The following is a 90,358-nucleotide window of genomic DNA, read 5'->3' on the forward strand; positions in this document are numbered from 1 at the left end:
CATATTGTGGGAGCCTGGCTTGCCGGCGATGGGCCGCAACGCGGCCCCAAATTGCTTAACTGACCGGCATTAGGGCTTGCCCCGCGAAGCGCCGCCCGCGCGGCGCTCGATTTCAGCAACCCTGAAGAGCTAAAGCCAGGCACCTGAAAGGCACTAGCCAAACTCCAGCCAACCACCTGGCCGCCCCCACCCGCCTTCCCGACTGGCAAATTCCAGCAAATCATGCGCAGAATTCGCGGTTTTTGCACCAGCACGGGAGGGGCGCATGAAAGCGACCTGGGACATTTTCTGCAGCGTCGTCGACAATTACGGCGATATCGGCGTGACCTGGCGCCTGGCCCGGCAACTGGTGGCCGAGCATGGCCTGGCGGTGCGCCTGTGGGTGGATGACCTTAACGCCTTCACACCCATGTGCCCCGGCGCCGATGCCTGCGCCGCGCAGCAATGGCAGCAGGGGGTGGACGTGCGCCAGTGGCCGGCGGCCTGGTTGCCGGTAGCGCCAGCCGACGTGGTGATCGGCGCGTTTGCCTGCCAGCTGCCGGCGGCCTACGTCGAGGCGATGCGCGCCCTGCCTCGGCCGCCGCTGTGGCTGAACCTGGAGTACCTCAGTGCCGAGGACTGGGTAGAAGGCTGCCATGGCCTGCCTTCGCCGCAGCCCAACGGCCTGCGCAAGGTGTTTTTCTTCCCGGGCTTTACCGAAAAAACCGGGGGGTTGTTGCGCGAAGGTTCGCTGCTGGCGCGGCGCGATGCCTTGCAGCAGTCGGCTGATGCGCGCCAGGCGTTTCTGCACGGGCTTGGCGTAAACCCTGAGCCGGGTGCGTTGCTGGTGTCGCTGTTTGCCTATGAAAACCCGCAACTGGCCAACTGGCTCGGTGCCCTGGCCACCGGCGGGCAACCCTGCCATCTGCTGGTGCCGCAAGGTCGCATCGTTGCAGGGCTCAGCCAGTGGCTTGGCGAGGCGGCGTTGCAAGTGGGTGATGTACGCAAGCGTGGCACGCTTACCGTGCAGGTGCTGCCTTTCGTCAGCCAGGACGACTTCGACCGGCTGTTATGGAGTTGCGACTTCAACGCGGTGCGCGGTGAAGATTCGTTCGTGCGTGCGCAATGGGCCGGGCAGCCGATGCTGTGGCACATCTACGTGCAGGACGAGAACGCCCACTGGGAAAAGCTCGAAGCGTTCCTCGCGCATTATCGACGCGGTTTGTCAGACGATGCCGACACCGCACTGCTTGGCCTGTGGCGCGCCTGGAACATGGATTTCGACATGGCCCAGGCCTGGCAGGCGGCCCGCCAGCATTGGCCGGAACTGCAGCAGCATGCCCGTCGCTGGGCGGCGCAACAGGCCGCTCAGCCGGACCTTGCCATGACGCTGGTACAGTTTTACCGAAATTGGCTATGATATGCGGCCTCGATTTTTATAAATCCATCCAGATTCGGATACTTCGTAATGAAAACTGGTAAAGAACTGAAACCCGGTACCGTACTGCGGATCGACAACGACCCGTGGCTGGTTCAAAAAGCTGAGTTCACCAAGTCGGGCCGTAACAGCGCGATCATGAAGACCAAGCTGAAGAACCTGCTGACCGGCTACAAGACCGAAACCGTATACGGTGCGGACGACAAGCTGGACGACGTGATCCTGGATCGCAAAGAAGCGACCCTGTCGTTCATCAGCGGTGACTCGTACACCTTCATGGACACCACCGACTACACCATGTACGAACTGAACGCCGAAGACATCGACGCCGTTCTGCCGTACATCGAAGAAGGCATGGAAGACATCTGCGAAGCCGTGTTCTTCGAAGGCCGCCTGGTATCGGTAGAACTGCCGACCACCATCAGCCGTCAGGTTGTCTACACCGAGAACGCTGCTCGCGGCGACACCTCGGGCAAGGTCATGAAGCCTGCCAAACTGAAGAACGGTACCGAGATCCAGGTTGCCGACTTCATCCAGATCGACGAGTGGATCGACATCGACACTCGCGACAACAGCTTCAAAGGCCGTTCCAAGAAGTAATTTTTCTTGTGATGCGCAAAAAACCCGGCCTCGGCCGGGTTTTTTTGTGCCTGTAATTTCAGCGCTGATCGTCCTGCTTAACGCGGTCCCTTGTAGGAGCGGCCTTGTGTCGCGATGGGCCGCAGAGCGGCCCCAAGATTGGCCTGCAAAAGCTGGTAATCCTGTGAGATTGCCGGGGCCGCTTCGCGCCCCATCGCGACACAAGGCCGCTCCTACAGGGGACCGCGTGAGCTTTAGACGGTAACGTGAAGGCGCACATCCACATTACCGCGGGTGGCATTGGAATACGGGCACACCTGGTGCGCCTTTTCCACCAGCCCTTCGGCATCGGCCTGGGCCAGGCCTGGCAGGTTGATGTGCAGGTCGATGTCCAGGCCGAAACCGCCCGGGATCTGGCCGATGCCCACTTTGGCGGTGATCGAGGCATCTGCCGGCAGGGCTTTCTTCTCTTGCCCGGCCACGAACTTCAAGGCGCCGATGAAGCATGCCGAGTAACCGGCAGCGAACATCTGCTCGGGGTTGGTGCCATCGCCGCCTGCGCCGCCCAGTTCCTTGGGGGTGCTCAGCTTGACTTCCAGCTTGCCGTCGCTGGAGCGGGATTTGCCGTCGCGCCCACCGGTGGAGGTAGCTTCTGCGATGTACAGCGGAGTGACCTTTTGCATCTTGAGCCTCGCTAATGTGCTGTGCGCTCCCGTAGGAGGAGGGCGCGGGTTGGTGTGGGATTTAAGTTAGCGCGCAATTAGTTAGCGCGCAAGATAAATATTCACTGTTCCGCCAAACGGCCATTGCACAGCTTAGCCGTCAGAGGTTTTTCTGCAGGCTTTCGCGCAGGTTCAGCAGGTCGGCCTGCAATTGCTGCAACTGCTGCAGGCTGCGGCCACTGGCCTTGAGGATGCACTGGGGCACCTCCTTGGCCTGCTGTTGCAGGGCGCGGCCCTTGTCGGTCAGTTGCACCAGCACCACCCGTTCATCCTCGCGGCTGCGGTTGCGCTGCAGCAGGCCTTCGCTTTCCAGGCGCTTGAGTAGCGGGGTCAGCGAGCCGGGGTCGGTCAGCAGGTGCTGGCTGATTTCGCCCACGGTGAGCCCGTCACGCTCCCACAGCACGAGCATGGCCAGGTATTGCGGGTACGTCAGGCCCAGCGCCTGTAGCAGCGGTTTATAGACTTTGGTCATCAGCAACGAGGTGGAGTGCAGGGCGAAACAGACCTGGTTGTCCAGCAGCAGCTCGTCACAGGAGGCTTGGGTGTCGGCGTTCATGCAGGTCCTTGAGGGTCATCAATGGGAAATTCTGGCACTGATCACGCGTGCGCGCATTACGCGCGCAGTTCGCTGCGCAGGGCCAGGTCCCAGGGTGGAATCGGGCTGAAGCGGCTCTTGAGGAATTCGAGCAGCAAACGGCTGCGAGAGTTCGTTTCATGTTCAAGGCGCAGCGCATAAATGCCACTGGTCTCGGCTTCAGGCAGGCCGCCGTCGCAAAACAATGGCAGCAACTCGCCGCGCAGCAGATATTCGCTGATCAGCCAGGTGGGCAGGTGGGCAATGCCCAGGCCAGCGAGCGCGCCGAATAGCAGGGTTTCGGCGTTGTTGGCGGCCATGCGCATGCGTGCCGGGCGGTACAGGCGGGTTTGCCCGCCAACCTCGAAGCGCCAGGCGAAGGGCGGCGCCAGGCCGTCCCAGTCAAGGCCATCATGCCCGGGCAATTCGCTGGGGCAGGTGGGCATGCCGCGGCTGGCCAGGTAGGCCGGGCTGGCGCAGGCGATGCGCACCATGTAGGCCAGCGGCGTGGCAACCAGGCGGGTGTCGGCCAGCGGGCCGGCGCGCAGCACCAGGTCGACCTCGCCCAGGTGGCTGCCGTGCAGGTCGACGAAACTGTCGATGAGGCGCAGTTGCACGTCCAGGCCTGGGTAGGCCACCAGGAAATCGGCAATGGCCGGGGCCAGGTGGCGGCGGCCAAACGCGGCGGGGGCGTCGATGCGAATCAGCCCTTCGGGTGCATTGCTCAACGACACCGCTTCGGCGCGGGCCAGGCGCAGCTCTTCGATGATGCGCCTGGCCCGCTCGGCAAAGGCATTGCCCGCAGGGGTTGCGCGCACGGCATGGGTGCTGCGGGTGAACAGGCGGCTGCCCACGGCACTTTCCAGGTTATCGATGCGCCGCGCCACGGCGGACGGCGTCAGCGGATGGCGGCGGGCAGCGGCGGAGAAACTGCCGGTCTCCAGCACATCGAGGAACAGGCTCAATTGGTCGGTGAGAGTATCGGGGCTCATGGCTGCCTTGCTTTTGCGAAAAACGCACAGCCATTGTGCGCTGCTGTGCGTTTCCCCGCCAGCGCGCAATCGTTAGCATGCTCGCATTATCTGTACAGGCAAACGAGGCCCTGATGATCGAGTGGTTGTTGTATATCGTGCTGGGCGCTGCCCTGGGCACCATGGGGGGCTTGTTCGGCATTGGTGGCGGGCTGATCGCGATCCCGGCGCTGGGCGTGCTGTTTGGCCTGGACCAGCAATTGGCGCAGGGTACGGCGCTGGTGATGGTGGTGCCGAACGTGTTGCTGGCGCTGTGGCGCTATCACCAACGCAACCGCATCGAACTTCGCCATGCTGTGCCGCTGTCGCTGTGCAGCTTCGTGTTTGCCTGGCTGGGGTCGATCTGGGCGGTGGGGCTGGATGCGCATTCCATGCGCCTGGGCTTTGTCGGTTTCCTGGTGGCATTGGCGGTGTGGAACGTGGCGCGGATGTTCATGAAGGTGGCGCCGGCCAGTGCCGAAATGCGTTACGCATGGCCTTGGCTGGGGGTGCTGGGCAGTTTTTCCGGCACCATGGGCGGCCTGTTCGGGGTGGGCGGGGCGGTGGTGGCCACGCCGATCCTGACCAGTGTGTTCGGCACCACCCAGGTGGTGGCGCAGGGGCTGTCGCTGGCCCTGGCGGCGCCCAGTACCTTGGTCACCCTGGTGACTTACGGGGTGCATCACAGTGTTGTCTGGGGTGTAGGGTTGCCGTTGGCGGTAGGTGGTTTGCTCAGCATCAGCTGGGGGGTGAAGTTGGCCCATGCGTTGCCGGAAAAGGTGTTGCGGGCGATGTTCTGTGTGTTTTTGGTGGTGTGTGCGGTGATGCTTGGTTTCGAACTTTGAGAATTTGGGGCCGCTTTGCGGCCCATCGCAGGCAAGCCAGCTCCCACAGGTACTCCACAATGTTCGGGCCTGTGGTAACCCTGTGGGAGCTGGCTTGCCGGCGATGGGCTGCGCAGCAGCCCCGGCTTACTTGAACCCTTCGATAATGTAGCCAGCCATGCAGTCAGTAATCGGCGAAGGGTGCTGGGTACTGCGCACCAGCATCACATTGGCCACCGGCAACTGCGGCAAGCCTTCTTTCTCACCCAGAATCCGTATGTTGCCGCCAATCAGGCTCTGCAACTGCGCCGTCACCGCCAACCCCGCCGTGACTATGGCAAAGATCGCCGCCAGGCTCGGGCTGGTGTAGGCGATGCGGTAATCGATGCCCTGTGCCTCCAGCGCATTACAGGTCCAGGCCCGGCAGAAGCAGTCGGTATTGAACAACGCCACCGGCATCGGCCGTTGTTCCTGCGGGCAGAAGCCTTCGGCGGCAGCCCACACCAGGCGTTCCTGGCGCAGCAGTTGGCCTATCTCGTTGCCCGGCTCGCGGGTGACGATGGTCAGGTCCAGGTCCTGGCGCAGCATCAATTGCTTGGACGAATCGCAATGCACCTCCACCTGCACCAGCGGGTAGGCCTGGGCAAAACTCGACAGGATGGTTGGCAGAAAGCGCATGGCGTAATCATCCGGCGTGCCGATGCGCACCAGGCCGACCATGTGCGGCATGCGCAGGGTGTTGAACACTTCCCCATGCAGCTTGAGGATGCGCCTGGCGTAGCCCAGCAGCACCTGGCCTTCGGCGGTCAGCCGCACCTGGCGGCCGTCGCGCTCGAACAGCTGGCGCTGCAGGATGTCTTCTTCCAGGCGTTTCATCTGCATGCTGACCGCCGACTGGGTGCGGTTGACCACCTCGCCGGCGCGGGTGAAGCCGCCCTGCTCGGCGATGGCGACGAAGGTGCGCAGTACGTCCGCATCGAGGCTCTGGTACTGGGACATTGCATCAATCTCCGAGATGTATGGCATCAGAAACATTCGTTGGATTGATCTTATGCCCGGCGTGACACTGAGGCCATCAACACGGAGGGCTTCACGATGAAAGGTCATGTCAGCAGCATCCAGCAACCTGCCTTTACCCTGAACCACCTGTGGCATGCGGCCTTGCAGCGCCCGGCGCGCTGGCTGCAACTGTACCGGCAGCGCCAGGAACTGGCCCGCCTCAGTGATGCGACCTTGCATGATCTGGGGTTGAGCCGGGCGGATATCCAGCAAGAGGCCGAGCGGCATTTTTGGGATGATCCGCTGAAGAAGTGAGTGGGGCGCAGAAGCGTCTGGCTTGAGGTTTTCAGCGCCTGGGAGACCGAGCGCCGCCCGCGCGGCGCTTCGCGGCACAAGGCCGCTCCCACATCTGTTTCGGGCCAGTTGTTCCTGTGCCAGGTGGGTTGCAGCCTTGGTGCATGGCTGGATATCGATTAAGCGCAACTGCGTTCCCTTCGATATCGAATGGAACAAACAAGGCGGACAGAGGTGACCTGTCAGGAGTGACTGGCCGGAAACAGATGTGGGAGCGGCCTTGTGCCGCGAAGCGCCGCGCGGGCGGCGCTCGATCTCACAGGCGCCACAAAGCCCATGCTCTACACATCCCAGCCTCAGCGCCTTACTTGCTTCAGCGTCTCGGCAATCAAAAACGCCAACTCCAACGACTGGTCAGCATTCATCCGCGGATCACAATGGGTGTGATACCGGTCCGACAACGCATCCTCGGTAATCGGCCGCGCACCGCCGATGCATTCGGTAACGTTCTGCCCGGTCATCTCGATATGAATGCCGCCCGCATGGCTACCCTCGGCCTGGTGCACCTGGAAGAACTGCTTCACCTCGTCCAGGATCTGCGCAAAATCACGGGTCTTATAGCCGCTGCTGGCCTTGATGGTGTTGCCGTGCATCGGGTCGGAACTCCACAACACCTTGCGCCCCTCGCGCTCGACGGTGCGGATCAACCCCGGCAGGTGGTCACCCACCTTGCTCGCACCCATGCGCACGATCAGGTTCAGGCGCCCCGGGTCGTTGGCCGGGTTGAGCGTGTCGATCAGGCGGATCAGCTCTTCAGGGTTCATGCTCGGGCCAACCTTGACCCCGATCGGGTTCTGCACCCCACGCAGGAACTCGACATGGGCGCCGTCCAGCTGGCGCGTGCGGTCGCCGATCCACAGCATGTGCGCCGAGCAGTCGTAGTAGTCGCCGGTCAGGCTGTCCTGGCGCACGAAAGCTTCTTCATAGTTCAGCAGCAGCGCTTCGTGGGCGGTGAAGAAGCTGGTTTCGCGCAGCTGCGGCGCGCTGTCCAGGCCGCAGGCACGCATGAACGCCAGGGTTTCGTCGATGCGGTTGGCCAACTGGTGGTACTTGTCGGCCAGCGCCGAGTTGGCGATGAAATCGAGGTTCCACTTGTGCACCTGATGCAGGTCGGCAAACCCGCCCTGGGCGAAGGCGCGCAGCAGGTTGAGGCTGGCGGTGGCCTGGTGGTAGGCCTGCAGCAGGCGGTCCGGGTCGGGGATGCGGCTTTTCGCGTCGAAACCAATGCCATTGACGATGTCGCCACGGTAGGCCGGCAGGGTGATGTCGCCGATGGTTTCATCGCCCGCCGAGCGCGGCTTGGCGAACTGCCCGGCCATGCGCCCGACCTTGACCACCGGGCAGCCGGCAGCAAAGGTCATGACAATGGCCATTTGCAGCAGCACCTTGAAGGTGTCGCGGATTTTTGCGGCCGAAAACTCGGCGAAGCTCTCGGCGCAATCGCCACCCTGCAACAGGAAGGCGCGGCCTTCTGTCACCTCGGCAAATTGCCGGCGCAGCTCGCGTGCCTCGCCCGCGAACACCAGTGGCGGGTAGCTGGCCAGGGTCTGCTCGACCTTCAGCAGGTGCGCGGCATCGGGGTAGGTCGGTTGCTGCTGGATCGGCAGGGCGCGCCAGCTGTCAGGGCTCCACGGTTGGTTCATCTCGGGCTCGGTCTTGTAGGTTGTCGGCTATGGGCCATGGTAACAGTTGGCGCCGTGCTTGTTGCATCAAGGGTGATGGCGGACAATGCGCGTTTTTGCGCGGGTAGGTGTGAGCATGACGGCGGAACGGGAAGAGCGGCTACTGGCACGGGTGGAGGATGCCTTTGGCGTCATCAGCGTGTACGAAGTAGACGACTACCGCTTTCTGGAATTCGGCGATGCCATTGAGCAAAGCTGCGTGTTCACCGCCGACCCCAGCTGGCTGGAGTACGACTACACCCGCGCCATGCTGGTGGGCGCCTTGTGCCATGAGCAGCCGGAGAGCGCGCTGTTTTTGGGGCTGGGGGCCGGCACGCTGACCCAGGCCTGCATGAAGTACCTGCCGCTGGACGATATCGAAGCCATCGAACTGCGCCCGGATGTGCCGCGCCTGGCCATGGAGTACATGGGCCTGGACGACGACCCGCGGCTGTATGTGCGTATCGGTGATGCCCTGGAGCTGTTGCCCACGGCAGAAAAGGCCGACCTGTTGTTCGTCGACCTGTATACCGACCACGGGCCGGGGGTCGGGCACCTGGCGTGGAACTTCCTCGAGAACTGCCAGCAGCAACTGAACCCGGGTGGCTGGCTGGTGATCAACCAGTGGGCCACCGATGACGGCAAGCCGCTGGGCGCGGCGTTGCTGCGCGGGTTGTATCACCGGCATTACTGGGAGTTGCCGGTGAAGGAGGGCAATGTGATTCTGCTGGTGCCGGCGGACCTGGAGCAGGGGCTGGACCTGGAGGGGCTGCGGGCGCGCGCCGAGGCGCTGGCGCCGCGGTTGGGGTATAGCCTTGAAGGGTTGATTCGCGAGATTCGGCCGGCTACCTGATGATTCAGTGGTGAGGCTGCTGGCCCTATCGCCGGCAAGCCAGCTCCCACAGGGATCTCTGTAGGTTTGAGATCTCTGTGTTCCAGCAGGATTGCATTGGCCTTGGATCCAGTGGGGTCTCTGTGGGAGCTGGCTTGCCGGCGATAGGGCCATTGCAGGTAGTAAAGAAATATCGATTCAGCCCGCCAGCGCTGATGGCCCGATACTGGCCCCGCCGCCTGAAAATATTCCTCACGTACCCGCACTATTTCGGGTATAGTACGCGCCGGTCTTTTAGCGGACCTCAAAATCAGGTGGTGCAAATCCCCCGAGTCCAGCTTCGGCTGCACGTCCGCTAGGCGGACCTTCCCAAAGTTTTCTTTTTCAATCGTTTTCGCAAATCCCCGCCGACAAAGCTGCCTGGGTGACCTTCCGGTCTTTCAAGGCATGTGCAGCTTTGCAGCATGGGTCTTTGCGGATGCACTTAGAGGCAGACCCATGACCCAGGAAACCGGCGGCTTCGCCGCTCTCGATCTTAATCCGAACATTGTTGCTGCCGTTGTGGCTACCGGCTACGAAGAGCCGTCCGCCATTCAGCAACAATCGATCCCGATCATCCTCGCCGGTCACGACATGATCGGCCAGGCGCAGACTGGCACCGGCAAGACCGCTGCCTTCGCCCTGCCGATCCTGAACAAGATCGATGTGAGCAAGCGCGAACCGCAAGCCCTGATCCTGGCGCCAACCCGTGAGTTGGCGCTGCAAGTCGCTACCGCTTTCGAAACCTACGCCAAGCAGATGCCAGGCGTAAACGTGGTTGCCGTGTACGGTGGTGCCCCAATGGGCCCACAGCTGCGCGCCATCCGCAACGGTGCGCAAATCGTCGTCGCTACCCCGGGCCGCCTGTGCGACCACCTGCGTCGTGACGAAAAAGTCCTGTCGACCGTACAGTACCTGGTACTGGACGAAGCGGACGAGATGCTCAAGCTGGGCTTCATGGACGACCTCGAAGTGATCTTCGACGCAATCCCGGCTACCCGTCAGACCGTACTGTTCTCCGCAACCCTGCCGTCGTCGATCCGTTCGATCGCCGAGCGTCACCTGCGTGAACCGAAGCACGTCAAGATCCAGACCAAGACCCAGACCGTTACCGCGATCGAGCAGGCCCACCTGATGGTCCACGCCGACCAGAAGATCCCGGCTGTGCTGCGTCTGCTGGAAGTGGAAGAGTTCGACGCGCTGATCGCCTTCGTGCGTACCAAGCAAGCTACCCTGGACCTGGCCGCCGCGCTGGAAGCCAAGGGCTACAAGGCTGCCGCGCTGAACGGCGACATCGCCCAGAACCAGCGTGAGCGCGTGATCGACTCGCTGAAAGATGGCCGCCTGGACATCGTCGTCGCTACCGACGTTGCTGCCCGTGGCCTGGACGTACCGCGCATCACTCACGTGTTCAACGTTGACATGCCGTACGACCCTGAGTCCTACGTGCACCGTATCGGCCGTACTGGCCGTGCCGGTCGCGATGGCCGTGCACTGCTGCTGGTTACCCCGCGTGAGCGCCGCATGCTGCAGGTGATCGAGCGTGTTACCGGGCAGAAGGTTGCCGAAGCGCGCCTGCCAAATGCCCAGGCCGTGCTGGATGCCCGCATCAAGAAGCTGACCAACAGCCTGGCGCCGCTGGTAGCCGAAGCAGAAGCCACCCATGGCGAACTGTTCGACCGCCTGACCAACGACTTGGGCTGCAGCGCCCGCGCCTTGGCCTCGGCCCTGCTGCGCAAGGCCACCAATGGCCAGGCGCTGGACCTGGCTGCGGTAGAGCGTGAGCAGCCGCTGGTGCCGGGCGTTGGTGCCCCGCGTGGCGAGCGTACCGAACGTGGTGAGCGTGGCGAGCGCCCTGACCGTGGTGACCGCGAGCGCCGTGCGCCGCTGCCACTGGCCGAAGGCCGCGTGCGTTGCCGTACTGCCCTGGGTGCCCGTGACGGCATCGCCGCCAAGAACCTGCTGGGCGCGATCCTCAACGAGGGTGGCCTGGCGCGTGACGCCATCGGCCGCATCCAGGTGCGTGATAGCTTCAGCCTGGTCGAGCTGCCGGAAGACGGCCTCGAGAAGCTGCTGTCCAAGCTCAAGGACACCCGCGTGGCTGGCAAGCAGCTGAAGCTGCGTCGCTACCGCGAGGATTGATCCTGGCGTAATGAAAAAATCCCCGGCCTAAGTCGGGGATTTTTTTTGCCTGTGAGATTTTGGGGGGGGGGTGCTTTGCAGCCCATCGCGACACAAGGCCGCTCCTACAAGGGATCGCGATCCCATGTCGGATCGCGATCCCTTGTAGGAGCGGCCTTGCCGGGGCGCCGGACCGGTCGGAAAGGGGCGCAAAGCGCCCCCAGCTATCTTCAGTCGAACCGATAAATGTCCATCCCCAGTGCCCCCAAGGTAAACCCTTGGTGCACAACCCCAAACCTGTCCCCGGCCCCCATGGCAAAGTACAACGGCAACAAATGCTCATCACTCGGATGGTTACGCACCGCAAACGGCGCCTGCTGCCGATAACCCAGCAACGCCTCCCGGTCATCCGCCTGCAAGTTGTCCACCACCCAATCCCTGAACGCCAGCGCCCAAGGCTCGATCACTTCCGACCCGGCATGCCAGTCCAGCTCGCCCAGGTTATGGGTAATGCTGCCCGACCCAATCAGCAGCACACCCTCGCCACGTAACCCGGCCAGCACCTGGCCCACCTTCACCTGCAGCGCCGGCCCCATGTGGCTGGGCAGCGATACCTGCACCACCGGAATGCATGCCTGCGGGTACATCAGCGACAGCGGCACCCACGCGCCATGGTCGAACGGCCGCTGCGCATCCAGCCGCGCGGGTAACCCCGCGGCCTGTAACAACTCACTGACCTGGCCGGCCAGCGCAGGGTCTCCCGGTGCCGGGTACTGCACTGCATACAGGGCCGGTGGAAAGCCGTAGAAGTCATGCCAGGTCTCTGGCTGTGGGTTACCGGTTACCAGCAGATCGCGGCTTTCCCAGTGCGCCGACACCACCACGATCGCCTTCGGCCGGGGCAGGGCATTGGCCAGCCCGGCCAGTGCCGGCCCGCTGGCACCGGGTTGCAGGGCAAGCATGGGGGAACCGTGGGAAATGAACAGGCTGGGCAGCATGGCGGGGTCCTGAAGGTTAAGATGCAACCATCTTCGATCAACTACAGATCGAAATCCAAACCAAGTTTTACCAACAAACCATCTAAAAATCGGGAGTGATCATGGAGCCAGCGTTCTGGCAAAAGCGGTGGGCCGACAACCAGATCGGCTTTCACCAGGCGCAGGTGAACCCGTACCTGCAGCAGTATTGGCCAACCTTGCAACTGGCGCCGGGTAGCCGCGTGCTGGTGCCGCTGTGCGGCAAGAGCCTGGACATGGCCTGGCTGGCCGGGCAGGGCTATCGGGTGTTGGGTGTGGAGTTGTCGCGGCGGGCAGTGGAGGGCTTCTTCAGCGAGCATGGGCTTGCAGCCGAAGTGCGTCAGCAGGGCGCGTTCGAGGTGTGGCGCAGTGGCGATGTGGAGCTGTGGTGCGGCGATTTTTTTGCCTTGCGGGCAGAGGATGTCGGTGATTGCGTGGGGCTGTATGACCGGGCGGCGGTCATTGCCTTGCCGGTGCAGATGCGGGCGGCGTACATGCAGGCGCTGTCGGCGTTGTTGCCAGCGGGTTGCCGTGGGTTGCTGGTGACGCTGGACTATGACCAGTCGCTGCTGGCCGGGCCGCCGTTTTCGGTGGGGGATGACGAGCTGCGGCAGGGGTTTGCTGGCTGGCAGGTGGATGAGTTGGAGGTTGTGCAGGTGATCGGGGAGAGCCCGAAATTTTTGCAGGCCGGGGCTTCCAGTTTGTTGGAGCGGGTGTACCGGGTTAGTCGCTGACAGGCAAACACAAAAAAGGGCGACCGAAGTCGCCCTTTTTTAATTACCAGGTGGATCAACCGCGGCGGCGCAGCGCCTCGATGCGGTCTTCCAGCGGCGGGTGGCTCATCAGCAGGCCCGCCAGGCCGTGCTTCAGGCCGCCATTGATGCCGAAGGCCTTCATGGTGTCCGGCATGTGCACCGGCAGGCCTTGCTCCACGCGCAGGCGCTGCAGCGCGCCGATCATCGCCGAGGTGCCGGCCAGCTGAGCACCGGCCTCGTCGGCGCGGTATTCGCGGCGGCGCGAGAACCACATCACGATCATGCTGGCCAGAATGCCCAGGATCAGCTCGGCCACGATGGTGGCCACGTAGTAGGCAATGCCCTGGCCTTCTTCGTTCTTGAAGATCACCTTGTCGACGAAGTTGCCGATGATGCGGGCGAAGAACATCACGAAGGTGTTCACCACGCCCTGCACCAGCGCCAGGGTGACCATGTCGCCGTTGGCCACGTGGCCAATTTCGTGGGCCAGTACCGCACGCACCTCATCGGGCGAGAAACGCTCCAGCAGGCCCTGCGACACCGCTACCAGCGCGTCGTTGCGGTTCCAGCCGGTGGCGAAGGCGTTGGCCTCGTAAGCTGGGAAGATCCCCACCTCGGGCATTTTGATGCCGGCTTCGCGGGACAGCTCTTCGACCGTTTGCAGCAGCCACTGCTCGTGGCGGGTGCGTGGCTGGCTGATGATCTGGGTGCCGGTGCTCATCTTCGCCATCCACTTGGAGATGAACAGCGAGACCAGGGAGCCGGCAAAGCCGAACACGGCGCAGAACACCAGCAGGCTGCTGAGGTTCAGGTCGACCCCGTTGGCGGCCATGAACCCGTTGAAACCGAACAGGCTCAGGGTAATGCTTGCAACCAGCACCACCGCAAGGTTGGTGGCTACAAACAACAGAATGCGCATCATGGTTGTTACGTTCTCCTGACGGATGAGTTGTCGCTTACTGCGGGGTATATAAGGTGCCTGCCGTGCCGATTCAATCGGGCGACTATTTCAAACTGTGTACGGCGGAGTATGGCAGAGGATGGCGCGGGGGCTGTGGGATAGAGCGTTGCAGGATGTAAGAAACATGCCTTGGGGATTTTGGGGCCGCTGCGCAGCCCATCGCCGGCAAGCCAGCTCCCACAGGGACCCCACAATCTCCAGGCCTGTGGTACCCCTGTGGGAGCTGATTCCCACAGGGACCCCACAATCTCCAGGCCTGTGGTACCCCTGTGGGAGCTGATTCCCACAGGGCCCCCACAATCTCCAGGCCTGTGGTACCCCTGTGGGAGCTGATTCCCACAGGGCCCCCACAATCTTCAGGCCTGTGCTACTCCTGTGGGAGCTGGCTTGCCGGCGATGAGGCCGGTACTTACTGCGAATAAGTCCGCAGGAAATTACCAATCCGCCCAATCGCCGCTTCCAGATCATCCACCCGTGGCAAGGTCACCACGCGGAAGTGGTCCGGCCACGGCCAGTTGAACGCCGTACCCTGAACGATCAGCAGCTTTTCCGACAGCAGCAGGTCAAGCGCGAATTTTTCGTCGTTGAGGATCGGGCACACTTTCGGGTCGATCCGCGGGAACGCATACAGTGCGCCCATCGGCTTCACGCAGCTTACGCCCGGGATGTCGTTCAGCAGCTCGTAGGTGCGGTTGCGCTGTTCCAGCAGGCGCCCCGGCGGTAGCACCAGGTCATTGATGCTCTGGTAGCCGCCCAGCGCGGTCTGGATGGCATGCTGCGCCGGCACGTTGGCACACAGGCGCATGTTGGCCAGCATGTCGATGCCTTCGATATAGCTCTGCGCGTTGTGCTTGGGCCCGGAAATGATCAGCCAGCCAGAACGGAAGCCCGCCACCCGGTACGACTTGGACAAACCGTTGAAGGTCAGGCACAGCAGGTCCGGGGCCAGCGAGGCGGTGCTGATGTGCACGGCTTCGTCGTACAGGATCTTGTCGTAGATCTCGTCGGAGAACACCACCAGGTTGTGCTGGCGGGCCAGCTCCAGCATGCCCAGCAGCAGTTCTTTGGAGTACACCGCGCCGGTCGGGTTGTTCGGGTTGATGATTACCAGGGCCTTGGTGTTCGGGGTGATCTTGGCCTTGATGTCTTCAAGGTCGGGGAACCAGTCGGCCTGCTCGTCGCACAGGTAGTGCACCGGCTTGCCGCCGGCCAGGCTCACGGCAGCGGTCCACAGCGGGTAGTCGGGCGCCGGGATCAGCACTTCGTCGCCGTTGTTCAGCAGCGCCTGCATCGACATCACGATCAGCTCGGACACGCCGTTACCGAGGTAGATGTCCTCGATGGTGACGCCTTCGATTTCCTTCTGCTGGCAGTACTGCATCACCGCCTTGCGTGCGCTGAACAAGCCCTTGGAGTCGCTGTAGCCCTGCGCGGTGGGCAGGTTGCGGATCACATCCTGAAGGATTTCGTCAGGCGCTTCGAAGCCAAACGGCGCCGGGTTGCCGATGTTCAGCTTGAGGATGCGGTGGCCTTCCTCTTCCAGGCGCTTGGCGTGCTTGAGCACTGGGCCGCGAATGTCGTAGCAGACATTGGCGAGCTTGTTCGATTTGCTGAACTGCATGATGGGATCCCGATTGAGAAAACGCGCAACCCACGTCGAAACGTTTGAAAGGGCAGGAAGCGGGTGCCAGACTGAACGCCTGGCACACGAAGCCAACTAATATACGTGCCACCCGCGCCCCGGAAAAGACGGTGCGGGGTGAAATTCAGCCTGCCGAGGTCCCTACATGAAAAAGATCGAAAAAACCCTGGAGGAATGGCGGTCGATGCTCGACCCCGAGCAGTACCAGGTCTGCCGCCTCAAGGGCACCGAGCGACCGTTCAGCGGCAAGTACAACAGCGAGCGCCGTGATGGCATTTACCACTGCATCTGCTGCAACCTGGCACTGTTCGACGCGCAGACCAAGTTTGACTCAGGCTGCGGCTGGCCGAGCTTCTATGCACCGATCGAGGACAGCGCGATGATCGAGATCCGCGACACCTCCCACGGCATGATCCGCACCGAAGTCACTTGCGCCCGCTGCGATGCGCACCTGGGCCACGTGTTCCCCGACGGCCCGCCACCGACCGGCCTGCGCTACTGCATCAACTCGGTGTGCATCGACCTGCGCCCGCGCGACTGACCGGAGCTCGACACATGGCCGAATCGATGCTGGATATCAAATGCGTGACACTGGGCGGGGAGCACAAGGTACTGGGCGACTTCCCGGGTAAGGCGCTGCTGGTGGTCAATACCGCCAGCCAGTGTGGCTTTACCCCGCAGTACAAGGGCCTGGAGCAACTGTGGCAGGCCTACCGCGAGCGTGGCCTGGTGGTGCTGGGCTTTCCCTGCAACCAGTTCGGCAAGCAGGAACCGGGCGATGCGCGGGAAATTGCGCAGTTCTGCGAGCGCAATTTCGGTGTGAGCTTCCCGCTGTTTCGCAAGATCGAGGTCAACGGCCCCGGCACCCACCCCCTGTATGTCGCGCTGAAGCAGCGCGCCCCGGGCCTGCTCGGCTCGCAGAAGATCAAGTGGAACTTCACCAAGTTCCTGGTCGACCCGGCCAGCGGCCAGGTCAGGCGTTACGCCCCTACCACCAAGCCGCAGGCGCTGGAAGCAGACATCGAGCGCCTGCTCAGCCGTTGACGGGCACCCAGTGGTCGACCAGCGCCAGTAGCTCTTCACGGCGAAACGGCTTGGCCAGGTAGTCGTTCATGCCCGCCGCCCGGCAGCGTTCGCGCTCTTCGGGCATGGCGTTGGCGGTGAGGGCGACGATGGGCAGGTGTGGCCAGCGGCCGCTCTGGCGGATGCGCCGGCTGGCCTCGTAGCCGTCCATCACCGGCATGTTGCAGTCCATCAGCACCAGGTCGAACTCGCGCTGCTCCAGTAGCTCCAGGGCCTCGGCACCCTGGGTGGCCAGTTGTACCTGGCAGCCGAGCTTGGCCAGCATGCCCTTGGCCACCAGTTGGTTCACCGGGTTGTCTTCTACCAGCAGAATGCGCGCGCGGCTTTGCCCAAGGGTAATGGCCGGGGTGGCCAGCGGGTGCTCGGGCTCATGGCCTTGCAAGGTGCGGCGTAGCGTCTGGTACAGGGCGTTGCGCGCCAGCGGCCGGGCCAGCTGATGCAGCGGTGCCAGCGCCAGCGACTGCTCGTTGGGCAGGAAGTTGCCGTAGGCGGTCACCAGTAGGATCGGGGTTGCCAGTGCCGGGCGCAGCTCGAACAGCTGGTCCACGTCGTCAGTGATCAACAGCTCCATCGCGGTGGCGTCCAGGGTCGCAGGGCTATCATGCCGTTGGTAGCTCAGGCCCCACGCGGGCAGCAAACCTTGCAGCAACTCATTCAGCCCGCTGCCGGCTGCACTCAGCACTGCCACGCGGCCGTGCAGCGGCGGCGGCGCGATTGCCTCGGTGTGTACGGTCAGCGGCAGCTCGGCAGTAAAGCAGCTGCCAAAGCCGGGCTCCGAACGGATATGCAGGTGACCTTGCATGGCTTTGCACAAGTTGCGCGTCAGCGCCAGGCCCAGGCCGGTGCCGCCGTACTGGCGGGTGATGCCGGCGCCAGCCTGGGTAAAGGGCTGGAAGATCCGCGCCTGGGCTTCTTCGGGGATGCCGATGCCCGTGTCGCGGACCTCCAGGCGCACGCCGCCGACAAGGGGCACCAGGCGCACATCGACGCGGCCGAAGCGGGTGAACTTCAGGGCGTTGGACAGCAAGTTACTGACGATCTGCCGCACCCGCGTGGGGTCGCCCAGTACGCTGCTGGGGAAGTTGCCGGCGATCAGGCAGGTCAGCTCCACGCTTTGCGCGGTGTTTTGCGACAGCAGGTTGGCGGTGTCCTCGACCATCGAGCCCATGTCGAAGGCTATGCGCTCCAGCTCCAGTTGGCCGGCATCGAACTTGGACAGGTCGAGAATATCGTTCAGCAATTCCACCAGCACCTTGCCCGAGTCGTGGGCAATCGCCAGCTGCTGGCGTTGCTCGCTGGGCAGCGGGCTGTCCAGCGCCAGGGCGATCATGCCGAGCATGCCGTTGAGCGGGGTGCGGATTTCATGGCTCATGTTGGCGAGGAAGGCGGCGCGCGCCTGGGCCATGTCCAGGGCCCGGCTGCGGGCCTGTTCCAGTTCCTGGTTGGACAGGCTGAGGCTGCTGTTGCTGGCCTTCAGTTCGTCGGTACGCGCCGAAACGATGTCTTCAAGCTCGTTCAGGTACTGGGTCAGGCGGTTTTCTGCGGTGCGCCGCTGCTCGATTTCGGTGGCCATGCTGATGAACTGCTGGTTGGCGACCTTGACCAGCACCCCGATCTCGTCGTTTTCGTGCCCGTGCGGGCATTCCAGGCGGGTTTGCCGGGGCTTGCGCGGGTCGCTGCCGCTGAGCGCGCCGATCACCGTGACCAGCGGCTTGGTCAGCATCATGTAGAACAGCGCCAGCAGGATGCCGGTCAGCACCAGGCTGCGGGCAAAGCCGTTGAGCAGGGTGATGCCGGCGCGGTCGAGAAAGCGCCCGCCAAAGGCGTAGGTGTCGACGTCCAGGTACAGGGTGCCGAGGTATTCCTCGGGCATGTGGGTAAGGTACAGGCGTTCCTTGAACTGGCGCTGCTCGCCGAACAGGAAGTCGCTGAGCGGCCGGTAGCTGTCCTGCAAGCGCGGGCGCTCGACATCGGCCAGCACGGTTTCGTTGTTGTCGATCAGCCGGGCGCGAATGATGGCCGGTGACTGCAGCAGGCCGCGGGTCAGTTCCAGGGCCAGTTCCGAGTCGATGTTGTAGGCAATGCGCGAAGCCGGGTTGTGGCTGATTTGCAGCAAGGCGCGCACTTCACGGTTGATGGACGCGTCTTCGCTGGCATAATCGATGCCGATCTGGATGAGACTGAGCAATGTTCCCAGGATGAAGCCGACCAGGACTGTCAACCGGGCTTGCTTGTATGACAGGCGATTGGTGAACTTGATATCCATGAGTCCCGAGCCGGTTTCCCGTTCCTTGCGCTGCGCAAGCATAGCCGATCAACCCCGGCTGCTGGTGGGTCTGTCTGTTCATTTCAGTTGATTGCCAAGCGGGGGCCGCTGCGCGCCCCAATCGCCGGCAAGCCAGCTCCCACAGGTACTGCGCCGCCCTCAGGCTTGATGCGGTCTCTGTGGGAGCTGGCTTGCCGGCGATTGGGGTGCGCAGCAGCCCCCGGAAAAACTGAAATTTTCTGTTAGGAGTCGTCATGGACACCCGCTTGATTGCTTTCCTCGACCGCGCCGAATCGGTTCTGGCACGCCTCGAACCCCTGTTGCCCGCGCCACGCCCGAACATCGACTGGGCCACCACCCTGGCCGCGCGCTGGCAGCGCGATGGCCGCAGCGGCTACTTGTTGCCGCTGGAAGTCAGCCTGGACATTCGCCTCACCGACCTGATCGGTGTCGACAAGCAACGTGACCAGCTTGGCCGCAACACCCACCAGTTCATCAACGGCCTGCCGGCCAACCACGCACTGCTATGGGGCTCGCGCGGCACTGGCAAGTCGTCGCTGGTGCGTGCCCTGCTGGCCGAACACGCAGGCGCCGGCCTGCGCCTGATCGAAATCGAACGCGATCACCTGGCCGACCTGCCACGTGTGGTCGAGCAACTGCAGAAGTTGCCGCAGCGCTTTATCCTGTTCTGCGACGACCTGTCGTTCGAAGCCGGGGAGGGCGACTACCGGGTGCTCAAGAGCGTGCTCGACGGCTCGCTGGAACAGGCCCCGGACAACGTATTGCTGTACGCCACATCCAACCGCCGCCACCTGGTGCCGGAAAAGCAGAGCGACAACGAAAACTGGAAAATGGTCGACGGCGAACTGCACCCCAACGAAGCGGTGGAGGACAAGATTGCCCTGTCTGACCGTTTTGGCCTGTGGCTGTCGTTCTACCCGTTCAGCCAGGAACACTTCCTCGACGTGGTCGAGCACTGGATTGGCCAGCTGGCGCGCCCGGCAGGGCTGAGCTGGCAGCGTGACGAAGCACTGGAAATCCTCGCCGTGCGCTGGGCCACCGGCCGCGGTAACCGTAATGGCCGTTGTGCCTATCAGTTCGCCCGCTACTGGGTCGGGCTGCAATTGCTGGAGCAAAAGTAAATGATCGACCTTAATGCCAGTGGCGCCGGCCTCGACGGCTACAACCTGCTGGCGGCGCAAGTGCAGGCGCTGTTTGCCGACGAGCGTGACTTCATTGCCAACGCCGCGCAGTTTTCGGCGTTTTTGTACAACCAGGTGGACGACCTGAACTGGGCGGGGTTCTACCTCAACCGCAACGAACAACTGGTGCTGGGGCCGTTCCAGGGCCAGGTGGCTTGTGTGCGCATTCCGTTCGACAAGGGCGTGTGCGGGGCGGCGGCGGCTACCCGGCAGACCCAACGGGTAGAGGATGTGCATGCGTTCCCGGGGCACATTGCCTGTGACAGCGCGTCGAACAGCGAGTTGGTGATCCCGTTGGTGAAGGAGGGCAGGCTGATTGGGGTGCTGGACCTGGATAGCCCGAAGGTTGGGCGGTTCAGCGAGGCGGACCAGGTGGGGCTGGAGCGGTTGGCAGCGATTTTTCTGGAGTTGACTGACTGCTGATCAGAGTTGCAAGTCGTGCGCGGTCCCCTGTAGGAGCGGCCTTGCCGGGGCGCCGGACCGGTCGGATGGGCCGCGTAGCGGCCCCAGATTGATGCATCAATGCCGATATCGCCGGGGCCGCTTTGCGGCCCATCCGACCGGTCCGGCGCCCCGGCAAGGCCGCTCCTACAAAGAGCGGGTACCCGTTTGGGTCAGTCGTACATCGCCTTTTTCTTCCAGGTCTCTTCCTCGTCGGTCTTGAGCCCGTCCGTCAGTTCGTTGTGCTCGTCCTCGGCCGGGGTCATGCGATCAAGCACCTGGGCGTTGGCCCGGGCCAGCAATTTCTCAAGATACGTCAGCTGCTCTTCATACACCTTCGGCTCCGGCTGCTTGCGCAAATACTGCACGCCGCGCTCGAACGCCAGGCGCGCCTGGCCCGGCTGGCCTTTCTGCAGGGCCTGCTGGCCGAGGTTGTTGAAGAACTCGATATGCAACAGCACCAGGATATGGCGGATTTCCTTCACCCAGTGCTTGGCCTCGGCGGCAGGCAGGAAGCCTTCCTGGGCGGCGCGGGTCACCTGGGTGTGCAGCGCCTCCAGCAAAAAGCGCACATCCTTGGCCTTGACCTCGGTGTGGATCGGGTTGGGCGGGTTGTTCACCGGGATCTTCTCGCCCAGGCCAATCAGCCCTTCCAGTTCGGCAATGCGTGCCTTCAATGCTGCGTTGTGCTTGTCCACCGCCAGCTGGCGCTGGTTCAGGTTCAGTTCCAGGCGGGTCAGCAGCAGCTTCAGCGCCGGGGTCATGAACTGGCCGGGGAAGGTCTCGGTGATTTCGCCACAACGGCGCAAGCGGTCTGCCAGTTCGACCTTCAGCCGGGCGCGCTCGAGCTTGCCGTTCTCGACCACATTGTTGAGGTAGCCGATCACGATCAGCAACGCGATACCCGCCACGATAAGCAGGGTGATCAGGAGTGGTGTCACCGTTAATGCCTCATTGAAGAAGAATTACAGGTTTGAGTGTAGTGAGTTTGCGTGGGGGCGAATAGGCGCCGTATGCCTGTGCAGGGCCTTTCGCGGGTAAACCCGCTCCTACACTGACCGCACCGCCATCGGGCTGAGTGCAATCCATTGTAGGAGCGGCTTCAGCCGCGAAGAGGCCGCCACAGGCAACCCCTTCTCTATATCGACCACCCACCCCGCATCTGCACCCCAACCCACCCGGAAGTCATTGATTTAAATAAATTTCTACAAAGGGGTTGACGCCTGTTCGAAGCATCCATAGAATGCGCGCCACTTGCAGCGTAAAGCACACAGCGAAACGCGGCAGGGAGTGAAAGCAGGCAGTAATGCCAGCAGCGTGTCCCCTTCGTCTAGTGGCCTAGGACACCGCCCTTTCACGGCGGTAACAGGGGTTCGAGTCCCCTAGGGGACGCCACATTGCGGGAATAGCTCAGTTGGTAGAGCACGACCTTGCCAAGGTCGGGGTCGCGAGTTCGAGTCTCGTTTCCCGCTCCAAATTCTCCGGCAACGCTTAACGGCGGGGCAGGAAATAAAAATCCAGTCTGAATCGTAAGGTTCAGGTGCTGGTGCACTGAAAAGTGTTGTGTGTCCCCTTCGTCTAGTGGCCTAGGACACCGCCCTTTCACGGCGGTAACAGGGGTTCGAGTCCCCTAGGGGACGCCAAATGCGGGAATAGCTCAGTTGGTAGAGCACGACCTTGCCAAGGTCGGGGTCGCGAGTTCGAGTCTCGTTTCCCGCTCCAGTTTAAATACTGTGGCGTTCGCACGGTGCAGTGGTGGTGAAGGTCGTCAAGGCGCTTCACGCCGATTAGCGGTAAAGCTTCACATTGCGGGAATAGCTCAGTTGGTAGAGCACGACCTTGCCAAGGTCGGGGTCGCGAGTTCGAGTCTCGTTTCCCGCTCCAAACATGTAACGCAAAAAGGGACCTTCGGGTCCCTTTTTGCGTTTTCGTCGTTCTACAGGGTCCTACCTGTCAATTCTGCCAGGTGCGCGAACGCTCGTGCTGTTTTAGATTCAACGGCAAGCAGCTGTAAGTGTCGCCATCATGGGTGACGTTTTTTCATGCCAATTGAACATTTTCACGAGGACACTGCCATGTCGGACGACAAGCTCTACTATCAAGGTGCCATCGATTTTGAATCCAAGGGGGCTGACACCATGACGGTGCATGCTCCTAAGGACGGAAGTGGAGAAACAGTCAACGGTTGGGTTTATGCATACCTGGATATTCTCTCGATAACCAATATGCCTTCAGCCTCGGAAATAACGATTCGCTACACGACTGACAAAGATAAAGAAATCTCACGTATCAAGCTTCTGACCACTCACCATCCGGCCTTTCTCAACAAGACAGTAGATGCTCTCACCTACTCCCACCTGCTGAGCATCGCCAAGGAAGGCGAGTTCGTAGAATACGGTATGGGTATGAAAGTTATTGAGGTTGTGCGCAATTCACGGGCGGAGGAGCACCCTCAGCCCCGAGCACCCTATAAGTTCCATTGCGCCATCAAGGTTTCAAAAGCGCCGCCAACCGCTAGTTAACCCCTCGGGCACCGTATCCAGACCGCAGGCATTCACCCTGCGGTCTTTTTTTTGCCTGTCATTTGTAGCTCACGGTAAAGCTCAATGCCCCCTCGGCCAAGCCTGGCTTGACCACGGGCGCGCTCTGGTAGTAGCGCGCGTAGAAGTCCAGGCGAGTGATGCCGATCTCCACGGGTTTCATGCGCTCATCCGATTGCAGAGGCATGGGAGTCACACCATCACCGCGTAGCAGCTGGATTTCGACCCCCTCGGCGTCCGAGGCGCTGGTCAGGCTGAAGCGCCCCTCGGAAGGTACCGTGGGCGTTGAGCCATTAATGCCATCCAGTTCGATATGGACGTTGGCAGTGCCGGGGCTGGGGGCGCTGGCATCTTCGCAGTCACTGAGGGTGATATGGAAGGGAATGGGTCTGGTGGTGGTGCCGGGTCCCGTGAAGTCTTCAAGTGTGTAGTCGTCGCCCAGTTGTACCGGGTCGGCGCTGACGGCATCGGCTCTCAGCGAGCATTGCGCCTGGGTGACCGATGCCTTCAGCCGATATTCCATGACCTTGCCCAAATGATGAATGGAACCGCTGAACATTTCGTCATCGATACGCTGGGGGCCTGGCGGGATCGGTCCGGTCTTTATCAGCGATACCTGGCCGAATATTCTGGAGATCCGTATGGGGAACGGCCCCGAGCTATGCATGGTACCGGCATAAGGGATAGTTGGCCGGCCATTGTCTGGCTTGAAGGTGTTTTGAGCAGAACCATCGTATGGCTCGAACAGTTCAAAGTGCACGCCCACCCCTGTTACGCTGGTCTGCATGATATGGCCGTCGACGTTCCGGCCCCTGACAGGTGGCAGGCTGCCAGGAAATACCGGCGCGGTACTGGGCGTTAGCTCGGCGGTGGGTATGTCGGCGGCGTCCCAGAAACAGTGGATGACGGCGCCTTCATTGCTTGTTACATCCATCCGGGCAGTGCCGATGACGGTGCCCGCGGGGGCGTCGCGTGGTACCCAGAACGTGCCGATGTCACGTTCGTAGGTGAAATAGGTGGCGCCCGGCTCGAATGCGCAGCGTGCTTGTGCGGCAGTAGAGAGCAACCCTAGTGCCAGGCTGCAGGCGGCAAAACGCAAGCCGCGCTTGAAAGTGGGTCTGAACATGTTCATCAAAGCGTTTCCTGGGCGTTTTCATCGGGCTGGGGGGTGTTGCTGCCCGATACGGAAAGGGGGCAATGCAAGGTTTCAAGGCGGTAGCCGCCCTCGTGGTCGAGTGCCTGCGGGTCGATGTCGAGCTGGCAGGTGTTGTCTGCGGCCCCGCCCCAAAGCACCTGAATGTGTTGGCGACCTGCCTTGCGGGTTGACACCAGGGCTTGGCCCGCCTGGCCAACCACGCCCAGTGTTTCGCCATCGGCATCGACCACTTGGGCACCGAACGGCACCGGTTGGCCATTGGCCTGCAACAGTGTCAGCACCAAGCGTGATACATGCTCGGCATTGAAAGTGGCTTTCACTACCGCGCCACGCCGTGGCACGACTTGCTGGCTGGCATTGCCAATCACCACTTCGGGTGAAAGGTCGTCGGTTTGCAGCACCAGGGCGTTGAGCCGATAGGGGCGCAGGTACGGTATCAACGCATAGCCCTGGGCATCGGTGCGCGTTGCCGGGGAATTTTGCACGCCGACACCTGGCACGTCGGGCACATGCACCAGCGCGGTGGTTTCGCCCAGGTGGCTGCCGAACGCTACGCCGTCGCCATGCAGCAGCACGGCGCCGCTGGCGTTCAGTGACAGGCTGCGATATTCGCTGGCTTCGGTATAGCCCATGCCGACACTGGCCCGGCTGCCTTGGTAGGCCATGGACAGTGCGGCACTCTTGCGCCCGTGGTCATCGTGGGTCAGTGCGGTGTTGTAGCTGAGCTGGTTGTCCAGCAAGGCGCCGTTCAAGCTGGCGCGTTCGCTATAGCTGCCATTGTCATGGCGCAGGTCGAAGCTGGCCCGCTGCTGGCGGCCGAAGTCCAGTGGCAGGCTCAGGCTGAGGCCGAAGGTGCGGTTATCGCTGCTGCTTGAGGTCAGGGCCTGGGTGGCGAACAGGTTGACCCCCACCTTGCCCAGGCGGGTGTTGTACTGCAGTTGGTACTGGCGGCGCTCATGGCTGGTTTGCCAGTAGGTATCCTGGGAAAAGGTCAGGCTCAGCGAGCTGCTGTCGCCGACGTTCTGGTAAACCGAGGCCTCCAGGCGGCTGCGTCGGTTGCCTCGGTAGTCGCTAGCGTTGCTGCGCTGCTGAACGGCTTCGTCGAAGTCGCGGTAACCCTGGGTCGAGTAGCGGTAGCCGGCGAAGCGCAGGTTGGTGCGCGTCTGGAAACTTTTGCCGTAGCGCAGGCTAAAGCTGTGGCCCTGGACTTTGCCCAGTTCATGGCCCAGGTCGCTGTTGGCGCGGGTGACATCGAACGACAGTGCCCCGAGGCTGCCGAAGTCGCGGGCCAGGCCCAGCACGCTGGCGTTGTAGTACTCGCTGGAAAGCAGACCACCGTAGAGGGTGGTGTCCCAGGCACCACCACGCGCCAGAGTGGCCTGCCAGAATGCCGGGTTATCCAGTTGTTCTGCGCCTTCGTAGCGGCCAGCGGTGGCGCTGTAACGCCAGATGCCCTCGCGCAGCAGGCTGCCCATGGTCGAGTAGGGCTGGGTGAAGCGACGTACCTGGCCATCGGCTTCGGTGATGACCACTTCCAGCTCGCCGTTGCTCGAGCCTACGCTCAGGTCATCAATGGCATACGGGCCGGGGGCCACGTAGGTGGCGTAGATGGGGTAGCCGTTGTGCAGCACTTCGACCTTGGCGCGGCTCTGCGCGACGCCACGGATCACCGGGGCATATTGCTGCAGGGTGTCGGGCAGCATGCCGCTGTCCGAGGCCAGTTGCGCACCGGTGAAGCGCACGCTGCGGAACATCTCGCTGTTGGTGAAGGTTTCGCCCAGGGTCAGGTTGGCGTTCAGGCCGGGCAGGTCGCGCTGGGCATAGGTATCGCTGCGCGTCCACTGGCGCGCGCCGTCGGGCTCCTGGCGCAAGGCCTGCTTGCTGCGCAGGCGCCAGGCGCCCAGGTTGATGCCGCTGTTCAGATAGAGGTCCTGGCTGCTGCTGTTGCGGCCGTCGCGTTGGCTGCTGTGCTGGGCCGAGGCCTGGTAGTTGATGAACGCGGCATTGATGCCATTGCTCCAGCGTTGTTCGGGGATGCTGCCCGAGCGGTCCTGGCGCAGGGCGATCTGCGGGATCGACAGCGCCAGGTGCAACTGCGCGGCATTGAAGTCGGCGCTGGCCTGCGGCAGTAGCTGGGCCAGGTCCAGGCAGCGCTCGTCGTCGGGCAGTGGGGCTTCCAGGGCTTGTTCGCGCAGGTTCAGGCTGCGCAGCAGGTCGGCCGTGAGGCAGGCTTGCAGGCCCTTGCCGTCAGTGGCTTCGACGAAGTCGATTTCCTGTTCCGGCAACGTGTCGAAGTTGAGCGTGAGCTGAACCCGGTAGCGCCCGGGAGGCAATTTCGCTTGCGCGGCCAGCTTGCGCAAAGCCAATGTGCCGGCCTCGGCGGACTGGCCGGGGGCCTGGCGCATGAAGCCGGCCTGGAAGGTAATGTCGGGTTGTTCGGCCAAAGCCGGGCTGGCCAGGGCCAGAGCCAGGCAGCCGCCAAGCAGCGGCGGCAGCGGGGCGGAGTGCGCGCGCAACGGCAAGAGCCTGCGCCGGTCGAGCTGGAGCATGAGCGTGTCCTGGGCGGCGCCGACGGACGATGCACCAAGGGGCTCGTGGTGGGCGCCTGGTGCGAGATTTGGAGTGGCGTGAAGGCAGCGGGGGTTGCTGGGTCACGGTTTACAGGCGGGGGCAGGTTAGGTGGGTAGTGGGTGTCGGGGATGTAGGAAGAGTCGGCAATGGTGGATGGACAACTCATTGAATGGCTGGCGTGCAGGGTCAGAAAGTACCCACTGCATTTCTACAGCGGGTACTCAAGGCCCCTAAAGCTGAAGACTTACATTGGCTTGAAGCGACCATCTACTAGTTCGTAGATACGCCCCTTGTTCTTTCCCATTACTGTCTCCCCCCAAGGTGAGATTTTCACGGGTGGGGGCGGTGCGGCTTTTACGCTATAGATGGTATTGATTGTCTCGGATTTGAATGGCACTGCACCAAAGTATTTCCCGCCTCCATTAGGTTGCATGGTCTGCGTGCTTGCGTCTATCCCGGCAGAAGATCCGGTCATGCTGGTGCTACGAGACAACGTGGTCCTGCTTGCGTTGCTGGTGTTGGGCATTGATTCCAGCCAAGGGGCACTCCGCCAGATTCGGGTCGGCGATCGGGGTTGGCCCAGAGTCCGCGAGCTGATGCTCCATGTTGAACTCCCGCCCAGCATGCTTTGGCTCGCGCTTGTCGCCGAATTTGCACTCGCACCGGCTGAACTTGCACTCGCACCGGCTGAACTTGCAGTTGCCTTCGCCCCCCGCACCGCCGCCTTCGTCGCCGCTGCCCCATACCCGCCCGCAAACATACCAACGACGCTGAATGCCGTACTGACGTAGAAAAACGCATTCGACAGCTCTGGTTTTTCATACATCATGGCGGTCGCCACGCCCTGCATCACCGCAGCGACGCCATTGGCGGCCACCCCCACCACGCCCACCACGTAGCTGGTAGTGAGGCCGATGGTCGCCGGTGCCGTCCATGGCATGGCGATGGCCGATGCCACGAAGATGGCGGCGGCGGCGACCACACCGATCCAGGCGTACCAAGGCACATTGGGTTTATCCTCGACGATGCGCTCCACCGGCGCCTCGCGGCCGCGCGTAACCGCTTGGCTGCGGTGGCCGGTGGGGTCGCGCCAGTACACCGGGTTGCCCAACGCATACACATACGGGTTGATGCCTGACGCTTCGGGGGGTAACGAATCCGGGCTGTGGAAGCGCATCAGGCACGGGTTGTAGGCCCGGTAGCCACTGCCCAGCAGGTACCAGCCCAGGGCATATTCGCGGGCCTCGCCGTTGAATGCCAACAAGCTGCGCAGTTGTTGCGCGCTGTCCTCGGGCAGTTGTTCGCCGTAGGGTGTGTAGCATGCGTGGCGGGTGGATTGTTCTGCGCATTCGCCGACCACACTGCCTGCATGGTCGGTGAGCAGCAGGGTGGCAGGCCCTGCTGCGCCCTGCCTGGCAACATCCACCTGGTATTCTGCGCGGGGCTCGCCGGCTGTGTGCAGGTAGTGCGTCAACAGGCCGTCTTCAAGCATGCTGTCCAGGCTATAGCCCAGGTAGCGTCGTTGCCGTTTATCGCTGTCAGTACCTGAGTAAATCAGTTGGTCATGCCCGTCATAGCCATACTGTGCCTTGAGTTTGCCAGTGCCATCCAGCACCTGGTGCAAGCGCCCGAAACTGTCGTAATACAGTTCGTTTCCACATTCATCGTTGAGCATGTTGCCCAGTTCGTCATAGTCGAATGACTGCTCGGCAGGGCAGCCAGCCGGTGGCAGCGTGTGCTTGACCTTGTCCAGGCGGTAGAGGTCATCGCTGGCATAGGTGAAGGTTGCATCGTTGCGCTGCCCATCAGCGAACGTTGTTCGGCAGCGCTTGATATTGTCCACGTCGTCGAAACTGAACAGCTGGGTCTTGATCAGTCGTTCATTGGCGACACCTTCGGCGGTTGAGTCCGGGCAGTCGTACTTCGTCAGGCGGCCAAGCGTGTCGTATTCGAATGTTTCTTTACGTATGTGCCGGCCATCGCGCTCGAGGGTGCGCGAATGCAGCATGTCATTATCCAGCCACACCTGGGTGAGGGTCTGCGCCTTGCCGTTGGCACTCAACGTACGGCTGGTTTCCCTTCCCAGGGCATCATAGTACTGGCTGCACAGGGTAACGGGTTGCTGTAACGGGTCGGGGTTGGTCGTGTCGCGGGTTTCGGTCGACGCCAGCAAACCAATGTCGTTGTACTTCAGGGTCGACTTCAGCGGCCCCTGGATAACGCTGCTGATCCGGCCCAGCTCGTCATAATGGTATTCGCACGGCTGGCCATCGCTGTGCTTGCGCTGCAACGGCAGGCCCTGCCAGGACTGCTGGTAGAACGTACTGTAAGGCGTGCCGCCAGGCTCGAGCCAATGCTCTTCGGCCACGTCACCTTGATCGGTGTACTTATATTTGCGCGTGCCAAGGGTATTGCTAGCATCGGTGATATCCGCAGTCTTGTCGTCGTAGCCGAAGTCGGCTTGCGTGGTGCTCAGCAGGCTGCCATCCTCTTCCACCGTGGCTGTCAGCTTGCTCGGCTGCTCGGTCAGTTCCGGCTGGTAGTCGTAGCGAATGACACGTTTGCGCTTGCCTTTGCCCGTCGTGTCCACACGGAACGCCGTACGGAACGCCGTACGCGTTTCGACCAGTTGGGTAGTGCCGCGATAGGTGTACTGCTCCTTACGAGTGCCGACTATTAGGCGGCTCAGCCGGCCCAGCCCGTCGAACGCTCGCTCGTAAAGGAGCTGTTCAGGTGCGCTGGCACTCACTTTCAGTCGTAACAGGGTAACCAGTTCACCCAGGCTATGGCTGGCGAATGTGCGTATCAAGATCGAGCCATTCGGCCGCTGATTGCTGACCATACGGCTCAGCGCGTCGTAACGGAACTCGCTGGTGCGGGTGATAACCTGGCTGCTGTCGTTAGGGTCCCTGATGGTCTTGGTCTCGCTAGTGCAGCGACCAAGTCCGTCATAGGTGTAGTCACTGCGCCCGACCTGAACTGCAGGTTTGCCTGGCGCTTCCACCTGGCGGTATTCATAGACCGGCTTGCCGAAGCGGTTCAGCTTAGAGATCGTGAGTTGTTGCCGCCCCGGTACATCCGGGCTTTCGATCCATTGGGTGATCAGCTGGCCTCCGGCCTCGAGCGGCGATGCCTTCACGCGCTCCTTGACCCCGTCTGGGCGAAGCACTTCGCAGCGTTGCCGCCAACCATCGTAGGCATATCTGCTTTCCAGCTTCAGCTCGCGATCGTCTTGCGAGCTATCCTTCGCTGGCAGGTAGTCAAAGCTGGTTTCGCTGGTCAGGCGCCCGGCAGAGTCATAGCGCAGTTCGGCGACGGTGCGCGTGATGACCTTGCCGCTGACGGGGTGCCTGGCTGTGCGCTTCTCCCTGATTGGGCGGCGGCTGCCGTCGTAAACGATACGGGTAACAACGCCTTTGCTGTCGGTGGTTTCCTCGCAGGCGCGTCGCTTGCCTTCATCCTCGAGCAATTTGTAGACCGTCGTGCGTGTCGTGGCAAATGGGCTGCCAGGGCTGACGGTTTGCTCGATGACGCGCCCTAGCAGATCGTAACGATAGCGTGTGTACACGCCATTGGTGTCCTGCTCCAGGACCAGCTGGCCGGTATGCAAGGCATGGGTGCTGGCCGTTTTCTTCTGCAGGGTGTGGGTATGGTCGGTGAAGGTTTCAGTACTTTGGCTCCAGGTCTGCAGGCCCTCGTCATCCTTGACCTTCTCATACTTCCAGCTGCTGCGGGATTCGCTGTCATTGACCAGCAAAGTTTGCTCATCGAGCCGGCCATGCAGGAAGGGGGTGTCGGTTTTGTTCAGGTAGTGGCGCGTTTTACGGTTGAGCAGAGTACCGCTGTCTACCGTGCCCTCGAACATGTCCTCCTGTTCCAGTGCCAACCAGTTTGGCAGGTCTGGCAGGCTCGGGTCGATGTTGGTTTGGGGAATGGCTGGTAGCTCGATGTATTGATACAGGTTGCTCACGATCTGCGCTTTCGGCGCTTTCGGATCGTCGGTTTCGGCTGGGTAAAGCGTGGCGGACTTGAGGTTACGGACAAAGCCTTCCGGGTCACTGGAACCAGGGTAATAGCTACGCTCCATGCGCGAACCGTCGGGTTTATGCTCCGTCAGCAAGTTGCCGAAAAGATCGTAAGTAGTGAGGGTTTGCTCGTAATCACCCGGTTCCGGGGCGCCGTCCATGCGCCAACTTTTGGTGACAATATTCGGTAACTGGAAGTAGGCGGGCTGGTCTTGAAATGACCGGTTTTCTATTTCGTGATATTTCGTTGCGATCGTTTCGATGCAGCCTTGCTCAGTGGTACTTTGTTCGGTCATCAGATGAAAGCGGTTGAAGGTGCTGACAACGGTACGCAGAATGCTGCTGCCGAGGTAGTGTTCGGCAGTCGAGGTGTACGCATAATTGAAACCGGCATACCGGTACAATTGATCCGTGCCGTCGTCTCCGTAAATGAGGCCAGTATTATTGCCAAGGAAGTTATTGCTTGAAAACCTGTAGTGAGTGCTGATGTGGGTGCTGGCATCAAGTGGGTCCGGCATGACCACATGTTTTTCGACGCAGGGCAGTGTGCGGTTGATACCCGGGTAGCGGTGGCCATCCCTTTTGTACGTTATCTCTTCCACGCCACCGTCAGGGTTTTTTATGCGGTCGAGAAACTGAAGGGTCACTTTGTCATTGCCGCTGCCTTGCTCATGCGCCAGGTATCTTAAGTCCCAATATTCATCGGCTGCGCTGGGCAGGGTGACTTTTATCAGTTTTTCGCTCTCGAGCATTAGCGTATACCGTGCGCTGTCGCGGGTGCCCGGGTTACTCGTCATGCTCACCCGGTCCGATAATGAATAGTCGAATTCGAGTAGCGTTCGGCGGCTATCATCGCTGATCAGCGCCAGGCGGGGTTGCTCGGCATCGGTGTTGTACTTGACCGTTACTCCGTGCCCGGAGGCGTTGGTAACGCGCACCGTAACCGCCACGTCGGGGTCGCTGCTTTGCGGTTCCAGTATTTCGCTCAAACCCGACTTGTGAGCGATGCGAAAGCGCGTCCTGCCGTTCTTGCTGATGTTATGAAAGTGGAAGCTTTCCAGCTTTCTTTCAGCGATTACAGGCGGTTTGCCAGGCCCGTTGTCGCTGACCTTGAATGTTTCACCTGTATGCAGCTCCAGCATCCCGGTGACGTGATTGTAATGGCTGAGCTTCAGGTTCCAGCCAATGCCAAAACCGGTATTTTTACTGTTCATCGGGTTGAAATTGAGTTGCAAGGGAATGTCTGGGCCGCACAGGTCATTGGCGTTTAATGGCGGCAGCGCAATGGTCTGGGTATACAGCCCCGTGCGTGGGTCGACACTGCTTTGCATGAAACTGGAAAAATTAAACGCATTCGATGTGGTTGCCATGGTCTTGGATCCTGAGTGGTTGGTGTGCTGTACATGCCGCAGCCTCGGAACGAAACGCGCCTGCGCAGCCACCCCGCAAGCGCGCAACACGCCCGGCTTACTTACGGTGCTTGAGTGCTACCTGAAGAGGGTCAGCGCCAGGCATTGCGAGTATTAGAACGACTTAGCCTGTACCGAAGGCTACGAAAAAAAGTATGCCGGCGCACCTGGTAAAACTGACAGGTACGCGGGGGCAAGCTTCACCGCTGGGGCGCTGGCTACCTGTCAATTCTGCTAGTTGTTGGCGTTTCCGCGCTGCATTAATAATGGCCAGGCATGTTGATTCGGAGCGAGCAGGGAGTGCCACAGACACTGCTGTGTTGCACTTCATGGCCATCCGTTATTTTATTTTGGCGCGGGTACCTGTCATTCAATTAATGGGCTCAGGTGCGCGTGGTGTGGAGGTTTTGATATGTTAGAGCGGCCGCGACGACGCGTGTCTGGACGTCTGGACGAATTAGCAGCCCCCAGGATTGAGGGCCTGACAGATGCCAATGAAATCGACCTGGGCAAGTTGGGCACTAACGATTTGCGCACGATCGTTAAATATGAGGGTATGGCTATAAATGACAGGGTCCGCGTAAGTTGGTTGGGGCGCGGCGCAACGGGTAAAGCCTTCGACTATATCGCTAATTTCACTGTCGAGAACAAGGACCTGCCTGATGGGCTTGTGGTACCTATCGAAAACCGGCATCTCGTCAATGCTGCTGGTGGTGAAGCGTTCTATTCCTACGTCTTCGAACCCGGCACGCCTCAACAGGCTGAGTCGTTGCGTGAGGTGTGCTCCATCGGGCTCAGGCCGCGTGCACCAGGTGAAATGCTGTCTGTGCTGCAAGCTGTCCAGTCGCACGGGCTGATTATCCAGCCAGACAAGCTGCCGAGTAACGGGCTGACAATGATGGTGCCCCGCTACCAGGCCATGCGCGAAGGCGACAAGGTTACCTTGAGGGTCGTGGGCTATGAGGACGATGGCTTCGAGGATGACACGTGGGAACGGGAAGTTGAAGTTGGCAAGAGCCACTTCGACAAACAGGCCATTAGTGATGTGGTTGGCAAGAACTTCTTCGACTGGATCGACCCTGGCTATGTGGAGGCGTCTTACACCATCGATTTCGTTGACGGCGGGCAACTGGCTTCTCCGGTACAACGGCTGACAGTTGATTCTGTCAGTACCCTGCCGGGCTATCTCGATAAACCGGTGATTGAAGGTTATACCGAAGGCGATCTGCTGGATCCCAGCAAATACCCCGATGGTCTGCTGCTCAAGCTGCCCGAGTACCCAGGCATCGCCGACTCGGACTACATCGTCATGCTGTGGTCGGTGCCTGGCGGGGGGCGACAGTGGCTGCCGTCTTCGCGCGTGGACCCAAGCACACGGGCCTCGGACACTATCACCTTCCTGGTCAGTCAGGACCTGCTGGCCGAGAGCCAGAGTGCCAAGGTAAGGGTTTCATACCTGTATGGTCGGCAAGGTGCTGGGTTGCGCTCGCAGGTGCTGGAAGTGGATGTGGACCGTGCGCGCATTCCGGCTGCTCCCAAGATTGACCGGGCCGAAACCGATGGCCTGCCAAACACGGGTTACATACTGGCAGGCGAGTCGGCAAGTGGTGTCTATGTCAATGTTCCTGCAGCAGATGTACTGGAGGGTGAAGTACCCCAGGTGCATTGGTGTGGGCTAACGTCGTTTGGCCAGTACGTCGCCAAGGAACCGGTGTCTGAAGCAAATCCATTGCGCTTCCTGATCCCTGCGGCATATATCCCGGCCAATATGGGGCAAGGCGAAAAGGATTTCAGTCAGCAATTCGAAGTGTTCTATCGGTTGCACCGAGGGGGCGACTATATTCAATCGACAGGTTACAAGTTGCGTATAAAACCCATGGCAACGGATGCCTACCCGTCGGTGAAATGTCAGTATGCCGACTCGGACGGTTTGTCGTTGGGGAAAGTGCCCGAAGAAGGGTGGGCCAACTTGAATCTGGATACTTGGAAGTTCGCGGCCGAGGGGCAGTTACTGACCATTGAGATGTCAGGCGATAATGTAGCAGGGCGAACCGTTCGTGTCATCGTCAGGGAGGCGAAAGCCGTTACCGCCGATGAAGCGAGAAATGGGGTTGTCGAGCGGCTGCAGAAGGATGATCTGAGGAGGTTGGCGTTGAACAACCCCTTCACCCTGAGTGCGCGCGTGAGTTTTAACGGTGGCAAACACTTCTTTGCCTTCAAACCGTATTCGCTGACACTACGCCAATAAGGTGTCGGCGAGCATTCATCGATTGATCATCATGTGCACAGCCCTGTGGGTGCGCATTAAAATACCAGGAGAATTTACATGGCCAGGCCAACACTGCGTGACTATTTGACATACATGGGTAAGGAACCTCGCACTAAAGGTTGGGGGGCCTTGCTGGTCTATGATCGTGAGAAAGCCAATCGCCTGTTGATGCAGGAACATATTCTGCGTGAGGAAAAGGGTGCCTGGATCGAGCCCGTCTCCGGAGAAAAGGAGACAGAAAACGGTAAGTTCACGCGCTTGTCCAACTTTACTTTCGGTGCACCGGTCCTGTCGTTCGAGAACGCGAACATCGGCAGTTCGATGGCTGCGCTGACCATGCCTGTGGTGAGTGGCAAGCTCACCGAATGGAGTCGTGAACCAGGGGCAAGCCAGGCTAGCCTGGTGGGCATCTCGAACCTCGACCCGCTGACAGCGCCGCGGGTGAAGATGAACATCAAGCTCAACGAAGGCGCCGGCGGAGTCGTGGACAAGGATGGGCGGGTGGTGCTGGACCTCTCAAACAGCACTGGCTATTACTTCGAAGTCAGCCAATGGAAAGAGCTCAATATCAAACTGGGAGAGCTGATTCAGGCAAAATTCAACGACCCTGACAGAGGCGAGCAGGTGTGGGAGCTGAACACACTGAAGCCCGTTGAGGGCGCTTTGAACCCCACCTCCTTCAGGGTGCGTACCCATTCCCTGGCCAAGGCAGGGGCGGCAGTGCCCAGTACCAACCAGGCCGATCTGGAAGATGGCGCGGTTATTGTTGGGGTGGCATTCAATGGTGATAAGAATGGAGACTTTCCGTCGGCAGATAGCGATATGGCTTATCTGTTACCTTCACGAGAAGATGGAGAGTCTTACTCGATGAGTGTGGTTTTGAACCACAAGACGTGGATGGAGAAAGCATTAGTAGAAACGATATTGAAGTCGCCGGGCATTGTTCCTGGTGATCTTGAGTTTAAGTATGATGCTAATGGCTTTGCGGTGAGTGCCGTTGGTGGGGCGGTTGAGCTCGACATAGATGTTTCGCGGCGTGATGAAAACGTAGGTGATCTTTTATACATAATTCTTGCAGTCTTTATGCGTTCCAGTTGGGGTGTGCTGAGTTATGAGTCTGTGGCGGGTGGGCTGCAACTGAGATGGACAGTGGCCGGCACATATGATGCTGGGCAGGTTACAACATTTGGGCTCGGTATGCAGTGGCCGCGTGTGGAAGCTATACCGGTCGATATAAATATTTCGGCGGTTTGCAATATGCGGGTAGAGCTTGTAGATGGGGTGCTGACGCTTAAAAAAGAAGAGGTTGAGCTCACAACCGAATTTGGGCTTAATAAAAATGCAGACATCTTGGCAAAAATGCTTTTAAGTCGAATGGTAGACACGCTGAAAGCTAACATTCATGACACGTTGGAGAAGATGCTCATAGGCATAGCCGGAAATATAGAGGTCATCGACCTCCTCCGCCTGAACGGCCTGCTCTTCCGCAATGGTCAGCGCTCCGTAGCCGATACACTCAACATCCCAGGCGATGTTTCCATGTTGGGCGAGCTGGCCCCCACGCTCACCTCCTTCGCAATTGATCCGCTCGACAAGGCCCTCGTCGCCGGTGGGCAGCAGAAGTTCACACTGAACCCCAAACCTCAGGAAGCCGTTTCCTGGACCGTCAAGGCTGCCGACAATGGCGCTACCGATAAAACACTGGTCGGCGAAGTCATCGATGGCCTGTACAAGGCGCCCGCCGCGGACAAGATCCCTGGCACATTCCGCAACGTCATCGTCACCGCCACCGCAGGCGAGAACAGCAGCAGCGCCCAATTGACCATCGTACCCAAGGCGGTGGCCGTCAGGCCGAACCTGCTCAGTGCGCGCTTTTCCACCAAGGACAAGCCGCAACCCTATGTGCTTGAAGGTGGAGGTATTGATGCGGTGCTCGAATGGAACAAAGGCGCGAACTTCAAAGGCGAATTGCGAGATCCGACAGCTGCCGAGTATGACGAGCTGCTGATTCCCAAGGACAAGAACTGCAAGGTCTACGTAGCGCCATACAAACCTGAAACCCCCGGCAGCGGACAAGACAGGTTACTGCAACTGGATCAGGTGCAGGTTTCCGGCGCAGGTCGCACGGAGAACATTGATGTCATTACGGCGTGGTCCGCGATGGCGGCCTCCCTCAAGGTCAAGCTGGAAGCGGGCGGTGCACTGAAGTTGACCTTGGCTGTTTCGGGCTGGGACGGGGAGGAGGAGCTGCCACCTGATCAGACGGTGTGGTTCAAGGTGTTGGGCAGCGGTGTAATCGACCCTGCCACCGGCGTCTACACACCTGGGGCGACTGAAGGTGATTACGTGGTAATCGCAGGTGCTTCCAAGGCAAATATGACTTGGACCTACAGCGTCCTGCCCATGCCTTACACCGAAGCGGATGCTCAAGCCTTCGCCGAAGTGAACGAGGCTTTCAATCGGCTGCATGCCGCGAGGGCCTGATCATGTTTACCAATTCCAAGCAAGACCTGCTCAATACCCTGGCCAAGGGGGATAGCATGCGCCGTTGGGGCGCAGTACTGGCAATTGGCCGAGAGGGCCAGGTTTCTTAAGTCCCAATATTCATCTGCTGCGCTGGGCAACGTGACTGTTATCGGTTTTTAGCTCTCCAGCATTAGTTCTTGCTGATGTTATGAAAGTGGAAGCTTTCCAGCTTTCTTTCAGCGATTACAGGCGGTTTGCCAGGCCCGTTGTCGCTGACCTTGAATGTTTCACTTGTACGCAATGGCGGCAGAGCAATGGTCTGGGTATACAGCCCTCAGAACGACTTAGCCTGTACCGAAGGCTACGAAAAAAAGTATGCCAGCGCACCTGGTAAAACTGACAGGTACGCGGGGGGCAACCTTCACCGCTGGGGCGCTGGCTACCTGTCAATTCTGCTAGTTGTTGGCGTTTCCGCGCTGCATTAATAATGGCCAGGCATGTGATTCGGAGCGAGCAGGGAGTGCCAAAGACACTGCTGTGTTGCACTTCATGGCCATCCTTTATTTTATTTGGCGCGGGTACCTGTCATTCAATCAATGGGCTCAGGTGCGCGTGGTGTGGAGGTATTGATATGTTAGAGCGGCCGCGACGACGCGTGTCTGGACGTCTGGACGAATTGGCAGCCCCCAGGATTGAGGGCCTGACAGATGCCAATGAAATCGACCTGGGCAAGTTGGGCACTAACGATTTTCGCACGACCATTAAATATGAGGGTATGGCTATAAATGACAGGGTCCGTGTAAGTGGGTTGGGGCGCGGCGCAACGGGTAAAGCCTTCGACTATATCGCTAATTTCACTATCGAGAACAAGGGCCTACCTGATGGGCTTGTGGTACCTGTCGAAAACCAGCATCTCGTCAATGCTGCTGGTGGTGAAGCGAAGAATGATCTGAGGAAGTTGAAGTTGAACAACCCCTTCACCCTGAGTGCGCGCGTGAGTTTTAACGGTGGCAAGCACTTCTTTGCCTTCAAACCGTATTCGCTGACACTACGCCAATAAGGTGTCGGCGAGCATTCATCGTTTGATCATCATGTGCACAGCCCTGTGGGTGCGCATTAAATTACCAGGAGAATTTACATGGCCAGGCCAACACTGCGTGACTATTTGACATACATGGGTAAGGAACCTCGCACTAAAGGTTGGGGGGGCTTGCTGATCTATGATCGTGAGAAAGCCAATCGGCTGTTGATGCAGGAACATATTCTGCGTGAGGAAAAGGGTGCCTGGATCGAGCCCGTCTCCGGAGAAAAGGAGACAGAAAACGGTAAGTTCACGCGCTTGTCCAACTTTACTTTCGGTGCACCGGTCCTGTCGTTCGAGAACGCGAACATCGGCAGTTCGATGGCTGCGCTGACCATGCCAGTGGTGAGTGGCAAGCTCACCGAATGGAGTCGTGAACCAGGGGCAAGCCAGGCGAGCCTGGTGGGCATCTCGAACCTCGACCCGCTGACAGCGCCGCGGGTGAAGATGAACATCAAGCTCAACGAAGGCGCCGGCGGAGTCGTGGACAAGGATGGGCGGGTGGTGCTGGACCTCTCAAGCAGCGATGGCTATTACTTCGAAGTCAGCCAATGGAAAGAGCTGAATATCAAACTGGGAGAGCTGATTCAGGAAAAATTCAACGCCCCTGACAGAGGCGAGCAGGTGTGGGAGCTGAACACACTGAAGCCCATTGAGGGCGCTTTGAACCCGACTTCTTTCAGGGTGCGTACCCATTCTTTAGCTAGGGCGGGTGAAGCAGTACCCAGTACCGATCAGGCCGAGCAGGAAGAAGGTGCGATTATTGTTGGTGTGGCATTTAATGGTGATACCAACGGGGACTTTCCCTCAGCAGACAAGGATATGGCCTATATGCTGCCATCGCGTGCCGATGATGATGGCGGATACTCTATGAATTTGGTCCTTTCCCATGAGGTGTGGGCCAGGCAGGTAGTTGAGGGGCTGTTCAAGGATGTGCGCGGCTACTCGGGTGATAATATGAGATTCCACTATGGAGAAGATAAATTTATAGAGAAGGCGGCTGGCGCGTCGTTTGGCGTAGACAGTTTCTACATTCCCAAAAAATTAAATTCTCAGACGGTGGTCCAAGTTGGATTTGCCCCATACCATGCCGGGGAGTTTGAGGTTAAGTTTTCCGGAAATCAGCTGGTTTGCCGATGGGTTTTGAAGGGCTTGATGGAAGATTGGGTGCGTATCTTTGGCCAAGTCGCGGGCGAGCCCTGGGAGGCATGGACAGCCCTAGGGGTGGATTTTCTGGCTGAGTGTCCCATATCTGTTCTTCATAAAGATGGGGTGGTCTCTGTCCAGAAAGGAGACGTTACTGTGCAGGCTGAAGTATATGCAGCTTCAGGTATAGAGGGAGTAGATGATATTGTGCGCAGTTGCTCAGCTGAAGTGGAGTCGATTGCGAAAAAAAGGCTAGAAGATGTGTTTGAACAAATATCTGGACGTGTAGAAGTCATCGATCTCTTGCGCCTGAACGGCCTGCTCTTCCGCAACGGCCAGCGCTCCGTAGCCGACACGCTCAACATCCCAGGCGATGTTTCCATGTTGGGCGAGCTGGCCCCCACGCTCACCTCTTTCGCAATCGATCCGCTCGACAAGGCCCTCGTCGCCGGTGGGCAGCAGAAGTTCACACTCAACCCCAAACCTCAGGAAGCCGTTTCCTGGACCGTCAAGGCTGCCGACAATGGCGCTACCGATAAAACACTGGTCGGCGAAGTCATCGATGGCCTGTACAAGGCGCCCGCCGCGGACAAGATCCCTGGCACATTCCGCAACGTCATCGTCACCGCCACCGCAGGCGAGAACAGCAGCAGCGCCCAATTGACCATCGTACCCAAGGCGGTGGCCGTCAGGCCGAACCTGCTCAGTGCGCGCTATTCCGATCAAACGCCGCAGCGCTATGTGCTTGAAGGTGGAAGTATCGATACGGTGCTCGAATGGAACAAAGGCGCGAACTTCAAAGGCGAATTGCGAGATCCGACAGCTGCCGAGTATGACGAGCTGGAGATCCCCAAGGGCAAGAACTGCAAGGTCTACGTAGCGCCATACAAACCCGAAACCCCCGGCAGCGGACAAGACAGGTTACTGCAACTGGATCAGGTGCAGGTTTCCGGCGCAGGTCGCACGGAGAACATTGATGTCATTACGGCGTGGTCCGCGATGGCGGCCTCCCTCAAGGTCAAGCTGGAAGCGGGCGGTGCACTGAAGTTGACCTTGGCTGTTTCGGGCTGGGACGGGGAGGAGGAGCTGCCACCTGATCAGACGGTGTGGTTCAAGGTGTTGGGCAGCGGTGTAATCGACCCTGCCACCGGCGTCTACACACCTGGGGCGACTGAAGGTGATTACGTGGTAATCGCAGGTGCTTCCAAGGCAAATATGACTTGGACTTACAGCGTCCTGCCCATGCCTTACACCGAAGCGGATGCTCAAGCCTTCGCCGAAGTGAACGAGGCTTTCAATCGGCTGCATGCCGCGAGGTCCTGATCATGTTGACCAATTCCAAGCAAGACCTGCTCAATACCCTGGCCAAGGGGGACAGCATGCGCCGTTGGGGCGCAGTACTGGCAATTGGCCGAGACGCTGTCAACACCGGCTTGCAGAGCAACTTCGTGGAGGCGTTTACCGAATCCGGTGTGTTGCAGCCCATCAGCGGCGAATTCTACATCGACCCCGCCACCAGAACTGAAAAGGTAGCCTTCGAAAACCTCACGCTGGGCCCGGCGCAGCTGTCGTTTCTGGGGGCCTCGGGCAGCGGGCCGCGGGTGCGGGTGCGCATGGAGCTGATTGCCGGGCGCTGTATGTCCTCGACGTTCATGATCGGTAACGTCAACCGCCTCAGAAGAAGCCATGCGCTGGAAATGGGCATGGGCTATCAGTTCGAAGTATATGGCCATCTGAAGGTGCAGGCACACACGCATCTCGACAAGCAGCAGGTGGTACTTGACCTGAGTGAGGCCGGCGAGCCCACCTGCACCTTGGGCTACAGTAGCGTCGCTGGCAGCAAGATGGGTGAATTCATACTCGACCAGCTCCGCCAGCAAGGCGTGCTGGCCCGTCAGTTGCCGGTGTTGGAATTCGATATCTTCGGCAGCAACAGCCTGTCCACAACTCGTATCGAAGTCGTGGCTCAACAGGCACCTGCGGGCGGCGGCGGGGGGACTTCGCCAGCGGACGACGGCGCGTTGCTGGTGCTGATGCAACTGATCGGTGGCGAAGAGGCGGGGCAGCCGGGTAGCCCTCTGCCTTATCTGCTGCCGCGCAAGAATGACCGCGACAACTATGCCAGTGCACTGCTGATCAGTCGTGAGCGTGCACCCATAGCCAAGACGCGCCCGGAAGTCGCACTGGAGCAACTGGTATTGCCCGATGCCTACCAGATTGTGCTGGAAAAGGAAGAGCATAATCCGTATGACATGATTGTCTTCGGCGGGGTGACGGCCAGTAGCCATACCCGGCAGCTGCAGCCGCGCATCGCCAGGGTCGCGGCTGGCCGTGACCTGAGTTTTACTACCGCTGGTGCTTTCAGTAACTGGTCGGCCAGGGATGTGTACCACCCGCAAGACTCCGGTGAAATCGAAGGCGGCAAATACACTGCACCCGGTGTGCACACGTTCTCCGCCCAGCAGCGTCTTGTGAAGGTCAGCGGGGATGTCGACAGTGGTAGCGCCACTGTGGCCAAGTCGTCTTTGCTGGTCGTTTCCACCGAAGCGTTGGCGATCTCCCCGCGGGTGGTCATCTGGGCGAAAGGCGATGGCCCCATTCGGTTGACCGCTTCACAAAGCGGCAGGCTGGAATGGCAGCTCGTGGACAACACGTTCGGTAAAGTCGTCCGTGACCCTGATGGCGATGAAAATACGCCCCATGCCCTGTTCACGCCTACTTCACCTACCGATAACGTACCGATCCGTTTGCAGCGCATCCAGGTGAAGAACTGGGGGGAAGAGGTAGGCTATGCGACAGTGGTCATCCTCGACAGGAGTGCGCCTTGGGAAGTGCAGCCGTTCCACGTTCCCACGGTGCCGGGCAATGGCAGAGTGTCTTTCAAAATGCCCGATTTGCCTGAGGAACCCTTAGCGCCAACAGCGGAATCGAGCTGGGATGATCGCCCGGCGGTGCAGAGCACAAGGTGGATGCTGTATGGCGAAGGTACACTGGATGAGGAAAGCGGCAGGTACACGGCGCCAGAGCAGAGCACGGGCCAAGTCAGTGTAGTGGCGGGCATCTACGGGGGGCAGGCGGGGGTCGCGTTGATCGAGCATCATGCCAACTCACCCCAAAACATGGCCCACAGCCAGCAGCGATGGCAAAGCCTGGCTCATTTCCGTCTCAGCCTCAACAACACGTCGCGAAAGCAAGTCTGGGCGAATGGTAGGCAGCAGGTCGGTATTGATATCGAAATCAAGACCGAAACTGTGGAAGGCGACTTTGGCCCTATCTATGTCCCGGTCAGTGATGGTGAACTGGCTACCCTGGTGTTGACTCACAGGGATGGTACACCAATCGAGTGGTTGCCCGCGGGTGCCGAGTCCCTCAACCCGGCGGGGCCTAAGTGGGGGGCAGGCAAAACCCGCAATCGTTATGACTATTATCCCAGCACTGTCGCCGCGCCGTCCGTTGCACCGGGGGACGAGGAGGCCACGCGTCGTTTGACGGTTTACCTTCAAACCCTCGAGGCTGAAGTGAGATATATCAGGGCTCAGTTCCGAGGCCATGACAATCAAACCTACAGGTCAACCGATAAGGACACGGCACGAGGCGAGGTAGAGCTTGAAGGGAAACCGCTAGAGCAGTTGACGGAAGCAGATCTAACACCGTTCAAGCCTAAACGTATCACGTCCAAGGGCGGGTATGACAAGGACTTGGGTAATGGACGTTTCGACATTCACAATTATTGGCACTACACGACAGACTATTGGTTGCTCCAGGGTGTAAGGCGAAAATTCATTGATGTGCGTTATGACCGGGCCTCCATGTTGCAATGGGAAAGTGAATTGCTCGGTGAAACGTTCAGCAGCTACGTGGGTATTGCGTATTCTCCGCGCGCCCTTCCCGGTCAGCGCCCCGTCGGCAAACGCATGGAGTATCAGTCTGAACTGGAACTGCTGGCAGAGCAGCAAGCCGGTACACCGTTGAATCGCGTTATCCCCTCCGCGGAAATGCCGTCAGAGGGTACCGTGTTGCTGGCGCTCGAGCGGGTTGCGGACATGAAATATTGGTATGACCAGAGCGGCGGCTGGTGGCGGGATAAACTGGCTCAACCCATGAAGCTCACCTTGATTGATAACTATGGCACGGCGCACGTCGTGAACATCAAGTGGGGGCAAAAGCTTAATGACGGGTCTTTTGATCCGGTGGATGTGCGCAACTTCTTGTCTTTTGAAATTGTGCCAGTCTGAACCTGATGGCACTCCTGTGCAGCACGGTTAGTCATGCTGCTGCCTTTGCCCGAAAGGGGGAGTGCTTTTTTAATAGGGATGAGATAAATGACTACAAACTCGGTTGTGCATTCCAATGCCTTCAACTTCATGAGTTTCGTTCAATCTGGCGTCGACCCGCGAACCGGCCAATACACAGCGGCCATCGAACTGCCGGAACTGGCGGCCAACTCCCTGAATGGCCCTAACCTGCCGTTGCGTATCGCCTTCAACCCGATGAACCCGGAGGACTCAGGGTTCGGCGCTGGGTGGCGATTGGGGCTGAGCGAATATGACCTGGACAGCCAGATGCTCAGCCTGCACAGCGGTGAACGGTTCAAGGTGATTGACAATGGGCCCGGCCAGAGCGCGGTTGTGCCAGAGCGAAAAATTGACAGCTTTCACTTCGAGCATGTTCTGGTCGGGGGCGAAACCCGTTATCGCGTCGCCCACAAAACCGGCTTGATCGAGTTGCTCAAGGTCTATACGTTAACAGACCCGGAGCCAGGGCGACCGGACAAGCGGGTGGCCTTACCGGTGCGGATACTGTCGCCATTCGGCCATGGCATTACCTTGGAATACCAGGAGGTGGGGGTGCCCTCACCGATGCCAGGTATTCCAGCAAAAAACGTGCGTTGCCTGTCGTGGGTGGAAGATGACAGCAAGCGCAGATTGTTGGCGATCGATTACTCCCTTAGCGACAGGGTATACATTGATATCAACGCGAATACCCCAGCGCATGCGCGTTATACACTGCGTCGCAAAGGCAGTGAGCTGGCCAGCGTGGTACTGCCGACCAAAGACAAGGCACGCTGGGCGTTCGAGTATCAAGTGTATGGCGAAGTGCGGTGCCTGGTAGACCTGAGGACGCCCGTCAATGGCCATGAAATCATCACCTATGACGAAACAGGTCTCAAGTTGCCTGGCACCAGCGGCAGGGCACTGCCTTGCGTGGAAAGCCATGTGGTCAAGCCAGGCGCGAAGCAGCCTGATATGCGAACAGAGTATAGCTACAGCTCGAACAACTTCTTGGGCAACAACACGTTAAGCGGGTGGAGTGATAACGGTGAAGACAACCTGTACCAGTCGACCGACTACACCTACGCTTATGATTGTACAGCCACGTATTTCAAAGGCGGCCGTGGCGTGCGGACCGTCAAGTCCACGTTCAACCGCTTCCACTTGATGACCGAGCAGGTCACCACGCAAAACGATTGTATTGAAACACAGACCCTTCATTATCCCGAAGTACCGAATAGGCAGTTCCCGGACCAGCCTGCAAACTTCCAGTTGGTGGACAATACCACCCGCTCCTGGCGCAAAGGCTTGTCGGGCACTCCCCGGGACGAGGTGGAGGTTACCCGCTACGACCTGCATGGTAACTTGACGGAGATAATCGAGGCCACGGGTAGAAGGACTGTGATGAAGTATCATCCGGCCGATCTGGACCCCGAGGGTTTCGTGCGTTCTATCGAGACCGAAGAGGTCATTCCGGCCCCGGGCGAAGGCAACGCCGAAACCTTGCTCAAGCGCTACAGCTACCGCTTGATTGCGTCGCTCGACAGCCAGGGCAGGGGAACCTTGCACCGCTGCCAGGAGCAGCTGTTCCGTGTACGTGACCAGGCGCTGCTGGAGCTGACGACTACCAACGTTTACGAAGAGCTCGCCGATGCACTGACCTATGGCAGAGCTTGGGTTCAAACGCTGGTGCTCAACAGTGATGAAGACGATGGGAAAACCGTGACGGAGTACGCCTACAGCGAGGAGTCTGTCGGCGGGCACCCGGTGGTACAGACGGTACAAACCCAGACCGGCTTCGATCACGGTCGGCCGCTGTCGGCCCGCGAACAGGCGCATGCCAAGGGGCGGAAGGAGCGGCACTCGCAAAAGGTCAACACCCTGCAGCATTCGCTTCTGATTGGTGAGCCAGTGCTCAATTACGACGACAATCAGGTGCAAATTGCCTACGAGTATGACGAGCTGCGACGTGTTATTCGCGAAACCGTCGACCCGTTCGGCAAGTACAAGGCATCGCGCAGCTACAACTACTACTTGTCGTCGTCCGATGGCCAGCAGGCTTATCAGGAACAGGTTGATGTAAAGGGCGTGTGCACCTGGAGCTATGTGGATGGGCTGAACCGAGTTGTACGGGTAGAGCGCCAGGACCCTGATTATGGCGCTACCCCTAAAGCCAGGGAAATGCCGCGGCTCAGTTACAGCGCCCGTCACGATGAATTGGGCGATCTGGTGGAAGAGGTCGAGTTCGATTGGCTCGAACTGAAGAACCTGCCATTGGCTACCCGCTACGAGTATGACGACTGGCGCCAACGTAGCTGCGAAACCGGCCCGGACGGCGTGCGCAACTACGCAGTGACCGACCCGGTCGGCTTGCCGGACCGGCTGGGGCCGGTTGTCCGCGAGTGGCGAGAGTCGGTCAACCGCTTGCTGCGTACTGGCACCACCATTACTCGTATGAACCTGTTCGAGAAACCTGTCGACGTTGAACGGGTGGATAACCACGGGCAGCGGGTGAGCCTGCATCGGTACTTCTGCGATGGTTTGGGGCGTACCGTTCGGGAAGTGGATGGCAGAGGGTATGAAACAGCGTCTGTCTACGATGAATATGATCGGCTTGTCGATCAGACACTGCCCGACAGATCGGTGGTGCACCGTGACTATGCGCCGCACAGCAAGGGCGATTTGCCGACGTTGATCAAGGTGTTGGATATCACCGATGGCAAGGACCATGTGATGGGTACGCAAACCTTCGATGGCCTGGATCGTATGATTGAATCAGTCACCGGAGGGCGAGCGCGTACCCTGTTGTATGCCATCGGGCAGCGCCAGCCCGAGGCGGTGATCACACCTGCCGGCAATCGCATCGACTATGAGTATGTACCGCAATTAGGTGAGGAGCCGCTGCGTCGTACAGCCTTGAACAACGATGCGAGCTACATCTATGACGAGCACAATGCACGTTTGCTGCACTGCACCGAGAACGACGAATCGCTCGATCGAGAGTACTTCAGTACTGGCGAATTGAGAGTAGAGAAGCGTAAACCGGCGGGTGAAGACATTACCTATGAGATGAACTATGTTCACAGCCTGAAAGCCCGGTTGGTGCGGTACACCGATGTGCTGGGCAAGACCCAGTTCTACGAGTACAACCGGGCTGGGCAACTGCAGCAAACCACCCTCGAGAATGTCACCAGCACCTTCGGCTACGACGCGTTGGGCCGGACGGCCAGTATTTTCACCGAAACCGAGGATGAAGACGGGACGCGCCGTAGCTTGAGAACCGAACTGTTGTATGACGATTTCGACCGTGAAATCCTGCGCCGTTTTGACTTTGGTGACACGGTGCAGACCCTGGCGCAAACCTACAACGAGGTGGACGGCATCACCAGCAAAACGCTTAAGGAGGAGGATGCCGAACTGCGCCACGAAGACTTCGAATACGAAGAGCGAGCCAGGTTGTCGAAATATACCTGCCGCGGTGAGAGTGACTATGTGCCCGTTGACCCCTATGGCAACAAGATCGAGGGCCAGCTGTTCCGCTTCGATGGTCGGGACAATATTACCCGGGTTCGAACGACCTTCAAGGGCGGGAAAGTTGACGCGAAATACCTGTTCGACAACCTCGCCGACCCTGCACAGTTGACGGGAATTGATATGACTTGGGCCGAGGGTGCGACTGAGCGCATCGCGTTGGAGTATGACGATGACGGCAATATGATACTTGATGAAGAAAAACGCCAGTTTAAATATGACCCCTTCGGGCGCCTGGCGAAGGTATATGTGCCAAAGCAGGATATTACTGCCAATTATGGCTATGATCCGCTGGACCGTTGGGCATCGCAGTATGCCTGAAACGCGCGGGTGGTAAAATAATTTAACCTACTATCGGCAATCTGTCGGAGCCTGCCTTGGTGCAGGCTTTTTTTTGCGTGTGCAGGGGCTGTCAACTGATAAATTTGCCAGTTACCTAAGTGGGCGTGGGGTGGTTGAATTCTGTCTGTGGTATTGGCACTGAAGTTAATGGTTGACGTCGACTATGACAGGAAGAGAGGCCTTCAGCATGAACAGTAAAATCCATACGCCAGCTGAGTTGACTCGGCAAAAGGTAAGGCGCGCAAGAGCCTTGAATGCGGAAGCCAAGGCCCTGGTCAAACCGGGTATAGACACGAGTTTGTTGGCAGATACCCTGGACGGTACGGTATTCAGTGCTGTTTTGACTGACGCTTCGAAGCATCTGGTCATCCGTATCGAGGCATGGCCATTGCTGGGGTCGACACCGGCGGGTTTTTTTGATGTATTGGAGATCTACCATACCTCCGCGGGCGGTACGTCTACATTGCTGTCAAGTGAAGAATACACGGGTGCAGATATTGGCAAGTTTCCACTTTCGGTGACGATAGGCAAAGATCATATCGGCAACTGGGTGGACGGGCCACAGGTCTTCAGCTATAAGGTCAAGCCATTCACCGGCTCCGCAGCAACGGACTCTGAAACGCTGGACCTGATTTTTGATCGCGCGCCCCCCTATGGTAATAACACACCTGACCCGCTTCCTGCATTGGGCTATGATGTTACCGATGCGAATATTAACAACGTATCGGTCGAGTTGCCACGCTATGACACGCACGCGGCTGGCGATAAGGTTTATGTTTACTGGCTGAATCATGTCCCGGAAGATCCGTCTGCGCTAACCCCGGTTATTATCGAAGTGGTTGATGTATTGCCCAAGACATTGACCGTGCCTGCCGATAAAATCAGAGCGGTGGGGGATGGCGGGGTGTATGTGCTGTATGTGTTGGTCGACAAGGCCGGCAATATCAGCAGGTTGTCAGTGCCTATGTCCGTGGGTGTCGCTGTGGGCCCGCTGCCCTCCGGGCTTCAGGACCCGGTAGTGCCGTTGGCAGCGGATGGCTTGATAGATCAGGAAGACGCCTGGACCGGGGTAGTGGTAGAGGTTCCGAGCTTTGACAACTGGAAGTCGACCGACTGGGTACAGGTCAAGTGGGGGACACTGGAACTGGGGTGGCGTGAGATTGGTAGTGCGCCAAAGTTTCCGCTGGAATTCTCAGTCCAGCCAAAACAATTGTGGGATCAGTACAGCGCCTCGGGCACGGGCAACGTAGCAACCAACGTCAGCTATGAACTACGCCGCGGTACGGTTCCGCAGGGCAGTAAAGACGTTAATGTGGACGTGAACCTGGAGGCCATCGGGCCGACTGATCCAGGCACTGATCCTGAATGGCCAAACCCGGTCAATCCGAAACTTGCCCTGGCTGAGATATTTGGCAAAGTATCCGGCACGCCGAATACATTGCTGCCGGAAGACGAGAAACAAGATGCTACGCTGAAAGTTACAGTAGATCCGGCCTTCCAAGAAGACGATGTTGTCAGATTCTATTGGGATGATGTGCATGTCGCCGAGGTCGACCATCCACTGGAAGCCGCAAACTTGGGGGCGGAAATAAGTGTGGAAATTCCCTGGTCTTATATCGAGGCGCGTAACAATGGCGATGTGCCCGTGCATTATGTGGTTGAGCGCCCAGGTGTGCCTAATCGGCCCAAGTCTCCCAGCACCATCGTGAATGTCGAGGCTATTGTCCTGCGCCCGGATGCGCCTGAGTTTTTGGGGGGTAATACGACACCGCCCGAGGGTTGGTTGACCTGTGGTGCCCTGTATGACGATGACAATCCCAGCCCATTGGACCCGGCAATCCGAGTATTGATAAAAGGCCTGGGTGATTATGGTTTGAAGGCAGGAGATACGCTGACTATGCACTGGTACGCCGTGCATAACCTTAGCGGTGAGGAGAAAATTGACGATACCGTGTTCGATGACCCGATCGTACTGACGGAAGCTGACCTGGTCGAATGGGTATGGCGTGTGCAGCCTTACGACGACTACATTTTGCCAATCTATAACCATCACGCAACCATTCATTACGGGCGAGGGCGTGTTTATTACAGTTTTGACCTCGACGGCAAGCCTGTTAATTCAGAAGTGGCGGAGCAAGTTGTTGCCATGCACGATGCGGCCGGTAGTTGTCCGATCAGGCCTTGAATGAAGCCTGGCGGTGTCGAGCCAACTCTGCATCGCCGGGAGCTTCATGTGAAAGCTTAGGAATTTTCCTACAGAGATTTGGGAATTGCCTTTGTAGTCTTGTCGGCGATCGCCTTCCGTTGGCAATGATGATTCGACATGAACGAGGTTTGAAATTAATGAATACCGGCCGGAAACTGTCACTCAGCCCGTTAGTGCAAGCGCTGTGCATGGCGCCTCTGATGCTGTTGGCCGCCCCACTTGCATCGGCAGTGACTGTCGTCGAGGGTACGCGTGATATCGACAACAGCGCCCCGCTCGACAACTACCGCCTGATTCCCAATGCCAGGCTCAATGCGGTGGGTGCTTCGATGCGTGATGTCGCTGTCGGGACGGGTGCGCATCTGAACATGCAGGCGAGCACCATCGAAGCCCAGAAGGCCGATGGTGTAGACCTGGTTGCGGGTGCCTCCGCCAGCATCGCCGGCAACTCACGGGTGGTCAGTGACCGCTTTGGCTTGCGCTTGCAGCATGATGGCAGTGTTGGCGCTTCGGCCGTGGTCACCGACAGCCATGTCGAGGGTGGCAGAGCCGGGGCCCTGGTGTCGGCCGCTTCGAGCCTGGAGCTGCAGCGCAGCACGCTGGTGGGCAACGGCACGGCACCGGCTGCCCAGTTGTTTGGCAGCGCTAAGCTTTCGGCACAGGACAGCTCGCTGGTTGGGGCCACGGACGGCTTGCGGGTACTTGCCGACCCTACGTTCGCCGGTGCGGCCATGGTGACCTTGGTCGGTTCGCGCGTCGAAGGCCAGGACGGTTCGGCGATTGTCGTGGGCCACCCTCTGATTGGCCCGGCCAAGGCCGAGATCGTCGTTGCCGGTGGTTCGAGCCTGGTGGCGAGCAATGGCACCTTGCTTGAAGTGGTGGGTGGGTCAGACGCTACCATGACGGTGGACAATAGCCACCTGGTAGGGGATGTACGGGTCGAGTCCGGTTCCAATGCAGCCCTGACCCTGGACAACCAGGCCAGCCTGACCGGGCGCCTGGAGAACGTTGCAGGGTTGACGCTGAATAACCAGGCGCGCTGGAACATGGTGGAGGACAGCCAGGTCGGCAGCCTGGCCATGAACGGTGGTGTGGTCAGTTTCGGTGAGCCTGGGCAGTACCAGCGCCTGACACTGGGGACGCTGGCCGGCAGTGGTACCTTCATCATGGATGCTGACTTCGCCACCGGCGCGACAGACTTCCTTGAGGTCGGTAATGCTACCGGTAGTCATAGCTTGCTCGTAGGCAGCAGCGGTGCAGATCCTGTGAATGAAAATGCACTGCACCTGGTGCATGCGGCAGCAGGTGATGCCAGCTTTTCTCTGCTCAATGGCCCGGTGGATCTCGGTGCGTTTTCCTACGAGCTGGTACAGCGTGGAAACGATTGGTACCTCGATGGCTCGCGCAAAATGATCAGCCCCGGCACGGCATCGGTGCTGGCGCTGTTCAATACCGCACCGACCGTCTGGTACGGTGAGTTGACAACCTTGCGCAGCCGCATGGGCGAGTTGCGCCTGGATGAGCGCAAGTCGGGCGTCTGGGCGAGGGCCTACGGTAACAAGTACAACGTTTCGGAAAGTGCGGGCAGCCCCTACAGCCAGGTCCAGCGTGGCTTTTCGTTCGGTGCCGATGCCCCGCTCCCGATGGGCGACGGCCAGTGGCTGGCCGGGGTCATGGCGGGCCACAGCTCATCTGACCTGGACCTGATCCGTGGTAGCTCTGCCGAGGTCAAGAGTTACTACCTGGGGCTCTATGCCACTTGGCTCGATGCACAAAGTGGCTATTACTTCGATGGTGTGGTGAAGGCCAACCGTTTTGACAACAGTGCCAAGGTTGCACTCAGTGATGGCAAGCGCAGCAAAGGTGACTATGGCAACCTGGGCCTGGGTATGTCCGCCGAGTTTGGGCGCAATATCGACCTGGGGCAGGGGTACTTCATCGAGCCCTACACCCAATGGTCCATGGTCACTATCCAGGGTAAGGACTATCACCTGGACAATGGCCTGAAGGCTCGGGGTGACGATACCCGTTCACTGCTTGGCAAGGCCGGTGCAACCGTGGGGCGTACCCTGCAGCTTGGCAATGGCCAGAAAGTGCAGCCTTACGTGCGTGCTGCCTATGCCCACGAATTCATCAGCAGTAATGAAGTGAAGGTCAACGACCATCGGTTCGATAACGACCTGTCGGGCTCGCGCGCCGAATTGGGCATGGGGGTCGTTATCAGCTTGAACGAGCGTATGCAGCTGCATGCCGATTTCGATTACGCCAACGGCGAAAAGATCGAACAGCCGTGGGGGGCTAACGTCGGGTTCCATTACAGCTGGTGAATGGCAGATGAAAGGAAGGCCCAGGCCTTCCTTTTTTGTGGGTCAGATTAAACGAGGATGGTGATATGTACATCAAACCCGCGGGCCTATGGGCATGGTTGCGTGAAAGATTGCCGAGCCTGTTTCAGGCCAACCTGCTCGCCCCGCCTACTGCACCGCAGGCGCTCCCGAACATCCCGGATGGCGAGCCGAATTTGTTGCCAACCACGGCTCTGAGCCGGCCGTTGAGGATCGAGGTGCCCATCTGGCCGAACTCCAATCCGATGCCTGGTTTTCCAGAGACATTGACGCTGTATTGGCAGGGTGCGGCGGTTGGTGAACCAAAGCGCTGGGAGGGCGAGATACCCGAGGATGATCTTTTCGTGGAAGCCCCTGTTGCACTGCTATTGCACGGCACTTGGCAAGTCACTTATGAAGTGTACGGGTTCAATGGTGTTATCACCCACTCCGAGCCGCTGACACTGACGATTGACACCGTACCCCCGGTGCTCGGCGGCGATGAAGGGCTTTTGCTGTTCGACGAGGAAGTCGAACGCGACGGTGTAACGGCGCGCTACCTTGAAAAGCATGAGGACTGTCTGCTTGCGGAGTTGCCAGCCTACCAGAAACCCGCGATAGAGGATGTCATCCTCTACTATTGGGATGATCGCCCCTTTGCCAATGACAAGCTTGGCGAATACACGGTTGCCCAGGAGGACACTGGGCAACCGATTTTGCTGTCGATCGAAGGCGACGATATAAGGTCGCGGGGCGACGGTGAGCGTTATGTTCATTATCAGGTGCGCGACCGGGCGGGCAATCTCAGCGCTCGGTCCAGGCCTGTGCCGTTGCAGGTGGCTGCCGCTCCCGTTCCGCGGTTCCTGCCGTGGCTTGAGATGCCCCAGGCCGCAGGCTCTGGAGAAGCGTTGTCACTACAGTTGAACGGCTACCAGCCGCCCATGGTGGTCATTGTTCCCGAAGAGGCAGTGATTTATCCGGATGAGTGGGTAACCGTCGTTTGGGGGGCGCCGGGTGATGCAGGTTACTTCACGACATCCGAAGTAATGCCAGGTACAGATAACCGGTTCTTGATACCCGAGAAGAACCTGCTGGCCTACAGTAACCAGGCGCTCAAGGTTTCATACGAGGTTAGCGATGGCATCGACACGTTTCCGTCTACCCCGCGCAACCTCAAGGTGGCGGCACTCTCGGAAAAGTTGCCGCAGATCGTGCTGGTAGGTGCTACCAGCGATGGCTTCAGCCTCGGGGGCGCCCCGGCCAACGTACCTGTGAAGCTGGACCCGTGGCGATTCATCGCAGTTGGTCAGCGCATCAATATCTGGGTGACCGGGGTGCTGAAGAGTCGCGCAGATTCTGAACCACATCATGTGCTGCAAGCGCATGCCGTTACCGAGGCGCAAGTACGCCGGGGGATCGGTGCGGACAACGAGGTCACCGTGCTCAAGACGTTCCTTGCCACGCTCAAGCGTGACGAGCCGTTCACCTTGCACGTGCAGGTGAGTTTCAACAATGGGGCAAACTGGGTGGACTTCCCCCAGTACCATCCGATGCTAAGGGCCTGAGCCGCCTCAAGAGCGGCCTGCCGGGCGGGACATTGCCGGTGTTACACCGCCGAAGTCGTTGATAATGCTGAACTCGACCTTGAGGTCGTCCTGCATAGGCAGTGTTTTCAGCGGGTAGCTTTGCCTGCCGAGAGGGATTGCCATCTTCCTGGCATCTATTTTTTCGCTGCCCTTGGCGCTGCTGACGGTCAGCTGGTTGAAGGTGAAATAATAGGGGGAGGGATTATCTACCACCAGATGCGGCTTGCCGTCGATGGCTTGTACGGACCACGCCAGGTCTTGCAGGCGCTCCTGCGGGCGACCCTTGAGCTGGCTGGGGCGGTAGAAGACCTTGATGCGCGTGCGCAGGGCAATGTTAAGGACATTGCCGGGCTCATCGTTGGCCTGGGGGATTTCCTGCAGGTTGAAGAAGAACAGCGACTCGCGGTCCTGGGGCAGGTCATTGGGCAGGCGGTTGAACTGTACGGTCTGCTCGCCGGCGGGGTCGATACGGAACAGCGCTGGCGAGGCAATCAAGGGTACCGGGGTGGTGCTGTCATCGGCCTCGGTATTGATCCAGGCCTGTGCGGCATAGGGCCGCTTGCTCGGGTTGGCTACCACGATGCTGGTGCTTTGCTTGTCGCTTGGCTGCACCACGCGAGTAGAGCTGATGGTGAGGGCAGCGCTGGCGCTGAGGGGGACAAGCAGTTGCAGGCAGGCGGCCATGGCCGTGGCCAGGCTGATCCGGCTGGAAAACGGGCGGAACATGGGCGTATCTCGTCAGGGCTGATGAGCGCTCCCTGGCTCAAAATGATTGAAGTCAGGGAGATTTGAGTTACTTGTGTTCGAACGAGTATTCGACGCTGGTGTTCGCGAAGCCGTCTGTAACGGTGTCTGAAGTGGACTCGAACTGGGCGTAGAACTTCATGTCGGTAGGTGCGGTGTCGTCGAGCGGATACGCGATGGATTCCTGGCCGGGCTCCACGTTGTTCAGGTTCCTGTCCAGGATTGCCAGGGCAATGCCTTCGGCGCCGTTTGGTTCAAGGCCGTAAAGCCTGGTATTGCCAGTTGGCCAACCTGGAGTGAAGGTGAGGTAACCGTCATCAGTGCCGATGGTGCAGCCGGCGTCGGGTGTTACCCTCAGGGCAAACGGGATGGGTGTGGATTTGCTCCCGGTCCTCGGGAAGTGGTCAGCCCGGACGTTACCTACCTCTACGCGAGGAATGGGCACGCCACCAGTGCCGGGAATGACCAGGTCGATTGGGCAAGTGCCGCCGGGTTTGATAGAGCCGGCAAAAAGAATTTGGCCGGTGTCGGCTGCCAGTACTGCGTTGCTGCTCAGGCCTAAGGCGATGGCCAGAAGGGTTTTTTTCATTTTCATATCCTGCATGCGAAAAAACGGTGTGAACAGTTGAATGGCTGTTCGGCGTGCAGGGTATAAGGGCGTGCGAGGCGGGGCTGTAGGCGAAGTCTGCAGAAGGCAATGCAATTGACGCTAATGCAAGGCGCGCTCGTAAGCGCGGCTTGCTTGCTGTGTCAGTGCTGCGTATTGCCATCAGGCTGGCTCAGCAGTTGTTTCTGCTGGTGCCAGTCGAATGCTTCGCCATTCTGCTCGGCCTCGTAGCGGCGTTCCTCCAGTTGCTGGTACACGTCCAGTTCCTCGTCGGGCATGTAGTGCAGGCAGTCGCCGCCGAAGAACCACAGCAGGTCACGCGGCACCAGGTGGGCAACTTGCGGATAGCGCTGGATCACCTGGCAGATCAGGTCCTGGCCCAGGTACTGGCTTTCCAGCGGATCTTGCGGCAGTAAGGTCAGCAGCTCGTCGAAGCGTTCGAGGAACAGGGCGTGGCTTTCCTCCGGTACCTGCTCGGCCTCACCCAGTGCCACCAGGATGGTGCGCAGGTGGTTCAGCAGTTGCAGGTGGTATTCCAGGTGTGGGGTGGCCATGGGGGTGGTCCTCGGGGTGGTTGAAACGGGGGCGGAGTATACGCCGGTTGAGAGCGGGCAGGGGAAGGTGGTGGCGGTACTGGCCTCATCGCCGGCAAGCCGGGCTCCCACAGGAATCGCATAGAAACTGGCGTTTATGCGGTCGATGTGGGAGCCGGCTTGCCGGCGATTGGGCCGCAAAGCGGCCCCCTTGGTTTAGCGCACTTTGCCCTGTTCAGGCAGCAACTGCGCCTTGTCGAAGGCATCCACATCGATCACTGCCCGACGTGCCTGTTCCGCCGCCTGCAGCCGTTGCCCTTCGCCGGGTTGCAATACGCCACGCTCGACAGCCGCATCGATCACCGACTGCCCGGGTCTCGGCCGCACCTTGTCCTCCTTCAGTGCCAGATGAAGCGCTTGGTGCAGCGGCACAGCCTCGTCCAGCAAGTCGCTGGCCCGTTGCAACGCCGCCACCGGGTCGCCGTCGGCCTGCGGCCGGTAGCACCCGGCAAGCAGCTCTTCCAGTGCCGGGTCACCCTTGCTGCGGCCGATCAATGCCGCCACCTCGGCATCCAGTTCATCGCTCGGCCCGGTATGGCGACGGCCGAAGGGGAACACCAGTACGCGCAGGGCACAGCCGACAAACCGGTTGGGGAAGTTGTCCAGCAGCCGGTCCAGGGCCTTTTCCGCCTGGCCCAGGCTTTCTTCCATGGCCCAGCGCAGCAAGGGTTGCATGTGCTCCGGCGAGCCGAGGTCGTGGTAGCGCTTGAGCGCAGCGCTGGACAGGTACAGGTAGCTGAGCACATCGCCCAGCCGGGCACTCAGGCGCTCGCGGCGCTTGAGGGCACCGCCCAGCAACATCATCGACAGGTCTGCCAGCAAGGCGAAAGCTGCCGCCTGGCGGTTGAGGGCGCGGAAGTAGCCTTGGCTCAAGGTATCGCCGGGCACGGCCTCCAGGCGCCCAAGCCCGAGGTTGAGCACCAGCGTGCTGGCCGCGTTGCCGGCGGCAAACAGGATGTGCTTCATCAGCAGGTCGTCGAATTCCTTTAGCGCCTGGTCGTGGTCCTCGCGGCCGGCCAGGGCCATTTCCCTGAGCACGAACGGGTGGCAGCGAATGGCGCCCTGGCCGAAGATCATCAGGTTGCGCGAGAGGATATTGGCGCCCTCGACCGTAATGAATATCGGCGCCCCCTGCCAATTGCGGCCCAAGTAGTTGTTCGGGCCCATGATGATGCCCTTGCCGCCGTGCACGTCCATGGCGTGCTGGATGCATTCACGGCCGCGCTCGGTAAGGTGGTACTTGAGGATCGCCGACAGCACCGAGGGTTTCTCGCCAAGGTCCACGGCCTTGGCAGTCAGCAAGCGTGCGCTGTCCATCAGCCAGGCGTTGCCGCCGATGCGTGCCAACGATTCCTGGATACCTTCGAAAGCCGCCAGCGGCACGTTGAACTGCTCACGGATGTTGGCGTACTGGCCGGTGACCAGGCTGGTGTACTTGGCGGCACCGGTACCCACGGCGGGCAGGGAGATGGAGCGACCCACCGACAGGCAGTTCATCAGCATCATCCAGCCCTTGCCGAGCATGGCCTGGCCGCCAATGAGGAAGCTCAGCGGCACGAATACGTCCTTGCCGCTGTTAGGGCCGTTCATGAAGGCAGCGCCCAGCGGCAGGTGGCGTTTGCCGATGTCCACGCCAGGGGTGTCGATGGGGATCAGCGCCAGGCTGATGCCCAACTCTTCCTGCTCGCCCAGCAGGTGGTCCGGGTCGTAGGCCTTGAACGCCAGGCCCAGCAGGGTCGCGACCGGGCCCAGGGTGATGTAGCGTTTTTCCCAGTTAAGGCGCAGGCCGATAACTTCTTCGCCTTGCCATTGGCCCTTGCACACCACACCAGTGTCGGGCATGGCGCCGGCATCGGAGCCGGCCAGCGGGCCGGTCAGGGCGAAGCAGGGAATTTCCTGGCCACGGGCCAGGCGTGGCAGGTAGTGGTTGCGTTGTTCGTCGGTGCCGTAATGCAGCAGCAGTTCGGCCGGGCCGAGGGAGTTGGGCACCATCACCGTGGAGGCCAGGTCGCCGCTGCGGGTGGCCAGCTTCATCGCTACCTGGGAGTGGGCGTAGGCGGAGAAGCCCTTGCCGCCGTATTCCTTGGGGATGATCAGGGCGAAGAAGCCATTCTGCTTGATGTGTGCCCAGGCGTCGGGCGGCAGGTCCATGTCCTGGCCAATCTGCCAGTCGCTGACCATGGCGCAGAGTTGTTCGGTGGGGCCGTCGATGAAAGCCTGCTCTTCTTCGGTCAGCTTCGGCGCCGGGTAGGCGAGCAGGGTACGCCAGTCGGGGCGGCCGCTGAACAGTTCGCCGTCCCACCAGACGGTGCCGGCGTCAATGGCTTCCCGCTCGGTCTGGGACATGGGCGGCAAGGTGCGCTGGAACCATTTGAACACCGGGCCGGTGAACACCTTGCGGCGCCAGTCGGGCAGCGCCACCAGAGCGACTTTCAGTGCCAGTACCAGCCAGATCAGCGTCAGCAGCCAGCCGGGGGCACTGCTGAAAATGCCCATCAGCAGCACGTAGGCGGCCATGATGCCGAGAATCTGCAAGGGCGCCAGGCGCCGGTGCGTGAGGTACGCAGCGCCGATCACCAACACTACCAACCACAACAGCAACATAATCGGTCCTCCTTGGAACCAGGGGGGCTTAAGCCGTCCCAGACAGCTTAGACGCAACGCTGTGAACGGCAGGGTCAGAACAGTGACAGGGTGTGGCGGTGGGAGTTTCAGTGTTGTGTTCGCCTGTACCGGCCTATTCGCGGGTTAACCCGCTCCTACAACCGATATGCGACTCCTTGTAGGAGCGGGTTCATCGAGGCGTCGAACCGCCGCGAATAGGCCGGTACAGCCGACAAAACTCTGGAGTAGACTGTCACACCTCCGCATTCATAAGGACGTTGCCATGCTGAAGATCTGGGGCCGCAAGAATTCAAGCAATGTACGCAAGGCGCTATGGATCGCCCACGAACTGGGCCTGGACTTCGAGTCGGTCGATGCCGGCGGCGCCTTCGGCGTGGTCAACGAGCCGCACTACCGCGCCCGCAACCCCAACGGCCTGGTGCCGATGCTGGAAGACGGCGACCTGACCCTGTGGGAGTCCAACACCATCGTCCGCTACCTGTGCGCCGAATATGGCACAGAGCAGGGTTGGTACCTGGAAGACCCGCGCCAGCGCGCCTTGGCCGACAAGTGGATGGACTGGACTACCTCATCCTTCGCCACACCGTTCCGCCCATTGTTCTGGGGCCTGCTGCGCACCCCGGAAGACCAGCGCGACTGGGTGGCGATCAACGCCGCGCACAAGCAGTGCGCGCAGCTGCTGGCCATCGCCGACGAAACCCTGGCCAAACAGCCGTACCTGTCCGGTGACCAGATCGGCATGGGCGACATCCCACTGGGCAGCTTCGTCTATGCCTGGTTCGAAATGCCCATCGAACGCCCGGCCATGCACCACCTGGAGGCCTGGTACCAACGCCTGAAGGCGCGGCCGGCCTACCAGGCTGCGGTGATGACGGCGCTGACCTGATCGAACACCACGGCTGTTTCGATAGTCACTATCAATACACATGACTGTACTTGTGCGGCCAGGCCTTGCACCATTGGCCGCACTCACTGCGCCAGTGACGTTATCTGGCGTGTCCTGCACCTTATTCTTCGGTAAGTGACCCGCTATGAGTTCTGCCCTGTCCATCCGACAGCTGACCAAAACCTACGGCAACGGCTTCCAGGCCCTGAAGGGCATCGATCTGGACGTTGCCGAAGGCGACTTCTTCGCTTTGCTCGGCCCCAACGGCGCCGGCAAATCCACCACCATCGGCATCCTTTCCACCCTGGTGAACAAGACCAGCGGCACGGTCAACGTATTTGGCCACGACCTGGACCGCGAGCCCTCGGCGCTCAAGCGTTGCCTGGGCGTGGTGCCGCAGGAGTTCAACTTCAACCAGTTCGAGAAGTGCTTCGACATTGTCGTGACCCAGGCCGGCTACTACGGTATCCCGCCCAAGGTGGCCAAGGCGCGTGCCGAGCAGTACCTGACCCAACTGGGCCTGTGGGACAAGCGTGACGTGCCCTCGCGTTCGTTGTCGGGCGGCATGAAGCGGCGGCTGATGATTGCCCGCGCGCTGATCCACGAGCCACGCCTGCTGATCCTCGACGAGCCCACTGCCGGCGTGGACATCGAGTTGCGCCGTTCGATGTGGAGCTTCCTCACCGAGCTGAACCAGAAAGGCATCACCATCATCCTCACCACCCACTACCTGGAAGAGGCTGAGCAGCTGTGCCGTAATATCGGCATCATCGACCACGGCACCATCGTCGAGAACACCAGCATGCGCCAGTTGCTGGGCAAGCTGCATGTTGAAACCTTCGTCCTCGACATCAAGCAGGACCTGGCTACAGCACCCGTGTTGCAGGGTTACCCGTGCCGGCTGCTGACCCCGCACAGCCTGGAAGTGCAGGTGGAAAAGGACATCGGCATCACGGCGCTGTTCGGCCAGTTGGCGCTGCAGAACATCGAAGTGCAAAGCCTGCGCAACAAGACCAACCGACTCGAGGAGTTGTTCGTGTCCCTGGTGGAAAAAAACCTGTCGAAGGTGGCCGTATGAGTGTGGAATTGCGCACCAACTGGGTCGCCCTGAACACCATCGTCTACCGTGAAGTGCGGCGCTTTTTGCGCATCTGGCCGCAGACCCTGCTGCCGCCGGCAATCACCATGGTCCTGTACTTCGTCATCTTCGGTAACCTGATCGGCCGGCAGATCGGCGACATGGGCGGCTTCACCTACATGCAGTACATCGTGCCGGGGCTGATCATGATGTCGGTGATCACCAACTCCTACGGCAACGTGGTCTCGAGCTTCTTCGGCAGCAAGTTCCAGCGTTCGATCGAAGAGCTGATGGTATCGCCGGTATCGCCGCACACCATCCTCGTCGGCTATGTGCTGGGCGGCGTGCTGCGCGGTTTGGCGGTGGGGGTCATCGTAACCATCCTGTCGATGTTTTTCACCGACCTGCAGGTGCATCACCTGGGCGTGACCGTGATCGTGGTGCTGCTGACTGCGACCATCTTCTCGCTGCTGGGCTTTGTCAACGCGGTGTTTGCGCGCAACTTCGACGATATTTCGATCATCCCGACCTTCGTGCTGACGCCACTGACCTACCTGGGCGGGGTGTTCTACTCGATCAACCTGCTGCCACCGTTCTGGCAGACCGTGTCGCTGGCCAACCCGGTGCTGCACATGGTCAACTCGTTCCGCTACGGCATTCTAGGGGTGTCGGATATCAGCATTGGTACGGCGATCACCTTCATGCTGGTGGCCACTGCGGTGCTCTACACCCTGTGTGTTCGCCTGCTGGTCAGCGGCCGCGGCATGCGCGCCTGAGGCCTTGCACCGGCATTGGCGGCGACGCCATTGCCGGCCCACCCACCAGCGCCAGTACAGCATGGTGGCGAAGTAGCCCACGATGCCCAGCACCACGCCGCACACCACCGAGCCGAGCAGGAAGGGCTGCCACAGCGTCGCCAACTGGCCGGTGATCCATTCGAAGGTCAGTTCGTCGGGGAGGGTGCGTGGCGGTACCTGCATCAGCCAGGCGCCGGTCATATAGGTGACGAAGAACACCGGCGGCATGGTCAGCGGGTTGGTCAACCACACCAGGCTGACCGCGATCGGCAGGTTACCGCGCAGCGGAATGGCCAGCGCGGCAGCCAGCAGCATCTGCGCCGGCATCGGGATCAGCGCCGCGAACAGGCCCACGCCCATGGCCCGCGCCACCGAATGGCGATTCAGGTGCCAGAGGTTCGGGTCGTGCAGCAACTTGCCGAAAAAGCGTAAGGACTTGTGTTCCCGAATGCTGGTCGGGTCCGGCATGTAGCGTTTGAACAGGCGGCGCGGCATGTGGGCTCCCGGAGCGTTGATCCGGGCAGTATGCCCTTATTCCCGTTCAGCCTCGTTTAGAGTTTGTGACAATTGTTGAGCAAACCTTGCCGGCAATTGGGCTATGCCTCAGGGGGTGATCCGCCTTCTGGAGCTCTACCTCATGCGCACAGGGATGTTTGCGCTCGCGCTCGGGCTGCTTTGCCTGGGCTTTCTCCCCGCCTTTCCATCGGTCGGATGGTTGCTGGCGTTGGCCATTGTTGCTGTCGCTGGCCTGTTCACCCGCGCGTGGTCGCTGGGCTGCTTGCTGCTGGGCCTGTGTTGGGCCTGTTGGTCGGCGCAGCAGGCGCTGGATGATCGCCTGGCCGCCAAGCTGGATGGCCGAACCTTGTGGTTGGAGGGCCGGGTGGTCGGCTTGCCGGCGCGCACGGCGCACGGTGTGCGTTTTGAACTGGAAGGCGCCCGCTCGCGGCGGGCTGAGCTGCCGCAACGCCTGCAACTGAGCTGGTTCGACGGGCCGCCGGTGCAGGCGGGCGAGCAGTGGCAGTTGGCGGTGACCTTGCAGCGCCCGGCCGGGCTGCTCAACCCTCATGGGCCTGACCGGGAAGCGCAACTGCTGGCGCGTCGGGTGGGCGCCACCGGCACGGTCAAGGCCGGGCACCTGCTGGCGCCCGTTGTCGGCGGCTGGCGCGACACGCTACGCCAGCGCCTGTTGGCCGTCGACGCCAATGGGCGGCAAGCGGCGCTGGTGGCACTGGTGCTTGGTGACGGAGCGGGCCTGGCCCGGGAGGACTGGCAGGCATTGCAGGCCACCGGCACTGTGCATTTGCTGGTGATTTCTGGCCAGCACATCGGTCTGCTGGCCGGTTTGCTGTATGGGCTGGTCGCCGGTTTGGCGCGCTGGGGGTTGTGGCCGGCCCGGCTACCGTGGTTGCCCTGTGCCTGCGCCCTGGCCATGGCTGCCGCACTGGCCTACGGTTGGCTGGCCGGTGCCGGCGTGCCGGTACAACGCGCCTGCCTGATGCTGGCCGTGGTCTTGCTCTGGCGCCTGCGCTTTCGCCACCATGGGGCTCTTCTGCCGTTGCTGCTGGCGCTGGTTGCCGTCTTGCTGGTCGAGCCGCTGGCGGCACTGCTACCCGGCTTCTGGTTGTCGTTTGGTGCCGTCGCCACGCTTATCTATTGCTTCAGTGCCCGCCTGGGCGGCTGGCGGCCCTGGCAGGCCTGGACGCGGGCGCAGTGGGTGATCGCCATCGGGTTGTTGCCGGTGCTGCTGGCCGTGGGTCTGCCCGTGAGCCTGAGTGCGCCGCTGGCCAACCTGGTGGCGGTGCCGTGGATCAGCCTGGCGGTATTGCCGGTGGCGTTGCTGGGCACGTTGCTGCTGCCGCTGGCCGGGGTAGGGGAAGCGCTTTTGTGGCTGGCGGGTGGCTTGCTGGATGTGCTGTTTCGCGGGCTGGCACTGGTGGCGCAGCAACGGCCAGCGTGGGTGCCACCCGCGTTGCCACTGTGGGCCTGGATGCTGGTCTGCCTGGGGGCCTTGCTGGTGTTGCTGCCCCGTGGCGTGCCGCTGCGCGGCTTGGGTGGGGTGATGTTGCTGGCGTTGTGGGTGCCGCGGGAGCCGGTGCCTTTCGGGCAGGTCGAGGTCTGGCAGCTGGACGTTGGCCAGGGCTTGGCGGTGCTGTTGCGTACCCGCCATCACAACCTGCTGTACGACGCAGGGCCGGCCAGGGGCGAAAGTGACCTGGGGGAGCGGGTGGTGCTGCCGACCTTGCGCAAGCTGGGTGTAGGGAGCCTGGATTTGATGTTGATCAGCCATGCCCATGCTGACCATGCGGGTGGTGCTGCGGCTGTCTTGCGTGGCCTGCCGGTCGAGCGGGTCATCGGTGGGGAAGCGCTGGACGATGTGCAGTTGCAGCCTTGTGCCAGCGGCGAGCAATGGGACTGGGATGGCGTGCGTTTTTCGTTGTGGCGCTGGGCGGGCGGGCAGAGCAGCAATGACCGTTCTTGTGTGTTGCTGGTCGACGCACAGGGCGAGCGGTTGCTGTTGGCGGGGGATATAGAGGCCGGGGCCGAACGGGCCTGGCTGGCGGCTAACGATTCTCCGCGCATTGACTGGTTGCAGTCGCCGCACCACGGCAGCCGCAGTTCTTCTAGCGAAGCCTTTATCCGTGCCACGGCGCCGCGTGGGGTGCTGATTTCGCGGGGGCGCAACAACAGCTTCGGGCACCCGCATGGGCAGGTGGTCGAACGTTATCGGCGGCATGGGGTGGTGATGCATGACACGGCGGTGGACGGGGCTTTGCGGGTGGTGTTGGGTGGGGGAGGAGAGGTTGAGGGTATGCGGGGGCAGCGGCGGTTCTGGCGGGGGCGGTGAGGTGGTGGGGCTTGAAGGTGTTTGCCTTTGCATTTTCATTGGCAGCAGGTGTTTGGCTTTACATTTTCAGCGCCTGTGAGATCGAGCGCCGCCCGCGCGGCGCTTCGCGGGGCAAGCCCGCTCCCACAGTTTGTTTCGGGCCAATCTCTCCTGTGCAATTACCGGTGCCCGCCTTGGTGCATGACTGGAGATCAGTGGAATACAGTTGCGCTCACCTCGATATCGAAGGGAACAAACAAGGCGAACAGTGGAGGCCTCACAGGAAAGATTGGCCCGAAACAAACTGTGGGAGCGGGCTTGCCCCGCGAAGCGCCGCGCGGGCGGCGCTCGATCTCACAGGCGCTGAAAAAACCAAGGCATGCACCTGCCAGCCTTGATGCCTACTGAGAGCATGCAACTATAGGACCTGATACCAATCCAACCCATGCCCGCCTACCCACCCCACCAATTCCCTGACCTCCGGCAGATGAGCCCCCCGCGCGCCTATGGTAGAGTGGCGGCCTTTTTCCGAAGGGGCGTTTACTGTGTGGGAATTGGTCAAGTCCGGTGGTTGGATGATGCTGCCGATCATTCTGAGTTCCATCGCTGCCATGGCTATCGTCGTCGAGCGCCTGTGGACCCTGCGCGCCAGCCGCGTCACCCCGCCGCACCTGCTGGGCCAGGTATGGGTATGGATCAAGGACAAGCAACTCACCAGTGACAAGCTCAAGGCGCTGCGTGCCGATTCGCCACTGGGCGAAATCCTTGCCGCAGGCCTGGCCAACTCGCGCCATGGCCGCGAAATCATGAAAGAGTGCATCGAGGAAGCCGCCTCGCGCGTCATCCACGAAATGGAGCGCTACATCAGTACCCTCGGCACCATTGCCGCCATGGCCCCGCTGCTGGGCCTGCTGGGTACCGTGCTGGGCATGATCGACATTTTCAGCGCTTTCATGGGCTCGCAGATGACCACCAATGCCGCTGTCCTGGCCGGTGGTATCTCCAAGGCGCTGGTCACCACGGCGGCCGGCCTCATGGTCGGTATCCCGGCGGTGTTCTTCCACCGCTTCCTGCTGCGCCGCATTGATGAGCTGGTGGTGGGCATGGAGCAGGAGGCAATCAAGCTGGTGGAAGTGCTGCAGGGCGACCGCGAAGTGGAAGTGGCCGGAGGCAAGGCGTGAAGTTCCGGCGCAATCGCCAGCGGGAGAATGTCGACATCAACCTGGCGTCGCTGATCGACGTGGTGTTCGTCCTGCTGCTGTTCTTCGTGGTCACCACCACCTTCACCCGCGAGACCCAGCTGCGCGTCGAGCTGCCTGAGGCAGCCAGTGCCGAGCAGGCGCCGGCCGACCAGGGCAAGTTGGTGGAAATCACCATCAGCGCCGAAGGCGTGTATTCGGTGAACAACCACCTGCTGCCCAAGAGCGACCTGGCCACCCTGAGCGAGGCCATCGAACGTGAGTCGGGCGGCGACAACAAGCTGCCGCTGGCCATCAGCGCCGACGGCAAGACCCCGCACCAGGCTGTGGTCACTGCAATGGATGCCGCCGGCAAGCTCGGTTTCAGCCAGTTGCGCATGACCACCGTCGAGGCGGCCCAGGGTACGCCTTGATGGCCTTCGCCGACCGCCTGCTTGCCGCCTGGTACACCGGGCACCCGGCGCTGGCGTTGCTGCGCCCGCTGGGGGCGCTGTACCGCCGTGTGGTCACGCGCAAGCGCGCGCGTTTTCTCAGCGGTGAAAGCGCCAGCTACCGGGCCCCGGTGCCGGTCATCGTGGTGGGTAACATCACCGTCGGTGGTACCGGCAAGACACCGATGATTCTCTGGCTGATCGAGCACTGCCGCCAGCAGGGGCTGAAGGTGGGCGTGGTCAGCCGTGGTTACGGTGCCAAGCCACCACAGTTGCCCTGGCGCGTGCGCGCCGACCAGCCCGCCGGGCAAGCCGGTGACGAACCGCTGCTGATCGTACAGCGCACCGGCGTGCCGCTGATGATCGACCCCGACCGCGCCCGTGCGGTGCAGGCGCTGCTGGCCAGCGAAACGCTCGACCTGATCCTGTGTGACGACGGCATGCAGCACTACCGCCTGGCCCGTGACCTGGAGCTGGTACTGATCGACGCCGCCCGTGGCCTTGGCAACGGCCGTTGCCTGCCGGCCGGCCCCCTGCGCGAACCTGCCGAGCGCCTGCAGGGCGCCGACGCGGTGCTGTTCAATGGCGCCAGCGCAGATCGCGCCGACGGTTTTGGCTTTTGCCTGCAGCCATCGGCCTTGGTCAACCTGCGCAGTGGTGAACGCCGCCCGCTGGACCATTTCCCCGCAGGCCAGCGCCTGCACGCGGTGGCCGGTATCGGTAACCCGCAACGTTTCTTCAATACCCTGCTGGGGCTAAACTGGCAGCCGCTGCCGCACCCGTTTGCCGACCATGCGCAATTCAGCGCCCGGAGCCTGGCCTTCAACCCGCCGTTGCCGCTGGTCATGACCGAGAAGGACGCGGTGAAATGCCGGCCCTTCGCCGCTGATGACTGGTGGTACCTGGCTGTCGAAGCGCAGCCCACGCCGGCGTTCAGCGCCTGGTTCGACAGCCAGTTGCAGCGCCTGCTGCGCAAGCCCTGAGCCTGTTTTCAATTTCCGGCCACCTGGCCTAAAGGACGCTTTCAATGGACACCAAACTGCTCGATATCCTGGCCTGCCCGATTACCAAGGGCCCGCTCAAGCTCAGTGCCGACAAGACCGAGCTGATCAGCAAGGGCGCTGGCCTGGCTTACCCGATTCGCGACGGTATCCCGGTCATGCTGGAAAGCGAAGCACGCACCCTGACCGACGACGAGCGCCTGGACAAATGAGCCTGAACTACACCGTGGTGATCCCCGCCCGCTTGCGCTCCACGCGTTTGCCAGGCAAGCCGCTGCTGGCAATCGCCGGCAAGCCGATGGTGCAGCATGTGTGGGAGCAGGCGCGCAAAAGCGCTGCTGGTCGCGTGGTCATTGCCACCGACGATGCCAGCATCTTCGAGGCGTGCCAGGCGTTTGGCGCCGAAGTGCTGATGACCCGTGTCGACCATGAATCGGGCACGGACCGCCTGGCCGAAGTGGCTGCGCAACTGGGCCTGGCTGCCGATGCCATCGTGGTCAACGTGCAAGGCGACGAGCCGCTGATTCCACCGGTGATCATTGACCAGGTGGCCGCCAACCTGGCAGCCCACCCGGAAGCGGGCATCGCCACCTTGGCCGAACTCATCCATGAGCCGGAAACCGTGTTCAACCCCAACGCGGTCAAGGTTGTCAGCGACAAGAACGGCCTGGCCCTGACCTTCAGCCGTGCGCCGCTGCCGTGGGCGCGCGATACCTTCGCCAATGGCCGTGACCAGCTGCCGCAAGGTGTGCCTTACCGCCGTCACATCGGCATGTACGCCTATCGCGTCGGTTTCTTGCATGACTTCGTCAGCTGGGGCCCATGCTGGCTCGAGCAGGCCGAAGCCCTGGAGCAGCTGCGTGCCTTGTGGCACGGCGTGCGCATTCACGTCGAGGACGCCATCGAGGCGCCTGCCGTGGGTGTGGATACCCCAGAAGACCTGGAGCGCGTGCGGCGCTTGCTGGAGGCCTGATGCGCGTCCTGTTCGTGTGCCTGGGCAACATCTGCCGTTCGCCCACTGCCGAAGGTGTGCTGCGCCAGCAATTGCAGGCGGCCGGGCTTGCCGGCCAGGTGCGCGTGGCCTCGGCCGGTACCGGCGACTGGCACGTTGGCAAGGCGCCCGACAGCCGTACCTGCAAGGCGGCGCTGGCGCGTGGCTATGACCTGTCGCAGCAACGTGCCCAGCAGGTCACGGCGGCGCACTTTGCCGAGTACGACCTGGTCCTGGCCATGGACGAAAACAACCTGCGCGATCTGCGAGCCCTGCGCCCGCACACCGCCGTGGGCGAGCTCGACCTGTTCCTGCGTCGCTACGGTGCAGCGCTGGATGAAGTGCCCGACCCGTACTATGGCGGGGCCGACGGCTTCGAGCAGGTACTCGACCTGGTCGAGGCGGCTTGCCAGGCGCTGGTACTGGAAATCAAGGGGCGGTTATGACAGGGCAGTGGCAGGAGCAGGTATCGCTCAAGCCTTACAACACCTTCGGCATCGACGTGAAGGCGCGCTATTTCAGCCAGGCGCAGGATGACCAGCAAGTGCGTCAGGCGTTGGGCCAGGCGCAACAACAGGGCTTGCCGGTGCTGGTGATCGGTGGCGGCAGCAACCTGCTGCTGACCCGCGACATCGAGGCCCTGGTGCTGCACATGGCCAGCCGTGGCCGGCGCGTGCTCAGTGACGATGGCGAACATGTGGTGGTCGAGGCCGAGGCCGGTGAGCCGTGGCACCCGTTCGTGCAGTGGACGCTGGCGCAGGGCTATTGCGGGCTGGAGAACCTCAGCCTGATCCCCGGTACCGTGGGTGCTGCGCCGATGCAGAACGTGGGTGCCTATGGGGTGGAGATCAAGGACGTGTTTGCCGGCTTGACTGCCCTGGACCGCGAGACCGGTGAGCTGCGTGACTTCGGCTTGGCGGAATGCGCTTTTGGTTACCGTGACAGCCTTTTCAAGCGTAATCCCGGCCGTTGGTTGATTCTGCGTGTGCGTTTTGCCTTGAGTCGCACCTTGCAGGCGCACCTGGACTATGGCCCCGTGCGTCAGCGGTTGGCGGAGCACGGCGTAACCGCGCCGACTGCGCAGGCGATCAGTGATGCAATTTGCAGCATTCGCCGCGAAAAGTTGCCAGACCCGGCTGAGCTGGGCAATGCCGGGAGTTTCTTCAAGAACCCGGTGGTTTCGGCTGAGTCGGTCGAGCGGATTCGGGCGCAGCATCCGGGTGTGGTGGCTTATCCCCAGGCGGATGGCCAGGTGAAGCTGGCGGCGGGCTGGTTGATCGAGCAGGCTGGCTGGAAGGGTTATCGCGACGCTGATGCCGGGGTGCATCGCTTGCAGTCGCTGGTGCTGGTCAACTACGGCCAGGCGAGCGGGGCGCAGATGCATGCGTTGGCGCGGCGGATCCAGGCCGATATCCGCGAGCGGTTCGGGGTTACGCTGGAAATGGAGCCGAACCTGTACTGATGTGTTGCCTGTACCGGCCCTTTCGCGGCTAAAGCCGCTCCTACATGTACCGCGCAGGTTTCGGTTTTGCGCAGTACATGTAGGAGCGGCTTTAGCCGCGAACACCGGCGCAGCCGGTGCCAGCCACCGTGATGCGCTCCCACTGTTGAGCACCACTCAAGAAAAAGCCCCGCCAGTTCGCACTGGCGGGGCTTTTTCATTCAGCCTTGGCTATCAACCGTGATGAGGCTTGTGCTCATCGGCGGCTTCCAGGGCTGGCTCCTCGGTGGCGGCAGCTGCTTCCTGCGCGGCTTTGGCTGCAGCTTCGGCTTCACGCTTGCGGCGGCGCACTTCACGCGGGTCGTTCGGCGCGCGGCCGTTGGACAGCATGACCGTAGCAGGCTCTGCCACGGCAGGGGCTTCGACCGGCGCAGGCTCGACAACCACGGGTGCAGGCTCGGCCACTGCTTCTGGCTGGGCTTCGACAACCGGGGCAGGCTGCTCGGCAACCGGGGCGACTTCGATCACGGCCGGGGCCTGTTCGATTTCACCGGCTTCGATTGCCGGGGCTTCTACCGGGGCTTCAACAGCTACGGTTTCGGTAACCACGGCCGGCTCGACAGCAGGCGCGTCTTCGACAACCGGCTGAGGCGCAACTTCGACCACGGGCTCGACAGTTGCCTCGACCACAGCTACTGGCTCGCTGAACGGCTGTTCGACCACGGGGGCCACGGCCACTTCTTCAGCTTTGGCTACCGCTTCAGCCTGCTCGGCCTTTTCAGCCTGCTCGACCGGCTTGGCGACTTCGCTGTTGTCGGTTTCGGCAACGGCAGCAACTTCAGCCGTGGCGCGCTCGGCCTGCTGGTTGGCCTGGGCTTCGGCGTCGCTGCTGATGTTGCTGGTAGCAACAGCGGCAGTCACGGCCAGGCCCGCAGCCAGTTCGGCACCCAGCTCGGTGGCCTGGTGCTGTTGTGGCTGCTCTTCGCTGCCTTCTTCTTCGCCGTCGATCAGCTCGCCATTGGCGTTGCGCTGGCGCTCACGACGGTTGCTGCGGCGACGCTGGCCACGCGAACGGCGGCGCGGACGTTCGCCATCAGCGCCTTCCTGCTCGTCCTGCAGCAGCTCTTCGTTCGGCAGTTGCTCTTCGGCCAGCTCGGCAGCCTGTTCGGCCGCTTCTTCAGCAGCGCGTGGCTGACGCTCTTCGCGTGGTGGGCGTGGGGCACGTTCTTCGCGTGGAGCACGCTCTTCACGAGGGGCGCGTTCTTCGCGTGGCGCACGCTCTTCACGAGGGGCACGTTCTTCGCGTGGCGCACGTTCTTCACGAGGGGCACGTTCTTCGCGTGGAGCACGTTCTTCGCGAGGGGCGCGTTCTTCACGTGGGGCACGTTCCTCACGGGCTACGCGCTCTTCACGTGGCTGGCGCTCTTCGCGTTCGGCTGGCGGGGTGGCGTCCAGCGGCTCACGCAGTTCACGCACGCGCTCTTCGCCACGGTTACCACGGCGGTCTTCGCGAGGCTGGCGTGGGGCGCGCTCTTCGCGTGGGGCGCGTTCTTCACGCGGTGCACGCTCTTCGCGTGGGGCGCGTTCTTCACGTGGCGCACGCTCTTCACGCGGAGCGCGTTCCTCGCGTGGCTGACGTTCCTCACGTGGTGCGCGCTCGCCACGCTCTTCACGCGGCTTGCGCTCTTCGTCGCGGCGGCCGTTGCGGTTGCGGCTCTGCTGGCGGCCGTTACGGCGCTCTTCGTTGCGCGGGCTGCGCTCGGCGGCCGGTTTTTCAGCGGCGGCGACCACCGGTGCAGCGGCAGGCTCGTCCTTGCCGGCGAACAGGCTGACCAGCGACTTCACCAGGCCCTTGAACAGGCTTGGCTCCGGGGCGCTTGGGGCAGGGGCGACCGGCGCGGCAGGCTGCGGCTCTTCAGCGGCGGCCGGTACCGGTGCATTGGCGCGGGCCGGGGCGGTTTTCACCGCGGCTTCCTGGCGTACCAAGGTGCGGGTGGCAGTCGGTTGCGGCGCTTCTTCGGTTTCGCTGGCGGCGATTTCGTAGCTGGACTGGTTGTTCAGCACTTCCGGGTTGTCGTCGCGCAGGCGCTGGACTTCGAAGTGCGGGGTTTCCAGGTGGTCGTTCGGCAGGATGATGATGCGCGCACGGGTACGCAGTTCGATCTTGGTGATCGAGTTGCGCTTCTCGTTGAGCAGGAACGCGGCCACCGGGATCGGCACCTGGGCACGTACTTCGGCAGTGCGGTCCTTCAGGGCTTCTTCTTCGATCAGGCGCAGAATGGCCAGCGACAGCGACTCGACGTCACGGATGATGCCGGTGCCGGAGCAGCGTGGGCAGACGATGCCGCTGCTTTCGCCCAGCGACGGGCGCAGGCGCTGGCGGGACATTTCCAGCAGGCCGAAGCGCGAGATGCGGCCCACTTGCACGCGGGCGCGGTCGGCTTCCAGGCATTCACGCACGCGTTCTTCCACGGCGCGCTGGTTCTTTGCCGGGGTCATGTCGATGAAGTCGATGACGATCAGGCCGCCGATGTCACGCAGGCGCAGCTGGCGGGCGATTTCTTCGGCCGCTTCCAGGTTGGTCTGCAAGGCGGTTTCTTCGATGTCGCTGCCTTTGGTGGCACGCGCCGAGTTGATGTCGATAGACACCAGGGCTTCGGTCGGGTCGATCACGATCGAGCCGCCGGACGGCAGGTCGACCACGCGCTGGAAGGCGGTCTCGATCTGGCTTTCGATCTGGAAGCGGTTGAACAGCGGCACGCTGTCTTCGTACAGCTTGACCTTGCTGGCGTACTGCGGCATCACCTGGCGGATGAAGGTAAGGGCTTCTTCCTGGGCGTCAATGCTGTCGATCAGCACTTCGCCGATGTCCTGGCGCAGGTAGTCGCGGATGGCGCGGATGATGACGTTGCTTTCCTGGTAGATCAGGAATGGCGCAACGCGGTCCTGGGACGCTTCCTTGATGGCGGCCCACAGTTGCAGCAGGTAGTCGAGGTCCCACTGCATTTCTTCGCTGCTGCGGCCTAGGCCGGCAGTGCGCACGATCAGGCCCATGTCGCCCGGTACGGTCAGGCCGTTCAGGGCTTCGCGCAGTTCGTTGCGCTCTTCGCCTTCGATGCGGCGCGAGATGCCACCGGCACGCGGGTTGTTGGGCATCAGCACCAGGTAGCGGCCGGCCAGGCTGATGAAGGTGGTGAGGGCGGCGCCTTTGTTGCCGCGCTCTTCCTTCTCGACCTGGACGATGACTTCCTGGCCTTCGCTGAGTACTTCCTTGATGTTGACCCGGCCTTCCGGGGCCTTCTTGAAGTATTCGCGGGAGATTTCTTTCAGCGGCAGAAAGCCGTGACGTTCGGAACCGAAGTCGACGAAGGCGGCTTCGAGGCTGGGTTCGATGCGGGTGATCTTGCCTTTGTAGATGTTGGCCTTTTTCTGCTCGCGCGCGCCAGACTCGATGTCCAGGTCGTAGAGACGTTGGCCGTCCACCAGGGCTACACGCAACTCTTCGGGTTGAGTTGCGTTAATCAGCATTCTTTTCATGTTGTACCGTCGGTTTCCGGGCTGCCGGAAACGGCGTTCGGCACACACGACGTCTCATGGTCGGTGCCAAGGTGCGCAAAGGGTGGCCGGGCCACCCCCGTGTCGAGCAACGTTCGGCACCAGCCGGTTGCCCAGCCTGCCGTTGTCGCGACGACGCGTCCTGTTTGCTGCGGTGCCAACAAGGCCCCGGTGGCTTCGAATGGGTATCCGAATCAACCAAGCGGGCCTTGTGCACTCAGTCAGGAGGAGGAATCAACCGTCAGCCGTGGACGCCCGGGGGCATCTGTTCAGGACCTTATCCGCTCGCCGGCCATTGTACTGGGCCGGTGGCCGGACGCGGTGCTACACGGTCCGAGGGCTGTGCATCTCCACCCTGCACGTATCCCTGATAATTCGGGTGCTGCCGCGCGCTGAATCCGCAACGGGTTGCATTTTTCGCCAGCTTCAAAAGTGGGAAGCTGACGCCATTACATGTCCAAGGCAGGTATTTCCGAAGCATTCGCCGTGCGTTGCGTGGAAGCGACGGGGCGGGCAGAGGTACAGCGAAAAGAAGTGGGATAAGCAGGTGAAACACCGCACTTGTCGTTTTTTTTCGGCCTTCTCTACACAGCGCTGGTGGCGATTCCAGGCAATTCGGTAAACTGGCGAAAACCCCGTAGGACGGCCTCGCGTCCTGGAGAATTGCGAAGGTCAGGAACCGGCCAAGGGCCTGGTTTCGCTGGCCTGCCGCTTTTGGCGGCGTTCGCGACTATAGCAGCAATGATTAAGTGCTTCAATTCCATAAAAAATTGTTATGATTCCCGCCATGACGACCAATACCCCTCCGACTTCCGGCGTTCAGCTGATCGAAGTCGCGCCGGAGCTTGCCGGCCAACGCATCGACAATTTCCTCATCACGGCGCTCAAGGGCGTGCCCAAGACCCTGGTTTACCGCATCCTGCGCAAGGGTGAAGTACGGGTAAACAAAGGCCGCGTGAAGCCGGAGTACAAGATCCAGGCGGGCGACATCGTGCGGGTGCCGCCTGTCCGCCTGCCGGAGCGCGACGAGCCGGCGCCGGTGGCGCAGGGCCTGTTGCAGCGCCTGGAAGCGGCCATTGTCTATGAAGACAAGGCGCTGATCGTGATGAACAAGCCGTCCGGCATCGCCGTGCATGGTGGCAGTGGCCTGAGCTTCGGCGTGATCGAAGCGCTGCGCCAGCTGCGCCCGGATGCCAAGGAACTGGAACTGGTGCACCGCCTGGACCGCGACACCTCCGGCCTGCTGATGATCGCCAAGAAGCGCAGCATGTTGCGCCACCTGCACGCTGCCTTGCGCGGCGACGGTGTCGACAAGCGCTACATGGCGCTGGTGCGCGGCCACTGGCCGACCGCCAAGAAGCAGGTCAACGCGCCGTTGCTCAAAAGCAACCTGCGTTCCGGCGAGCGCATGGTCGAAGTGAATGACGAGGGCAAGGAGGCGCTGACCCTGTTCCGCGTGCTGCGCCGCTTCGGCGACTTCGCCACCATTGTCGAGGCGCGCCCGATCACTGGCCGTACTCACCAGATTCGCGTGCATACCCTGCATGCGGGGCACATGATCGCGGGTGACAGCAAGTACGGCGACGAAGATTTCAGCCGTGAAATTCGCGAGCTGGGCGGCAAGCGCCTGTTCCTGCATGCCTATGCGCTGACGGTGCCGCTGCCCGACGGTGGCGAGCTGAAGCTTGAAGCGCCTGTGGACGAGGTGTGGGCCAAGACTGTAGAACGTTTAAGTGCGCCGTGACCTATGAAGAAAGACTACGAGCTGCTGATCTTTGACTGGGACGGCACCCTGGCCGATTCCATCGGGCGAATTGTCGAAGCCATGAACGCCGCCGCCGAGCGCGCCGGCGAGGCGCAAAGCAGCGACGATGCGGTCAAGGGCATCATCGGCCTGGCCCTGGGCGAGGCAATCCACACCCTGTACCCGCACCTGGCGCCTGCCCAGGTCGAAAGCTTCCGGCAGCACTACGCCGATATCTACATGGCACTGGATCAGCAGCCTTCGCCGCTGTTCGAAGGCGTGACCGAGTCGCTGGATGCCTTCCGCGCCGAGGGTTACAGGCTGGCGGTGGCCACCGGCAAGGCCCGTCGCGGGCTGGACCGGGTGCTCAAGGCCAATGGCTGGGAGCAGTTCTTCGACATTACCCGCGCCGCCGACGAGACCCGTGGCAAGCCACACCCGCTGATGCTCGAGGAAATCCTCGGCCATTGCGGCGTCGAACCGGCGCGTGCGCTGATGGTCGGAGATTCGGCATTCGACCTGCAGATGGCCAGTAATGCCGGCATGCATTCGGTGGCGGTGGGCTATGGTGCCATGTCGCTGCAAGCGCTGGCCGAGTTTGGTCCGCAGGTGTGCATCGATCATTTTTCCCAGCTGCGCGAGTGGCTGGGTGGTTCCGCAATTCCACTTCCAAGGTAGGTAAGCATGGCAGACGAATGGAAAGCCCCCGAGGCCGAGCCCGAGGAGCGCGAAGAGCGCAAAAGCTGGAAGCTGCTGGAAAAGACCTTGCTGGCCAGTGTGCAGGAGCAGCGCCGGTCGCGGCGCTGGGGCATCTTCTTCAAGTTGCTGACCTTCGTCTACCTGTTCGGCATCCTGGCTTTGTTCTCGCCACTGATGGACATGGACAAGGCAGCCTCGCGCAGTGCCAGTCACACCGCGCTGGTCGAGGTGCGCGGGGTGATTGCCGACCAGGAGGCCGCCAGTGCCGACAACATCGTCAAGAGCCTGCGCGACGCGTTCAAGGACGGCAAGACAAAGGCTGTGGTAATGCGCATCAACAGTCCGGGCGGTAGCCCGGTGCAGGCGGGCTATGTGTATGACGAAATTCGTCGCCTGCGTGCCGAGTACCCGGCCATCAAGCTGTACGCGGTAATCGCTGATCTGGGTGCTTCCGGGGCTTATTACATCGCCAGTGCGGCGGATGAGATCTATGCCGACAAGGCCAGCCTGGTGGGCTCGATTGGTGTGACGGCGGCCGGTTACGGCTTTGTCGGCACCATGGAGAAGTTGGGTGTTGAGCGGCGTTCGTATACGTCGGGCGAGCACAAGGCCTTCCTCGACCCGTTCTCGCCGGAAAAGCCGGAAGAAACCCGGTTTTGGCAGGGTGTGCTGGACACTACCCACAACCAGTTCATCGCCATGGTCAAGCAGGGGCGCGGCGAGCGCCTGAAGGACAAAGAGCACCCGGAGCTGTTCAGTGGTCTGGTGTGGTCGGGCGAACAGGCCAAGGCGTTGGGGCTTGTGGATGGCCTGGGCAGTGCCAGCTACGTGGCGCGTGAGGTTGTGGGCGAGAAAGAGCTGGTGGACTTCACTGTGCAGGAGTCGCCGTTTGATCGCTTCTCCAAGCGCGTGGGGGCCAGCGTGGCTGAGCACCTGGCGATGTGGATGGGGTTCCAGGGGCCGCAGTTGCGCTGATTGCCTGTTCTGGCCCTATCGCCGGCAAGCCAGCTCCCACATTGACCGCGCCGACTTCAAGGCCTGTGCAATACCTGTGGGAGCTGGCTTGCCGGCGATGGGCCGCACAGCGGCCCCAATAATCTCAGGGGATAACCACCCCTTCCTTGGTCAGCATATCCACCAGCCGAATCAACGGCAGCCCGATCAGGCTGGTTGCATCGCACCCATGGGTGCTCTGAAACAAACTCACCCCCAACCCCTCCGCCTTGAAGCTGCCCGCGCAATCCAGCGGCTGCTCCGCCGCCACATAGCGCTCCACCCGTTCCCGGCTCAGCTCTCGCAGGGTCACCGTAAACGGCACGCAGTCCACCTGGCATTGCCCGGTGGCGCTATTCAGCACCGCCAGCCCGGTCAGGAAGCTCACCTGCTGCCCGCTGCATTCCAGCAACTGCTCGCAGGCCCGTTCGAACGTATGCGGCTTGCCCAGCACCTGTTCACCCAGCACCGCCACCTGGTCCGAACCGATGATCAGGTGCCCGGGGTGGCTGCCCGCCAGTGCCTCGGCCTTTTGCCTGGCCAGCCGGCGCACCAGCTCTACGGCCGGCTCGTCAGTCAGGCGCTGCTCGTCTATATCGGGGCTTGCCCAGGTAAAAGGCAGGCGCAGGCGAGCGAGCAGTTCGCGGCGATAGGTAGAGCTGGAAGCCAGTAGCAGAGGAAGCATGGTAGACTCCTGAATCAGTTGAATAAATTCTATCACGCACGATGCCGCCTAATTTCCTTTGACAGGGGCGGGGGGCATCCCTAGAATGCTGCGCCTATGTTGAATGACCCGATTCCACCTCACGTTGACCCGCGCAAATTAGCCGATCGTGGCGTAACCCTTAACGGTTCGCTGCAACTCGCTGATTTGGAAAGACTCTGCGACCCGCTTTCCGACAATGTCGGTACGGTGCAGGCGAAGTTCGATTTTGAACGAGATGAACAGCACGTGGTGGTTATCCACAGCGAGCTGGACGTCGAAGTCAAGATGGTTTGCCAGCGTTGTCTTGAGCTGGTCACCCTGCCGATCCACAGCGAATGTACTTACGCCGTGGTGAAGGAGGGTGCGAATACCCAGTCGTTGCCGAAAGGCTATGACGTGCTGGAACTGGGCGAAGATCCTTTGGATCTGCAGGCGCTGGTCGAGGAGGAGCTTTTGCTCGCCTTGCCAATCGTGCCTGCTCATCATCCGGAAGAATGCCAGCAGCCGGCGGGCGCAGACGAGCCCGATTCGAGCAAGGACGAGGTATCGCGGTCCAACCCGTTCAGTGTTTTGGCGCAGTTAAAGCGTGACCCAAACGTTTAGGAGTTAATCAATTATGGCTGTTCAGCAGAACAAAAAATCCCGCTCTGCCCGTGACATGCGCCGTTCGCACGACGCCCTGTCGGAAAACGCGCTGTCGGTAGAGAAAACCACCGGTGAAGTTCACCTGCGCCACCACGTTTCGCCAGAAGGCGTATACCGTGGTCGCAAAGTGGTCGACAAGGGCGCTGACGAGTAATCCTTGTCCGCTCAGATCATCGCGATCGACGCAATGGGCGGGGACTTCGGTCCCCGCAGCATTGTTCAGGCTAGCATTGCCTGCCTTTCTGCTACCCCCTCGCTGCACCTGGCCCTCGTCGGTCAACCCTCCCTCCTTGAAGATCTTGTCAGTGGCCTTGCGGCTGCGGATCGCGCGCGCCTGCAGATTGTCGCTGCCAGTGAGGTGATCGGCATGGACGAGCGGCCCTCCCAGGCGTTGCGCGGCAAGCCGGACTCGTCGATGCGCATTGCCCTCGAGCTGGTGCGTGATGGCAAGGCCCAGGCCTGTGTCAGTGCCGGCAATACCGGGGCGCTGATGGCGCTGTCACGTTTCGTGCTCAAGACACTGCCGGGCATTGATCGGCCGGCCATGGTGGCGGCGATTCCGACCCAGGCCGGTTACTGCCAGCTGCTCGATCTGGGTGCCAATGTCGATTGCAGTGCGGAGAACCTTTACCAGTTTGCGGTGATGGGTTCGGTGGCCGCCCAGGCCTTGGGTGTGCATCGACCGCGCGTGGCGCTGTTGAACATTGGTACCGAGGACATCAAGGGCAACCAGCAGGTCAAGCTGGCGGCCAGCCTGTTGCAGAATGCCCGTGGGCTCAACTATGTAGGCTTTGTCGAGGGTGACGGGCTGTACCGTGGTGAGGCTGACGTGGTGGTGTGCGACGGCTTTGTTGGCAATATCCTGCTTAAGTCCAGTGAAGGCCTGGCGACCATGATTGCTGCGCGTATCGAGCAGTTATTCAAGGGCGGCCTGTTGTCGCGGGCTGCCGGGGCGGTGGCCATGCCATTGCTTAAGCGTCTGCAGGCCGACCTGGCGCCGGCGCGGCACAATGGGGCGAGCTTTCTGGGGTTGCAGGGCATCGTCATCAAGAGCCATGGTTCGGCGGGGGTGCAGGGGTTCCAGAGTGCCATTCAGCGGGCGTTGATCGAGATTCAGGAGAATCTGCCGCAGCGGTTGCATGGGCGCTTGGAGGACCTTCTGCTTTAGCTTGTACCGGCCTCTTCGCGGGTAAACCCGCTCCTACATGGATGGTGCAGTCCTGTCACAGGAATTGTGCAAGATTCAAGGTCGGTACGGTCGTTGTAGGAGCGGGTTCACCCGCGAAAGGGCCGTCACTGAAGGAACAAAGACCTTAGGCATATCGCCAATGAAGTGCTTAAATGTGACCGCTTGGTCTGCGTCTTCATCCAAGCTTTCAGATTCCGCGCCCGGCCCAAGGCCTGGCGCACCCTATCCGACGACAAGATCATAAGGGCTTGTTCAATGTCTGCATCTCTCGCATTCGTCTTTCCCGGTCAAGGTTCCCAGTCGCTGGGCATGCTCGCCGAGCTCGGCGCCGAGAAGCCAGTGATCATCGAGACCTTCAAGGAAGCCTCCGCAGCGCTCGGCTACGACCTGTGGAAGCTGGTTCAGGAAGGCCCGGAAGAGCAACTTAACCAGACCGACAAGACCCAGCCGGCCATCCTCACTGCGTCCATCGCGCTGTGGCGCCTGTGGCTGGAGGAGGGCGGCGCACAGCCGGCCTTCGTTTCCGGTCACAGCCTGGGCGAATACAGCGCCCTGGTCGCTGCTGGCAGCATCAGCTTGAAAGACGCCGTTCGCCTGGTCGAGCGCCGCGGTCAGCTGATGCAGGAAGCAGTACCGGCCGGTCACGGCGCCATGGCCGCCATTCTCGGCCTGGACGACGCAGTGGTCGTGGAAGTCTGCGCCGAAGCGGCTGAAGATGAAGTGGTCAGTGCCGTCAACTTCAACTCGCCAGGCCAGGTGGTCATTGCCGGCAACAAGGCTGCGGTAGATCGCGCCATGGAACTGTGCAAGGCCAAGGGCGCCAAGCGCGCCCTGCCACTGGCGGTCAGCGTGCCTTCGCATTGCGCCCTGATGAAGCCGGCTGCCGAGCGCTTTGCCGAGGCGGTCAACGCCATCGAGTGGAAGGCCCCGCAGATCCCGTTGGTGCAGAACGTCACCGCCGCCGTTGCTGCCGACCTCGATGCCCTCAAGCACGACCTGCTGGCGCAGCTGTACCAGCCGGTGCGCTGGGTCGAGTGTGTGCAGACCCTGGCTGCCAATGGTGCGGTCAACCTGGTCGAGTGCGGCCCGGGCAAGGTCCTGGCTGGCCTGAACAAGCGTTGCGCCGAGGGCGTGACCACCTACAACCTCAATACCCCTGACGCCGTTGCCGCCACCCGCGCGGCACTGGCCTGATTTGGAGAAGCTTGCATGAGCCTGCAAGGTAAAGTTGCACTGGTCACCGGCGCTAGCCGTGGCATTGGCCAGGCCATTGCCCTCGAGCTGGGCCGCCAGGGCGCGACCGTGATCGGCACCGCCACTTCGGCGTCCGGCGCCGAGCGCATCGCCGCCACCCTGAAAGAACACGGCATCACCGGCACCGGCATGGAGCTGAATGTGACCAGTGCCGAATCGGTTGAAGCTGTACTGGCCGCCATTGGCGAGCAGTTCGGCGCCCCGGCCATTCTGGTCAACAACGCTGGCATCACCCGTGACAACCTCATGCTGCGCATGAAAGACGACGAGTGGTTCGACGTCATCGACACCAACCTGAACAGCCTCTACCGTCTGTCCAAGGGCGTGCTGCGTGGCATGACCAAGGCCCGTTGGGGTCGTATCATCAGCATCGGCTCGGTCGTCGGTGCCATGGGTAACGCTGGCCAGGCCAACTATGCGGCTGCCAAGGCCGGCCTGGAAGGCTTCAGCCGCGCGCTGGCGCGTGAAGTGGGCTCGCGTGGCATCACCGTCAACTCGGTGACCCCGGGCTTCATCGACACCGACATGACCCGCGAGCTGCCAGAGGCGCAGCGCGAAGCCCTGCAGACCCAGATTCCGCTGGGCCGCCTGGGCCAGGCCGACGAAATCGCCAAGGTGGTTTCGTTCCTGGCTTCCGACGGTGCAGCCTACGTGACCGGCGCCACCGTGCCGGTCAACGGCGGGATGTACATGTAACACTGCAACTCAATGTGACGGATTTCGTAAAAAAAGAGTCATACTGCGAGCCTAAAATCCGTTATAAAGCTGCAACCAGATTCCAGGCAGGGGGTGCGGTGACTAGCCTGAAGGTGCGTTTCGCTTGAAAAGCGAACGTCTTTCTATAAAATTAGCCACCGGCCAGCTGCCTGACATATATCCATTAGGAGTGAAAACTAGGTATGAGCACCATCGAAGAACGCGTCAAGAAAATCGTCGCCGAGCAACTGGGCGTCAAGGAAGAAGAAGTGACTAATTCCAAGTCCTTCGTCGATGACCTGGGTGCCGATTCGCTTGACACCGTTGAACTGGTGATGGCTCTGGAAGAGGAATTCGAGACCGAAATCCCTGACGAAGAAGCCGAAAAGATCACTACCGTTCAAGCTGCCATCGACTACGTCCAAGCTCACCAGGGCTAAGACGCTCCAGTCGACGCTACTTGTCGGGGAAAACCGCACTGCCTTCGCCGGCGTGCGGTTTTTTCTTTGCGAGCGCCCCGCATTTTCCAGGCCGCTTCGTTCACCGCGCACCAAGAGCCTGTTGCCATTCCATTCCAGCGCTTGAATGCAATGGCAAGAGACTCTGTTATTAGAAAAGGAGAGTACTGTGTCGCGTAGACGCGTCGTGGTCACCGGTATGGGTATGCTGTCGCCACTGGGTACCGATGTACCGAGCACCTGGCAGGGCATTCTGGCTGGCCGCAGTGGCATTGGTCCGATCGAACACACGGACCTGTCTGCCTACTCCACCCGTTTTGGCGGCTCGGTGAAAGGCTTCGAGGTTGAGCAGTACCTGTCGGCCAAAGAGGCCCGCAAACTCGACCTGTTCATCCAGTACGGCCTGGCGGCCGGTTTCCAGGCGGTGCGTAATGCCGGCCTGGAGGTCACCGACGCCAACCGCGAGCGGGTTGGCGTGGCCATGGGCTCGGGTATCGGCGGTTTGACCAACATCGAAGAAACCAGCCGTACCCTGCACGACTCGGGGCCGCGCCGTATTTCGCCGTTCTTCGTGCCGGGCTCGATCATCAACATGATCTCGGGCTTCCTGTCGATTCACCTGGGCCTGCAGGGGCCGAACTACGCCATCGCCACCGCCTGCACCACCGGCACCCATTGCATCGGCATGGCCGCGCGCAATATTGCCTACGGTGAGGCTGACGTGATGATCGCCGGCGGTGCCGAAATGGCCGCTTGCGGCCTGGGCATGGGCGGTTTCGGTGCCTCGCGCGCGCTGTCGACCCGCAACGATGAGCCAGCCCGTGCCAGCCGTCCCTGGGACAAAGGCCGTGACGGCTTCGTGCTGTCCGATGGCGCCGGTGCCCTGGTGCTCGAAGAGCTGGAACACGCCAAGGCCCGTGGTGCGACCATCTATGCCGAGCTGGTTGGCTTTGGCATGAGCGGTGACGCCTACCACATGACCTCGCCACCCGAGACCGGCGAAGGCGCTGCCCGCTGCATGGCCAACGCCCTGCGCGATGCTGGCATCCAGCCAGAAGAGGTCAGCTACATCAACGCCCACGGCACCTCGACCCCTGCGGGCGACGTGGCCGAAGTGGCGGCGATCAAGCGTGTGTTCGGCGAGCATGCCTACAAGCTGGCCGTCAGCTCGACCAAGTCGATGACCGGCCACCTGCTGGGTGCCGCAGGCGCGGTGGAAGCGATCTTCAGCGTGCTGGCCATCAACAGCCAGATGGCGCCGCCGACCATTAACCTGGATGAGCCGGACGAAGGTTGCGACCTCGACTTTGTGCCGCACCAGGCGCGCAGCATGCCGATCGACGTGGTGTTGTCCAACTCGTTCGGCTTTGGCGGCACCAACGGCTCGCTGGTGTTCCGCCGGTTCGCCGGTTGATGCACAGCTGGGTCGATGGCCAGCCGGCGACTGCAGTCAACCTGCAGAACCGCGGCCTGGCCTACGGCGATGGCCTGTTCGAGACCATTGCCGTGCGCGGCGGCCGCCCCCGCTTGCTGGACGGTCACTTCGCACGCCTGGCGCTGGGCTGCCAGCGCCTGGCAATCAGCGCCGACCTGGCGCTGGTGCAGGACGAGCTGCTGCGCTTTGCCAGCCAGCTCGGTGATGGCGTGGCCAAACTCATCCTTACCCGTGGCGATAGCCAGCGCGGCTATGCGCCGGTTGCCGGTGTCGCGCCGCGGCGTATCCTGCAAGGCAGCCCATTTCCCAGCTATCCTGTCGAGCATGCCGAGCACGGCGTGCGCTTGTTCCCTTGCCAGACCCGGCTTGGGGAACAACCGTTGCTGGCCGGGCTCAAACACCTCAACCGCCTGGAGCAGGTGCTGGCCCGCGCCGAATGGCAGGACAGCGAACATGCCGAAGGCCTGATGCGTGACGGGCAGGGCAGGGTGATCGAAGGGGTGTACAGCAATCTGTTCCTGGTGCGCGATGGTGCACTGCTTACCGCCGACCTCAGCCGCTGCGGCGTGGCCGGCGTAATGCGTGGCGCGTTGCTGGAACAGGCGGCGCTGTCGGGCATTGCGGCGCAGGTCTGCGACCTCTCGTACAGCGCGCTGGAGCAGGCCGAGGAAGTATTTGTTTGCAATAGCGTCTACGGTGTCTGGCCCGTGCGTGGCGTAGCCGCGCTAAACTGGTCGCCGGGCCCGCTTACCCGAAAACTGCAGGCCGTTGCCCGTACGTTACTGGAAACCTGAATTCGTGAGACGTAAATTCCTGCTGCTGCTGGAAATGGGTCTGATCATCGCTGGCCTGGCCTTGGGTTGGTCGGCCTGGAAGATCAACTCGGTCCTGGAGCAGCCTTTGCACGTGACGCAGGAGCGCCTGCTCGACGTGCCCAATGGCACCACCCCCAACCGCATGTTCTACCGCATGCAAACGGAAGGGCTGCTCGACGACGCTGTCTGGTTGCGCTTGTACTGGCGCTTCAACATGGCCGGCACGCCCCTGCATACCGGTGAATATCGCCTTACCCCTGGCATGACCGTCGAGCAGCTGTTCGATGCCTGGCGCCGCGGCGACGTGGTGCAATACAACCTGACCCTGGTCGAGGGTTGGACCTTCCGCCAGGTGCGCTCGGCCGTGGCCAAGCATGAAAAGCTCAAGCACACCCTGGAAGGCCTGTCGGACGCCGAGGTCATGGACAAGCTCGGCCATACCGGCGTGTTCCCCGAGGGCCGCTTCTTCCCGGACACCTACCGCTTCGTGCGCGGCATGAGCGACGTCGAGTTGCTGCAGCAGGCCTACATGCGCCTGGACGAAGTGCTGGCCAAGGAATGGGCGGAGCGCGCCACCGACCTGCCGTACCGCGACCCGTACCAGGCGCTGATCATGGCGTCGCTGGTAGAAAAGGAAACCGGTATTGCGCAAGAGCGTGGGCAGATTGCGGGCGTGTTCGTGCGGCGCCTGCGCCTGGGCATGATGCTGCAGACCGACCCGACGGTCATCTACGGTATGGGGGAACGCTACAACGGCAAGATCACCCGCGCCGACCTGCGCGAGCCTACGCCGTACAACACCTACACCATCACCGGCCTGCCGCCGACGCCGATCGCCACGGTCGGCCGCGAGGCGATCCACGCAGCGTTGAACCCGTCCGAGGGTACCAGCCTGTACTTCGTCGCCCGTGGCGATGGCAGCCATGTGTTCTCCGACGATCTTGATGACCACAATTCGGCAGTGCGTGAGTTCCAGCTCAAGCGCCGGGCTGGCTACCGTTCCAGCCCCGCACCGCAGCAACAGGCTCAGCCGGATGCCGATGACAGCGGTCAGCCGCCCAGCGACGACGCGCAGCAACAACAGTCGCCCGCTGAGGAAGAGCCGGCCCCGCAGCCAGCCCCTGCCGAGCCGCCCGCCCAGGGCGCCCCTGCCGGTGGTGCGCAAGCGGCCGAGCGGCCGACGCCTGACGAACAACATTAAGGACTGCCTGTGAGCGGCTTGTTTATTACTTTGGAAGGCCCCGAAGGCGCGGGCAAAAGCACCAACCGTGACTACCTGGCGGCGCGCTTGCGCGAGCACGGCCTGGACGTGGTGCTGACCCGAGAGCCCGGTGGTACTCCGCTGGCCGAAAAGGTGCGTGAGCTGCTGCTGGCGCCCAGCGACGAAAGCATGGCGGCCGACACCGAACTGCTGCTGGTGTTCGCCGCGCGCGCCCAGCACCTGTCGCAGGTGATCCGCCCGGCACTGGCCCGTGGCGCGGTTGTCTTGTGCGACCGTTTTACCGATGCCACGTATGCCTACCAGGGCGGTGGTCGCGGCCTGTCGGTCGAGCGTATCGCCACCCTGGAGCAGTTTGTCCAAGGCGACCTGCGCCCGGACCTGACCCTGGTCTTCGACCTGCCGGTCGAAGTGGGCCTGGCCCGCGCTGCTGCGCGTGGCCGCCTGGACCGTTTCGAGCAGGAAGGCCAGGCGTTCTTTGAAGCTGTGCGCCAAGCTTACCTGCAGCGTGCCCAACGCGAACCGCAGCGCTACAGCCTGCTTGATGCTGCGCAATCCCTGGAGGCTGTGCAGCGTGCCATCGACGCCCTGTTACCGGCCATCGTGGAGCGTTGCCGTGGCTGAGGCCTACCCCTGGCAGCAGGCGCTCTGGCAGCAATTGGCCGGGCGTAGCCAGCATGCCCATGCCTACCTGCTGCACGGGCCGCAGGGCATCGGCAAGCGGGCCATAGCCGAGCGGCTGATGGCCCGCCTGTTGTGCCAACAGCCCCCAGGCCTGGACGCTTGCGGCACGTGTAAGTCGTGCCTGTTGCTGAAGGCCGGCAGCCACCCGGACAATTTCGTCCTCGAGCCCGAAGAAGCCGAAAAGCCAATCAAGGTAGACCAGGTGCGTGAGCTGGTGGCTTTCGTGGTGCAGACGGCACAGTTGGGCGGGCGTAAGGTGGTGTTGATCGAGCCGGTGGAGGCGATGAACGTCAACGCTTCCAACGCACTGCTTAAAAGCCTTGAAGAGCCTTCTGGCGATACCGTGCTGCTGCTGGTCACGCACCAGCCCAGCCGCTTGTTGCCGACCATCAAAAGCCGCTGCCAGCAAGTGGCCTGCCCGCAGCCGAGCCTGACCCAGAGCCAGGCCTGGCTGGCGGATGCGCTGCCCGACAGCGACGAGGCCGAGCGCGACGAACTGCTGACCCTGGCCGCCGGTTCGCCGCTGATGGCGGTCAGCCTGCAGGCGCAGGGTGTACGCGAGCAGCGTGCGCTGGTGACTGACGGGGTGAAGAAGTTACTCAAGCAACAGCAATCGCCCAGCCAACTGGCCGATGCCTGGAAGGCTGTACCGATGTTGAGGGTATTCGACTGGTTCTGCGATTGGGCGCACCTCATTCTGCGCTACCAGTTGACCCAGGACGAGGAGGGGTTAGGCTTGGCCGATATGCGCAAGGTGGTGCAATACCTGGCGCAGAAGAGCCGTCAGGCCAAGGTATTGGAGGTGCAGGCGTGGATCCTCGAACAACGCCAGAAGGTGCTGGGCAAGGCCAACCTTAATCAAACCCTGTTGCTAGAATCGCTGCTGGCCCACTGGCTGCAACTGCCGGGCGCCCGCTGATTTCCCATTTTCCATGTGTGCCGTTATCCCATGCTCGTAGATTCCCATTGCCACCTTGACCGTCTTGACCTCAGTGCCCATCAGGGCTCGCTCGATGCTGCGCTGCAGGCGGCGCGTGATCGTGGGGTGGGGCATTTCCTGTGCATTGGCGTCAGTGCCGAAAACGCCGGTGCGGTCAAGGCGTTGAGCGAGCAGTACGCGGATGTCGACTGTTCGGTGGGTGTGCACCCGCTGGACCTGGCGCCGGGCGAAACACCGGCGCTGGAATGGCTGCTGCGCGAACTGGCCCATCCCCATGTGGTGGCGATTGGCGAAACCGGGCTGGATTACCACTACGAGCCTGAAGCCGCCGAATTGCAGCAGGCCTCGTTCCGCCTGCACCTGGAGGCTTCGCGGCAGACCGGCAAGCCAGTGATCGTACACACCCGGGCGGCGCGCGCCGATACCCTGGCGTTGTTGCGCGAGGTCAATCTGCCGCAGGCGGGTGTGCTGCACTGCTTTACCGAAGACTGGGACATGGCCAAGGCGGCGCTGGACCTGGGCTATTACATATCGCTGTCTGGCATCGTTACCTTCCGCAATGCCGATGCCCTGCGGGAAGTGGCGCGGCAAGTGCCGGTCGACCGCTTGCTGGTAGAGACCGATTCGCCGTACCTGGCGCCGATTCCGTACCGCGGCAAGCCTAACTTGCCGCAGTATGTGCGGGAGGTGGCGGAATATGTGGCTTCGCTGCGCGGGGCCAGTTATGAGCAGTTGGCGGAGCAGACTACGGCGAACTTCAAGCGGTTGTTCCCGTTGGCGCGGGTGGCCTGATTCGCCGGGGTTAAAGAATGTGTGAGGGCCGCCAGGTGCCTGCCACAACCCTTGCAGCGCCTGTGAGATCGAGCGCCGCCCGCGCGGCGCTTCGCGGGACAAGCCCGCTCCCACTGTCTATTTCGGGCCAGTTATTCCTGTGGGGGCACCTCTGTCCGCCTTGTTTGTTCCCTTCGATATCAGCTGTGCCGCTGCTTTTTTTCGATTTCCTGTCATGCACCAAGGGTGCGCGCACCTCTGGCACAGGAATAATTGGCCCGAAACAGATGTGGGAGCGGGCTTGCCCCGCGAAGCGCCGCGCGGGCGGCGCTCGATCTCATAAGCGCTGAGATTTTTGTGGCTGACACTTGGCAGCTTTCATATCTTTCTCCAGCCAGACCCCTCGTGGCCCTCACACCATCCCCCAAAAAAAACCACCCCAGCGCAAATCCCCCCCTTAAACACACAAAAAAAACCCGGGTTCTGGGGGAGGAATCCGGGTTAAGACCATTAGGAGTAAAACAAAGGTACGCGGTCCCTGAGCACCTTTATCGGCGCGCCACTTGGGGGGATGCGCCGCGCCAACACTTCAAGTATTGGCCAGGTTTGGCGCAGTGCCAGTGCATGTTGGTCGTTTTTTAAACAGATTTGGAATACGACAGCGTTTCATTCCTCCCGCAACGCATGGCCGTAAGCATCGTGAAACACAGACATGCGTGGATGATCCGTGCAATTTCCCGCAAGTTAGGCATAATAAACCGCTTCGATTGTCATCCAGTCCTTCCCATGCAGAAAGAACCTCGTAAGGTCCGTGAGTTTCGCCGTCGCGAACAGGAAATCCTCGATACCGCGCTCAAGCTGTTTCTCGAGCAGGGTGAAGACAGCGTCACCGTCGAGATGATCGCCGACGCCGTGGGCATCGGCAAAGGCACGATCTACAAGCACTTCAAGTCCAAGGCGGAAATCTACCTGCGCCTGATGCTCGACTACGAGCGCGACCTGAACGAGCTGTTGCACTCGGCCGACGTCGACCGCGACAAGGAAGCCCTGTCGCGCGCCTACTTCGAGTTCCGCATGCGCGACCCGCAACGCTACCGGCTGTTCGACCGCCTTGAAGAAAAGGTGGTCAAGGGCAACCAGGTACCGGAGATGGTCGAGCAACTGCACAGCATCCGTGCCTCCAACTTCGACCGCCTGACCCAGCTGATCAAGGGCCGTATCAGCGAAGGCAAACTCGAAGACGTGCCACCGTACTTCCACTACTGCGCCGCCTGGGCGCTGGTACACGGCGCCGTGGCGCTGTACCACTCGCCGTTCTGGAGCAATGTGCTGGAGGACCAGGAAGGCTTCTTCCAGTTCCTGATGGACATCGGCGTGCGTATGGGCAACAAGCGCAAACGCGACCCGGAACCGTCGAACTGACAACGGTCTTGCACAGGCCCTTGTAGGAGCGGCTTCAGCCGCGAACACCGGCGTAGCCGGTGCCATCCAGCGCCGTTTCCACAACAGCAATGCGGTACTGACACCGGTAATGTGTGCAGGGCTTGCAAAAACCTGATTTATGAGTCAGCTTTTGCCAGCCCCCATCATCCATGCCGGAGTCATCCATGATCGTCGATCGTCAAGGCAGGCGATTTCGTAACCTGCGTGTCAGCCTGACGGCTGCCTGCAATTACGCCTGCACCTACTGCGTACCCGACGGCAAGCGCCTGGTGGCAGCCCAGGATGAACTGTCGGCAGACGCCTTGGCCCGTGGCGTGGCCTACTTGATCGAAGCCGCCGGCATCGAGCGCCTGCGTATCACCGGTGGTGAACCACTGGTCACCCCGCGCCTGGATGCCTTTCTGGCCGCCGTGGCCAAACTCGACCTCGACGACATCTCGCTGACCACCAATGGCCAGCTGCTGACGCGCAAGTTGCCGCAACTGCAGGCGGCGGGTATTCGTCGGCTGAATGTTTCCCTCGATACCCTCGACCCGCAGGCTTTTCGCCAAATCGCCAGGGGCGGCGACCTGGCCAGTGTGCTGGACGGGATGGCGCAGGCCAGTGCGTTGGGCATGCAGGTCAAGGTGAACATGGTGCCGATGCGCGGGCAAAACCTCGACCAGGTGCTGCCGCTGCTGGATTACTGCCTTGAGCGCGGCTTCGAGTTGCGCTTCATCGAATTGATGCGCATGGGCCACCTGGCCCGTGACCGCAATGCCTTCCTGCAGCAGTTCGTCGGCCTCGACCCACTGTTGGCGCTGATCGGCAGCAAGCATGCCTACGCCCAGGTGGATGCGCCGCTGGATGCCACAGCCATGCGATACCACATCCCCGGCAAGGGCCACTTTGGCGTCATTGCCAACGAAAGCGTGCCGTTTTGCCGTACCTGCTCACGGCTGCGCCTGTCGTCCACGGGCTGGCTACATGGCTGCCTGTCGTCGAGCAACCGCCACTTCGTTGGCGACCTGCTGGAAAAGCCGCGTCATCAGGCGCTGCCGGCCTTGCAGCGGTTGCTGGTCAAGGCCTTGGCAGACAAGCAGGACCTGGCGTTTTCCGGTGGTGTGACGGTCATGAAAGTGATCGGCGGCTGAAGCTGGCGCAAAAGCTGCATCCGCCGGCTATTCGCCGGTTTTTCGTCGCCGGCCACTGGAGGAAAGATGCGTAGCCTGGTCTTGCTGCTGGCGCTGATGGCGCTGGGCGGCTGCATGAATGTCAGCGATATGGGCGAGGGTGTCCGCTATCACATGAGCGATGCGGGGCTGCTGGACCACAGCGAAACCCGCCGCACCCTGTCGATCCGACTGCAGCCGGACTCGTTCATCTTCATCGGTCAGGGCGCGTTCGTACCGCCGGGCAAGGGGCCAGTGCCGCGGCAGAACGCCGTGGCCGAGCAGGCCTTCAAGAGCTTTGTCGAGTACTTCCCGCTGGTACGCCGCGCCCAAGGCCCGTTGGGCCTGGAAGAGGCTGTTGCCCAGGCTCGCTCGGTGGGCGCCGACTACGTGCTGTACACCCGCTTCGCCCGCACCGACGACCGCATCGGCAACGGCGACGAGTGGTATGACGAACAGGCCGTCGACCGCCTGGGTTGGGACAGTGGGGTGGTGCAGATGATGCTGATCGAAACCAATACCCGCTACCTGATCGACACCGCGCGTATCAAGAGCCGTGGCGGTTTGTTGACGTTCCACGACAAAACCCCCGAGGATTTGCTTGGTGCGCCAATGCGCGAGTACGCTCGTAGCCTTCTGGGCATGAGTGAATGAGGCAAGCGTGATGAGCGACTCCGGCAAGGCCAATGACCTTCTGGCGCAGATCCCCAAGGCCAAGGGCCTGCCACCGGTGCATCTGTGGAACCCGGATTTTTGCGGCGACATCGACATGCGCATCGCCCGCGACGGTACCTGGTACTACCTGGGCACACCGATCGGGCGCAAGCCGATGGTGCGGCTGTTCTCTACCATCATTCGCCGCGATGGTGATGACTATTTCCTGATTACCCCGGTGGAGAAGGTCGGCATTCGTGTCGACGACGCGCCGTTCGTGGCGGTGACGCTGGAGGTGCAGGGGGAGGGCGAGCAGCAGATGCTGCGCTTTACCAGCAATGTCGAGGACCAGGTCGAGGCCGGGCCGGGCAACCCGCTGCGGGTGGTGATCCACCCGGTGACGCAGGAGCCATCGCCGTATGTGCTGATGCGCAGCAACCTTGAGGCACTGATACATCGCAATGTGTTCTATCAGTTGGTGGAGTTGGCGGTGCCGCGGGAGATCGACGGTGAGGAATGGCTTGGGGTGTGGAGTGGGGGCGAGTACTACCCGATTGGGCGTAGTAGCTGAAATCGGAACTGTCAGATTTTTTGTGTGCGGGCCGGTAACGGCCTGCCGCCAGGCAGGCCCTGATTTTCACCAGGTTGGCCTGATGAACCGATCTCCGT

The 90,358-nt window shown here is 61.2% G+C and carries 70 protein-coding genes, 5 tRNA genes and 2 pseudogenes; 56 read left to right on the top strand and 21 right to left on the bottom strand.

Going from position 1 to position 90,358, the window contains the following annotated elements; all coding sequences use genetic code 11:
- Positions 1 to 265 precede the first annotated feature (265 nt).
- Together earP and efp are read left to right on the top strand one after the other, a co-directional pair.
- The gene (earP, locus tag ACI2KG_RS20810) at positions 266 to 1,399 is read left to right on the top strand and encodes an elongation factor P maturation arginine rhamnosyltransferase EarP (protein WP_404663114.1); all 1,134 of its coding nucleotides are present in this window, start codon (positions 266 to 268) and stop codon (positions 1,397 to 1,399) included.
- A gap of 48 nt (positions 1,400 to 1,447) precedes the next feature.
- Positions 1,448 to 2,017, top strand: a complete 570-nt coding sequence (gene efp, locus ACI2KG_RS20815; RefSeq protein ID WP_012271109.1) for an elongation factor P — start codon at positions 1,448 to 1,450, stop codon at positions 2,015 to 2,017.
- A gap of 233 nt (positions 2,018 to 2,250) precedes the next feature.
- Here efp and ACI2KG_RS20820 read toward each other — a convergent pair whose 3' ends face one another.
- From ACI2KG_RS20820 to ACI2KG_RS20830, 3 genes are all read right to left on the bottom strand, one after another.
- Positions 2,251 to 2,679: an organic hydroperoxide resistance protein gene (locus ACI2KG_RS20820; protein WP_012053329.1), complete on the bottom strand. Its 429-nt coding sequence runs from the start codon at positions 2,677 to 2,679 to the stop codon at positions 2,251 to 2,253.
- 139 nt (positions 2,680 to 2,818) lie between these two features.
- Positions 2,819 to 3,274 carry a MarR family winged helix-turn-helix transcriptional regulator gene (locus tag ACI2KG_RS20825; protein WP_201207914.1) on the bottom strand — a complete coding sequence of 152 codons (456 nt, stop codon included), beginning with the start codon at positions 3,272 to 3,274 and terminating at the stop codon, positions 2,819 to 2,821.
- A gap of 56 nt (positions 3,275 to 3,330) precedes the next feature.
- Positions 3,331 to 4,284: a LysR family transcriptional regulator gene (locus ACI2KG_RS20830; RefSeq protein ID WP_404663115.1), complete on the bottom strand. Its 954-nt coding sequence runs from the start codon at positions 4,282 to 4,284 to the stop codon at positions 3,331 to 3,333.
- 113 nt (positions 4,285 to 4,397) lie between these two features.
- On the opposite strand from ACI2KG_RS20830, the gene ACI2KG_RS20835 reads away from it, so the two are divergent.
- Positions 4,398 to 5,147: a sulfite exporter TauE/SafE family protein gene (locus tag ACI2KG_RS20835; RefSeq protein WP_404663116.1), complete on the top strand. Its 750-nt coding sequence runs from the start codon at positions 4,398 to 4,400 to the stop codon at positions 5,145 to 5,147.
- A 126-nt stretch (positions 5,148 to 5,273) separates the two neighbouring features.
- Here the strand turns inward: ACI2KG_RS20835 and ACI2KG_RS20840 are convergent, their stop codons facing one another.
- Entirely contained in the window at positions 5,274 to 6,125 is an 852-nt protein-coding gene (locus ACI2KG_RS20840; RefSeq protein ID WP_404663166.1) for a LysR substrate-binding domain-containing protein, read from the bottom strand.
- A 96-nt stretch (positions 6,126 to 6,221) separates the two neighbouring features.
- Here ACI2KG_RS20840 and ACI2KG_RS20845 point away from each other — a divergent pair, with 96 nt between their 5' ends.
- Positions 6,222 to 6,440 carry a DUF1127 domain-containing protein gene (locus ACI2KG_RS20845; protein ID WP_404663117.1) on the top strand — a complete coding sequence of 73 codons (219 nt, stop codon included), beginning with the start codon at positions 6,222 to 6,224 and terminating at the stop codon, positions 6,438 to 6,440.
- A gap of 335 nt (positions 6,441 to 6,775) precedes the next feature.
- Here ACI2KG_RS20845 and ACI2KG_RS20850 read toward each other — a convergent pair whose 3' ends face one another.
- On the bottom strand, positions 6,776 to 8,122 hold the full coding sequence (locus ACI2KG_RS20850; RefSeq protein ID WP_404663118.1) for a class II 3-deoxy-7-phosphoheptulonate synthase: 1,347 nt from the start codon (positions 8,120 to 8,122) through the stop codon (positions 6,776 to 6,778).
- 115 nt (positions 8,123 to 8,237) lie between these two features.
- On the opposite strand from ACI2KG_RS20850, the gene ACI2KG_RS20855 reads away from it, so the two are divergent.
- Together ACI2KG_RS20855 and ACI2KG_RS20860 are read left to right on the top strand one after the other, a co-directional pair.
- Entirely contained in the window at positions 8,238 to 8,993 is a 756-nt protein-coding gene (locus ACI2KG_RS20855) for a spermidine synthase (RefSeq protein ID WP_404663119.1), read from the top strand.
- A 443-nt stretch (positions 8,994 to 9,436) separates the two neighbouring features.
- Positions 9,437 to 11,153, top strand: a pseudogene (locus ACI2KG_RS20860) (DEAD/DEAH box helicase).
- 209 nt (positions 11,154 to 11,362) lie between these two features.
- Here the strand turns inward: ACI2KG_RS20860 and ACI2KG_RS20865 are convergent.
- Positions 11,363 to 12,130, bottom strand: coding sequence for a DODA-type extradiol aromatic ring-opening family dioxygenase (locus ACI2KG_RS20865; RefSeq protein ID WP_404663120.1), 768 nt, complete (start codon positions 12,128 to 12,130; stop codon positions 11,363 to 11,365).
- A 101-nt stretch (positions 12,131 to 12,231) separates the two neighbouring features.
- On the opposite strand from ACI2KG_RS20865, the gene ACI2KG_RS20870 reads away from it, so the two are divergent.
- The gene (locus tag ACI2KG_RS20870; RefSeq protein ID WP_404663121.1) at positions 12,232 to 12,882 is read left to right on the top strand and encodes a thiopurine S-methyltransferase; all 651 of its coding nucleotides are present in this window, start codon (positions 12,232 to 12,234) and stop codon (positions 12,880 to 12,882) included.
- Between the two features lie 55 nt (positions 12,883 to 12,937).
- On the opposite strand, the gene htpX is transcribed toward ACI2KG_RS20870, so the two are convergent.
- Positions 12,938 to 13,825 carry a protease HtpX gene (gene htpX / locus ACI2KG_RS20875; protein WP_012271122.1) on the bottom strand — a complete coding sequence of 296 codons (888 nt, stop codon included), beginning with the start codon at positions 13,823 to 13,825 and terminating at the stop codon, positions 12,938 to 12,940.
- 448 nt (positions 13,826 to 14,273) lie between these two features.
- The gene (locus ACI2KG_RS20880) at positions 14,274 to 15,485 is read right to left on the bottom strand and encodes a pyridoxal phosphate-dependent aminotransferase (RefSeq protein ID WP_404663122.1); all 1,212 of its coding nucleotides are present in this window, start codon (positions 15,483 to 15,485) and stop codon (positions 14,274 to 14,276) included.
- A gap of 166 nt (positions 15,486 to 15,651) precedes the next feature.
- On the opposite strand from ACI2KG_RS20880, the gene msrB reads away from it, so the two are divergent.
- On the top strand, positions 15,652 to 16,047 hold the full coding sequence (gene msrB, locus ACI2KG_RS20885) for a peptide-methionine (R)-S-oxide reductase MsrB (RefSeq protein ID WP_404663123.1): 396 nt from the start codon (positions 15,652 to 15,654) through the stop codon (positions 16,045 to 16,047).
- Between the two features lie 14 nt (positions 16,048 to 16,061).
- Positions 16,062 to 16,550, top strand: a complete 489-nt coding sequence (locus ACI2KG_RS20890) for a glutathione peroxidase (RefSeq protein WP_404663125.1) — start codon at positions 16,062 to 16,064, stop codon at positions 16,548 to 16,550.
- Here the strand turns inward: ACI2KG_RS20890 and ACI2KG_RS20895 are convergent.
- Positions 16,540 to 18,897 carry a response regulator gene (locus ACI2KG_RS20895; RefSeq protein WP_404663126.1) on the bottom strand — a complete coding sequence of 786 codons (2,358 nt, stop codon included), beginning with the start codon at positions 18,895 to 18,897 and terminating at the stop codon, positions 16,540 to 16,542. The two genes, ACI2KG_RS20890 and ACI2KG_RS20895, sit on opposite strands and share 11 nt — an antisense overlap.
- Positions 18,898 to 19,109: 212 nt before the next feature.
- Between ACI2KG_RS20895 and ACI2KG_RS20900 the strand changes: the two genes are divergently transcribed.
- Positions 19,110 to 19,997 (top strand): ATP-binding protein, encoded by an 888-nt coding sequence (locus ACI2KG_RS20900; protein WP_404663127.1) that lies wholly within the window; start codon positions 19,110 to 19,112, stop codon positions 19,995 to 19,997.
- Entirely contained in the window at positions 19,998 to 20,480 is a 483-nt protein-coding gene (locus ACI2KG_RS20905; RefSeq protein ID WP_404663128.1) for a GAF domain-containing protein, read from the top strand.
- Positions 20,481 to 20,671: 191 nt separating this feature from the next.
- On the opposite strand, the gene ACI2KG_RS20910 is transcribed toward ACI2KG_RS20905, so the two are convergent.
- Positions 20,672 to 21,439, bottom strand: a complete 768-nt coding sequence (locus ACI2KG_RS20910; RefSeq protein WP_404663129.1) for a hypothetical protein — start codon at positions 21,437 to 21,439, stop codon at positions 20,672 to 20,674.
- 378 nt (positions 21,440 to 21,817) lie between these two features.
- On the opposite strand from ACI2KG_RS20910, the gene ACI2KG_RS20915 reads away from it, so the two are divergent.
- The 6 genes from ACI2KG_RS20915 (at position 21,818) to ACI2KG_RS20940 (ending at position 23,020) form a co-directional block, all read left to right on the top strand.
- Positions 21,818 to 21,893: transfer RNA gene (locus ACI2KG_RS20915), tRNA-Glu, on the top strand.
- Positions 21,894 to 21,897: 4 nt separating this feature from the next.
- Positions 21,898 to 21,973 (top strand) — tRNA-Gly (locus ACI2KG_RS20920).
- A gap of 92 nt (positions 21,974 to 22,065) precedes the next feature.
- Positions 22,066 to 22,141: transfer RNA gene (locus ACI2KG_RS20925), tRNA-Glu, on the top strand.
- A gap of 3 nt (positions 22,142 to 22,144) precedes the next feature.
- Positions 22,145 to 22,220, top strand: a tRNA-Gly gene (locus ACI2KG_RS20930).
- Between the two features lie 86 nt (positions 22,221 to 22,306).
- Positions 22,307 to 22,382, top strand: a tRNA-Gly gene (locus ACI2KG_RS20935).
- A 191-nt stretch (positions 22,383 to 22,573) separates the two neighbouring features.
- A complete protein-coding gene (locus tag ACI2KG_RS20940; protein WP_404663130.1) occupies positions 22,574 to 23,020 on the top strand; it encodes a hypothetical protein in 447 nt (148 codons plus the stop codon).
- Between the two features lie 58 nt (positions 23,021 to 23,078).
- Here the strand turns inward: ACI2KG_RS20940 and ACI2KG_RS20945 are convergent, their stop codons facing one another.
- The 3 genes from ACI2KG_RS20945 to ACI2KG_RS20955 all read right to left on the bottom strand — a co-directional run bounded on the left by ACI2KG_RS20945 (position 23,079) and on the right by ACI2KG_RS20955 (position 32,160).
- Positions 23,079 to 24,170, bottom strand: a complete 1,092-nt coding sequence (locus tag ACI2KG_RS20945) for a fimbrial protein (protein ID WP_404663131.1) — start codon at positions 24,168 to 24,170, stop codon at positions 23,079 to 23,081.
- Positions 24,170 to 26,743 carry a fimbria/pilus outer membrane usher protein gene (locus ACI2KG_RS20950; RefSeq protein ID WP_404663132.1) on the bottom strand — a complete coding sequence of 858 codons (2,574 nt, stop codon included), beginning with the start codon at positions 26,741 to 26,743 and terminating at the stop codon, positions 24,170 to 24,172. The genes ACI2KG_RS20945 and ACI2KG_RS20950 overlap by 1 nt, the downstream gene beginning before the upstream one ends.
- Before the next feature lie 266 nt (positions 26,744 to 27,009).
- Positions 27,010 to 32,160 carry an RHS repeat-associated core domain-containing protein gene (locus ACI2KG_RS20955; protein ID WP_404663133.1) on the bottom strand — a complete coding sequence of 1,717 codons (5,151 nt, stop codon included), beginning with the start codon at positions 32,158 to 32,160 and terminating at the stop codon, positions 27,010 to 27,012.
- A 475-nt stretch (positions 32,161 to 32,635) separates the two neighbouring features.
- On the opposite strand from ACI2KG_RS20955, the gene ACI2KG_RS20960 reads away from it, so the two are divergent.
- The 9 genes from ACI2KG_RS20960 to ACI2KG_RS21000 all read left to right on the top strand — a co-directional run bounded on the left by ACI2KG_RS20960 (position 32,636) and on the right by ACI2KG_RS21000 (position 53,400).
- Positions 32,636 to 34,447, top strand: a complete 1,812-nt coding sequence (locus tag ACI2KG_RS20960) for a hypothetical protein (protein WP_404663134.1) — start codon at positions 32,636 to 32,638, stop codon at positions 34,445 to 34,447.
- A 78-nt stretch (positions 34,448 to 34,525) separates the two neighbouring features.
- Complete coding sequence (locus ACI2KG_RS20965; RefSeq protein ID WP_404663135.1) at positions 34,526 to 36,952, top strand: hypothetical protein; 2,427 nt, start codon at positions 34,526 to 34,528, stop codon at positions 36,950 to 36,952.
- A gap of 637 nt (positions 36,953 to 37,589) precedes the next feature.
- Positions 37,590 to 37,994: a hypothetical protein gene (locus ACI2KG_RS20970; RefSeq protein ID WP_404663136.1), complete on the top strand. Its 405-nt coding sequence runs from the start codon at positions 37,590 to 37,592 to the stop codon at positions 37,992 to 37,994.
- 150 nt (positions 37,995 to 38,144) lie between these two features.
- Positions 38,145 to 40,484, top strand: coding sequence for a hypothetical protein (locus ACI2KG_RS20975; RefSeq protein ID WP_404663137.1), 2,340 nt, complete (start codon positions 38,145 to 38,147; stop codon positions 40,482 to 40,484).
- A 2-nt stretch (positions 40,485 to 40,486) separates the two neighbouring features.
- Positions 40,487 to 43,396 carry a hypothetical protein gene (locus ACI2KG_RS20980; protein WP_404663138.1) on the top strand — a complete coding sequence of 970 codons (2,910 nt, stop codon included), beginning with the start codon at positions 40,487 to 40,489 and terminating at the stop codon, positions 43,394 to 43,396.
- A gap of 87 nt (positions 43,397 to 43,483) precedes the next feature.
- Positions 43,484 to 47,284, top strand: a complete 3,801-nt coding sequence (locus ACI2KG_RS20985) for a sugar-binding protein (RefSeq protein ID WP_404663139.1) — start codon at positions 43,484 to 43,486, stop codon at positions 47,282 to 47,284.
- A gap of 208 nt (positions 47,285 to 47,492) precedes the next feature.
- Positions 47,493 to 49,490, top strand: coding sequence for a hypothetical protein (locus tag ACI2KG_RS20990; RefSeq protein ID WP_404663140.1), 1,998 nt, complete (start codon positions 47,493 to 47,495; stop codon positions 49,488 to 49,490).
- 158 nt (positions 49,491 to 49,648) lie between these two features.
- Entirely contained in the window at positions 49,649 to 51,838 is a 2,190-nt protein-coding gene (locus ACI2KG_RS20995; protein ID WP_404663141.1) for an autotransporter outer membrane beta-barrel domain-containing protein, read from the top strand.
- Between the two features lie 65 nt (positions 51,839 to 51,903).
- Positions 51,904 to 53,400, top strand: coding sequence for a hypothetical protein (locus ACI2KG_RS21000; RefSeq protein WP_404663142.1), 1,497 nt, complete (start codon positions 51,904 to 51,906; stop codon positions 53,398 to 53,400).
- Positions 53,401 to 53,406: 6 nt separating this feature from the next.
- On the opposite strand, the gene ACI2KG_RS21005 is transcribed toward ACI2KG_RS21000, so the two are convergent.
- The 4 genes from ACI2KG_RS21005 to ACI2KG_RS21020 form a co-directional block, all read right to left on the bottom strand.
- Entirely contained in the window at positions 53,407 to 54,147 is a 741-nt protein-coding gene (locus ACI2KG_RS21005; RefSeq protein WP_404663143.1) for a molecular chaperone, read from the bottom strand.
- 67 nt (positions 54,148 to 54,214) lie between these two features.
- Positions 54,215 to 54,754, bottom strand: a complete 540-nt coding sequence (locus tag ACI2KG_RS21010) for a fimbrial protein (protein WP_404663144.1) — start codon at positions 54,752 to 54,754, stop codon at positions 54,215 to 54,217.
- A gap of 161 nt (positions 54,755 to 54,915) precedes the next feature.
- A complete protein-coding gene (locus ACI2KG_RS21015; RefSeq protein WP_404663145.1) occupies positions 54,916 to 55,326 on the bottom strand; it encodes a PA2817 family protein in 411 nt (136 codons plus the stop codon).
- Between the two features lie 195 nt (positions 55,327 to 55,521).
- Positions 55,522 to 57,969 (bottom strand): acyl-CoA dehydrogenase, encoded by a 2,448-nt coding sequence (locus ACI2KG_RS21020; protein ID WP_404663146.1) that lies wholly within the window; start codon positions 57,967 to 57,969, stop codon positions 55,522 to 55,524.
- A 283-nt stretch (positions 57,970 to 58,252) separates the two neighbouring features.
- Here ACI2KG_RS21020 and ACI2KG_RS21025 point away from each other — a divergent pair, with 283 nt between their 5' ends.
- The 3 genes from ACI2KG_RS21025 to ACI2KG_RS21035 all read left to right on the top strand — a co-directional run bounded on the left by ACI2KG_RS21025 (position 58,253) and on the right by ACI2KG_RS21035 (position 60,730).
- Positions 58,253 to 58,876, top strand: coding sequence for a glutathione S-transferase (locus ACI2KG_RS21025; protein ID WP_404663147.1), 624 nt, complete (start codon positions 58,253 to 58,255; stop codon positions 58,874 to 58,876).
- A gap of 145 nt (positions 58,877 to 59,021) precedes the next feature.
- A complete protein-coding gene (locus ACI2KG_RS21030) occupies positions 59,022 to 59,954 on the top strand; it encodes an ABC transporter ATP-binding protein (RefSeq protein WP_404663148.1) in 933 nt (310 codons plus the stop codon).
- Positions 59,951 to 60,730 carry an ABC transporter permease gene (locus ACI2KG_RS21035; protein ID WP_201206088.1) on the top strand — a complete coding sequence of 260 codons (780 nt, stop codon included), beginning with the start codon at positions 59,951 to 59,953 and terminating at the stop codon, positions 60,728 to 60,730. The genes ACI2KG_RS21030 and ACI2KG_RS21035 overlap by 4 nt, the downstream gene beginning before the upstream one ends.
- Before the next feature lie 9 nt (positions 60,731 to 60,739).
- Here the strand turns inward: ACI2KG_RS21035 and ACI2KG_RS21040 are convergent.
- Positions 60,740 to 61,246, bottom strand: a pseudogene (locus ACI2KG_RS21040) (DUF2062 domain-containing protein); the annotation flags it as partial.
- Between the two features lie 142 nt (positions 61,247 to 61,388).
- Between ACI2KG_RS21040 and ACI2KG_RS21045 the strand changes: the two are divergent.
- From ACI2KG_RS21045 to murB, 8 genes are all read left to right on the top strand, one after another.
- Positions 61,389 to 63,596 carry a DNA internalization-related competence protein ComEC/Rec2 gene (locus tag ACI2KG_RS21045; RefSeq protein ID WP_404663149.1) on the top strand — a complete coding sequence of 736 codons (2,208 nt, stop codon included), beginning with the start codon at positions 61,389 to 61,391 and terminating at the stop codon, positions 63,594 to 63,596.
- A gap of 524 nt (positions 63,597 to 64,120) precedes the next feature.
- On the top strand, positions 64,121 to 64,756 hold the full coding sequence (locus tag ACI2KG_RS21050) for a MotA/TolQ/ExbB proton channel family protein (RefSeq protein WP_404663150.1): 636 nt from the start codon (positions 64,121 to 64,123) through the stop codon (positions 64,754 to 64,756).
- Complete coding sequence (locus ACI2KG_RS21055; protein ID WP_012271149.1) at positions 64,753 to 65,187, top strand: biopolymer transporter ExbD; 435 nt, start codon at positions 64,753 to 64,755, stop codon at positions 65,185 to 65,187. The genes ACI2KG_RS21050 and ACI2KG_RS21055 overlap by 4 nt, the downstream gene beginning before the upstream one ends.
- A complete protein-coding gene (lpxK, locus tag ACI2KG_RS21060; RefSeq protein ID WP_404663151.1) occupies positions 65,187 to 66,188 on the top strand; it encodes a tetraacyldisaccharide 4'-kinase in 1,002 nt (333 codons plus the stop codon). Before ACI2KG_RS21055 ends, lpxK begins: the two co-directional genes overlap by 1 nt.
- 44 nt (positions 66,189 to 66,232) lie before the next feature.
- Positions 66,233 to 66,418 carry a Trm112 family protein gene (locus ACI2KG_RS21065; protein WP_003247142.1) on the top strand — a complete coding sequence of 62 codons (186 nt, stop codon included), beginning with the start codon at positions 66,233 to 66,235 and terminating at the stop codon, positions 66,416 to 66,418.
- Positions 66,415 to 67,179, top strand: a complete 765-nt coding sequence (kdsB, locus tag ACI2KG_RS21070) for a 3-deoxy-manno-octulosonate cytidylyltransferase (protein WP_400620853.1) — start codon at positions 66,415 to 66,417, stop codon at positions 67,177 to 67,179. The genes ACI2KG_RS21065 and kdsB overlap by 4 nt, the downstream gene beginning before the upstream one ends.
- Entirely contained in the window at positions 67,179 to 67,643 is a 465-nt protein-coding gene (locus ACI2KG_RS21075; RefSeq protein ID WP_400620850.1) for a low molecular weight protein-tyrosine-phosphatase, read from the top strand. The genes kdsB and ACI2KG_RS21075 overlap by 1 nt, the downstream gene beginning before the upstream one ends.
- The gene (gene murB / locus ACI2KG_RS21080) at positions 67,640 to 68,659 is read left to right on the top strand and encodes a UDP-N-acetylmuramate dehydrogenase (RefSeq protein WP_404663152.1); all 1,020 of its coding nucleotides are present in this window, start codon (positions 67,640 to 67,642) and stop codon (positions 68,657 to 68,659) included. The genes ACI2KG_RS21075 and murB overlap by 4 nt, the downstream gene beginning before the upstream one ends.
- Positions 68,660 to 68,872: 213 nt before the next feature.
- Here murB and rne read toward each other — a convergent pair whose 3' ends face one another.
- Positions 68,873 to 72,175 carry a ribonuclease E gene (gene rne / locus ACI2KG_RS21085; protein WP_404663153.1) on the bottom strand — a complete coding sequence of 1,101 codons (3,303 nt, stop codon included), beginning with the start codon at positions 72,173 to 72,175 and terminating at the stop codon, positions 68,873 to 68,875.
- An 805-nt stretch (positions 72,176 to 72,980) separates the two neighbouring features.
- Between rne and rluC the strand changes: the two genes are divergently transcribed.
- From rluC to ACI2KG_RS21100, 3 genes are read left to right on the top strand one after another with little or no spacing between them, the layout of a single operon-like run.
- Positions 72,981 to 73,937 carry a 23S rRNA pseudouridine(955/2504/2580) synthase RluC gene (rluC, locus tag ACI2KG_RS21090; RefSeq protein WP_404663154.1) on the top strand — a complete coding sequence of 319 codons (957 nt, stop codon included), beginning with the start codon at positions 72,981 to 72,983 and terminating at the stop codon, positions 73,935 to 73,937.
- Between the two features lie 3 nt (positions 73,938 to 73,940).
- The gene (locus ACI2KG_RS21095; RefSeq protein WP_400620838.1) at positions 73,941 to 74,615 is read left to right on the top strand and encodes an HAD family hydrolase; all 675 of its coding nucleotides are present in this window, start codon (positions 73,941 to 73,943) and stop codon (positions 74,613 to 74,615) included.
- Positions 74,616 to 74,621: 6 nt separating this feature from the next.
- On the top strand, positions 74,622 to 75,611 hold the full coding sequence (locus tag ACI2KG_RS21100; RefSeq protein WP_404663155.1) for a S49 family peptidase: 990 nt from the start codon (positions 74,622 to 74,624) through the stop codon (positions 75,609 to 75,611).
- Positions 75,612 to 75,735: 124 nt separating this feature from the next.
- Here the strand turns inward: ACI2KG_RS21100 and ACI2KG_RS21105 are convergent, their stop codons facing one another.
- Entirely contained in the window at positions 75,736 to 76,314 is a 579-nt protein-coding gene (locus tag ACI2KG_RS21105; RefSeq protein WP_404663156.1) for a Maf family protein, read from the bottom strand.
- A 96-nt stretch (positions 76,315 to 76,410) separates the two neighbouring features.
- Between ACI2KG_RS21105 and ACI2KG_RS21110 the strand changes: the two genes are divergently transcribed.
- The 13 genes from ACI2KG_RS21110 to ACI2KG_RS21170 all read left to right on the top strand — a co-directional run bounded on the left by ACI2KG_RS21110 (position 76,411) and on the right by ACI2KG_RS21170 (position 87,863).
- On the top strand, positions 76,411 to 76,938 hold the full coding sequence (locus ACI2KG_RS21110) for a YceD family protein (protein ID WP_012271159.1): 528 nt from the start codon (positions 76,411 to 76,413) through the stop codon (positions 76,936 to 76,938).
- 13 nt (positions 76,939 to 76,951) lie between these two features.
- The gene (rpmF, locus tag ACI2KG_RS21115) at positions 76,952 to 77,134 is read left to right on the top strand and encodes a 50S ribosomal protein L32 (protein WP_003247154.1); all 183 of its coding nucleotides are present in this window, start codon (positions 76,952 to 76,954) and stop codon (positions 77,132 to 77,134) included.
- A 3-nt stretch (positions 77,135 to 77,137) separates the two neighbouring features.
- Positions 77,138 to 78,148, top strand: coding sequence for a phosphate acyltransferase PlsX (gene plsX / locus ACI2KG_RS21120; protein WP_404663157.1), 1,011 nt, complete (start codon positions 77,138 to 77,140; stop codon positions 78,146 to 78,148).
- Positions 78,149 to 78,424: 276 nt separating this feature from the next.
- Complete coding sequence (gene fabD / locus ACI2KG_RS21125) at positions 78,425 to 79,363, top strand: ACP S-malonyltransferase (RefSeq protein WP_404663158.1); 939 nt, start codon at positions 78,425 to 78,427, stop codon at positions 79,361 to 79,363.
- Between the two features lie 15 nt (positions 79,364 to 79,378).
- Positions 79,379 to 80,119, top strand: a complete 741-nt coding sequence (fabG, locus tag ACI2KG_RS21130; protein ID WP_003247160.1) for a 3-oxoacyl-ACP reductase FabG — start codon at positions 79,379 to 79,381, stop codon at positions 80,117 to 80,119.
- A 203-nt stretch (positions 80,120 to 80,322) separates the two neighbouring features.
- Positions 80,323 to 80,559, top strand: coding sequence for an acyl carrier protein (gene acpP / locus ACI2KG_RS21135; protein ID WP_400617769.1), 237 nt, complete (start codon positions 80,323 to 80,325; stop codon positions 80,557 to 80,559).
- A gap of 187 nt (positions 80,560 to 80,746) precedes the next feature.
- Entirely contained in the window at positions 80,747 to 81,991 is a 1,245-nt protein-coding gene (gene fabF, locus ACI2KG_RS21140; RefSeq protein WP_400617767.1) for a beta-ketoacyl-ACP synthase II, read from the top strand.
- Positions 81,991 to 82,806 (top strand): aminodeoxychorismate lyase, encoded by an 816-nt coding sequence (gene pabC, locus ACI2KG_RS21145; RefSeq protein WP_404663159.1) that lies wholly within the window; start codon positions 81,991 to 81,993, stop codon positions 82,804 to 82,806. Before fabF ends, pabC begins: the two co-directional genes overlap by 1 nt.
- 4 nt (positions 82,807 to 82,810) lie before the next feature.
- Entirely contained in the window at positions 82,811 to 84,028 is a 1,218-nt protein-coding gene (gene mltG, locus ACI2KG_RS21150; protein WP_404663160.1) for an endolytic transglycosylase MltG, read from the top strand.
- Between the two features lie 9 nt (positions 84,029 to 84,037).
- The gene (tmk, locus tag ACI2KG_RS21155; protein ID WP_400617761.1) at positions 84,038 to 84,670 is read left to right on the top strand and encodes a dTMP kinase; all 633 of its coding nucleotides are present in this window, start codon (positions 84,038 to 84,040) and stop codon (positions 84,668 to 84,670) included.
- Positions 84,663 to 85,649 (top strand): DNA polymerase III subunit delta', encoded by a 987-nt coding sequence (locus tag ACI2KG_RS21160; protein ID WP_404663161.1) that lies wholly within the window; start codon positions 84,663 to 84,665, stop codon positions 85,647 to 85,649. The genes tmk and ACI2KG_RS21160 overlap by 8 nt, the downstream gene beginning before the upstream one ends.
- A gap of 30 nt (positions 85,650 to 85,679) precedes the next feature.
- The gene (locus ACI2KG_RS21165; RefSeq protein ID WP_404663162.1) at positions 85,680 to 86,462 is read left to right on the top strand and encodes a TatD family hydrolase; all 783 of its coding nucleotides are present in this window, start codon (positions 85,680 to 85,682) and stop codon (positions 86,460 to 86,462) included.
- Between the two features lie 765 nt (positions 86,463 to 87,227).
- Complete coding sequence (locus ACI2KG_RS21170; RefSeq protein ID WP_003247170.1) at positions 87,228 to 87,863, top strand: TetR/AcrR family transcriptional regulator; 636 nt, start codon at positions 87,228 to 87,230, stop codon at positions 87,861 to 87,863.
- A gap of 34 nt (positions 87,864 to 87,897) precedes the next feature.
- On the opposite strand, the gene ACI2KG_RS21175 is transcribed toward ACI2KG_RS21170, so the two are convergent.
- Positions 87,898 to 88,050, bottom strand: coding sequence for a hypothetical protein (locus ACI2KG_RS21175; protein WP_404663163.1), 153 nt, complete (start codon positions 88,048 to 88,050; stop codon positions 87,898 to 87,900).
- Here ACI2KG_RS21175 and ACI2KG_RS21180 point away from each other — a divergent pair.
- From ACI2KG_RS21180 to ACI2KG_RS21190, 3 genes are all read left to right on the top strand, one after another.
- Positions 88,049 to 89,017: a GTP 3',8-cyclase MoaA gene (locus ACI2KG_RS21180; RefSeq protein WP_404663164.1), complete on the top strand. Its 969-nt coding sequence runs from the start codon at positions 88,049 to 88,051 to the stop codon at positions 89,015 to 89,017. The two genes, ACI2KG_RS21175 and ACI2KG_RS21180, sit on opposite strands and share 2 nt — an antisense overlap.
- Before the next feature lie 66 nt (positions 89,018 to 89,083).
- Positions 89,084 to 89,689 (top strand): DUF4823 domain-containing protein, encoded by a 606-nt coding sequence (locus tag ACI2KG_RS21185; RefSeq protein WP_400617751.1) that lies wholly within the window; start codon positions 89,084 to 89,086, stop codon positions 89,687 to 89,689.
- A gap of 10 nt (positions 89,690 to 89,699) precedes the next feature.
- A complete protein-coding gene (locus tag ACI2KG_RS21190; RefSeq protein ID WP_404663165.1) occupies positions 89,700 to 90,260 on the top strand; it encodes a DUF1285 domain-containing protein in 561 nt (186 codons plus the stop codon).
- The last annotated feature ends 98 nt before the right edge of the window (positions 90,261 to 90,358 follow it).

Source organism: Pseudomonas sp. NPDC089407 (assembly GCF_044900445.1).
GTDB lineage: Bacteria > Pseudomonadota > Gammaproteobacteria > Pseudomonadales > Pseudomonadaceae > Aquipseudomonas.

Bases quoted from the DNA above. Each gene is read 5' to 3' on its own strand.
- ACI2KG_RS21165 (WP_404663162.1), top strand. From the start codon at position 85,680: ATGCTCGTAGATTCCCATTGCCACCTTGACCGTCTTGACCTCAGTGCC.
- htpX (WP_012271122.1), bottom strand. From the start codon at position 13,825: ATGATGCGCATTCTGTTGTTTGTAGCCACCAACCTTGCGGTGGTGCTG.
- ACI2KG_RS20865 (WP_404663120.1), bottom strand. From the start codon at position 12,130: ATGCTGCCCAGCCTGTTCATTTCCCACGGTTCCCCCATGCTTGCCCTG.
- rpmF (WP_003247154.1), top strand. From the start codon at position 76,952: ATGGCTGTTCAGCAGAACAAAAAATCCCGCTCTGCCCGTGACATGCGC.
- ACI2KG_RS21190 (WP_404663165.1), top strand. From the start codon at position 89,700: ATGAGCGACTCCGGCAAGGCCAATGACCTTCTGGCGCAGATCCCCAAG.
- ACI2KG_RS21175 (WP_404663163.1), bottom strand. From the start codon at position 88,050: ATGGATGACTCCGGCATGGATGATGGGGGCTGGCAAAAGCTGACTCAT.
- ACI2KG_RS21010 (WP_404663144.1), bottom strand. From the start codon at position 54,754: ATGAAAAAAACCCTTCTGGCCATCGCCTTAGGCCTGAGCAGCAACGCA.
- ACI2KG_RS20895 (WP_404663126.1), bottom strand. From the start codon at position 18,897: ATGCTTGCGCAGCGCAAGGAACGGGAAACCGGCTCGGGACTCATGGAT.
- murB (WP_404663152.1), top strand. From the start codon at position 67,640: ATGACAGGGCAGTGGCAGGAGCAGGTATCGCTCAAGCCTTACAACACC.
- ACI2KG_RS20900 (WP_404663127.1), top strand. From the start codon at position 19,110: ATGGACACCCGCTTGATTGCTTTCCTCGACCGCGCCGAATCGGTTCTG.
- msrB (WP_404663123.1), top strand. From the start codon at position 15,652: ATGAAAAAGATCGAAAAAACCCTGGAGGAATGGCGGTCGATGCTCGAC.
- ACI2KG_RS20965 (WP_404663135.1), top strand. From the start codon at position 34,526: ATGGCCAGGCCAACACTGCGTGACTATTTGACATACATGGGTAAGGAA.
- ACI2KG_RS21185 (WP_400617751.1), top strand. From the start codon at position 89,084: ATGCGTAGCCTGGTCTTGCTGCTGGCGCTGATGGCGCTGGGCGGCTGC.
- efp (WP_012271109.1), top strand. From the start codon at position 1,448: ATGAAAACTGGTAAAGAACTGAAACCCGGTACCGTACTGCGGATCGAC.
- ACI2KG_RS20905 (WP_404663128.1), top strand. From the start codon at position 19,998: ATGATCGACCTTAATGCCAGTGGCGCCGGCCTCGACGGCTACAACCTG.
- fabG (WP_003247160.1), top strand. From the start codon at position 79,379: ATGAGCCTGCAAGGTAAAGTTGCACTGGTCACCGGCGCTAGCCGTGGC.
- ACI2KG_RS21100 (WP_404663155.1), top strand. From the start codon at position 74,622: ATGGCAGACGAATGGAAAGCCCCCGAGGCCGAGCCCGAGGAGCGCGAA.
- ACI2KG_RS20835 (WP_404663116.1), top strand. From the start codon at position 4,398: ATGATCGAGTGGTTGTTGTATATCGTGCTGGGCGCTGCCCTGGGCACC.
- ACI2KG_RS21005 (WP_404663143.1), bottom strand. From the start codon at position 54,147: ATGTTCCGCCCGTTTTCCAGCCGGATCAGCCTGGCCACGGCCATGGCC.
- ACI2KG_RS20880 (WP_404663122.1), bottom strand. From the start codon at position 15,485: ATGCAGTTCAGCAAATCGAACAAGCTCGCCAATGTCTGCTACGACATT.
- ACI2KG_RS21035 (WP_201206088.1), top strand. From the start codon at position 59,951: ATGAGTGTGGAATTGCGCACCAACTGGGTCGCCCTGAACACCATCGTC.
- ACI2KG_RS20825 (WP_201207914.1), bottom strand. From the start codon at position 3,274: ATGAACGCCGACACCCAAGCCTCCTGTGACGAGCTGCTGCTGGACAAC.
- rne (WP_404663153.1), bottom strand. From the start codon at position 72,175: ATGAAAAGAATGCTGATTAACGCAACTCAACCCGAAGAGTTGCGTGTA.
- ACI2KG_RS21170 (WP_003247170.1), top strand. From the start codon at position 87,228: ATGCAGAAAGAACCTCGTAAGGTCCGTGAGTTTCGCCGTCGCGAACAG.
- ACI2KG_RS20855 (WP_404663119.1), top strand. From the start codon at position 8,238: ATGACGGCGGAACGGGAAGAGCGGCTACTGGCACGGGTGGAGGATGCC.
- acpP (WP_400617769.1), top strand. From the start codon at position 80,323: ATGAGCACCATCGAAGAACGCGTCAAGAAAATCGTCGCCGAGCAACTG.
- ACI2KG_RS21065 (WP_003247142.1), top strand. From the start codon at position 66,233: ATGGACACCAAACTGCTCGATATCCTGGCCTGCCCGATTACCAAGGGC.
- ACI2KG_RS21180 (WP_404663164.1), top strand. From the start codon at position 88,049: ATGATCGTCGATCGTCAAGGCAGGCGATTTCGTAACCTGCGTGTCAGC.
- ACI2KG_RS20950 (WP_404663132.1), bottom strand. From the start codon at position 26,743: ATGCTCCAGCTCGACCGGCGCAGGCTCTTGCCGTTGCGCGCGCACTCC.
- earP (WP_404663114.1), top strand. From the start codon at position 266: ATGAAAGCGACCTGGGACATTTTCTGCAGCGTCGTCGACAATTACGGC.
- fabD (WP_404663158.1), top strand. From the start codon at position 78,425: ATGTCTGCATCTCTCGCATTCGTCTTTCCCGGTCAAGGTTCCCAGTCG.
- ACI2KG_RS20890 (WP_404663125.1), top strand. From the start codon at position 16,062: ATGGCCGAATCGATGCTGGATATCAAATGCGTGACACTGGGCGGGGAG.
- ACI2KG_RS21045 (WP_404663149.1), top strand. From the start codon at position 61,389: ATGCGCACAGGGATGTTTGCGCTCGCGCTCGGGCTGCTTTGCCTGGGC.
- lpxK (WP_404663151.1), top strand. From the start codon at position 65,187: ATGGCCTTCGCCGACCGCCTGCTTGCCGCCTGGTACACCGGGCACCCG.
- ACI2KG_RS20995 (WP_404663141.1), top strand. From the start codon at position 49,649: ATGAATACCGGCCGGAAACTGTCACTCAGCCCGTTAGTGCAAGCGCTG.
- ACI2KG_RS20830 (WP_404663115.1), bottom strand. From the start codon at position 4,284: ATGAGCCCCGATACTCTCACCGACCAATTGAGCCTGTTCCTCGATGTG.
- ACI2KG_RS20985 (WP_404663139.1), top strand. From the start codon at position 43,484: ATGACTACAAACTCGGTTGTGCATTCCAATGCCTTCAACTTCATGAGT.
- ACI2KG_RS20940 (WP_404663130.1), top strand. From the start codon at position 22,574: ATGTCGGACGACAAGCTCTACTATCAAGGTGCCATCGATTTTGAATCC.
- ACI2KG_RS21095 (WP_400620838.1), top strand. From the start codon at position 73,941: ATGAAGAAAGACTACGAGCTGCTGATCTTTGACTGGGACGGCACCCTG.
- ACI2KG_RS21030 (WP_404663148.1), top strand. From the start codon at position 59,022: ATGAGTTCTGCCCTGTCCATCCGACAGCTGACCAAAACCTACGGCAAC.
- ACI2KG_RS21025 (WP_404663147.1), top strand. From the start codon at position 58,253: ATGCTGAAGATCTGGGGCCGCAAGAATTCAAGCAATGTACGCAAGGCG.
- ACI2KG_RS20955 (WP_404663133.1), bottom strand. From the start codon at position 32,160: ATGGCAACCACATCGAATGCGTTTAATTTTTCCAGTTTCATGCAAAGC.
- ACI2KG_RS20870 (WP_404663121.1), top strand. From the start codon at position 12,232: ATGGAGCCAGCGTTCTGGCAAAAGCGGTGGGCCGACAACCAGATCGGC.
- ACI2KG_RS21105 (WP_404663156.1), bottom strand. From the start codon at position 76,314: ATGCTTCCTCTGCTACTGGCTTCCAGCTCTACCTATCGCCGCGAACTG.
- kdsB (WP_400620853.1), top strand. From the start codon at position 66,415: ATGAGCCTGAACTACACCGTGGTGATCCCCGCCCGCTTGCGCTCCACG.
- ACI2KG_RS21110 (WP_012271159.1), top strand. From the start codon at position 76,411: ATGTTGAATGACCCGATTCCACCTCACGTTGACCCGCGCAAATTAGCC.
- ACI2KG_RS20820 (WP_012053329.1), bottom strand. From the start codon at position 2,679: ATGCAAAAGGTCACTCCGCTGTACATCGCAGAAGCTACCTCCACCGGT.
- ACI2KG_RS20945 (WP_404663131.1), bottom strand. From the start codon at position 24,170: ATGAACATGTTCAGACCCACTTTCAAGCGCGGCTTGCGTTTTGCCGCC.
- ACI2KG_RS20850 (WP_404663118.1), bottom strand. From the start codon at position 8,122: ATGAACCAACCGTGGAGCCCTGACAGCTGGCGCGCCCTGCCGATCCAG.
- ACI2KG_RS20840 (WP_404663166.1), bottom strand. From the start codon at position 6,125: ATGTCCCAGTACCAGAGCCTCGATGCGGACGTACTGCGCACCTTCGTC.
- rluC (WP_404663154.1), top strand. From the start codon at position 72,981: ATGACGACCAATACCCCTCCGACTTCCGGCGTTCAGCTGATCGAAGTC.
- ACI2KG_RS21000 (WP_404663142.1), top strand. From the start codon at position 51,904: ATGTACATCAAACCCGCGGGCCTATGGGCATGGTTGCGTGAAAGATTG.
- ACI2KG_RS20845 (WP_404663117.1), top strand. From the start codon at position 6,222: ATGAAAGGTCATGTCAGCAGCATCCAGCAACCTGCCTTTACCCTGAAC.
- ACI2KG_RS21020 (WP_404663146.1), bottom strand. From the start codon at position 57,969: ATGTTGCTGTTGTGGTTGGTAGTGTTGGTGATCGGCGCTGCGTACCTC.
- ACI2KG_RS20980 (WP_404663138.1), top strand. From the start codon at position 40,487: ATGTTGACCAATTCCAAGCAAGACCTGCTCAATACCCTGGCCAAGGGG.
- ACI2KG_RS21015 (WP_404663145.1), bottom strand. From the start codon at position 55,326: ATGGCCACCCCACACCTGGAATACCACCTGCAACTGCTGAACCACCTG.
- ACI2KG_RS20990 (WP_404663140.1), top strand. From the start codon at position 47,493: ATGAACAGTAAAATCCATACGCCAGCTGAGTTGACTCGGCAAAAGGTA.
- pabC (WP_404663159.1), top strand. From the start codon at position 81,991: ATGCACAGCTGGGTCGATGGCCAGCCGGCGACTGCAGTCAACCTGCAG.
- ACI2KG_RS21075 (WP_400620850.1), top strand. From the start codon at position 67,179: ATGCGCGTCCTGTTCGTGTGCCTGGGCAACATCTGCCGTTCGCCCACT.